Here is a 115,343-nt window from a genome sequence, read left to right as displayed (position 1 = left end):
ATTTCACAGGCGATGACTTCGCCGAGGAGTTCATTTCTAACGTGAAGCCTGATGGTCACGTTCTGATTCCAAAAGGGAATCTGGCAAGGAATGTGATTGCAACGGAATTGGCCTCAGCAGGAGTCAGCTGTCAGGAATGGATCGTCTATGAAACGGCCCTTCCAGAGGACAGCTTTGTCCAGTTGAAAACGATCATTGAACAAGAACAAGTGGATATCATTACATTTACGAGTTCATCGACGGTCCATCACTTTATGAAGGTCATCCGTCACTATTCCCTCTATGATCATATCAGGGACATTCCCATTGCGTGCATCGGCCCGATCACAAAAAAAACCGCGGAGCAATACGGATTACATGTAAAAATCTGTCCAAGCGTTTATACTGTAAATGAAATGGTGAATGAGATGAAAGAGTTCATCTCTGCCTGTTAGCTATCAAACATTAGGAGGCTTTTATTATGAAAGACCTGCAATTTAATCGACACCGCCGCTTACGTCAATCGGAAACGATGCGTGCGCTCGTGCGGGAAACACATCTAAGAAAAGAAGATCTAATTTACCCGTTGTTTGTCGTGGAAGGGGAGAACATCAAGAATGTCGTTCCATCCATGCCGGGTGTTTATCATATTTCCCTCGATAATTTACAAGCTGAAATGGATGAAGTGGTTTCACTCGGGATCAAGTCCATCATTCTTTTCGGTGTTCCTGCTGAAAAAGACGAATTGGGGAAACAGGCGTATCATGACCATGGAATCGTCCAGGAGGCAACGCGTTTTGTGAAGGAGCGTTACCCGGATCTTGTTGTCATCGCCGATACGTGCCTCTGTCAATATACCAGTCACGGTCACTGCGGGATCGTCAAAGACGGGAAAGTCCTGAATGATGAAACCCTTGATCTGTTGGCCAAAACAGCGGTCAGCCAGGCTGAAGCCGGTGCAGACATCATCGCTCCGTCCAACATGATGGATGGATTCGTAGCAGCCATCCGTCACGGGCTGGACGAAGCAGGCTATCATGATGTGCCGATCATGTCATACGCTGTGAAATATTCATCAAGCTTCTATGGTCCTTTCCGTGATGCGGCTCACTCAACACCTCAATTTGGAGATCGCAGAACGTATCAAATGGACCCTGCGAACCGCATGGAAGCCCTAAGAGAAGCGCAGTCTGATATGGAGGAGGGTGCCGACTTCCTTATCGTGAAACCGGCCCTTTCGTATCTGGATATCATGCGTGAAGTGAAAGACCGTTTCAATGCACCGGTTGTCGCCTATAACGTAAGTGGGGAATACAGCATGGTGAAAGCAGCGGCTCAGAACGGCTGGGTGAACGAACAGGAAATTGTCATGGAGAAACTGACCAGCATGAAACGTGCAGGGGCAGACCTCATCATTACGTATTTTGCAAAAGACGTAGCAAACTGGTTATCCTAATTGGTGGAGAATTCCTGTCAGGATGACTGAACGATCACTAAAGGAGGAACCGATATTGCGTTCATATGAGAAATCGAAACAAGCATTCAAGGAAGCTGTAAAGCTCATGCCCGGCGGAGTGAACAGTCCCGTCCGTGCATTCAAATCCGTTAAGATGGATCCGATTTTCATGGAAAGGGGAAAAGGATCGAAAATCTATGATATCGATGGGAATGAGTACATCGACTATGTCCTTTCCTGGGGTCCTCTCATCCTTGGTCACAGCAATGACCGGGTTGTGGAATCCATTAAAAAAGTGGCTGAAAACGGAACGAGCTTCGGTGCTCCAACAGAAATTGAAAATAAACTGGCTCAACTGGTGATCGACCGGGTGCCAAGCATCGAGATCGTCCGTATGGTGTCTTCAGGTACGGAAGCGACGATGAGTGCCCTGCGGTTGGCCCGTGGATACACCGGCCGCAATAAGATCATCAAGTTCGAAGGCTGTTACCACGGTCATGGCGATTCTTTATTAATTAAAGCGGGCTCGGGTGTCGCGACACTCGGTTTACCGGACAGTCCCGGTGTTCCTGAAGGGGTTGCAAAGAATACGATCACGGTGCCTTACAATGATCTGGAAAGCATCCGTTATGCCTTCGAACAATATGGTGATGACATTGCCGGTGTGATCGTCGAGCCTGTAGCCGGAAACATGGGTGTCGTCCCTCCACAACCGGGCTTCCTGGAAGGCCTGCGTGAGGTAACGGAAAATCATGGAGCACTATTGATCTTCGATGAAGTCATGACGGGCTTCCGTGTCGGCTATGGCTGTGCACAAGGCTATTACAATGTGACGCCTGACTTAACCTGCCTTGGTAAAGTCATCGGCGGGGGACTTCCTGTCGGGGCATACGGCGGAAAAGCGGAAATCATGGAAAGGATCGCGCCGAGCGGACCGATTTATCAAGCCGGAACCCTTTCAGGGAATCCGTTAGCCATGACCGCTGGATACGAAACGCTGAGCCAGCTCACTCCAGAAACGTATACCGAGTTTGCGCGTAAAGCAGATCTACTGGAAGAAGGCTTGAAGAAAGCTGCGGAAAAATATAATATTCCTCACAGAATCAATCGTGCAGGCTCCATGATCGGGATCTTCTTTACAAATGAAGAAGTTTCGAACTACGAAGGTGCCAAGTCATCCGATCTTGAGATGTTTGCCGACTACTACCGTGAAATGGCCCATGAAGGGGTCTTCCTGCCACCTTCACAGTTTGAAGGACTTTTCTTATCGACAGCCCACAGTGATGACGATATCGAAAAGACGCTGCAGGCAGCGGAAAGAGCGTTTGAAAAAATCAGTAAGAAGTAATGGTAGAAGCCGATCCTTTTGGGATCGGCTCTTTTTTATGGATTTTCGTTTTCCTATCATATTCCTTCTTTCCGTTTCATAAAGTGATAATGGCATTGTTTACTATTTCTTTGTTTGGAACCTGAAAGGAGGAATTTTCTTTGTCACAAGAACAACAATCGTGCTTACGATTTTCTTTGGAAGAATCAATTTGGTTCAAAAAAGGACAGGAAGTTGAAGAATTGCTATCTATCTCCTTAGATCCTCATATAACGATACAAGAACAAGAGCAGTACGTACTTATCAGGGGCAGCCTCGATTTGACGGGTGAGTATTTACCGACATCACTTAGAGAAGAAGAGGAAGATGAGTTCGAAGCAGGCGGGAAGTTCGTGCAGACAGTGGAAAAGAGGGAGAAGGGTGAATATGAATTTGTCCACAGGTTCCCGGTGGATGTCACAATCCCGAAAAATAGGATCGCGAATCTGGGGGATATTGATGTATTCGTTGAGTCATTTGACTACATCGTCCCTGAAAATGCCTGTTTAAAGCTGAACGCTGACTTGACCATCACCGGTATCTACGGTGAACAGCAGGCTCACACTCCTCTTGAAGCAGAGTATGAAAGAGAAGAAGAATTCGAGCCTCTTTACCGCTCAAGTGCCGTAGCCCAAGCAGAAGAAGTGGAAGAGGCGGAAGAAGAAGTCGAAACCGAAGAAGAAGAAAGAGAAGAAGTGTACGAATACGAGAACTATCATGAAGAAGAAATCACAGGTTATGCTGAAGAAGACGAGGAAGAAGAGGACCAGGATGACGAGTATCAGCCGTTTAATCTGGAGGGAAGGACTCCACCGGCTGAGCAGGAAGATGAAATTCCTGTCCAGATTCAATACGATACACAGCCGGCTCCTTCCTATGAGGAAGTCGACTACCGGAAAGAGAATGTATTCCAGCTTCCTCAGCATGAGCTGAGTGAGTCGTCTGAAGAGCAGCCTGCTGAACCGAAGGCCGCTTATACGCCGCCTCCAGCACCTAAGTACAAGGAGCAGGAGATGGAAGAAGAAGAGTCCTCCTCCTCATCAGCCGTAGAAGCAGAGATGGAAGAGGAAGAAAAGGAAGAAAAGAAAAAGGCGAAGGGCAAAAAGAAGTATGAATCCATTTCATTGACTGATTTCTTTGCCCGGAAAGAAGAAGAACGGGGAGCGACTCTTCGGGTATGCATCGTCCAGGAGGGAGAAAACCTGGATTATATAGCGGAAAAATATGATTTGACCATTCCACAGCTATTAAGGGTGAATCAACTCGAAGCGAATCAGGACGTATATGCCGGTCAGGTTCTATATATCCCGAACAGCGAATTCGTTTTCAAGGGATAAAGGAAAATAGCAAGGTCGCTCCCATCAGAGGACCATAGAAGCGAGTCAAAGTATCATAGTGGAATTGACGGGGCTGACACCAAATTCATTGGGGTTGGTCCGTTTTTTTTAGAAAAGTAATCGTAGAAGGTGAGAGAAATGGCGCAAACGCTGGAGGGATTGAAGCCTGTCTTGCAACCTTATGGGGTCGAACCTCATTTTGTTGAAAGTTACGGAAGGATTTCGAAGGTATTTTCAAATAAAGGCACTCTGGCCGTCAAACAGCTTCCTGCCCAAAATGGCGTGGACTTTGTCCGGAATGTACAAATGCTGTTTCAGCGGGGCTATAATCGGATCGTCCCGATTTATCCCACCCTGGATGGCCGCTATGCTGTGTGGAATCAGGGGGATTTATACTACGTCATGCCGTGGCTGATGAACCAGGAAAGAGAAGATCAGTTTGAAAAGCATCAAAAGATGTTCAGGGAATTGGCGAGGCTCCACACTCTTTCCTCCCACGAAGTGAAAATCGATAAGGAAGAGAGAGAATCCCATTATGAGCAGCTTACGTCGAGATGGGATAAAGAGCAGGCGTTCCTGGATGAATACGTGGAAGCATGTGAAAAGACCACCTACATGTCCCCTTTTCAATTTCATTACTGCATGTATTACAAAGATGCTTCACAAGCGTTGAAGTTTTCCCGTAAAATGCTGGATGAATGGTATGAGGAGACGAAGGAGCTGGAAAAGGTAAGGACCGTGATCACTCACGGAAAGGTTTCGACGGAGCATTTTTTATTCGATGAAAGGGGCTTGGGGTATTTCCATAACTTTGAGAACTCCAAGATGGCGTCTCCTTTTCATGATTTGCTGCCGTTTTTATCGAGAACCTTGAAGACCTATCCTAAGTATTATGAGGAATGTATTGAATGGCTCACCACCTACTTTCAGCATTTTACCGTCCGGAATGAAGAGAGGCTCCTGTTCATGAGCTACCTGGCATATCCGAGCTCCGTCATTGCCGTGGTGGAAAAATACTTCCATACCCCGAAGGATAAGCGGAATGAACGGAAGTCCCTGAAGAAACTGCAACGTCACTACTGGCTCTTGAAGAATACTGAATACGTGGTCATGCGTCTCGATGAGATGGAGAAGCAGAAGAAAGAGCAGGCCGAACAGGCTGAATAAAAAAAGGACTGACGAATCCACTTTTCGTCAGTTCCTTAAATCCAATCAAAATATATGGCGAGGCCGATACCGATAAACAGGGTTAACAGAAGGACGTCAAACGTGGTCGGGAGCAGAATCGTGCGGATACCTTGGAAGATGGTAAAGGGTATGATGAATTGCTTACATATTAATCGGGCGTTCCCCATCCATTTCTGTAACGTGTACTGGTTGATTTTTTTCATCATCATCCACTCACTTTCCTGGGTGTATTCACTACTTTATCTTATGAAACCGGGATGGAATGGTGCCTATGTATGGGCAAAATGAATATTTTTCAATGAAAATGCCAATAATGATTGACGAAAGTTTATCTTATCCTATACTATAATGAGTAAATAAATAATCATGAAAAGCAATGAACAGGAAGAGTACATTGATCCTTACGTTCAGAGAGGAAAATCGTTTGCTGAGAGATTTTCTACGATAAGACATTGGAAGGTCGCCTGTAGAGCTGTTTCTATGAAATGAGAGTAGTAGAAGCCGGTTAAAAGCCGTTATAATCGTCGAGAGTTCAGGAGTCTTCTTTCTCCTGAGAAAAAAGGTGGTACCGCGAATGGAATCCTTCGTCCTTTTCACAGGACGGGGGATTTTTTTATTTTTTTAGAACGATATAGGAGGAAATCACATGGAAACTCAAGATCAACAATTATCAATGCCAACTAAATATGATCCGAACGCCATTGAACAGGGCCGGTACAAATGGTGGCTCGAAGGCAAATACTTCGAAGCGACAAACGATAAGGAAAAAGAACCTTACACCATTGTCATCCCTCCACCGAACGTAACGGGGAAACTTCATCTTGGCCATGCCTGGGATACAGCATTACAAGACATCCTGACAAGAATGAAACGTATGCAGGGGTACGATGTACTATGGCTGCCGGGTATGGACCATGCCGGGATTGCCACACAGGCAAAAGTGGATGAAAAACTCCGCAGTCAGGGGATTTCACGCTATGACCTCGGTCGTGAGAAATTCGTGGAAGAAACGTGGAAATGGAAAGAAGAATATGCCGAGCACATCCGCCAGCAGTGGGCGAAAGTCGGGCTGGGACTCGATTACAGCCGCGAGCGCTTCACACTTGACGAAGGTCTGTCCGATGCCGTTCAAAAGGTATTCATCGATCTTTACAATAAAGGATTGATCTACCGCGGGGAATATATCATCAACTGGGATCCTGCGACAAAGACGGCACTATCCGATATCGAAGTCATTCATAAAGATGTACAGGGTGCATTCTATCATATGAGATATCCATTGGCTGACGGAAGCGGCCACATTGAAATCGCCACAACCCGTCCTGAAACGATGCTTGGGGACACGGCGGTTGCCGTACACCCTGAAGATGACCGCTACAAGCACCTGATCGGAAAGAACGTCATCCTTCCAATCGTAGGACGTGAAATCCCGATCGTCGGTGACGATTATGTGGATATGGAATTCGGTTCCGGAGCGGTGAAAATCACACCTGCCCATGACCCGAATGACTTTGAAATCGGTAACCGTCATAATCTGGAACGCATCCTCGTGATGAATGAAGATGGCACGATGAACGAGAAAGCTGATAAATATAACGGCATGGACCGTTTTGACTGCCGCAAGCAAATTGTGAAGGATCTACAGGACTCCGGTGTATTGTTCAAGATTGAAGAGCATATGCATTCAGTTGGGCATTCCGAGCGTAGCGGGGCGATTGTCGAGCCTTACCTTTCAAAACAATGGTTCGTTAAGATGGATTCCCTGGCGGAAAAGTCAATCCAACTTCAAAAAGAAGAAAATAAAGTAAACTTTGTTCCGGACCGCTTTGAAAACACATATCTTCGCTGGATGGAAAATACACGCGACTGGTGTATCTCCCGTCAGCTCTGGTGGGGACACAGAATTCCTGCCTGGTATCATAATGAGACAGGGGAAATACATGTAGGAGAAGAAGCTCCTGAAGATTTGGAAAACTGGACACAGGAAGATGACGTACTGGACACATGGTTCAGTTCTGCACTATGGCCATTCTCTACATTAGGCTGGCCGGATACAAACGCAGAAGATTTCAAACGTTATTATCCGACAAGTACCCTTGTTACAGGCTATGATATCATTCCTTTCTGGGTTTCACGGATGATTTTCCAAGGGTTGGAGTTTACTGGAGAGCGTCCTTTCAAAGATGTATTGATTCACGGATTGGTTCGTGACGCTGAAGGAAGAAAAATGAGTAAATCTCTTGGCAATGGTATTGACCCGATGGATGTCATCGAAAAATACGGTTCCGACTCCCTTCGTTACTTCCTGACAACGGGAAGCTCACCAGGACAGGATCTGCGTTTTTCATTTGAAAAAGTTGAGTCGGTTTGGAACTTCGCGAATAAGATCTGGAACGCATCCCGTTTTGCCCTGATGAACATGGATGGCATGACATACGACGAAATCGATTTATCAGGTGAGAAGTCTGTTGCGGATAAATGGATCCTTACCCGATTAAATGAAACGATTGAAACGGTGACGCGCCTGGCAGATCGTTATGAGTTCGGTGAAGTTGGACGCTTACTATACAACTTCATCTGGGATGATTTCTGTGACTGGTACATTGAAATGGCGAAGCTACCTCTATATGGCGAAGATGAAGCGGCGAAAAAGACGACCCGTTCCATCCTGGCTTACGTTCTCGACAACACAATGAGACTGCTGCACCCATTCATGCCGTTTATTACCGAGGAAATATGGCAGAACTTGCCGCATCAAGGCGAATCGATCACTGTAGCGGCCTGGCCGACGGTTGATGATAAGCTGACTGACAAAGGGGCAGCAGAAGAAATGAAGCTTCTCGTTGACATCATCCGCGCCGTACGAAATGTTCGTGCAGAAGTGAACACGCCGATGAGTAAACAGATCAACCTTATGCTGAAAGCCAAGGATGCACATACCCTGACGATCATCGAAAAGAATCAATCGTATATCGAGAAATTCTGTAATCCGGAAAAGCTTGAAATGGGAACGGATGTAGAAGCACCGGAAAAGGCGATGACGGCAGTCGTGACAGGCGTGGATCTGTACCTTCCACTAGAAGGACTGATCAATATCGAAGAAGAAATCGCACGACTTCAAAAAGAACTGGATAAATGGACGAAGGAAGTATCCCGTGTCCAAGGCAAGCTTAACAATGAAAAGTTTGTAAGCAAAGCCCCTCAGAAAGTAGTCGACGAGGAAAAAGAGAAAGAGAAAGATTATTTAGAGAAACAAGCGACTGTAAAAGCGAGGATCGAAGAGCTTAAATCGCTTTAATGTGATTGAATAAATAGAAGGTAAGGAAGAGGGCTTTAAAATCGGGTCTAATTGACAGGGGGGAACCCTCATCAACCAGGCCTGGATTGGGGCCCTTTTTCTAATGAAGCCTATGTGGGAGTGAAAAATTGATGAATTATGAACAAGCTGTCGCGTGGATCCACTCAAGACTCAGACTTGGAATCAAGCCGGGGTTGATGCGGATGAATCACCTGTTGGAGGAACTCGGGAACCCTCACCAAAAGCTGAAAACCGTCCATATTGCCGGTACGAATGGAAAAGGGTCCACCGTAACCTATTTGAGGAATGTGTTACAGGATTCAGGATACAGAGTCGGAACGTTTACCTCTCCTTATTTTGAACGTTTCAATGAACGGATCAGTATGAATGGAGATCCCGTCAGCGATGGTGATCTGACGCTGCTTGTCGAAAAGATTAAGCCTATCGCGGAAAAAATGGAACAATCGGAATGGGGTGCGCCCTCTGAATTTGAAGTCATCACGGCCATGAGCTTCTATTATTTTGCAGAGTTACAGCCCGTCGACCTCGTCCTTTATGAGGTGGGACTCGGAGGAAGACTGGATTCGACGAATGTCATCATTCCCATGGTTTCTGTGATCACGAGCATCGGTATGGATCATATGCAGTTTCTTGGGAACAGTTTGGAAGATATCGCATTTGAGAAAGCGGGAATCATCAAGCACGGTGTACCTGTCATTTCAGGGGTCCATCAACCAGAAGCAAGGAACGTCATCAAAGATACAGCCCTTGAAAAGGAAAGTGAGCTATTTCAACTTGGGCAGGATTTTACTGCCGAGCGTGTCGCCTTGTTGGATAAAGGGGAAAGATTCGAGTATGGATCTCCCGTGCAGCATGACGAGTTCGATCTTTCCATGATCGGAACCCATCAAATCAATAATGCAGCCCTTGCCATCAAAGTCGCCGAGCTCCTTGTGAAAAATCAGGAGATGAAAATAGAACCGGAACACATCAAGACAGGATTAAAGAAGGCATCATGGCCGGGGAGGATGGAGGCATTATCCGCTACACGTGAGATTTACATTGATGGTGCCCATAATCCAGAAGGGGTGGATGCCCTTGTGAAGACGATCAACGAACGTTTCCTTCATAAAAAAGTGACCGTCCTTTTCTCGGCACTTCACGATAAAAAGTTAAGACCGATGATCTCTCAATTGGAAGAAGCCGTGGATGAGATCGGATTTACGACCTTTGATTTTCCAAGAGTGGCATCGGTTGAAGAACTTTACGAAGCTTCCGCGCACCCAAAAAAGGCAAAAGTCCATGATTGGAAGGAGTATCTTGAAGAGAAAATCACCGTCATGGAAGAAGATGAAGTCCTGCTCATAACAGGCTCCTTGTACTTCTTATCGGAAGTGAAACCATATTTACTTCCTTTATTGGAAAATTACAGAAAAAAGTAAGTGACTTTATTGGGGTGCTTTGATAAAATATTCTTAAACTTGTGACTATTTAACTAGTATAGTATGATCAGACTATATAAAATTCATTGTAAACCTATGGGGGATAGATATGACGTTACCATTGAAAAAAAAGCTGTACATATTGCTGGCATGGCTTGCGGTTGTACCGGCTGGTTTATATTTTACATATCAATACTATCCTCCTGAAAATATTGCAGGAAATGAGCTTGAGTTTATAACATTGGTGCTATTTGCCACTTTTATCCCCCTTATGCCGATCGTGATCAACGGTGCGACCATTTTCTTCATCCAGTGGGTGACACTCGTCGGGTTCATCAAGTATGGTCTATTTATTGAGATCGTATTGATGCAGTTCTCGATCATCCCCTTGCTCATCAGGCTCCGGGTGACGAAAAGCGACTGGCACAGGATTCCATTGAATTCACTGATGTTCTTTTTGGTTTCATATATCAGTGGGCTGATCTATTTTATGGTGGGAGGGGAAATCGCCGAAAGGGAACTCGGTCAGCTGATCTTACCGATCCTTTGTTATCAGATCGTATCCATTATGATCAATCAGGTCCTCCTCCTTCTCTATCATCATTATGTGGCTAACAATGACGTGCGTTTTTACAGTAAGGACTTTATATGGGATTTCACCGCCAATATGATCATGTTCCCTCTTTCTCTCTCACTCTACTATTTGACATTTGAACTGGGGGCGTTTGCCTCGTTGCTGATTGGAGTCCCGTTCGTGAGTCTCTCCATCATCTTAAAGCTCTATAATTCATCTGAGAATATCAATGAATACCTTCAAAAAGCAGGGGAAATCGGTCATCAACTCACAGAAAGCCTAAAGGTCAAAGAAGTCCTGGATATTTTCATCGAGAAAATCATCGAGACCCTCCCTGTCGAATATGCGTATATCCTCGATTGCCATGAGGAGGGGTTGGTGCTTCTCAGACGTTTTGAAAATGGGGAAATGAAATCGAATAACCTGCGTCCCCTCAAGAAAAATCAGGGGATCAGCGGAGTGGTCTGGGAAACGGGGAAATCCGTCCTGTATACGTCCCGGTCGGAATGGACCGACATCGCTGAAGGGTATATGCCGGAGGATGTGGAAAGCGTGTTATGCGTGCCCATCGTCAGGAGCCAGAAGGTGAGGGGAATCCTCCTTCTCGCTTCCTCCAAAAAGAAAGCGTATGAGAAATTCCAATTGATGATCGTCGATATCCTATGCTCCTATTTCGGGATAGCCATAGCCAATGCAAGGCACCATGAGCGGACGAAACAGAACAGTGAACGATGCGCTCTTACTGGCCTATACAATTACCGCTACTTCGAGGACCTTCTTTCCATGGAATACAATAATCTAGAGGCAGGAAAGAGAAAGAACCTGTCCCTCATCATGCTGGATCTTGATCATTTCAAAGTGATCAATGATAACTACGGGCACCAGAGCGGTAACGAAATCCTGATACAACTGGCCGAACGCTTACGCGCGTTGATTTCCACTAAAGGAACTGTGGCAAGATACGGAGGGGAGGAATTTGTGATCCTCCTTCCCGACACGGAACGGGAAGAGGCACTCCGCATTGCAGAATATGTCAGGGGCACGATTGCCAATCAGCCGTTCACGCTCCATGACAGCCTGGACGAATCCAACAAGCAGATGATGGTAAGAATTACGGCGAGCATAGGTGTATCGACTGCTCCCCAGGATGCAGACGACACCATGGCACTGATCCGTCATGCCGACCGGGCGCTCTATACGGGGGCGAAGCAGGCGGGGAGAAATCGGGTGGCGCAGTATGTGAAATAAGGAAAAGGATGTCTAAAGTAATCGTGGACATCCTTTTTTAATTGAAAATATCATTGTGTGAGTATTAAGTCCTATTAAAATAGTATGGAGATTGATATAATAAATGTATTATAGGATAGCCAAAATGAGGGATATTATGAGAATACAGCCAAAAGTTCCATTCCTGTTCATCCTGTTTCTTACACTCCTAATGAGTCCGACCATATCATTTGCTAAAGGGAATGCTGATTTACATGTGGATTTTAATGTAACACCGTCGCAAAGTGTGATCGTAAAGCCTGCAGAAGGGAATGCAAAAGCATCATTAGACTTCAATATTATTCCGGCAGGAGAAGTGAAGGAGGCAAAGCGTCCCCCTATTGATGTCGTCTTTATCTTTGATAAATCAGGCTCGATGAATAGCACGAGGGATAAAATGCAAAATGCAAAAGACGGCCTGACCAGTGCTGTCCAATTCTTTGAAAAAAACAAGCAGGAAAATGACCGCTTTTCTCTCATTACCTTTTCTTCCGAGATTGAAACGATCCTTCCGTTAAGCGATGACCTCGATTCTATTAAAACATCTATGTTACATACCACGGCATATGGAGGGACAAATTATACCGATCCTTTGCGTGCTGCCAAGCATATGCTGAGAGATTCCAACAACGAAAAGTATATTGTCTTCCTGACCGATGGACAGCCTATGATTGCAACCGCCGTTGAAAAAGTAAAAAAAGAAGAATGTACAAGGCCATTTTGGTTTTTTTGCGGTGAAACAGATCTTGTAGAGAATGATCAACAAGTGATATATGACTTCCAAAACAGATACTCTTATAATAGATGGCTCCATAAAATATATTCCCCGGATACTAGCAAATTGAAGTCATTATGGATTCCTTCTGACTTTTCTATGGATGGCACTTCTTTAAAGTCAGGTTGGTACAATCCAGGGGAGTTGGAAACAAATAGTCAGCAAATGCAGGCGCTTATCAAACAAAAAGGCCTGGAGGTTTCCAAAGAATTATACAACTCGAACATCACGATGCATACACTTGGATACGGGGAAGGTGATCTTGACGACCGATACCTTCAAATGCTGGCAGATCAGACTTCCGGCAGCTTCATCAAAGCAAGTGAGGGAAGTGTCTCGGGTGCATTTGAAAAGCTGGCGAATAAAATAAACTCCGTTAAATTGGAAGGAGAAGCAGCCGTACCTTTACCGGCAAACGCAACCGTCGACCGTAACCAATACAAAGTGGTCAATAATACGGTGTATTTACCGTTTTCCACCGTGTATGAAGTGGGCCAGGGAGCTCCGTCGCCCATAACCCTATCATTACCTGTGGAATTTACGACAAAGGGTACCTACACCTTTAACCCTTTGAAAATTCAATATAAAACAGCGGAAGAAACGGCATGGAGGAATACCAATAATAAATCGGTCACGATCCAGGTGAAGGATGATGCACCTGCATCTGTTACAGGAAAGCTTGAACTGAATAAAATCAATCAAGAATTATTCAATTTAATTATTGAGCAAGGAAAAGATACCAACTCATTTACGGGTAAGTATCAGCTGGAGTTCGGAGGCCTGGTAAATCCAACTGCCAAGGGGAACGTAAGAGATATCACCATCTACCAGCCGTTACCTGAAGGGGTGGAAGTCGAAGCCGGCAATAACCTTTCAATAGAAAATGTGAATGGTCAACGAACGGCTGTCATGAAATTGACTCAAAGGATAAATTTTGAGAACGGAAAGTTTTCTCAAACCTCGCTTTCCACCAATATGAAGATAAAGGCCGTATGGGCCATCAATAATGTAAAGATGCCTCAGCCAAAGGTATCTTACGTTGATTCGAGATATGGTACAGCAGTGGTCAGTAATTTGACCCCAGATCAAAGTGAATTAAGTGCGAAAGTAAGAACCCGTAAGTATGATAATCAAAAAGAATATGCTTATGACGGTTTTGCTAACGGAACAATAAAAAAAGTATTGATCACAGGACAGGGGGAAACGACTTTCGCTGTTCTGGAGCCGGGCATTAATAACGGCTTTTCGAATAAAGCGGTAAAGGAATTAGTGGCTGATTCAACTCAATTAACGATCACCTACAAAGATGGATCAACCGCGGTACTATCATTTATTCCTGCACTGACTGTCAAGGATGCCGTTACCAATAAAGTATTGGAAGATGGGGATTCCATATCCAATCAGGCTGAATTCTATCTATCTACCGGGGTTCCCGGCAATGATGTGAAGTATCAATATCGAATGTTGAATGAGGATGAAGTGATAGAAGGATGGAATAACATCGACCTTCAGGAAATGAAAACCCTCGACACATTCGGAAAGAATGAAGTCCAGGTGAAAGCGAGCGGCGGATTTGCCCTCGATGATCATATTATTGGGAAAACCATCTGGATCGAAGGAGACGAATTAATACGAGTTCCTTCCCTCATCGAATTATACGTGGGTGAAACGAAGTCTTTCGATATCGATGTCTTCCCTTTTGGGAAACCAAATAATAATTATAATGTCCTGGTGACTCAAGGGAACGACGGGGTAATCAACTCTGAGTATACTCAAGTCCGTTCTACCAAGGAGAATAGAATGACAGGTTTATCCCCTGGTGAGGATAACGTTATTGTAGAAACGAAAAATGGGAAGTTTAAAAAGACTATCCGCGTCATTGTGAAGTCTAAGTTCATAGATCTTGAAAGCATGGATTTCACTAAATCGAAATATACTCTGCTTCTGGAGGGAAACGATTTCGACGTTCATTCAAACTTGATCTTTAATCCTCATAATGCCACCAATAAAAATATTAAGACTGTCACTGATACAGGGAATGGCATAGTCGAGATAACAAGGGAAAATGACATATGGAAAATAACCCCGAAGAGTAAAGGTGTGACGACCATCACTGTAACTTCCGATGAAGACCCCGATATTAAAGCCACAGCCATTTTTGAGGTGGTTTCAGAAGAAGGTGGAAATCCGGGTACGGAAAATGGAAGTATCGATGGCAGATGGTGAAAATGAAAAGCGAAGCTATGAGCAATCATAGCTTCGCTTTTTTACTCCACAATTATTTCATCACCAATAAGGGAGAGGGAGTCCACCTTGGGAAGATCATCCAATTTGGAGAGCAGTACATCTTTATTATAATGAACGATGAATCGCGATAATTTCTTTTCCTGGTTAGAAAAGAGATCACTTTGTATCGTATCCATGCTGTCAACATCCCCACGTACGGCGTTTACAGTCAGGTTTCCCTTCGAAAAGACGCCACCGTTCACATAAAAGAGGGAACCGACGCCATATAATGTTGCGTCACTATCGGTGTATAAGAAAGCCTGAAGAGGCTTAATATTTTCTGATGCATCAGGCAAAAGGTCAGCCTCTCTCTTTTCTTCTTCATCCGTGTAGTATTGGAATTCATTCATCCTTGTGACTAATAGTTCTCCTTTTGAAAGTAAAATCAATTGCCCCCGTTGATTGGAATTTCCAGGATTATTTTTACCGGTAATATTTAAATTCGAAATACTTGTCTTTCCTTTTGCGTAAATGACAGAATCAAATTCAATTTCATCGTTTTCGTCGTCGGGATCATTGGCGTCACCCTGTATCGTTAGGTTACGTCCCGAGTAGATGTTCCCTTCAATGGAAGATGTAGAGTTTTGGGACTGAAACAAAACATCATCAAAACTGACTATATTCTTTTTCAGAATAACCGGGGCATTTGCTTCAATCGATACCTTTCCGGCAGCGACAATATTTCCGATTGACATCTCCCTTGTTGCGTTCGATATGGTTACATTTCCGGTAGAGATGATATTCCCAATATCCATTTTGGAATTTGCAAGAATGGTTACATCACCTTGGACAATCAGATCTACGCCGTGATGTCGCAACCCTTTTACCGTGATACTTTGATCCGCTTTTACAGTCCCCTGTACATTTTCACTCAATACACCATTTACCAAAGGGAAGAAGAGGGGACTGTCGGGTAGATAGTTGGCCGTTATCGTATTCCTTATATTAGCCTTGGTCAACGCCTGATCAAGTGAAAGCCCAAGAGAGTCCAATACTTTCCCAACCTCCTCCCCGTACGTTCGATCGAAGGAGATGTCAGTGAATTGGCTGTCCTGCTTTATGTCCGGGGGTGGCAGGTGCGGGTAAAACTGACGGGTGTCCACCAGGGATTTCATATGGTCATAATTCACTTTGTCATAGCTGGTATACAAATCTCCAACAATGGAAGGGAATGGTGCACTCACTTTCTTATCATCTAAATTGGACAATTGATAGTTTGCATCTTCACTGATGCCAAGTGAGTGAGCATATACGTTTCCGACAAGATGGGGTGAACCGTTCAACTGAAGCTGTTCACGGGACCCTAACGTATACTTCAGGAAGCTTGGAATGGGGGAAAGGATGATTCTCTTACGAACAATTTTTTCAACCTTTCCTTCCTCGGAATCAGGATTTTTCGTATTTACGATAATCTCGTATACCCTTGTAAGGTTCGTGTCGAGAAAATCCAAGCCGAATGTTTGATATTGAAGGGTATTGGCTTTCCCGCAATGGGCTCCCAGTAAATTCGAAGCTTGATTGCCGCTGACATCCACAATCGTAATGCATTTAATCGTATCAGAAGATTGGTAGGATGGGATGATCTCTGTTTGAATGAAGTCCCTCACTTCTGAATTCATATTTACAGGAGATAATTGGTTGATTTCCAACTGCTTAGTGGGCTGCAATTGGAATGCAAGCTTGGCAGAGATTTCTTCAACCGCTTTTAAGCCCTCGTATGTAATATCAATATCTGTTTCCCTGACTTCTGTCCGTTTGGCTCCTCCTATCGTTGAACTCATGATGGCCATGCCGATCGTCACCATGACAAGGGAGGTGATTAAAACGGTCAGCAACGCATTTCCTCGTTGATTTGTTAACAAATGATTCCCTCCCTTCTAGAAGCCGAAGCGACTCTCTAATTGAAGTGTTTTATTGAATTGTGGATGAGTCACTTTATATGTCATTTGAATCATCGCATCCGTACATGGATCAGACGTACAGCTCGTCGAAACCGTGGATCCTGAAAAGTCGGATGTAGTAGCCAGTATCTCACCGTCGAAGCTCCATTGTTCTTTCCCGTCAATGGTGATCAGCTCCAATGTCTGTTCATCATGTGAAACGTCTTCATCTCTCACCTCATAGAAGGATTTTCCGGAGTAGGAAGATACACTTTTTTCAGTGTTATTCACGAATTTAATGCAACCTGCTTGCTCAGGGGTACATTCTTCGACGCTGTCAAAGGGGTAGGAATATAAATGTTTCATCACCATGGAAGAGACATAATCAGCATCTTCACGGAGCTGGGCATCTATCGACACTTTTTCATAGACTTTATATCCAGTGATCAAGGCACCATATGTAACGGGCAAAAGAATAGCCGATATAGCTAGGGTGATCAACAATTCAATCAACGTGATCCCTTTATTATCGAATATCCTCACTTTTAACTTTTCCATCAACACTCGTGCTGTAAGCCTTATCATTCATATTCCACCTCACTTTGACTGTAATCGGAATATAGTAATCCATTTCTTCTGGAGAGGATACTTCATCGGAAAAGATGGTCGCTTCATATTCTAATCCATTAATCGTAATCTGTTGTTTGCCGGGACAGGTGTTATGTATTTCAGATTCAGAGAACAGTGTATATTTCTCTTCGCAAATGAGTAGAGTGAGGTATTCAGTATCAGGGGACTTATCACCTGTATTCACATCATGAAAAAAGTCCCTGACTTCGAGAAAGTTCTGCTTTTCCATGAAGATGAGGACATTCCTGGCTACATTGACTCCTACCGTCTTCTTTTGATTGGCATTTGTATATGTACTGGATTGAAGGAAGAAATTCATGAATGACAGCAGGACGATTCCCAGTATGGTAATGGAAACAAGCAATTCAATCAACGTGAAGCCTCTATTATTTTTTACTATTTTTGTGCGTTTCACCCCAACACCTGCTTTCAATCTACCTAACTTTATTATACAATATTTAATAGTCGAAACTTGTTAAAAAAAGTCTAATTTATAAGAAATATATCATAGGGAGGAACTGAATGTAAGATGATTTACCTATTTTCGTTACTGGCACTTATTCTGCTGTTGCCTATTTTATATTTCATTCCAATCGGGATCTCCCATAAGGGGAAACTATTGATCGCAGGCGTATCATTTGGGTTGACGCTTCTGGGGTTAGTCGCATCTGCCCAATACCCGATGTGGTTAATTGGTCTGATGTTACTTGCTTTGCTGGCCATCCTCTCATACGTTATGGAACAGCGTTTTAGCGGGCTCTTGGTAGTAGCTGCAGGTCATGACCAGGATGTGAAAGAAGAACAATGGCACGAAAATCCTGCAAATGTTGAATTTGAATTCAAGTCTGACTTACATAGTGACAAAGAAGTATCAGATGAAGTTTCTGAAGTGAAAGATGTGGAAGAAATCGCTTCGGTTGAAGAGTTTGTTAATGAAAGAGAGTCTGAGGATCATAATCAAGAGAATATGGTGCATGGAAAAGAAACGCTGGATACCTTTGAAGACATCGAGCCTTTACAGGAACATGAAGAGGTAATGCCCGTACATGTTGTTCAAGAAACAGCCTCAACACAGGTTCAGGAAGACGAGAGTGAATGGTTTATAGAAAATGCAAACGAATTGAATGAAGAACCTGATGTGACCGAAGAGGACTTCGAGTTGTTTGAGGGTGATTTGAGTGAGATTGAAAGCATGATCAATGACCCGGAAGAAATCGCAGTAGAGGAAACGGAAGAAACAGAGGTATACATGGGGGAGTTAGCTGAAATAATCGATGAAAGTGATGAACCGGTTGTTGAAGAGATAGAAGAGATAGATGAGCCTGTTAGTGAAGGGGAAGAGGCAGTTCTTGAAGATCCCATTGATGGGGAAGACGGGTTGATGGATCATCATCGTACCGAAGATGACGACTTTATAGACGAACTTCCAAAGCGCAATAGAATCATGAGAGAAGTTATGAAGACCATGATTGAACAGATCACACTTTCCCGGAGTCTGTTAACAACCGATGACCAGATGGAAAATATGATCAAGCATTATTTACATCCAAGTCTACACGATCAGGATTACTATACATTTGCAAGAATATTAATGGATCATTACATATCAACGAAGCAATATGAAGATTTGGATATGTTCATTAAAGGGATCGAAGAGAGATTCAGGGAGTACCCTTATATCATAATGGATCTGGAACATACAAAGGAATACGCGTGGGAAATGACACGAAACTAAATTGATGGAATAGGTGAGATGACATGAAGAAAAGTGCAGAAATGAAAGCTTTACCGATTATCAGTATTAACGATGGAAGTGAAATAGGGAGAGTTAAATCCCTTGTTATAAATCCTGAGAAAGGCTCAGTCGATTTTTTGACCATTGAACATGAAGATTGGCAGGTGAGTGTGAAAGCGATCCCTTTTAAAAAGGTAGTCGGAATCGGGGAATATGCTGTGACCGTCGAAAACGAGAATGCGGTAATAGATTTAAATGAAATCCCTATCGCAAATCAGTTGGTGAATAAGAAGATTAAGATCAATGATACCCGTGTCATGACCCGTAAAGGACAGATGATCGGTAATATCCAGGAATTCTATGTGGATGATGAAACAGGGGCCATCGTTTCATTGGAGTTACAATCGAAGGACAATACTTATTTCCTTGCAACAGAACATGTACTCACTTTCGGGAAAGATATCCTCATCGTGAATGAAGATGCTGTTGAATATTTTAAAGATTCATTCGATCAACTGAGCGATCCTGAACCTGTGTTTGAAGAAAAGGTCGAAGCCTTACCTCAACAGCATGGTCTGGAAACAATCAAATCGAAGCAGACAGAATTATTGGCGGGTAAAAGCGTGACGGAAGATATTTATAATTTAGAAGGGGATTTGTTGATTGCCAAAGGTTCTTCTTTATCAGAATCTGACATCAAAGCCGCTCAAGAAGCGGGTCCTTCAGTATTTGTTGATTTAACAATGAATATTAGGTAGGAATTTTAGCAGGAAGGAGCGCCTGATGTGAAAAAAGGTCTGCTTGTAAAGTTGATGGCCGTTTTATTCTTTTCTACATTTTTTCTCTATGGTTTTTCTCATTTAGGCGTGTATGCTTATGAATCGTTCTTTGTTCAGTCACTCAGTCTATCGAAACATGCAGCTGTTGCATCTGTTAATTTAGGTGGAGCAAACAAAGAAGAAGCAGTAAAGATCCTGGAAGGGAAAATAGTAGAGTGGAAAGGGAATCAAAACCTCATGCTTGAATTCAATGGGGAGAGTGCAAGGATGGATTCAGCACTCTTTCAATTCCACTTGGAAGAAAGTATAGAAAAACTCGATGAAAATGAAAATACGAGTTTAGTGGTTTCCTTGGATGATCAAGCCTTGGAATCATTCCTATCAGATCATTTCCCTGATTACAGTAGCGATGACATAAACTTGGCTTCTTTAAAGGAATATGTCCTTTCTTTAGCGGGAAATCTTAACAAAGGTGAGACCATTGACGTATACGAATATATCGATAAAAATGCATCGACACAGATTTTATTTGAAGCTGTATCCAATGAATTGAACATTACACCGACGATCAAGAGCTTCATAGAAAACTTTCCCTCCATTCTCATTGCACCCAATTCTCAGTTTTCTTTTTCCGATTTCCTGGAAACGGAAGGATTCGTGGTTGAATCACAGGCGGACTTAAGTCCGGTTGCATCATTACTCTATCAGATCACTTTGCATTCCAACTTTTCCATCATTGAACGAAATATAAGTAAAGAGCTTCCGGATTATGCGACCCTGGGCTTTGAAGCGAAATTCAATCCAATGAATAATCAGGACTTTGTCATCACGAATCCGAACGCAACGGAGTATGAGCTGAAGCTTTCCATTCAAGAGAATCGAATCAAGGCACAGCTCGAGGGGATTCCCTTTTCAAGCACTTATAATGTCCGATTGTCTGAAAAGGAAACATTCCCTCCCCGTGTGATTAAACAATTCAGCCCTTTTGTTGAAAAAGGAAGCGTCGATATTCAGCAAGAAGGGAAAGACGGGGTTTTGATCCGCGTCTACAAACAAAAACTGAGCACTTCAGGAGAAATCCTTTCAGAAGAACTGATCAATGAAGATTTTTATGCACCGCAAAATAAAGTTGCGGTATATCCGTTGCAGGAAGCACAGAAATCACCGAGTGAAACATATGACAATGTAACGAATGGGGCGGATGAGGTAGACGGGGAAGGAACAACTCAGGAAGGTTCGAATGATGCTGAAGTGGCAGACCCATCTTCCCAGAGTGAAGAGGATGTGTCGAACACTCCTGCTAAGCAGGAAGGTGAGGACTCTTCCAAACAAGATTCTTCAAAAACATCGTCTGATGAAAAAACAAAACAAAAGAAAAAGGATTTTAAATAAGGTTTAAAAGCGGGTGATAAGGTGACCACCATTAGAAAAAGGCTCGGAGACCTGCTGGTAGATGCAGGGATCATATCCGAATCCCAATTGCAAGATACCCTGAAAGATAAGGCCAAGGGTCAGAAGTTAGGGGATGCACTGCTTCAAAGAGGATATATTACGGAGCAGCAGCTGATAGAAGTACTGGAATTTCAATTGGGGATCCCCCATGTCAGCTTATACCGGTATCCCTTTGAAACGAACTTATTCCACCTCATCCCTAAAGAAGCTGCGAAAAGGAACTTGATGATCCCCCTAAAAAAAGAAGGGGATAAGTTATATGTGGCGATGAGTGATCCTTTGGATTTTTATGCCATAGAAGATCTCCGTCTGGCTACGGGCTTCCAGATTGAAACAGCGATTGCGACGAAGGATGATATCCTGAAGGTCATCAATAAATTCTATGATTTGGAAGACGGATTTGAAGATCTCTTTCAAGAAAATCGGAATCAAAATACCTTGGAAGAAGAAACGGTGGTGGATTCCGATTCACCCATCGTTCGCTTAGTGAACGGGATCCTTTCGAATGCCGTCACCCAAAAAGCCAGTGACATACATATCGACCCGCAGGAAACGAAAGTGGCCATCCGTTACAGGGTGGATGGGATCTTAAGAACGGAAAGAAATCTTCCGAAGCATATGCAAAGCATGTTGATTGCCAGGATTAAAATTATGGCGAATCTCGATATTACCGAGTTCAGGGTGCCACAGGACGGTCGGATCAAGGTGAACATCGACTTTCATCCTATCGATCTGCGAGTATCGACGTTACCGACGGTGTATGGTGAAAAAATTGTCCTCAGGATCCTGGATTTAGGTTCCAGCCTGAATGATCTGGCAAAACTGGGGTTCAACAAAGTGAATCAGCAGAGGTTCATGAAAATGATCCAACAGCCGACAGGGATTGTCCTCATAACAGGACCAACCGGTTCAGGAAAGTCTTCCACTTTGTATGCAGCTTTGAATCACCTCAATAGTGAAGAAGTGAATATCATTACAATCGAAGATCCCGTTGAGTATCAGCTGGAAGGGATCAACCAGATCGGTGTGAATCAGAATGTAGGATTGACATTCGCAAAGGGACTTCGGGCCATTTTGCGTCAAGACCCCAACATCATCATGGTCGGGGAAATCCGGGATCGGGAAACGGTTGAAGTGTCCATACGTGCTTCCCTGACCGGACACCTCGTCCTGAGCACCATCCATACCAACGACTCGATCAGTACAGTGACGAGACTTTTGGATATGGGGGTCGAGCCGTTTTTAGTGGCTTCTTCACTGAGCGGGGTCGTGGCTCAACGGCTGATCAGGAAGGTGTGCCGTGACTGTAAGCAGGAAATGCCGGCGACCAAACGGGAAGTGGAGATATTCGCCAAAAGAGGAATGAAGATCGAGACCATCACAAGGGGGCGGGGATGCTCATCTTGTAACATGACCGGATACAAAGGGCGTATTGCCATTCATGAGGTCCTCGTCATGAATGATGAAATGAAGAAGGTCATCCTGAACAATGAACCTTTTTCGAAGCTAAGGGAGCATGCTGTCCGAAATAAAACCATTTTCCTGGTGGATGACGGTTTGCTGAAAGTAAAACAGGGATTGACCACGACCGAGGAAGTATTACGAGTAGCCATATCAGAGTAGGTGAATGAATTGAAAGAAAAAGTTGATTATCTTCTTAAATCCGCTTTCGAGCTGGGGGCGTCGGATATCCATTTGACCGTGGGTTCACCGCCTATATTCCGCATACACGGGGATTTAAAAAGATACGGGAAAGAGAACCTGTTGCCCGATCATACAGAGTTAATGGCAAAAGCCATCATTTCAGAAACGATGTATCCTGCTTTTGAAGAAGTGGGTGAGCTGGATTTTTCCTATGGGATTCCCGGCGTGTCAAGATTCAGGGTGAATGCATTTAAGCAGCGATCATGTGTATCCTTGGCTATACGTGTGATTCCAACTTCCATTCCGACAATGGAAGATCTGTTTCTTCCACATGCATTGAAGGCCATTGCCGAAAAACCTCAGGGACTGTTCCTTGTAACAGGGCCAACGGGAAGCGGGAAGTCTACCACACTCGCTTCCATCGTCGATTACATGAACCGGAAGATGAGGAAGCATATCATCACCCTGGAAGACCCAATCGAGTACCTGCATAAACACGGTGCATCGATCATCGATCAGCGGGAAGTGGGATTTGATACAAGATCATTCTCAAAAGGATTGAGAAGTGCCCTGAGGCAGGATCCGGATATCATTCTTGTAGGAGAGATGCGTGACCTGGAGACCATCCATACGGCCATCACGGCAGCTGAGACCGGTCACCTTGTACTTGCGACCCTTCACACATCCAGTGCGCCTGCCACCATCGAGCGTATCGTAGACGTCTTCCCTCCTGAGCAACAGTCGCAAATCCGTGTTCAGTTGGCCTCGGTCCTTGTCGGGATCCTTTCCCAAAGGCTATTTGCCACCGTGGATAAAAAAGGGAGAAGGGCCGCGACGGAGCTCCTGATGAATAATGCGGCGATCGCCAATCTGATCCGTTCTGAAAAGGTCCACCAGATTCAAAATGTCATGCAGACGTCTAAAAGTTCAGGCATGCACATCATGAGCGACAGTGTGATGAGACTATATGAGAGTGGCATTATATCTAAGGAAATGGCGTTTCCTTACAGCAGAGAGGAGATTCCTCAGTAGATGGGACGGTATAAGTACACAGGCAGGGACCAAAAAGGGAAAAAATCAGGGATTGTCACGGCTTCATCGAAAAAAGATGCACTCATTCAGTTGAAAAAGCAGGAAGTAAGGGTCATAGACATCCTGGAGATGCCGGAAACGCTTATGACGAAAGACATCACGATCGGCAACCCTGTGAAATTGCAGCATCTTGTCATATTTCTGAGACAGTTTGCCACCCTGCTGCAAGCCGGGGTCACGGTCGTGGATGCCACTCATATTTTGTCCGAGCAGACAGAGAGCAAGGCACTCGGTAAAGCCTTAAAGGAGATCGAGGATGAACTCAGGGACGGGAATCCTTTATCGGAAGCCTTTTCCCGGCATAAGAAAATTTTCGAACCGCTCTTGATCAATATGCTGAAGGCCGGTGAAGCATCAGGGAGCCTGGATGAGACGTTGGAAGGACTTGCCACCCATTATGAAAAGCAGCATATCACGAAACAGAAGATCATATCGGCTCTTGCATATCCGATGGTTGTCGGCGTCATCGCAATCGGTGTCGTGATTTTCCTCCTCGCTGCCGTCGTACCTACATTTGTGAATATGCTGAACGATTTCGGTGGCGAACTGCCTGCCATCACCCGGTTTGTCATTGCATCAAGCGACTTCATGCAAAAGTTCTGGTACATCATCATTTTGTTCTTTGTATTCATTGCGATCACCTTGGCCATGTTAAGAAAAGACAAGCGCTCCAAATATTATTTAGACTATGCCGTCCTAAGGATTCCGATCTTCGGAAAGATGCTGCAGAAAGCGGTCCTTGCGAGAATGACGAGAACGTTAAGCTCCTTGTTTTCCAGCTCCGTCCCGATCTTACAGGCGTTGGCCATCGTGGAAAAAGTGGTGGAGAACGAAGTGGTGGCACGGGTGATCGGCGAATCCCGGAGATCGTTGGAGAAAGGGACTTCCCTTACGGACCCGATGAAGAGGCATTGGGCTTTCCCTCCACTGGTGACGCAGATGATTGCCATCGGGGAAGAAACAGGTTCACTGGACTCGATGCTTTCAAAGGTTGCGGACTTCTATGAAAAAGAAGTGGAAAGCGCCACGGACCGCCTGAAGTCATTGATCGAGCCACTCATGATCGTCATGCTGGCAGGTTTAGTTGGGACCATAGTGACATCGATCCTGGTACCGATGTTCGAAATCTTCAACAGTGTTCAGAACTATTAAAAAATACCTATAATTTTACAAAAAAAGTTGATTTTTTTGTCGATTGGTTGTTGTATACTAGTACTAGATTACTAGTTTTTAGTAATAGATAAATAAACAGGAGGAATTACCATGTTAAAGAAAATCGGTCAAAGATTGAAAAATGAGCGTGGATTGACACTTATCGAATTACTTGCGGTTGTTGTTATTTTAGGGATCATCGCCGCGATTGCGATTCCTAGTATTGGTGGGTTGATTAATAACTCGAAGAAGGATGCTCATATTGCGAATGCCCAGCAGATGGTGAGTGGGGCTAGGTTGGCGGTTACTGCAACAGAGATAGATTCATCAGGAAAAGATTTCACATTAAAAACCCTAATCGACAATGGGTATATCGAAGAGATTGATAACCCTTCAGATGGAGATTATAATATTGAAAAAAGTAAAGTATCTGTGAGTAAAAATGACAAAAGTGGTTATGATTATGAAGTTACATTAGCCGGTGGTAAAGGAAAAGGTAGTATAAATTATTTCAAACCAGCTGATCCTGCTACATTAAAGAGGGACGATGTACAACTTGATGGCGTAAAGGCTACTCCTTAAGATGGTGGTTAAATTTGGAAAATGGATTTATTAATTTAATTTTATTCTCCTATGGTCTCCTCCTAGGCTCATTCTACAACGTAGTCGGCCTGCGGATACCGCTCAAAAAATCAATCGTCAAACCGAGATCAGCTTGTCCTTACTGCCGGCACGTGTTGACGGCCAGGGAACTGATCCCGGTAGTTTCATATATTATACAAGGAGGAAAATGCGCTCAGTGTAAAGGGCGCATTTCTCCTCTTTATCCGCTAATGGAATTATCCACAGGACTACTATTCTTACTTTCTTATACGTTAATAGGCTTACAGCCGGAGCTGATTGTCGCTCTGACCCTTGTTTCCCTGTTCATGATTATCACAGTCAGTGACCTGAAATATATGGTCATCCCTGATAAAGTGCTGCTGTTTTTTTCGGGACTGTTTATCATCGAACGTATATTCATCCCGTTGAATCCCTGGTGGGACAGCATAGCGGGTGCATTGACAGGCTTTTGCCTGCTTCTCCTGATTGCCATCATCAGCAAAGGGGGAATGGGAGGCGGCGATATTAAATTATTCGCTGTCATCGGCTTTGTCGTGGGAGTCAAGGTGATGCTGTTTTCCTTTTTCCTCGCCACGCTTTTGGGGGCTTTGGCAGGCATTGCCGGCCTGATTCTAGGTGTTTTCAAAAAAGGACAGCCCATCGCGTTCGGTCCGTATATCGTATTGGGCACACTCGTCGCATACTTCTTTCATCAGCCAATCCTGTATTGGTATTTTTCTTTATATAGCTAAAAGGGGTTATTCAAGATGTTATCACGTCTCTTCAATAAGAATAAAAATAAAATCAATATTGTCATCAGTGATCAATGGATTCGTTTTGTTGAATTGAAATCAGTTTCTCCTTTACATATCCATGATTATGGAGAGATGCGTATAGCAAACGGGATCATTTCCGATGGCAAAATCATTGAAAAAGAGGCGTTTCAAGCCCTTTTGGATGAGTGTGTCCTGGATTGGGGCCTGAAAAAGAGGGAAGTTCAATTCATCGTCCCGAACACACAGATGATCATCAGGAAGATGGCGATTTCCTCTGATATTGAGGACGATGAAGTAAAGAGTCACTTATTCCTTGAAATCGGGACAAGTATCCATCTACCTTTTGAAAATCCGGTTTTTGACGTAGTGGTGGTTGGGAGTAAAGGGGACAAGAAAGAAATCATCCTGGTTGCCGCACCGGAAGACATTGTCATGGAATATCAGCAGATGCTGACAGCTGCCCACTTAAAGCCCGTTGTAGCGGATATCAGTCCACTTGCCTACTACCGTTACATCCATTCTTTGGACCTTACCCATAGTGAAAACCATGAAATGCTTCTTTACTTTAATCCTTCCAATGTGACCGTATCCATCTTCCATGATCACCAGCCCGTCTTTTTCAGACCTATCAGTTTAGGGGAGGAACGGGAAGTGATGGATGAGGGAAGTGTTCATGATGAATTTCATTCCCTCCCATTTGATGATGTGATGAAAGAGATAGACAAAGTGCTCAGCTTTTATCGCTACACGCTGACAAACGATGAAGCTGTGATCAATAAGGTATATGTAGCCGGTGATCACCCCATGGTCGGGGACATCCATACCCTTTTGGCAGACAGGTTTGAGATTGACACTATCAAGGTGCCTTCTCTAGCACGGGACGCCTACACCAACGAAGAACTACCGAAAGAGTTCCTGCTCTCCGTTGGTTTAGGATTAAAAGGGGTGATATAGTGCTCGTCGATATCAATCTATTACCTCATAACGAAAAGAGAAGCCGGCAGTGGCTATATGTGGTCACTGGGGTTATATCACTTGGCATTCTTGCTCTGATTCTTCTATTCATCCTTGCCGGGAACCTCGGTAAAGACGTGGACGCCCTGACTGCTCAACTTCAAAGTGAAAAGCAACTTAGGGCTGAAAAAGAACAGAGCATCTCTGACTTTGAATCTTCTGATGCATGGGTACAACTGGAGAGTGCAGTAAGCTGGGTGGAAGACTATCCGATCGATACTGTACCGGTCCTGGGTCATCTCGTGGAATTGCTTCCGGAACGTGGATTCTTAAAGGATTTCACTTATGCTGAAGATGGGAGTATCCAACTTTCGATTCAATTCGATACAAGCAGTGAAGCAGCCTATTATTTAACTCATCTGAAAGATTCCAAGTACATTCAGGATGCAAAACTATCATCCCTTGCCACTGAATCCGTCATGGAGAATGAACAGGCGGCTGTTAATACCGAACCCGTCCTGCCAAGGTACATCGGCCAATATGAAGTCATATTAAATAGAGACAGCATCAAAAAAATCGAAGCAGAAGCCGATGAGCAAGGGGGCGATTCGGAATGAATCTACAATTCGATAAAAAAGAATGGTTTCTGATTGGAACCTCCATCATATTAGTATTATTTCTTATCTTTGGAGCTGTTTGGTTTTTCTACATACCGGTGAAGAATCAAAAAGAAAGCCTGCAAAGTGAAATTCAAACGGAAACGAAGCTAATCAATGCTTTGGATTCGAAAATTTCTTCCATCCAACAGGATTCATTTGAAAACTCGAGTTCCCTTCAACAAAAAGTTCCGGTGAAACCCATGACGCAGCAGCTGCTTATAGACCTTCAAAAGGCGGAAATCGTCTCGGATAGTCTTATTACGAGCATAGAATTTACTGAAGGAGCGATGGCGCTGCCTGTAACCGGGGAAACAACCGGGACTGCCATCGAAGAGACAGCCGAGTCGACGAATGATGGGACACCTTCAACCAATCCGGATGGATCGGTCGTGTCCCTCCCGCAGGGCCTGCAAAAATTGACTGCCACCATGTCTGTTGAAGCCAAGAGCTATTTCGAAATAGAAGAATTCATCAAGAAACTGGAAGATCTGCACCGCATCGTAGAGGTTGAACAGATTTCTTTCAGCGGGCCACCGGAGATACAGCAATATCAGGATGATGTAGAGAATATTCAATTGAATATTGTGGTATCCGCCTTTTATTTGCCTGGTTTAGTGGAACTTGAGAAGGAACTGCCTAAACTGGATGCTCCTCTTCCTTCAAACAAAAAGAATCCTTTTCAGCAGTTCCCTGAACAAAAGTCAGAAGAACAAGATAACAATGTAAGGTCTGATGAATGATGACTGAAAATGAGAGAGGCTACACCCTTGTCGAATTACTGGCCGTGATTGTCATCTTCGGAATCATCGCCGTGATCGCCGTGTTGGCGATCAATACGATCATCGATAAATCCAAACAGCAGGCATTTTTGGCAAATGCCCTTACAATGAAGAGCTCTGCCGAGTACTATGCGAAAGACGCCATGCTTCAGGAGCGGCAAATCGATAAAGTCACCTATAAAGAACTGGTAGAAGCCAACCTGATCGAACCGATCCTTGACCCCCATTCCAAAACCGTCATGACACCGGATGATGACTCCTATGTGCTGGCTGATGGTGAGAATGTATTATCCATTTGTTTAATGGGGGAGGAGTACAATCTTTGTACAAATGATGAGGGTGATAGAGAGGAAATCCCCTATTCATCTCTATCAATCGAATCCCTGAAGAAGAACTGAAAAATTTGACGAAAACCTCTTAGGACAAGACGACAAAAGTCTTGTTCTTTTTTTTATGGGATGTGATAGCATGGAAAAAAATAGATGAAGGAGGGTGGCGATGATGGGCGATCGTGGGAAAAACGACAAAAAGATTTCTATTAAAATCAATGGTGAAAAAACGAAGTTTGATGAAGATCTCCTTGTGTACGATTGGAAGTTGGGGGAATCGGAAACGGCTGCCGGGGAAGAGGCGAAGGATGACGGATTTGATTGGGTCCTTCCCGATGAAGAAGCCGAGCCTCCACAGGAATATAAAAAGATCCACTATGTGTCTGGAAGTAAGAAGAAGAAAAAATCGTTTATTAACCCGTTTCAGGATTCGGTCAACTTGGTCATGTCTTTGATTGGGGCGATCGTTGTAGGGGCGGTCCTTGGTTTCGGGACCCTTAAGGTGATCACGACGACGGATGGCCCGGCTACACCGGCCGCAACCTTGCAGGAAAATACATCAGCAGGGAAAACGGGCGACCAGCAGGCGGTTTCTGCTGTCGAATTAAAGGATTTTTCTACCTCCATCCTACAGGGCGGTGTGTTTTCGACAGAGGAAGCGATGAAGGCCATGAAGGATAGTTTAGAGGCAAAAGGTCTTCCTGGTGCATCTGTGGAGAAAGACGGCCAGTTCTTTTTATTGCTCGGAGTTTCGGGTGACCTGGAAACGGCCAAAACCCTTGGCGGGAAACTGAAGGATCAAGGGGTGGACGTTTACGCAAAGGATTTTGTGATTGGATCCAAAGGGATCAATGCGTCAAAAGAAGAAAAAACGTTCCTTGAAAAAGGGAATGCCCTATTCAGCGCTATAGCCCAGGCCAGCAGCACTGGAATGACCGGGGGCACTGCGGATGAAGCAACGATCAAAACGATTCAATCCGGAGTGAAGGAATTGGAAGGGCTCAAAGTCGGTCAGGATTCCATCGCCTCCATGAAGAAATCATTGATGGGTGCAGGGAATCTGGCAGCGGCAATGAAATCCCCAGAAGATGCACAAAAAGCTCAAGAAGGACTATTATCTTATCTTCAGCTATATAGCGGGTTATAATTTCGACTGAATTAGACTATTTTCTAGGAAATAATGATCTGTGAGCTGTCTAAGTACATGGGATTCTTCCATTGTCGCGTACTGAGGCAGCTCATTTTCACTTGTTTAGTCAGGGTGGATTTGGTAGTATATTCTTGTATCTCCCAATTTGCACTCTGAAAGGAATGGTATGGTGTGTCCAACCTCATACTTGCTTCACAATCTCCCCGACGAAAAGAACTTCTCGAACAAATACAACTCTCTTTTTCCATTATGGCCTCCAGTGTGGATGAAACCTTTTCTCCTGATTTATTGCCTCATGAAGTCGTCATGTTTCTCGCAAGGAAAAAAGCCAGGGTAATATCGAACCGACACCCTTCTCACTATGTGATCGGCTCTGACACCGTTGTGACAAAAGACGGTAAGATCCTTGGGAAACCGGAATCGAAAGAGGAAGCGAAGGATATGATTCAGATGCTTTCCGGTTCTTTCCACGAGGTTTATACGGGTGTCGCGATCGTCCATGGTGAGGAGGAGAAACTCTTTTATGAAAAAACGGATGTTACGTTTTGGGAGTTGACCTCTAAAGAGATCGATGACTATATCGCAACAGAAGAGCCATTTGACAAAGCGGGTTCATATGGGATCCAGGGAATCGGTGCGAAATTCGTCAAGGAAATCAAGGGAGATTATTTCGCGGTTGTCGGTCTCCCGATCTCACGTGTGAATCGTGCGCTGCTCGAAATGGGCTATCTTCCTTCAGAATGACTCCTTCACGTAAGAATAGGAGGAACCAATGGTAAAAACGATGCCCCATCAGGAAGAAAACCGTCTGATGATCAGGGATTTCCCTCAGGATGAGAGACCGAGGGAAAGAATGATCCAAAGCGGAGCAGCCAGTCTGTCCAATCAGGAACTGCTCGCCATTTTACTCCGGACCGGAACCAAATCCGAGTCCGTTCTTCAACTATCCAATCGTCTCTTAACTCAATTTGATGGATTGAATCTACTAAAGGATGCGTCCCTGGAAGAAATCACGAAAACGAAAGGGATCGGTCTTGCCAAGGCCGTACAGATCATGGCGGCAGTGGAATTCGGCCGGCGCATCAGCAATCTGGCATTCGATGACAGATATTCGATCCGTTCCCCAGAAGACGGGGCCAATTATGTCATGAATGATATGAGGTTTTTGGCCCAGGAACATTTTGTCTGCTTATACCTCAACACAAAGAATCAAGTACTCCACAAGCAAACCATCTTCATCGGAAGCCTCAATGCCTCCATCGTACATCCTAGGGAAGTCTTCAAAGAAGCTTTTCGCCGCTCCGCCGCCTCCATCATTTGCATCCACAACCATCCATCCGGGGATCCTACCCCGAGCAGGGAAGACATAGAAGTGACAAAAAGATTGGTGGAATGCGGTCGAATCATTGGTATTGATATACTCGATCACCTTATAATAGGGGAGAAGAAGTTTATCAGCTTAAAGGAAAAAGGGTATTTATGACACTATGATTTTTTTCCTGGTTACGATATAATAAAGCTTATGATTTTTACAAACAATATCGTGATTCAATATAACGCGGGCTTACTGAAATAAGAGAGTCATTCTACAAGGGAATGAGTCTTTTCGTTATGCATGAACGAAGCATTATTGTGACGAAAATTAAGAGGTAGAGAGTGATTGGACAACTCTCCTATGAAAACACATAAACCTTTATAAAAACCAGCCAATTTGTATCAGAAAGGGAGATACCATTCATGTTTGGAACGAAAGATTTAGGGATTGATTTAGGAACTGCTAACACATTGGTGTACGTGAAAGGCAAGGGGATTGTCGTTCGCGAACCTTCTGTTGTGGCACTTCAAACAGATAATAAGCAGATCGTTGCAGTGGGGAATGACGCCAAGAACATGATCGGCCGTACACCGGGGAATGTCGTGGCCCTCCGTCCGATGAAAGATGGAGTCATCGCTGATTACGAAACGACCGCCACGATGATGAAGTATTACATAAAGCAGGCGACACGGAATAAGGGAGCTTTTTCACGAAAGCCTTATGTCATGGTATGTGTACCTTCAGGCATTACAGGGGTGGAAGAAAGAGCGGTCATCGATGCGACGAGACAAGCTGGGGCAAGGGACGCTTACACGATTGAAGAGCCTTTCGCAGCAGCGATCGGAGCGAATCTCCCGGTATGGGAACCGACAGGAAGCATGGTCGTTGATATCGGTGGAGGAACGACGGAAGTGGCGATCATCTCATTGGGTGGGATCGTGACAAGTCAATCGATCCGCGTTGCCGGGGATGAAATGGATGATGCGATCATCAACTATATCCGCAAAACGTACAACCTTATGATCGGGGACCGTACTTCTGAGACAATCAAGATGGAAGTTGGTTCTGCAGGGGATTCAGAAGGCATCGAAGCGATGGAAATCCGCGGGCGCGACCTTCTGACAGGACTGCCGAAAACGATTGAAGTAACGGCAGAGGAAATTGCATCCGCCCTTCGTGATACCGTCTACACGATTGTGGATGCCGTTAAGAGTACGCTTGAGAAGACGCCGCCGGAACTTGCAGCAGACATCATGGACAGAGGGATCGTGCTGACCGGCGGGGGAGCACTTCTTCGTAATCTTGATAAAGTGATCAGTGACGAAACGAAGATGCCGGTGCTCATTGCCGAGGAACCACTGGATTGCGTGGCAATCGGGACAGGGAAAGCCCTTGACCACATTCACTTATTTAAAACACGTGGAAAATAATAATTGATCGTAAGAGGGGACGTTTCCTTAAGGATGCAAGGGCAGCCTTAAGGCCGGCCCCATCTTTTTTCGAAGAACCATGAATATTTTGACGAATGATATCAAATATAAACGATTTTTGATATAGTATTTACTAGAATGAGAAAAGGTTGAGGTGTACATCATGCCACAATTCTTCCTGAATAAACGTTTGATCATTCTGCTCGTCAGTGTCATTGTCCTGGTGGGATTAATCGGATTTTCTTTGCGGGACCGGGATAGTATCAGCTGGCCGGAGCAGTTTGTGAAAGACATGGTAGGATTCGGACAGTCATTGGTTTCAAAACCAGTCAATTATGTAGCCGGAGTTGTTGATAACGTTCAAGATCTTCAAAATACATACACAGAAAACGAAAAACTGAAAACACGTTTGGATGAGCTGATCAAGCTTGAAACAAAAGTGAAAGACCTGAAGCAGGATAACGATGAATTACGGGCGGTCCTGGATAAGAAGGAGAATCTCCGTGCTTATAAAACGGTTCAGGCAACCGTCATTGCACGAAATCCGGATCAATGGCAGGAGCTCATCACCATCGATAAAGGGGAAGTGAACGGGATCCAATCGGATATGGCCGTCATCTCTTCAGCCGGATTGATCGGAAAGATTAAAAGTGTCAATGAATTTTCATCTACCGTCGAATTAATTTCGACAAATAATACAAAAAACCGCATTTCCACCGTCATCCAAAGTAAAGAACAGGATATTAACGGTTGGATTGAAGGATACGACAGCAAGAAAGAAGAAATTCTGGTGAAGCGGATTTCCAACGATATGAAGGTCGAAAAGGGATCCAAAGTGATGACCTCTGGCCTAGGTGGCGTGTTCCCTAAAGGATTGGTCATCGGTGAAGTGAAGGAAGTCAAGCCGGACCAATATGGACTGACGCAAACGGCATATGTGAAGCCTGCTGCTGATTTCTACCATTTAGAGCATGTCATGGTCATCGACCGTGAAATCCAAGGTGTGACGGAACAGGACGCAGTTGAGGAGGAAGAGCAATGATCAGCAGGCTCCTCCTTCCTTTCATGACCTTGCTTTTCTTCTACAGTGAAAGCTTATTTGTCCATCTTTTTCCCAGTGAAGAGTGGTTCGATCAGAAAATGATCGTTCCCCATTTCCTGGTTATCGTGCTGTTCTTTATTTGTGCGTTCTATCAATACCGGACTGCACTTCTTTATGGATTCATCTTTGGCTTCTTATTTGATATTTATTACACTGAAATCAACGGGATTTACCTGGTGTTATTCCCGTTCGTCATCTTTCTGTCCCATCAGATGATGAAGGTGTTACATAATAACCTCTTTGTATTAGGGATCATAACCCTTGTGAATGTTTCTGTTTTAGAGTTTTTGGTATACGAGATCAACCATATTATCAATAGGACGGATTTGACGTTCATGCAGTTTGTGGACTGGCGTTTATGGCCGACTTTGGTCCTGAATGCCCTGTTTTATATCATTCTTGCATTTCCATTTAGAAACTACCTTCTGAATAAACGGAAAGAGTGGTTGGATGAATAAATTCCATTAGTAATTTTTTCATATAAAGAGGAAATGACACTGCTTATGTCGAATTTATAGACGACTGAGGTGAAAAATTACGACATGAATAAGAAGCCAAATGTGATGATCAAGGGAACCAAAGAAGGACTGACCCTTCATCTCAACGATCAATGCTCGTTTCAGGAATTAAAAAAAGAGCTGGACGATAAGCTGTCTGCCCAATACAGGGAAACAGAAGGAACCCCTCTCTTGACGGTCAATATCCAAACAGGCAATCGTTACCTGGAAGAAGATCAAGTGGAAGAGTTGAAGGATATTGTAAGACAAAAACGCAATCTAGTGGTAAACGAAGTATGGAGTAATGTCATAACCAAAAATGATGCTGAGAAACTCATAGATGAACGAAATATTGAAACCCTCACAGGAGTCATCCGTTCGGGGCAGGTCGTGGAAGTGTCCGGAGATATCCTCGTAGTGGGAGATGTCAATCCCGGGGGGAAGGTCCTCGCCGGGGGGAATATTTACATATTAGGTTCATTAAAAGGGATTGCCCATGCCGGCTGCAATGGAAACGACGAGTCGGTCATCGTGGCTTCGAAAATGGTCCCATCCCAGCTTCGGATCGCAGATTCCCTGAATCGTGCACCTGACCGGGTGGAGGAAGAGGATGACCGCGAGATGGAATGTGCGTACGTGGATGAAAGTGGACAGATTGTTGTCGATCGATTGCAGGTTTTGAAGCATCTTAGACCAAATATTACTAGTTTTAAAGGAGGAAGCTAATGTGGGTGAAGCGATAGTTGTTACTTCAGGTAAAGGTGGAGTGGGAAAGACGACTACTTCTGCCAATGTTGGTACAGCATTAGCTCTACAAGGCAAAAAGGTTTGTCTGATTGATACGGATATCGGCCTCAGGAACCTGGACGTGGTGATGGGCCTTGAAAACCGGATCATCTATGATTTAGTGGACGTAGTGGAGGGCAGATGTAAAATCCATCAGGCCCTTGTGAAAGACAAGCGTTTTGAAGACAAACTATTCTTACTGCCGGCTGCTCAGACGAGTGATAAATCCGCTGTCAATCCTGAACAGATGAAAAAGCTGGTACTGGACTTAAAGCAAGACTATGATTATATCATTATTGATTGCCCTGCAGGAATTGAGCAGGGGTATAAGAACGCCGTTGCAGGAGCGGATCGCGCGATTGTCGTGACCACGCCCGAGATATCGGCTGTACGGGATGCGGACCGGATCATCGGCCTTCTGGAGAAGGAGAACATCGAACCTCCGAAATTGGTGATCAATCGTATCCGTAATCATATGATGAAGAACGGTGAGATGCTGGATGTGGATGAAATCACCTCCCACCTTTCCATCGATCTTCTTGGAATCGTCGCCGATGATGACAATGTGATCAGATCATCGAATAAAGGAGAGCCGATCGCTCTCGATTCGACAAGTAAAGCGTCGATCTCCTACCGGAATATTGCGAGGCGGATCCTGGGTGAATCGGTCCCGCTGCAATCCCTGGAAGAAGAAAGAACGGGCGTCTTTATGAAAATTAAAAGGTTATTTGGTGTAAAAGCCTAGTGATATCGCCGGTCCCGGCAGGTCGCATGATGCGTCCTGCCGGGACTTTTTTGTGTTCTTCATGAATATTCCCACGGGACAAGTCATACATTGTAGCAAAACATATGTAATGGAATCTTGGTATGGATCTGACACCCGTTTGCCCATCAACAGGAATGGACCAAGCCAATCAGTGGTTATGAAACAATACCTTATAAAAAGGAATGATGTACATGGGGAATCGAGCGGATGAAATACGGAAGCGGATAGCCAAACGAAAAAAGATGGGTGGAACAGGCTCTGGCACGAATCCACCGCACTTTTTGCCGACGGATGAGGAGCGCTATGGAATGGAGCGGCAGACAAGCTTTGAAGGCGGTCCTCCACCGGAAGGGGTCCATCCTCTTTTTAAGAAAGAAACCTTCATGCTGAAAATACTCGGGGCGGGGATCATGGTATTGGTGACGGCCATCATGTTCAAAAGCCCTTCTCCGGCCTTCCATGATGCAAAGTCCGTTGTCATGAAGACGATGGATACGGAGTTCCAATTCGCCGCCATTTCCACCTGGTATGAAGATCAGTTCGGAAAACCGCTTGCTTTATTGCCTGCAAGTGATTCCGGGAAAGAACCCGCGGCGGAACCTAGTGCTGAATATGCAAGGCCTGCTTCAGGGAAGGTCGTAGAAAATTTCAAGACCAATGGGCAGGGGATCATGCTGCAGACGGTCCTTGGTGAGGATGTAACGGCCATGAAGGGAGGTTTGGTTCTATTTGCAGGAAAAAAGGAGGAGCTTGGGAATACGGTGGTCATTCAACATGCGGATAAATCAGAATCGTGGTACGGAAATTTGGAATCGATTGATGTGAAGCAGTATGAATCAATCAAGAAGGGCTCCCTTGTAGGGAAGGTTTCATCCAGCAGTCAGGACGAAGCAACGGGGGAGTTTTATTTCGCGATTAAAATGGGTGATGAATTCATCGACCCGATCCAGGTGATGTCATTTGACTAATATCCTTTCACTATTGAAGAAATTTTACGTCCATCCCTTGCTGTGGCTTGTGATCGGGATTGCCATCATGACGGCCCACTTCTTTGAACTGATCCTGCTCCTCGTCATCATCACGATCCATGAACTGGGCCATGGGATCATGGCTCAATCCTTTTCGTGGAGGGTGAAAAGAATAGCCCTGTTACCCTTTGGGGGCGTCGCGGAGATGGATGAGCATGGGAACCGTTCCTTAATGGAGGAGTTCTGGGTGGTGGCAGCTGGTCCCTTACAGCACGTCTGGCTCATTGCGGTTGGCTTTGGTCTCTTGGAGTTTGGCGTGATCAGCCAGGACACCTTTTCGCTTTTCTTTCAATTGAATATGATGGTGTTGCTGTTTAACCTCCTGCCCATCTGGCCTTTGGACGGGGGAAAGTTGGTTTCCCTGCTCCTTGCGACGAAGTTTAATTATTTGAGAGCGTATGAATACACGCTCCTCTTTTCATTTGGATTATTATTGCTGTTCCATCTGATTGTACTCATAACCGCTCCCCTGCATTTGAATCTGTGGATCGTCCTATCCTTCCTGTACTTCTCCCTATGGGTCGACTGGAAGCAGAGGAGATATGCGTTTATGAAGTTTTTATTGGAGAGATATTACGGGAAGAGTCATCAATTTGTGCAACTGAGGCCGCTGCCAATCGAAAGTGAAGAATCCATCATAACGGTGGTGGAGAGGTTTCAGAGAGGCGTCAAGCATCCCCTCGTCGTATTCGACAAGGGTGTTGAAGTGGGGAAGCTTGATGAGAACGAGCTGCTCCACGCCTTCTTTGCGGAAAAGATGACCTCAGCCAAAACGAAGGATCTTCTCTACCTTTATTGACGAATAGAGACGAACTGTATAAAGTAAGGGCATACTGGTAAAAAAGGGTTGGAATCAACCCTTTTTTCTTATGAGTTTTTCTGTGGAAAAGAGGTTTTGGGTATGGAAGAAATGATTGTACACAGTAAGGGCAGGGAAAAGCGGTGGGTACACCGTTCACATAATGAAATTATTGGTTTATATACATATCCCCCTGGAGAAGAAAGCTTAACGGGCAATATTTACCTGGGGCGGGTCATCAAGGTCCAAAAGGGACTCGGGGCGGCGTTCGTCGATTTTGGTCAGGGAAAGAATGGGTATCTCCATGAAAAGGACTTTCCGCAAAATGTGAAAGCGTATCATGAGGTGAGCGATCCAACCCCGATCGGAAACCTTGTCCATGAAGGAGAAAAAGTCATCGTTCAGGTCTTAAAGGATGAAATGGGGACGAAGGGTGCCAGATTGACCGCTGTCATCGAGCTGAAGGGTGAACATCTGGTGTACATGCCAAAGGGGTACTATGTGGCGGTTTCCAAAAAAGTGGATGATGAAAATCGCAAGGTGTTGAGGCGGTTAGCCTATGAGTGGAAACAAGGGGGAGAAGGCATTGTGATGCGCACCAACGCCTCCGGGGTGAAAGAGGCAGTATTACAAGAAGAGGTCATCTCTTTGCGGACGCGCTATGAAGGTCTTGAGAGGGTGTCCTTGAGGGCGAAGTGTCCGTCCCTCCTATCCCGACAGGATACCTTCTATGAGGATCTCCATGAGTACCTGAAAAAAGGTGGGGGCGGGAAGATCGTATTTGATGAGTATGACAGCCTTCTTCAAGTTGAGGAAATGAGCGGTGAGGGAATCAGGAAGAAGTGGAATTTCGAGCTTTATCAGGGCAGCGAAAATATTTTTAAACATTATGACGTTTCCTCTGCATGGGAAAGCGCACTGAAAAAAATAGTGTGGCTGCCGAACGGGGCCACGCTTATCATTGAAGCAACGGAAGCGATGACGGTGGTGGATGTCAATTCCGGAAAATTCACCGGGAAAGACAACTTGGAGCAGACGATACTGGAGACGAATAAACTCGCGGCGGCAGAAATGGCGAAGCAGCTTACCATCCGGAACTTAAGCGGGATGATCCTGATCGATTTCATCGATATGAAAAAGGACAGCCACCGCCAGGAAGTGATAGACGCTCTTTCAGAAGCCCTCATTTCAGACCGGCAGCGCACAACGATCGTAGGGTTCACCAAACTCGGGATCCTGGAATTGACGAGGAAGAGGACCCGGCAGCCCCTTGCAGCGTCCTTGACCCGGCCGTGCTCGGTATGTCATGGTACAGGGAGGGAAATGAGTCCGGAGACGATGGCATTCAAGCTCGAACGGGAGCTGTGGGAATTTGTAGGGATGGACGGCTCACGAATTGAAGTGGAAGCGACCCGTGATGTGGCGGATAGTTTTGCTGGAAAACAGGGCATTCATATCGAGAGACTCCAGAAAGTATTGAATAAAAAGATCGTGATTCAGGAAATCACTCACACCCATCCTTATTTCAGGATAACAAAGATCTTATGAATTTCTTGAATGTTATTGACAGTCCATCGATTTTTATGATAGGATTCTAATGTTATTGATTGTAGCACCCGTGCTACAACCGCTCATTACAGGTACAAAAGCTTGGAGCATTCCAACACCTGTCATTGGCGAGTCTGAGTTTATAAGGAGGTGCGATTATGTACGCAATTATCGAAACAGGTGGTAAGCAAATCCGTGTAGAAGCTGGTCAAGCAATCTACATCGAAAAGCTAAACGCTGAACAAGGCGATACGGTAACTTTTGACAAAGTTCTATTCGTTGGTGGTGACGATGTGAAAGTAGGAAGTCCTTTAGTGGATGGAGCTACTGTAACAGCGAAAGTTGAAAAACAAGGCCGCGCGAAAAAGCTTGTAGTATTCAAATACAAAGCGAAAAAGAACTACCGTCGTAAGCAAGGTCACCGTCAACCTTACACTAAAGTTGTCATTGACGAAATCAACGCGTAAGGCGTGAGATCATGATTAACGTTTACGTAGAGCGTTCCTCCGGGAAAAGAATCCGTTCTTTCTCCATGGATGGACATGCTGATTTTGCCGAAAATGGGCAAGACATTGTCTGTGCAGGTGCTTCTGCTGTTTCATTCGGCAGCATTAATGCCATTATGGCGTTAACCGGTGTAGAACCGTCCATCGAGCAATCCTCTGATGGTGGATTCCTTCGCTGCATCATCCCTGATGATCTTCCGGAAGAAACGGAGAGCAAGGTTCAGCTGCTGCTTGACGGCATGTTGATCAGCCTCCAGACGATTGAAAGAGACTATAGTGATTTTATTAAAATAACCTTCAAAAAGTAGGAGGTGGAACAGATGTTAAGATTAGACCTTCAGTTTTTTGCGTCCAAAAAAGGAGTAGGTTCGACTAAGAATGGTCGTGACTCTATCTCAAAGCGCCTTGGTGCTAAGCGTGCAGACGGTCAAATGGTTTCTGGTGGATCAATTCTTTACCGTCAACGCGGTACGAAAATTTATCCAGGCCTAAACGTCGGCCGTGGCGGCGACGATACACTTTTCGCTAAAACCGACGGTGTTGTTCGTTTCGAACGCATGGGTCGTGACAAGAAAAAAGTGAGCGTATACCCAGTTGCGAATGAAGCTTAATCGCATATCTTTAACGAAAACTCTAACCGACTTTCGGTTAGAGTTTTATTTTTATCAAGGGTATATGACTATTTCTATCCGATTACCATTCACATACACCAATTTCACAGAAACAATATACGCACGACGCCCATCTTTGATATACTTACAGGTAGCACTTAAGTATAGGAGTTAGATTATGAGCGAAAATTGGGGTGTAGTCGAGGCGTTGAGGCATGCCCGCCACGACTGGATGAATGATTTGCAATTAATTAAAGGGAATCTGGACCTTGGCCGTGTGGAGCGGGCGAAACAGGTCATCGAGGAAATGGTTCTCGTTGCGCAGAATGAATCAAAGCTTTCGAATGTGAAGCTGCCATTATTGGCAGAATGGATACTAACCTATAATTGGTCAAGACATTTGATTAAGCTGGATTTTGAAGTCCTTCGACTCGAGCCTCATCGGCTTGAAGACAATAGGCTTTACAATTGGTGCAAGGAGTTTCTGGAATTCCTTGAATCAAATGTAATGAACAATGTAGAAAATCAATTATCCATTATACTTGACATTACTAAAGAACAATCCCGTTTTATATTTGATTTCACAGGTATACTAAAGAGTACAAGCTTAGTGGAAGACTGGATCAAAAATCAACAATCAAACGGAGAAAATATAGAATTAGAACAACTTCAAGAAGAGGTTCTTGTCGTTCATGTTATCGCTGAATGATTGAAGCGATTGCAGTGATAAGTTAGGAGTGAAAGTATGTTTATAGATCAGGTCAAGGTTTATACAAAGGGCGGTGACGGCGGTAACGGTATGGTTGCCTTCCGTCGCGAGAAATATGTACCAAAAGGTGGTCCCGCAGGGGGAGATGGCGGTCACGGAGCAGACGTCATTTTCGAAGTGGACGAAGGCTTAAGGACGTTGATGGATTTCCGTTATCAACGTCATTTCAAGGCACCTCGCGGAGAGCACGGGATGAGTAAGAATCAGCATGGCCGCAATGCAGAGGATATGGTGGTCAAGGTGCCACCTGGGACTGTTGTGAAGGATGATGACACAGGTGAAACGATCGCCGACCTTGTACAGCATGGTCAACGTGCGGTGATCACGAAAGGTGGACGCGGCGGAAGAGGGAATTCCCGATTTGCAACGCCTGCGAATCCTGCACCGGAGCTGTCTGAGAAGGGTGAGCCGGGTCAAGAACGTTATATCGTGATGGAATTGAAGCTTCTTGCTGATGTGGGATTGGTCGGATTCCCTAGCGTAGGGAAATCAACACTGCTTTCCGTTGTTTCAGCAGCGAAGCCTAAGATCGCCTCCTACCATTTCACGACAATCGTACCGAATCTTGGGATGGTGGAAACGGGAGATGGAAGAAGCTTCGTCATGGCCGATCTTCCAGGATTGATCGAAGGTGCCCACGAAGGTGTGGGGCTAGGACATCAATTCCTTCGCCACATTGAACGTACCCGTGTCATCGTGCACGTCATCGATATGAGCGGAATGGAAGGAAGAGATCCATACGAGGATTACCTGACGATCAATGAAGAGCTTAAGCAATACAATCTTCGTTTGACAGAGCGTCCTCAAGTCATCGTTGCGAATAAGATGGACATGCCGGATTCAGAAGAGAATCTGAAGGTCTTCAAAGAGAAACTTCAGGAGGATTATCCTGTGTTCCCAATCTCCGCGGTCACAAGACAGGGTCTCGCCGAACTGTTGTATGCCGTTGCGGATAAGGTGGAAACAACAGAAGAATTCCCGATCCATGAAGAAGAAGAAACGGGTATTCACCGCGTTCTTTATAAGCATGAAGAGGAAGAAAAAGAATTCGAAATCACCCGTGACCCTGATGGCACATTCGTCGTCAGCGGTGCGAAGATCGAGAGATTGTTCAAGATGACGGATTTCTCACGGGAAGATTCGGCAAGACGTTTCGCCAGACAGCTTCGTTCGTATGGTGTGGATGATGCCCTTCGTGAACGTGGTGCCAAAAATGGCGATACGATCCGCTTAATTAAATATGAGTTCGAATTTGTAGATTAAGTTTCATCCTTTATCTATTCAGACGAATTGACAGGTGGTGGCTGAAATCTGCCGTCACCTGTTTTACAATAGAGAGCGAAAGCGGTTTTATTCGAACCTCTACAGCTGGACAATTGGAGGAATAGTCATTGGGGAAAAAATTTCAAGAAGGCAAGTTTTATTTGGTGCGTGAAGACGTGCTGCCGGAAGCGATGAAGAAAACCCTGGATGCAAAAGAATTGATTGAAAGAGGCAAGGCGGATTCCGTATGGGAAGCGGTCCACCGGGTCGATTTGAGCCGGAGTGCCTTTTACAAATACCGGGATACGGTCTTTCCTTTCCACACCATCGTGAAGGAAAGGATCATCACCCTGTTCTTTCATTTGGAGGACCGGTCAGGGACACTGTCTCATCTATTAAGTGAAACAGCCAAGCATGGTTGCAATATATTAACGATCCATCAGACGATCCCGCTGCAGGGAAGGGCGAATGTCACCCTCTCTTTGAATGTGACGGACCTCACGATCGGATTGGAAGACTTGCTCTCAAAGCTCCGTCGTTTGGAATTTGTCGAGAAAGTAGAAGTGTTGGGTTCCGGAGCCTGACGCTTCTTTTTTTATGGGAAAACCTTTCCCTTTGATTCCATACGTGTTAGAATGTTCAATAAATTTCAATAGTGTGAGAGGAAGATCAGAGTGAAAATTGCATATTTAGGACCACAGGCTTCCTTTACAGATTTAGCCGTCAAGAAGGCTTTTCCCGAAGAAGAAACGGTTTCGTATGTGACGATACCCGATTGCATCGAGGCAGTGATCGAGAGTGAAGTGGATTACGCCGTGGTGCCTTTGGAGAATGCCCTGGAAGGCTCGGTACATATTACGGTGGATTATTTGTTTCATGAAGCGAACTTAGCGATTGTCGCTGAATTGACGTCCGCCATTCAGCAGCACTTAATGATTCATCCCGCGTGGAGTGACAGCGAAGACCGGATCGGGAAAGTCCTTTCCCATTCCCACGCATTGGCACAGTGTCATAAATTTTTACATAAGCAGTTTCGCGGGGTGCCATTGGAGCAGACGACGAGTACGGCTGCCGCTGCTAAATTCGTAAGTGAGAATCCTGATTCATTCCTTGGGGCGATCGGGAACGAGCTGGCAGCAGAAAAATACGGATTGAACATCCTGCATGAAAACATTCATGATTTTGCCTATAATCATACGAGGTTCATCGTCTTACATAAGACACCGGATCCACTGACCCTGCCTCAGGAAAAGAGCATGGAGAAGACAACCTTGATGGTGACTCTTCCGAAAGACCGATCGGGTGCGCTTCATCAGGTATTGTCCACGTTTGCCTGGAGACAGCTGAATTTAAGTAAAATTGAATCAAGACCCTTGAAAACGGGGCTCGGTGATTATTTCTTCTTGATTGATGTGGCCCATGAAATGGATGATGTCCTCCTTCCCGGAGCCATCAGTGAAATGGAAGCCCTCGGATGCACGGTGAAAATGATCGGGACATATTCTTCTTATTTACTGGATAACTAAAGAAAAAAGGCAGATTCCTTGTGGATTCTGCCTTTTTTTTCGCGGTTTTCATAATAGGATATGCCGCTGTCAGTCCTATAAATCCCCCTGAATCAAGAAGCCTGCTTCGCGAAGCGCATCTTCTGCTTTATCCAGGACTTGTTCCGTTTGGGCCATCAGTGTATGCAAATGGACTCCGTCGGTCAATTCTGATAGGAAGGATGCCCCGGTTTCTTCAATCTTCTTCATGAATTGCTCGACTTCCTTACGGTTTGACACCATGATGGATGCGGTCAGATCACCATACACACCGTGTTCGATCCTGACATCCTTGACTGTGACCCCGTGATCGACAAGTAAAAAGAGTTCTTCTTCCGATCGGTGAGGGTGATGCCTGCAAGCGACCGTGCGTTCAACCATCGTATCCTGATTCGAGGCAGGCATGAACAAGTAGCCTTGACTCGTCGCGATGATGGGTTCGCCTTTGGCTTTAAGTAAGGTGATGTCACTGACGATCACCTGCCGGCTGACATTAGTCTGCTTCGCGAGCTCTCCCCCTGTAATCGGGGCTTGCTTCGTCATTAGCTTATCGAGGATCCACAGTCTTCTTTCTTCTCCCAGGATTTTTTTTCCTGCCAAAATTATCTCCTCCGTCCCCAATCGATATAGGAAATCATATCACAACCGGCTCTTCAAGTTAAGGGAGAGGTCAGGGACGCATATATGTCAGACAACGCGTGGACCAATTCTGTTATGTGATCCTCCGTTGTCTCCCTTCCGAATGATATCCGGATGAATTCTTTCCCTGCTCTCTGACTTACGCCCATACTCTGAAGGGTCTTGGGTAAGTCGTGTGAACCGGCACCGCACGCACTGCCCGTTGAGATCCCCATTCCGCGCCTGTTGCATTCAAGCATGAGCCACTGACCTTCAAGGCCATGGATGCCAAGACCGATGACATGCGGCAGCTGGGCATGTGCAGGCCCTTCAATAAGAGTGTACCGGCCGGGCAGCTGTTCTTTCAGTCCTTTTAAGAAATGAGTTCTCAACCCCATGTAATGAGACGTTGCCAAGGAACGGTAGCATAGATCAGCGGCTGTCACAAATCCCGCTATCCCCGGAAGATTCACCGTTCCCCCCCTGAAGCCGTCTTCATGGGTTTGTCCCGGTATCATGGGGGTGATGTCGAGGCTAGGATTGATATAACATGCGCCGACACCTTTGGGACCGTAAATCTTATGGGATGAAAGGGTGAAGCTGTCGACCTTGGACGTAAATTCCGTGACGTCCATTTTTCCGAATGATTGAACCATATCGCTGTGAAAGAGGATATGACGATGTTTCAGTAGATCATGGATGGCATGGAGTGGCTGGATCGTTCCAATCTCCCCATTGACGTGCCCGATGCTCACGACGGTCGTCTGTTCTGTAAGCGATTCTTTTAGAACAAGGAGATCGACCAGGCCTTCAGAAGTGAAAGGGATTTTCGTGACAGTAAAGCCCAGCCCCTGAAGGAAAGCGGCTGCGGAATGCAGGGAAGAATGCTCGCCTCCTCCGATGATGATGTGTTTCCCTTTTTTTTGCCTGCTTAGTGCCAGGGTGACGAGGGCTAAATGGTTCCCTTCCGTCCCTCCGGAAGTAAAGTGGATCCCTTTGGAGGGGACGCCGAGCAGCCCAGCCAGTTTTTCTCTGCATCTTGAAAGGAGCTGCTCTGCTTTCCCTCCGATATCGTGAAGAGAGCTGGGGTTGCCCCAGAATTCTTCACTAACGGTCCGAAATACGTCTAAACTCTCTGCATCTACAGGAGTTGTAGCGGCATAATCAAAATAGTTCATCATGTAACCTGCCTTTAATGGGAATTGTCTGAATATATGAGTCTTGTAAAAAACTCTTGTCATTAGTTTAAATATGTGTAAATATATGTGTCAAGACACCTGTAAATAATCAGGAGGGTTTTTGATGGAAAAAGCCGATATAATCATCGTAGGAAGTGGCATTGCCGCTTTGCAATTGGCACGGAGACTTCAAGATCATTATTATGTGATGATTATCACAAAGGGTGAAATCGAAAGCGGTAACTCGTATCTCGCTCAAGGCGGGATTGCGGCACCTGTAGGACAGAAGGATTCTGTCCATGCCCACATAAAGGATACATTGGAAGCAGGATGCTATCACCAGCCTGAAGACAGTGTGAAAGAGCTTATAACAGATGGAAAGAGGATCGTGGAATCCCTGGTGTATGAAGGGGTACCTTTCGATCGGAAAGAGGATGGAAGCCTTTCTCTTGGAATGGAAGGGGCCCATAGTGAACATCGAATCCTTCATAGCGGGGGGGATCAGACGGGGAAATATATAATGAACCATTTATTGAAATCCCTTTCACAGGAAAAGGTTCGATTTGTGGAACAGGAAATGGTGTACGAACTTGTCAAAAATGACAGGGGACACTGCTGCGGGGTGAAGACAAAGGATAAAGATGACGCCATCCGCCTTTACTATGCTCCTCATATTGTCCTTGCAACAGGGGGAATCGGTGGGTTATATCCGTCTACATCCAATCATCCGTCCGTGACGGGAGATGGCATGGCCCTTGCCTTTCTTGCAGGAGCAAGACTTTCCGATATGGAATTCATTCAGTTTCATCCGACGCTCCTTTGGTCGGAGGGGAAAACATGCGGTCTGATTTCAGAGGCGGTGAGAGGAGAGGGAGCCATACTCCTGAATGACGAGGGAAATAGGATCATGGAGGGCATCGATCCCCTCCTGGAACTCGCGCCTAGGCATATTGTGGCGGAGTGTATATACAAGGAACGACGGAAAGGAAGAAATGTGTATCTGGATATTAGTAGAATAGAAGACTTTCAAAGGAAGTTCCCTTCTATTACCGCCTTATGTATAAAACATCACATTCCAATCGGGGAAGGGAGAATCCCTGTTTCCCCTGGTTGTCATTTTATGATGGGCGGGATCGTCACGGATCGGGCAGGGAGGACCAATATTCCAGGACTTTATGCCATCGGGGAAGTGGCATGCAGCGGCATCCACGGAGCAAATCGTTTGGCGAGTAATTCCCTGCTGGAAGGATTGGTGTACGGGGAGCGGCTCGGTGAATATTTGAAGGGGAGTGGAGCCTTATCCTCCGCACATGAGCATTCCCCATTGGACCGGATTGAGGAAGGGGACCCATTATCGATTCCTTTTCATGCACACGAATTAAAAGAAGGAATGATGAATCACGTCGGAATCATTCGGATGGAGGAAGGCTTATCCGCTCATTTGAAGTGGTTAAAAGAACAGCCCCTTACCTTCTGTGAGCATATTGATTTTAATTCACGTGAAGAAATTCACTTGTATTTCATGTGGATCGTAAGCGTGCTTATTACAGAGTCTGCACTATTAAGGACTGAAAGCAGGGGTGGCCACATCCGGGCAGATTTCCCTAAGGAAGATAATGCAGGATGGTTGAAACGGAAAATGGTTCTACAAAAAAATGAAGGGCGCTTGAGGGTGGACGATCATGAACAAAATGAAACTAAAATCTATGCTTGAAACGTTTTACCAGGAAGATCTGGGTGATGGTGATCTATCGTCTGAATTCTTGTTCAGTAAAAGCGATGAAGGCTCCTTTTCACTATTTATGAAAGAACAGGGTGTTTTTTGTGGAAGGGATGTGATTGAAATCGGCTTTTCTCTTATGGATCCCAAAGTGGATGTCCAGGTATTTGCTGCCGATGGTGATTGGGTGGAAGCGGGACAATCAATTGCTGAGGTCCGTGGTCCGATGGGGGATCTCCTCCAAGGGGAAAGGGTGGTCCTCAATCTGATCCAGCGAATGAGCGGTATTGCAACGGCAACGTACCGTGCGGTTGAAGAGGTGAAAGGCACCGGGGTCCGGCTGTGTGATACGCGGAAAACAACGCCAGGTCTCCGGATGCTTGAGAAGTACGCTGTAAGGACCGGGGGCGGGTTCAACCACAGAAATGGTCTTTATGATGCGGTCATGTTAAAGGATAATCACATTTCATTCGCCGGGTCGATCACCGAGGCTGTCAAGCAGGTGAAAAAGCGAATCGGTCATATGGTGAAAGTGGAAGTCGAAATTGAAACGAAGGAACAATTATTGGAGGCGATTGATGCAGGGGCAGATGTCATCATGTTCGATAACTGTACTCCGTCGACGATTAAGGAGTGGATACATCTTGTGCCTCCTCATATCGTGACGGAAGCATCGGGCGGCATCACCAGGGAGAGCCTTCATGCCTATGCGGGGTCAGGGGTTCATTATATCTCCCTCGGGTACTTGACCCATTCTGTGAAATCACTTGATATCAGTGCAAGAGTACGAATAGGAAAAGGGGTATGAACATGGGATTACTCGAAGAATTAACGAAAGAAACGAACGTCCTGCCTGAATCACTCACCAGCCTCTCGACGGAAGAGATGGAAAATAGAGTGAGGGAAATCAAGCGGCAGTTGGGAAAGAAGCTTTTCATTCCCGGGCATCATTATCAAAAAGACGAAGTGATCCAATTTGCCGACGCCGTTGGTGACTCCCTGCAGCTTGCCCAACTGTCGGCTGAGAATAAAGAAGCGGAGTTCATTGTGTTTTGCGGGGTCCATTTCATGGCTGAAACGGCAGATATCCTGACGGAGGATCATCAAGTGGTCATCTTGCCGGATATGAGGGCCGGATGTTCCATGGCGGATATGGCAGATATTTATCAGACCGAAAAGGCGTGGGGGAAGCTCATGGAGATGTTCGGTGACAGTATCATCCCCCTTACGTATGTGAATTCGACTGCAGCCATCAAAAGCTTTGTCGGAAAGAATGGGGGAGCCACGGTTACATCTTCCAATGCCCACAAAATGGTTGAATGGGCATTGGGAGAGAAACAGCGTATCCTGTTCTTGCCTGATCAGCATTTAGGACGCAATACGGCGGCTGATCTTGGTGTTTCCTTAAGTGAGATGGCCGTCTGGGATCCCATTCAAAACGAGCTTATCTATGATGGCGACATGGAAGAAGTGAAAGTGATCCTATGGAAGGGTCATTGCTCGGTGCATGAAAATTTCACTGTGAAAAATATCGAGGATATCCGTGAAAATCATCCTGATATGAAAATCATCGTTCATCCTGAATGCCGCCGGGAAGTAGTGGAGAATTCCGATTTGAATGGCAGTACAAAATATATTATAGAAACGATTGAAGGATCACCTTCCGGATCTGCCTTTGCCATCGGGACTGAGATGAATCTTGTGAAACGGCTGATCAAAGAGCATCCGGATAAACGGATCGTTTCCCTGAATCCATATATGTGCCCCTGCTTGACGATGAACCGGATCGATTTACCACATCTCCTTTGGTCGTTGGAAAAAATAATGGAACAAAATCCCGAAAATATCATCAAGGTGGATCGAGATGTTTCGAAGAATGCACTCTTTGCTTTAGACCGCATGTTGACACGTGCTTGATGCAAGCGATTATAAAAATGAACAAGCTGAAATATACCGTCCCTATCCAGGATACGGTATATTTTTTTTTCATATCTCATAAGTTTTTATGTAGATGATTAGCAATTTGCCTATCTTGTCATAGGATATATAGACTTATGCCTGAGGAGGGAAAAAGAGTGAAAATCCATATCGTTCAAAAAGGGGATACTCTTTGGAAGATCGCCAAGAAGTATGGCGTGAATTTCGAAGAATTAAAACAGATGAATGCCCAACTTTCAAATCCCGATATGATCATGCCCGGCATGAAGATAAAAGTGCCGACTACAGGCGGAACCGTAAAGAAAGAGACACAAATCAAATACGGATCCAAAGAGATGCCGATGAAGGAGATGCCTAAAGCAGAGCATCCATTCAAAGAGCAGAAGCCTATGGCCATGCCGGTCGAAGAACCAAAGAAAGAAATGCCGAAAGAAGTACAAAAGCCTTTTGCACCAAAAATGCCGAAACCAGTCGTACCGGAAATCGATATTAACAACTATTACATGATGAATATGGCAAACATGCAAGTACAGCAGCCGAAGCAACAGGCTAAACCAATGCCAAAACCTAAATCACCGCCTAAACCTACCAACGTACTCCCTAAAGCAAAAGAACAGCCAAAGCCGATGCCAAAACCAAAGCAGGAAGCCGTAAAAGGTGTTCAAGAAGAGGAAAGCTTACAAATGCCATCACAACCACAAGGAGGGAACACCCAGCCTATGTATTATAACCCGAATAATTGCGTACCTGTCTCCCCGGTCATGCCAGGATCAGGTTTCTGTCCGCCACATGGAATGCATCCAGGAGCAGGATATGGAATGCCAATGGGCCAAGGGATGCCAATGGGCCAAGGGATGCCTATGGGACCTGGCAGTCAGGTTCAAGGTGCTCAATCGATGCCAGGAATGCAGAACATGCCGATGATGCCGCAAATGGGATATGACGAAGAGTCGTCCTCTGTTATGCCGTATATGCCACAGGGACAAATGCCGATGCAGCAGCCAATGCAGATGCCGATGCATATGCAGCAACCGATGCAAATGCCGATGCAGCAGCCGATGGGTCAGCCGTCTGGAGTAATGGGTGCATCAGAAGAGAACTACCCTTCTGTTCAAATGCCGCAGCAACAGGCTCCATACATGCCGTATCCACAGAACTGCTATCCTGTCTCCCCAGTCATGCCGGGACCTGGATTCCAAGGCGGCATGCCGGGCGGGTATCCGATGGGACCTGGAGGCCAGGTACAGGGAATGATGTCTGAGGAGTCGCCTTCCATGGGCGGATATCAAATGCCGATGGGCCAACCGTCCAATGTGATGGGAGCACAGTATCAAACGCCTATGGGTCAGCCATCCAATGTGATGGGAGCAAGTGACCAGGGGGATTGCGGATGTGGTGGACCTCAATATGGTCAAATGATGCATCAACCGATGATGCCGCAGCAAATGCCTCAAGGAATGCAACAGCCATACGGCTACGGTCCGGGAATGATGGGGCAGGGAATGCCTGGTCAAGGAATGCCGATGGGACCTCAAGGTCAGGGAATGGGAATGGGCCCTCAGGGGATGCCAATGGGACCTCAAGGCCAGGGTATGCAAATGGGATCACCGGGAATGTTTGGTCCAAGAGCATTCAGCATGCCGAATTTCAATGACGATGATTTTGAGGGATAAGATGCATGCACGAGGGGACGATTATTCACATCGTCTCCTTTCTTTTTTGCAATATAAATTAAAGGATCCCGGGGCATCACTGAAAACGATTAAAGAAGGAAAATGGATGCTGAAAAGCCATGGGAGTAAATGGTTCGTCAAGCGATTTCCCAATCAATTGAAGTTCCTCCTACAGGAACGGCTGATTTCAACCCTTTTAAGGGAAAAGTTCTATCATGTCCTGCCGTTTCATCCCATTCATGAACGGGAGCTTTTATTATTTGAAGGATTCCCCATCGGTATTACGATGTGGCTGGACACGTCAAAGGCCATTCATTACGACCAGGCGGTTGACAGGGATGATGCACTGCACGTATTGAAAAAGTTTCATGCCGTTTCAAAGACCATCCATGGTTCATGGACAGAAGAGATTCCTCACTATCACTGGCTGAAGAAATGGAAAAAACGGCTGATGCAGTTTCAATATAATCTCCCCTATTTGCAGGCATTCATTCAGCCATATTACTTATATACGTATTTAGAGTGGGGGAAATGGGCACTCAAAGAATTGAAAACGGTCGGCATCCATGAACATGGGGACTGCATCACCCATGGAGATGTGGCGCATCATAATTTCTTAAGGGGAAAGAACGGGGTTGTCTATTTGATCGACTTTGATCTTATGTCACTCTCCACGGAAATAACGGACGACCTGCAATACTGCAATCGGATCTTGCCTTATTTAAATTGGTCCCTCAGTGATATCAAAGAAATGGAACACTTCCATACTTATCGCGATCTTCTTATCTTTCACATCGGATTGATGTATCCATCCGATGTATTCAGGGAGTGGAACCGATTCATCAGGGAAGATCAATCGTACAAACAGCGTGTATGGGGTTATTTAACGAACTTGACGATCCAGCAATTCTCCCAGCGGATGCAATTTAATCAAGAACTGCATGGAGAAGTAAAAAGGATCAATACCCAATTGTAGGGGATGTCTCCAAACATTGACCCGAATGAAAGAGAATCTCCTTTCACAACCTAATGGTGAGCAGAAAGAATGCTCAAGTATTGGGTTGAAGGGGGAAACGTAACTTGAATAAACGATTATTCATGGTACCATTAACAGCCGTCATGACCCTGGGTCTTGCTGCTTGTAACAGTGGAGAAGAAAAAGCCCAAGACCGTTATTCAGACTCCTACGAGCCACTCGGCTTCTACTCCAACGAGGGACATGGCGGGGACAACCGAGACGAGAGGGACGGACCTCTGACTGAAATGTATGATCACTCTGCCGGAAAAGAAGGGCAGGATATCCGTCAAAAGAAACGCCAGTTCCTTCAGGTGAGGGATGAGAATGGAAACCCTAAGAACCCATCCCGGCCGCTTGCCGATTATGACAAGAACTTCTTGGCAAGGGACGCCCGTGCAAGCCATGGGGATGCGAATTATCACGGTCACCTTGATGATAATACCCGATCTGCAAGAAGATCCTATTATACAGCTTACGAAGGGGATCTGGCCGAGAAGATAGGCGATGTGACGGGGAAGGTGGAGAACGTCAGTGACGTTCGTGCCGTCGCCTATGGTTCAGACGTCCTCATAGCCATTGAGCTTGATGACCATAGTAAGATCGAGGAAACGAAAGCACGGGTAAAAGAAGCCGTGCAGCCTTATCTGAACGGGAGAACGGTTTCAGTGGTGACGGATGAAGGAACCTTCAGCCGGGTAAGAAACATCGACAATGATTTACGCGACGGCGGCCCGAGGGACGCTCTCAACTTCGACATGCATGATATGTTCCGGTCGGTAAAGGACCGCATCAACCGATAAACAAGGATGGACTACTTAAAGAGTGAGAACTCTTGGGTAGTCTTTTTTTTGCGGGTGAGGTCCGTCCCTAAAAAGTTTGGGGCAGGTTGGATATTCTTAACAGGCTTTGGTAAGACTAGTGGATAGAGCGTTACATAAATCAAGTTCGAGGTGATCACGATGACGATGAAGGTTCGAATCGTGTTTATGGTATTGTTGTTAGTCGGTGCGTTTTATTTCACGTTTTTTTATACAGAGGAAAAACAGGCTGCAGACGGCAGTTCCCTGGAGATGCTGAACGAAACCCCTGCTGAGGTTGCGTCTGCCCATACGGTCACGGTTATATTGGAACGCGTGTATCTGGACGGGGAAGTGAGCGAGGAAATCGTGCAGGAAACGATTTGGAGCATGGAAGACTTCTGGGCTGCGTATGATGACTGGCAGCTTATGGATATGACGGAAGAACAGATCGTATTCCAGAAGAAGATGGATGATATTTCGCCTCTTCTCAAGACCAATGGCTACTTCGGTATATCGGATAAGGGAGTACTGTCCATCTTTAACGGGAGACCCGGACAGGCGGAAATCATTCAATCCTTTTTCCAGATCGATGTAGGGAAGCTTGAAAGTAAGCGTCACGATGACCTCGTCAAAGGCATCCCCATTAAGTCGAAACAGGAGTATGAAGAGGTACTCGAACAATACAAACCCTATTCTGTTCCTAAATAACAGCAAAGAACCAGTGCATATGCCACTGGTTTTTTATTTTACGGTTCCCTCTGCCAAATCCCCGCATTCTTTGATAAAATAAGAACAGGTGTTTCTCTTCCATCTCCCTTTCCCATCCCATCAAATAGTGATATGATACAATAGATTTTATATGTCTTTTTGATCAGGAATGTGAGACGGAAGAATAAATAGGAAGTTGTACCAATGGGGAGAGAATGAAATGTATGAATATATAAAAGGGACGGTCAGTCAAGTGGGTCCCGAGTATGTTGTGGTGGAGAATAATGGGATCGGGTATCAGTTGTATACGGCGAATCCATTTGTGTATTCAAAATATCAAAATCAAGAGATTCAGATTTTTACATATCAGCATGTAAGGGAAGATCTTATCGCCCTTTACGGGTTTCTTGCCATCGAAGAGAAGCTCCTCTTTATGAAACTATTAAATGTATCGGGGATCGGGCCAAAGGGAGCCCTGGCGATTTTGGCTTCAGGTGCCCCGCAGCAGGTGATCACGGCGATCGAGGAAGAGAATGAAAGTTTCCTGACGAAGTTCCCTGGTGTAGGGAAGAAGACGGCACGTCAGATGATCCTCGATTTAAAAGGGAAGCTGCAGGATGTTGTGCCTGATTATTTCCCAAGCCTGTTCTCAGATCATGAGGAGGCGGAAGTATCCCATGGAAAGGACGAGGCATTCGATGAAGCCATCCTTGCCCTTAAAGCCCTGGGCTACTCTGAACGCGAAATCAAGAAAATCACCCCTAAATTGAAAGGGGAAGGGCATTCGTCAGATGAAATCATCAGGAAAGCCCTTCAACTTCTCTTGAAATAAGGACTGCTATGAAAGGAGGAAGTCTAAATGGAAGACAGAATCGTATCAGGAGAATCGGAATTAAATGAAGATTCCTTTGAATATTCCTTGCGTCCTCAGACAATAAAACAATATATTGGGCAAGATAAGGTCAAGCATAATCTTGAGGTTTTCATCGAAGCGGCAAAGATGCGACAGGAGACCCTGGACCATGTCCTTCTATACGGGCCGCCGGGATTAGGGAAAACGACCCTGGCCGCCGTCATTGCCAATGAGATGGGTGTGAACCTGCGCACGACCTCGGGACCGGCAATCGAAAGACCGGGAGACCTGGCCGCCGTCCTTACGGCACTCGAGCCGGGTGATGTGTTGTTCATCGATGAAATCCACCGGCTGCCCCGGGCCATCGAAGAGGTCCTTTATCCTGCAATGGAAGATTTCTGTTTGGATATCGTGATCGGGAATGGTCCAAGTGCACGGTCTGTCCGTTTGGATCTTCCGCCTTTTACACTGGTGGGGGCGACGACCCGCGCCGGTGCCTTATCGGCTCCCCTTCGAGATCGATTTGGTGTTTTATGCCGGTTGGAATATTATAATGAAGAACAGTTGAATGAAATTGTTCAGCGGACAGCGGCGATTTTGAACACAAAGATCGAAGCGACGGCTTCTGAAGAATTGGCGCGGAGATCAAGAGGGACTCCGCGTATCGCCAATCGGCTGCTCAGGAGGGTAAGGGATTTCGCCCAGGTGAAGGGGAATGGGGATATCACCACCACCCTGTCACGGGAAGCCCTTGAACTTCTCCAGGTCGATAAACTCGGTCTCGATCATATTGACCATAAGCTTCTTAAAGGAATCATCGAGCGCTTCAGGGGAGGACCCGTTGGACTTGATACGATCGCCGCAAGCATCGGCGAGGAGTCCCATACGATTGAAGATGTGTACGAACCGTACCTTTTGCAGATTGGATTCATCCAGCGTACGCCGAGAGGGAGGATTGTCACTCATCTTGTGTATGATCATTTCCAATTGGAGGTGCCGGATAATTGACAGGGCTGCCTAAATTAGTCATGATCATCGGCGCGATCATCCTAGCGATCGGCTTCCTTATGCAATTCATCAAAATAGGGAAGCTTCCGGGTGACATCATCATCAAAAAAGAAAATGCGACATTTTATTTTCCACTTATGACTTCTATTCTGATAAGTGTTATACTTTCCGTTGTCTTTTATTTCATCGGGAGATTCAAATAGGATTCATGAGTGAGATTTACATAAGCCAGGTGACGAACTGTGAAAGTAGAAGATTTTGATTTTCATTTACCAGAAGAATTGATTGCCCAGACTCCTCTTGAGAATCGTTCCGAGAGCAGACTGATGGTATTGGATAAAGAAGATGGTTCCATGGAGCATATCCGTTTTAAACAGATCACCGAGTACCTCCAGGAAGGGGATTGTCTCGTCCTGAATGATACAAGGGTTCTGCCGGCACGTCTTTTTGGGCAAAAAGAAGATACAGGTGCCAATATTGAAGTGCTCCTTTTGAAACAGGAGGATGGTGACAAGTGGGAGACCCTTGTGAAGCCGGCAAAACGGATCCGTGTCGGAACGGAGATCGTTTTCGGTGATGGCAAATTAAGGGCAACCTGTGTGGACTTGAAGGATCACGGTGGAAGGATCCTTGAATTCCGATATGAGGGGATCTTTTACGAAGTATTGGATGAGTTGGGTGAAATGCCGCTGCCGCCGTACATTCGTGAACGATTGGAAGAACAGGATCGCTACCAGACGGTGTTTGCAAGGGAACGGGGCTCAGCGGCCGCGCCGACTGCAGGTCTCCACTTTACGGAAGAACTGTTGGAAGAGCTGAAAGAAAAAGGTGTACACATTGCTTTCATCACCCTCCATGTGGGACTCGGAACATTCAGGCCGGTTTCCGTCGAGACCATTGAAGACCATGATATGCATGCCGAATTCTATCAGGTATCGGAAGGGACTGCCCGCCTCTTGAATGAGGTAAGGGCAAATGGGGGCAAGATCATAACGGTGGGAACTACCTCCACCCGCACACTTGAAACCATTGCATCCAAGCATGGGACGTTTGTTGAAGAAAATGGATGGACGAATATCTTCATTTATCCAGGCTATGAGTTTAAAGGGATTGATGGGCTGATCACGAACTTCCACTTACCGAAGTCGACGCTGATCATGCTGGTCAGCGCCTTTGCGGGGCAGGACAACGTGATGCATGCCTATGAAACCGCCGTTAAAGAGAAGTACCGCTTCTTCAGCTTTGGAGATGCGATGTTGATTAAATGATGACCGATTGTAAAACCCAATGGAAATTGGAAGGAGAATTCCCAAGTTGACAGCAATAACATATGAACACATTAAAACATGTAAACAAACCGGTGCCAGACTGGGCCGCGTCCATACGCCACACGGTTCATTCGAAACGCCTGCCTTCATGCCGGTGGGCACCATGGCAACTGTAAAAACGATGTCCCCGGAGGATCTGAAATCCATGGAATCCGGAATCATCCTGAGTAATACGTATCATCTATGGTTACGTCCAGGTCATGAGATCATAAGGGAAGCTGGCGGCCTTCATAAATTCATGAACTGGGATCGCGCCATCCTGACCGATTCAGGCGGCTTCCAAGTGTTCAGCTTGAGTAAGCTTCGCCAAATTGAAGAAGAAGGAGTCCATTTCCGTCATCACTTGAACGGGGATAAACTTTTCCTCAGCCCCGAGAAAGCGATGGAGATACAGAATGCATTGGGCTCTGATATCATGATGGCCTTCGATGAATGTCCACCGTATCCTGCGGAATATGAGTATATGAAGAGTTCAGTCGAACGTACCACGCGTTGGGCAGAGCGATGCCTGGAAGCTCATCAGCGGCCGCATGATCAAGGATTATTCGGCATCGTCCAAGGTGGGGAATACGAAGAACTTCGTAAGCAAAGTGCCCGTGACCTGGTATCCATGGATTTCCCTGGATACGCCGTCGGGGGACTTTCTGTCGGGGAGCCTAAGGACGTCATGAATCGCGTGCTTGATTTCACAACGCCACATCTTCCAACGGATAAGCCCCGTTACCTGATGGGTGTCGGATCTCCGGATTCACTGATCGATGGTTCGATTCGCGGCATCGATATGTTCGATTGTGTCCTTCCGACCCGTATCGCCCGTAACGGAACGCTTATGACAAGTGAAGGCCGTCTGGTCGTGAAAAACGCAAAATACGCAAGGGATTTCAGACCGATCGATGAGAATTGCGACTGCTATACGTGTAAAAATTATAGCCGTGCCTATATCCGTCACCTGATCAAATGTGACGAAACGTTCGGAATTCGCCTTACGACTTATCATAATCTTCATTTTCTGTTAAAATTGATGGAGCAAGTCAGACAAGCGATTCGTGAAGATCGTCTAGGAGACTTTAGGGAAGAATTTTTCGAGCAGTACGGCTTCAACCGTCCTGATGCGAAAAACTTCTAAAAAAGCATGCTATAAATAAATCATTGAAAGGAGGGGAAAAAGAATGGGAGGAAGTTTAGGAACAATACTACCTTTGATATTAATGTTCGTTCTGTTTTACTTTTTACTGATCCGTCCTCAGCAAAAGCGTCAAAAAGCAGTCTCAAAAATGCAAAATGAGCTTGCGAAGGGTGATAGAATCATCACGATTGGCGGTTTACATGGATCAATCGATGCTATCGAAGAAGGTAAAGTAGTCATCCTGTGTGGTGACGGCAGCCGTCTTACATATGATCGTAATGCGATCAGGGAAGTCATCAGAGCCGAGCAGGTATAATAAAAAAGGGTTTCTCTCCATGTGCCGAGGCACGTGGAAGAGGGACCCTTTTTTAGTATGGAGATGGCCTAACTCTCCCTCGGACCGCCACTCATGTTGACACCAAGGATTCCCCCCATCATGGCGGTCAGGATATAGCAGCCGTGATAGATGAGCTGTTCCATTGAAAACAGGCTGTCGTATCCAAGGTATTGAAATAAGAAAATGACGAGGGTGTAAATGAGTCCTGTCGAACCACCAAGCACCCAGCCTTTTGTCTTTCCTTTTCCACCAGACATAAATCCTCCAACAAACAAAGAAAGAAATGAAACGATTGTGACAAACAGCGTGATGGAGCTTTCAGTAAGATCGGTAAACCGGAGCAGCAATGAGAATAATAAGCTTGCGGCAATCGCTATGACAAATATGGTGGTCGTTCCGTAAAGGACGGCACCACCCATTTTTTTCGCTTCGATGACGGCCCTCTCCCTTCTAAATCGATAATTTTATTCCGTATTAGTACAAGCATATTCACCGCAATAGTAAAAAAGACTAGAAATTTTATGTGGTCAAGCCTCATAGACTAGTATGAAACTTCCTGGAAATGGAGGGGCTGTGACCATGTCTCCGATGATGGTATTGATTGTGTTCGTTTCGGTTTACATCCTATTGATGTCAGAGAAATGGAATCGCGTCCTGGCCGCCATGGCCGGTGGGGTCGCCATGCTCCTGATCGGGGCTTTTCCCATCGAGAAGGCGCTATTTACGTATATCGACTGGAAAACCATCACGCTTCTGTTTTCCATGATGCTGATTGTCACCATCACAAGCAAAACCGGAATATTTGAGTTTATCGCCATCCGGATCGCTCAATGGGTGAACGGGAACGGGCTCGCGCTCCTGGTCCTATTTTCATCCCTGGCGGCGGTGGGCTCCGCGTTTTTAGCTAACGTCACGATTGCTATGCTGCTTGTTCCGATCTTGTTCAAATTAACCAGGCTCCTTGAACTTCCGCCCATCCCCTACTTGATCATGACGATTCTGGCATGTAATATCGGCGGGACGGCAACCCTTATAGGTGACCCTCCCAACATGATGATCGGCCAGGCAGTAAAGCACTTTACATTCAATAGCTTCCTTGAAAATCTTTTACCGGTTGTTCTCATGGTTTACGCCGTGACGCTTTTGATCATGTGTGTGGTATACAAGGAAGTGCTCCACGTGAAAGAAGACAGGAAACTGCTTCTGAAAGGGATCAAGCCCGAGGAATATTTAAAGAGGGACAGCGGCCTCTTTCAGTCTTTGTTTGTACTTGCCCTCGTATTGGTGGGCTTTTCCGTGTATCCGGTGTTCCATCTTGATGTGACGACGGTATCCCTTGCCGGTGCAGTTCTCCTTATGCTGCTCCTTGAGAAAATTCATCCTCCGGAAAAGATTTTGCGAGAGGTGGAATGGGGGACACTCTTTTTCTTTATGGGCCTATTCCTCCTGGTCGGAGGGATTGAAGAGGCGGGATTCATAGATGAAATCGCACGTGAAATACTGCGGGCGACGGATGGGGATATGAAGAAGACGGCCTTTGTGATCCTGTGGGGAACAGGTTTATTGTCAGCTGTAGTCGATAATATTCCGTTTGTGGCAGCCATGATTCCGGTCATTCAGGAATTCGGTGAATTCGGGATGGTCAATATGGACCCCTTATGGTGGTCATTGGCCCTGGGTGCATGCCTTGGTGGGAATGGTACACTTCTCGGCTCTTCTTCCAATCTGGTCATTGCCGGACTCGCGTCAAAGGAAAATGTACATATCAAATTTCACCAGTACTTACTGATTGGTGTTCCCGTCACCGTCATTTCCCTTGCTGTATCCACCATATACGTATACTTTAAATACATCCGGCCATTCATGGGTGGATAAAAATTCCTCCGATTTATTTTCTCCTTCTGTCGATACTACATAATGACATGTGTATGGGAGGGAAAAGTAGTGGAGGAATATTTTATCATCATTTTACGCACTCTTTTTCTTTACGTAATGATCATTTTCATTTTTAGAATCATGGGGAAAAGGGAAATCGGGGAACTGAGCATCCTGGATCTGGTCGTATTCATGATGATTGCCGAGATGGCGGTCATGGCCATCGAAGAACCGGAGGATCCCATCATTCATACAGTGCTGCCCATGGGGATCATCGTCCTCGTCCAAATCCTGTTTGCATGGTTTTCCCTCAGATCTAAGTCGTTCAGGGAATTATTGGACGGAAAACCCACCGTCATTATCCATAACGGAAAAATCGACGACCAAGCCATGAAGAAACAGCGCTACAATTATGATGATCTGCTCCTTCAATTAAGGGAAAAGGATATTTTCAATCTGGCAGATGTCGAATTTGCGATATTAGAGCCATCGGGAAAACTATCGGTACTGCAGAAAGACAAAAAGACTCCGCATTCCCTGACACTGCCCCTGATCCTCGATGGACAGGTCCAAACCACCCATCTCGATATGATCGGAAAAACGTCCTTCTGGCTACGGAAAGAACTGAGAGAACGCGGATTCAAAAACGTACAGGAAATCTCCTTCTGCAGCTTCCAAAACGGACAATTTTACATTGATGAAAAAAACAAATAATCTTTGAGAAATGATCTGATTATGAATGGTGGACCGTTCCTTTCCGCTGCAGGCACAAGACTCGCGCGGGGAGGAAGTTGAGCCTCCTCGGGCTTCAAGTGGTGTCCTACCCTTGTCCAGCTCCGGCGGCTAGCCCCTCGAGGTCATAAGCTAAATGGTCCAAGAACGCAAAAAACGCCTTCCCGGCCCATTTAGCTTATGCTTGTCGGGGCTGAGCAATCCGCCTCCGCTTTTCGCTATTTCCCACAGGAGTCAAATGCCTTCCGCTTCATTCCACTCTTTGCTATTACAAGCGTCATTCCTAAAAGCTTTGTACTTGAGTTTTCACTCTACAAAAAGTGAAGTTTTTAGCGATATTTTATTTTTTGGTGATTTGAAAAATCTTTTTGAATATTAATCAGGTTGTTTGCTAACCTTCTAGTTCTTATTTAATTTCTGTGTAAGGATACATGCTCCGTAAGTTGATTGGAGCGGAAGGATGCTCGACTCCTGCGGGAATTGCTGGACAGGTGAGACCCCGGAGGCGTAGCCGAGGAGGCTCACCGCCAGCCCCGCGGAAAGCGAGCATCCTGGAGTGGAAATCAACTTTCTGCTTACTTTTGAAAAATGAAGCAATACCGATTACGAAAGTGACTCCAATAAAAAAACTCCTCAACAAAATGTTAAGGAGTTTTTTTATTTGGGGAGACTATGGAGTGATGAATCGCCGGATGAATGGGATCCTGGCAAGGTCGTTTTTCACGATGAGCTTAAGGGTGATGGAGAGCACGGTATAAAGGGCCGTACAAGTAATGACCCCGAATAGCAATCTGAATACGGTGGACTGACCATCAAATAAGTAAAGATAAGAAAAGTGACCCCATACTCCGGTAACCAACAGAACTAACACCGTCTTTACATAATCCCGGGCATAAATCGTCATCGGAATATATTTCAGGATGGTCATGAAATGAAGCAGGGTCACGAGCAGGAACCCGGTGACGATCCCGAGAGCCGCCCCGTTGATGCCAAAAGCCGGCTGTGAAGCGAGGACAAAGATGACGCCGGTCTTCACCACGGCCCCGATCAGGCTGTTGATCATGGCGGCCCTTGCCAGGTTCAATGCCTGGAGCACAGCCTGCAATGGCCCTTGATAGTAATAAAATAAAAAGAAAGGGGCCATGATCATCAAGAAGCCTGCCCCGTTTTCATTCCCATACATGACCTGCATGAGGGGCTTTGCATACACGTAGAGGATGACGACGGATATCCCCCCCGTGATCAAACAGAACCTGAGGGCCTGCTGAAGCCGGTGTTCAATTAAGGTGAAATTTTTTTGAGAGTTGGCTTCACTGATGGCGGGGACAAGAGATTGCGATAGTGAAAGGGTAACGAATGATGGAAGAAACAGAAGGGGAAGGGCATATCCCGTCAAGGAACCATACTGTTTCGTCGCCATCCCTGCTGCCACTCCGGCGAGGCCAAGGCTGTTCGCTACCACGATCGGTTCAAAAAACCAGGCGATCGACCCGATCATCCTGCTGCCTGTCGCCGGCAGGGCCACACTCATGAGTTCGTTGAACGTTTCCCTGCCATTTCGGATCGATTTAAAGAAATTGCGACGGATCTTAAACTTCTTCTTTACTTTAAAGCTTGCAAATAAATACAGAAGGGAAGCGAGTTCCCCAAGGACCGACGCCACCATGGCAGCGGCAGCTGCGTATTCAATCCCATAAGGAAGGAAGGTTTTGGTCAATACGGCAATCAGGGTAATCCGGACCACCTGCTCGATGACTTGTGAATAGGCGGAAGGTTTCATATTCTGTCTTCCCTGGAAATAGCCGCGGATGACCGACGAGATCGCTACGATCGGAATGATCGGGGCAATGGCCACCAATGGATAGTAGATCCGGTCATCCGTAAATAAGACGTCTGTTAAATAAGGGGCGAGCAGGATGAGGGCAGGGGTGAAGATGAGGGATAGCCCCATGGTGATGGAAAGAGAGACGACCAATATTTTTTTTACTTTCCGGATATCTCCCTTTGATTCTGCTTCGGCAACATTTTTTGAGATGGCTACAGGGAGCCCCAGTTGAGTGACGGTGATGACGAGTATGAGGGTAGGGAAAGCCATCATAAATAGGCCGACGCCTTCTTCCCCGATGAATCTGGCGACGACGATGCGGTTCACAAACCCTAATATTCTAGTTATAAAGGCGGCCATCATTAAGATCATGGTGCCTTTCAGAAATTTTGACATAAAATTCCCTGCCTTCTCAAAATTGGTATTATCGTTTACAATGATGTATATGCATAAGGGTGGACAAAGCATGACAAGTAGTGAACAATTCGGGCTGAATATAGCCCAAATGGGGTGGACGGGGAATGAAGAATAATCAGCATCCTTACGATCGTTTTTATGAATCATTAGTACCAGCGCTTGTAAGCAAAGTAGAAGAATTTGAAATTCTTGGATACGGAAAGGCAGACGCTGACCGCCTATGGTCCTACTTAACGAAGAAGAAATGGAAGAAGCCTGAAGTGGATGTAAAGTTCTTTCAGTTAGTGAGTGATGTGTTGACGGTCAAACCCGGTGAGTATATGAGCTTTGAAACGATCGAAGCATACAGGTCTCCCAATTGGTTTGCAGAAGTGAATGAAGATGAGCTGAACGAGCTTCTTCGCCCGAATAAGAATGGAAAATAGCCCGAAAAGAAATTGACACTCATTTCTTTCTCATAGATAATGAGAAAGGTGAAGTTTTCAGGAATTATATTACTTTTTGAAGCACATAGTTCGTATGGTTTTTTTAAAACGGCAAGGAGGATCTATACATAATGGTAAAGCGTGGCCGAATCATTGCCTTCTTTATACTTGTGGTATTACTTGCAGGTACTATGGGAGGCACAACGAAGAGTATTGTAGATAACATTAAACTGGGATTGGACCTGCAGGGCGGATTTGAAGTTCTTTATGAAGTTCAGCCGATCAAAAAAGGCCAGGAAATCACGAAAGAGACCGTTGCCAATACAGCCGATGCACTCGACAGGCGTATCAACGTATTGGGTGTCAGTGAACCGAATATCCAAATCGAAGACGGGAACCGCATCCGTGTTCAACTGGCTGGTGTCGAAGACCAGAACGAAGCAAGGGAAATCCTCTCCACTCAAGCCAATCTGACGTTCCGTGACGTGAACGATAAAGTCCGTCTGGACGGATCGGATCTTGAGTCGGGTTCTGCGAAACAAACGTTTGATGACAAGAATAATCCGATTGTTTCATTAAAATTGAAAGATCGCTCGAAATTTTATGAATTAACAAAGGAAATTTCCGCCATGGCTCCTCAGAATCAGCTCGTCATCTGGCTGGATTACGAGGAAGGAAAAGATTCATACAAAGCTGAAGTAGGAAAAGAGGATCCGAAATTCATCTCTGATCCGGCGGTAAGAAAGCCGATTAACTCCGATGAAGTCATCATCGAAGGAAACTTCACGGTTGAGCGTGCCCAGAATCTTGCGTCCCTCTTAAATGCCGGTGCACTTCCGGTCAAACTGGATGAGAAATATTCAACATCCGTCGGAGCCCAATTCGGTCAGCAGGCACTTGATAAGACAGTGACTGCGGGGATCATCGGGATTGCCATCATTTTCTTATTCATGATTGCGTACTACCGTTTCCCGGGACTGATCGCCACGATCACCCTTTCTGTTTATATTTACTTGATACTGTTGATTTTCGATCTCATGAACGGGGTCCTGACCCTGCCGGGGATCGCAGCCCTCATCCTTGGGGTGGGTATGGCCGTTGATGCGAATATCATCACCTATGAACGGATCAAAGAAGAAATGCGGGTCGGCAAGCCGATACGTTCTGCATTCCAGGCAGGGAATAAATCTTCTTTCCTGACGATCCTGGATGCCAACGTAACGACCATCCTTGCAGCGGCCGTCCTTTTCTTCTATGGGACAAGTTCGGTCAAAGGATTCGCAACGATGCTGATTGTCAGTATCCTGACAAGCTTCATTACGGCGGTATGGGGTTCACGACTGTTACTCGGCCTTTGGGTGAACAGCCGTATCTTCAATAAAAAGCCGGGCTGGTTCGGTGTCAAAAAATCCGAAATCAAGGACCTGGCTGAGAACTACGATACATTGGATCTCCCTACCCGTTTTGACCGCTTTGATTTCGCTGCGCAGCGAAAGAAATTCTTTACCCTGTCAGCGGTACTCATCACGGCAGGTATCATCATCCTGGCCATTTTCAGATTAAATCTCGGAATCGACTTTGTCAGCGGATCACGGATGGAGATCCTCGCTGATCAAAGCTTGAAGACGGAACAGGTTCAGGACGAACTGAAGGAGATTAAATTGCCTTCTGACGATGTCGTCATTTCAGGCGATCAAAATAATATTGCCGTCGTCCGCTATACGGATGACCTGAATAAGGACGATATCGCGAAGTTGAAAGATCACTTCAACAAGCTCTATGGTGCCGAGCCAAGTATCAGTACCGTTTCACCTGTAATCGGGAAAGAGCTTGCGCAGAACGCCATGATCGCAGTGGCCATCGCTTCTGTCGGAATCATCATTTATGTCACGTTCCGTTTCGAATGGAGAATGGCACTGGGTGCAATCCTTGCGCTCCTGCATGATGCATTCTTTATCATTGCATTCTTCAGCTTGACCAGGCTCGAGGTGGATATCACATTCATTGCAGCCGTCCTGACGATAGTCGGTTATTCAATCAATGATACGATCGTCACCTTTGACAGGCTAAGGGAGAATCTTCATAAGAAACGCCGTTTGAAGACGGATAAGGACATTGAAGAGGTAGTGAACCAGAGTATCAGACAAACGATGGGCCGTTCAGTCAATACCGTATTGACTGTCGTGTTCACGGTCATCGCACTCATGATCTTCGGAAGTGAGTCGATCCGTAACTTCTCCATCGCTTTATTGGTCGGGTTAATCTCAGGTACCTATTCTTCCGTATTCATCGCTTCCCAGGTATGGCTCGTGATGAAGAAGAAAGAACTGAAGAAAAAAGGAACCATCAAGACTGTAAAAGAAAAGAAAACGTGGTCGGATGAACCACAAGTATAATGACGATCAAAAGGTCCGGGAAGTATTTCTTCCCGGACCTGTCTTTTTGTTTTTTTACAGCATTGGGTTACACTAATAGGAGTGAAAAGGGAGGCGACTTGAATGAATCATGAGGATCGTTTTAAAAAAGCGGAATTCGCTGCCATGATCGGTGTGGTGGGCAATATTGTACTGGCGGTGATAAAGTGGGCGGCAGGCATCATGGGGAATAGCCGGGCGCTGATTGCCGATGCGGTTCACTCTGCATCGGATGTAGCAGGATCACTTGCCGTCTTTATCGGTTTACGTGCTGCCAAGCAGCCACCCGATCAGGATCATCCTTATGGTCACGGAAAGGCGGAGTCCATTGCGGCAATCATCGTGGCCGTCCTGTTGTTCCTTGTGGGGATCGAAATTGGGAAATCATCGATTGAATCCTTCTTTCACCCTCTCACCCCACCGACAGCGATTGCGATTTATGCCGTCATCTTCTCCATCATTGTGAAAGAAGCGATGTTTCAATACAAATATCGTTTGGGTAAAAGGTTAAAGAGTGATGCATTAATCGTGAATGCATACGAGCATCGTTCGGATGTATTCTCTTCCATCGCGGCACTGGTCGGGATCTCGGCTTCCATCCTTGGAGGGAAGTTCGATATCGGCTGGCTTGTTTATGCGGATCCTGTTGCAGGAATATTCGTTTCCCTGCTTGTCCTCAGGATGGCTTGGCATCTGGGGGCGGAATCCATACATACGACCCTTGATCACGTCATGCATGACGAGGATGTACTGCCTTTTCGGAAAATTGTGGAGACCGTCCCGGAAGTGAAGGAAATCAACGAGCTTCATGCAAGGGAACACGGACACTACGTGATCATCGATTTGAAAATCAGTGTCGATCCTTACATGACGGTAGAGGAAGGTCATCGTGTCGGGAAGAGAGTCAAGGAGAAGCTTCTGAAGGAATCCAATGTGAATGATGTATTCATTCATATCAATCCATTCAATCCTGCTTCTGAAGAAAGTGATGATCAAATAGACTTAACTTAAAGGGAGGGAAGTCTCATGAAGTTTCAATGGACATTATTATTGGGTATTTTCTTTGCGCTGGTGGTTTCAATATTTGCAGTCATCAACGTCGATCCGGTCACCGTCAATTATCTGTTCGGTGAATCCGACTGGCCTCTTATATTAGTTATTCTCGGATCTGTCCTGATGGGCGGTATCATCATCGGTTCCGTTGGGCTGTTCCGATTATTCGTCGTCCAGCGCAGGGTCAAATCCCTTGAAAAGGAAAATATGTTATTGAGGGAACAGACAGAGGGGATGCATAAAGAAAAGACTGAAGATATCCCGCTAAAAAAACGCGCTCCGGATTCGGTAGGGGAAGTGGGAGAATAAATGAGTCTGGTGGCTGTTGCCGCCGGACTTTTTTTATTTTGCCTGGGGAGTTTGATTGGTTTGGATAAATATGTAATTCGGCTGGATTCTGTTGGATTTCGGCCGGATTTTCAACCATAATGGCTGGATAATGGGGTAAATCCGCTGAATTATTCCCGATTCCGGCTGGTTTTTCACCAAAAGCGGCTGGATTCCCACCCAGGGACATCTTGAAACCACGTTCACTCATCATACATCCTCTTCACACACTTTCATTAAGATTGAAACAACCCCCTCACTTTTGTATAATGAGTAAGGCTGAGGGGTGAACGTATGTTAAACTCAAAAACACGTTGGATATTGACAGAAACAGATGAACATAAAATAGCAGAATTGGCAAATGAACTAAAAGTACCTTCGCTTGTAGCGAAATTATTGATAAATCGTGATTTGGATGATGTAGAAGAAGCCCGGAATTTTTTATTTGATTCTGGCGATTCATTTCACGATCCATTTTTATTTGAAGATATGAAAAAAGCAACGGAACGGATCCATAAGGCCATCCAAGACGGAGAGAGAATTCTTGTCTACGGTGACTATGATGCTGACGGGGTCAGCTCAACGTCTGTTATGATGACGGTCCTGAGAGATCTTGGCGCTGAAGTGGAATTTTATATCCCAAACCGTTTCAGCGAAGGATACGGCCCGAATGAAGGGGCGTTCCGCTGGGCTAAGGATGAGGAATTCTCGCTCATTATCACGGTCGATACAGGAATTTCTGCCGTGAACGAAGCTAAACTCGCGAAAGATCTCGGGATGGATCTGATTATTACAGACCACCATGAACCTGGACCCGAATTACCGGAAACCTATGCTCTACTCCATCCAAAAGTGGGTGAAGCAGCCTATCCGTTCGGTGAACTTGCCGGGGTAGGAGTGGCATTTAAATTGGCCCATGCCCTATACGGTGAATTGCCTACACATTTACTGGATCTTGCCGCGATTGGAACCATTGCGGATCTCGTTCCCTTGAGAGGGGAAAACCGCCTTCTGGCTAAACGGGGTCTTGCAGAGCTCCGGGGTTCAAACCGACTGGGGATCAAAGCTCTATGCAAAATCGCCAATGCGAAGCAGCATGAAATTACCGAAGAGACAGTCGGCTTCATGATCGCTCCACGGATCAATGCCGTCGGTCGTTTAGGTGATGCCGATCCTGCCGTTGACCTCATGCTTACAGAAGACGAAGAAGAGGCCAAGGCACTGGCAGAGGAAATTGACGGCTTGAATAAAGAAAGACAGGCGATCGTCGCCCAGATGACCGAGGAAGCCGTTGAGATGGTGGAGCGGGACTTCCCGCTTAAGGATAACCATGTACTCGTCATCGGAAAAGAAGGCTGGAATCCGGGAGTTGTCGGGATTGTGGCTTCCCGCCTTGTCGACAAATTTTACCGGCCGACCATCGTGCTGAGCTACGACTCTGAAAAAGGGACGGCGAAAGGGTCTGCGAGAAGCATCGTTGGTTTTGATCTATTTAAAAATCTATCAACCTGCCGGGATATCCTTCCCCACTTCGGAGGACATCCGATGGCTGCCGGAATGACGCTGCAATTAGACGATGTAGATCACTTGAGAAGCCGGTTGAATGAACTGGCCGGCACGGAACTGACATCCGAAGACTTCATCCCTGTCACACAACTCGATGCTCCTGTGACTGTGGACGAAATCACTGTTGAGTCGATTGAAAAGCTTCAGCTTTTGGCGCCTTTTGGAATGAAAAATCCAAAGCCTAAGTGGATCATCGATAATGTGAGCATCGAGCACTATAAAAAAATCGGCTCTGCACAAAATCATCTGAAGCTCGTTTTAGGGGACGAGGGTATTCAATTGGATGGTGTAGGCTTCGGGCTTGGTGAATTGGCTGACCACATGACACCTTTTTCCAATGCGTCCGTCATTGGTGAACTATCCATAAATGAGTGGAACAACCGCAAGAAGCCCCAGGTGTTTTTACATGATGTGAAAATCGATCATTGGCAATTATTCGATGTGCGGGGAATCAAGCAGGTCCATAAATGGAACGGACTCATCCCAGAAGAAAATAAGAAGTTGATTTGTTTTCATCCATCCACGTTGGACAAACTGAACCTGCCGAAAGATGAAGTCATCCTCCTGGAGGGAAGCTCGACTCTTGATGGGTTATCAACGGAGAAAGCGAGCCTTGTGCTCTTGGATCTGCCGAATTCCAAGCCTTTACTTGAAGAGCTTTTGAAGAAGGGGCGTCCTCACCGGATCTATGCTCATTTCTTCCAGGAAGAAGATCATTTCTTCAGTACGATGCCGACCCGGGACCACTTCAAATGGTACTACGGCTTTTTAACCAAACGTGGATCGTTCGATATCAAAAAGCATGGCGATGACCTCGCTAAATACAAAGGCTGGTCAAAAGAAACAATCGATTTCATGTCACAGGTGTTTTTTGATTTGAAGTTTGTTACAATAGACAATGGATTTATTTCTCTTAATCCTGCGAAAACCAAGAAAGATCTTTCTGAATCTCGAACATATCAGAAGAAACAACAACAATACGAGCTTGAAAACGAATTGTTATATTCTTCCTATCAAGAGTTGAAGACTTGGTTTAATGAAAGGATAGAAGAGTCTGTTACAATTGAGGAGGAAGTAGAAGCATGGACTTAAAACAATATGTTACAATCGTTGAGAATTGGCCAAAAGAAGGGATTAAGTTTAAAGACATCACAACCCTTATGGATAATGGTGATGCTTATAGATATGCTACAGACCAAATCGTCGAATATGCAAAAGAAAAGCAGATCGACCTGGTTGTAGGACCGGAAGCCCGTGGATTCATCATCGGATGCCCAGTCGCTTATGCACTTGGAGTAGGCTTTGCACCTGTCCGCAAACCTGGTAAATTACCACGTGAAACAATCCGGAAGGAATACGGCCTTGAGTACGGTAAAGATGCTTTGACCATCCATAAAGATGCCATCAAGCCCGGCCAGCGTGTCCTGATCACGGATGATTTACTGGCAACAGGTGGAACGATCGAAGCAACGATCAAGCTTGTGGAAGAACTGGGTGGAATCGTTGCAGGGACTGCGTTCTTAATTGAGCTTACGTACCTTGACGGCCGCGACAAACTTGAGAACTACGATATTATGACATTGATGCAATACTAATTACCTTTATCAATTCTGATAAACATATGAAATGTGTGATATACTGAAATAAGGGACTGACAACTGGTTAACGTGTCAGCCCTTATTTTTTTAATTTCAAGAAGAATAGAATCGACAATTATCGACAAAAACAGTTGGATTCTGAGAATTTTCTGCGAAACACTTTACAGAAGCTGTTTTTTTTTTGATAATAGTAACAATCATTAAAATCGAACAATCGTGAACTATATTAAAATACAAAGGTGATTTTGATCATGGCTAAAGATCAAGTACTAACCCCGGAACAGGTTATTGATAAAACAAGAGCATACTTAAACGATGAGCATGTTGAAATGGTCCAGAAGGCATACGAGTATGCAAGGGATGCCCACAGTGAGCAGTACCGGAAGTCTGGTGAACCCTACATCATCCATCCCATCCAGGTGGCAGGGATACTGGCGGACCTGGAGATGGATCCGGCAACCGTTGCTGCAGGGTTTCTTCATGATGTAGTGGAGGATACAGGCATTTCCCTCGGTGAAATTGAAGAGGCGTTCAATGCCGAAGTGGCCATGCTCGTTGATGGGGTCACGAAGCTAGGGAAGATTAAATACAAATCCCATGAAGAGCAGCAGGCTGAAAATCACCGGAAAATGTTTGTTGCGATGGCTCAGGATATCCGGGTCATCCTGATTAAATTGGCAGACCGCCTCCACAATATGAGAACCCTGAAACATTTACCACAGGAGAAGCAGCGGAGAATAGCAAATGAGACACTTGAAATCTTCGCTCCTTTGGCCCATCGGTTGGGGATTTCAAAGATCAAGTGGGAATTGGAAGATACGTCGCTCCGGTATTTAAATCCTCAACAATATTATCGTATCGTCAATTTGATGAAGAAGAAGCGTGCGGAGCGTGAACAGTATCTAGAGGAAGTCGTCAATGAAGTGAAAGATAAGCTCGGCGATGTGAAAATCGTGGCTGAAATTTCTGGACGCCCTAAGCATATTTACAGCATCTATCGTAAGATGGCCCTGCAGAACAAGCAATTCAATGAAATTTACGACCTCCTGGCTGTACGGGTGGTCGTAGACAGCATCAAGGATTGCTATGCTGTACTCGGAATCGTTCACACATGCTGGAAACCGATGCCCGGAAGGTTCAAGGATTATATTGCCATGCCGAAACCGAATATGTATCAGTCCCTTCATACGACGGTCATCGGTCCTAAAGGCGATCCCCTGGAGGTTCAGATCAGGACGCTTGAGATGCACCAGATCGCTGAATACGGGGTAGCGGCACACTGGGCATATAAAGAAGGGAAAGAAGCGAATGAACCTGTTTCATTCGAGAAGAAGCTTTCCTGGTTCAGGGAGATACTCGAGTTCCAGAATGAATCGGCCAATGCTGAAGAATTCATGGAATCTCTTAAAATCGACCTGTTTTCCGATATGGTCTTTGTATTCACACCTAAAGGAGACGTATTGGAATTGCCATCAGGATCCGTCCCCATCGATTTTTCTTATCGGATCCACTCGGAAATCGGTAATAAAACGATCGGCGCCAAGGTCAATGGGAAGATGGTCACGCTCGATTACAAGCTGAAAACAGGGGATATCATCGAGATCCTTACGTCCAAACATTCGTATGGCCCGAGTCAGGATTGGCTGAAGCTTGCCCAGACGTCCCAGGCGAAGAATAAAATCAAGCAGTTCTTCAAGAAACAGCGCAGGGAAGAAAATATTGAAAAGGGCCGTGAGCTGGTCGAAAAAGAAATCAAGAATCAGGATTTCGATGTGAAGGAAATCCTGAATCCAGAAAACATCAAGCGTGTGTCGGAGAAATTCAATTTCTCCAATGAAGATGATATGTATGCAGCCGTGGGGTATAACGGAATCACAGCGGCTCAAATCGCCAACCGGCTGACGGAAAAACACCGGAAGAAGCGGGAACAGGAAGATAACCTGGAAGAAACGATGAAAGAATTGAATGCTCAACCCGTCAAGCGAAAAAAAGATGCGGGTGTACAGGTTGAGGGCATAGACAATCTCCTTATCCGCCTGTCCCGCTGCTGCAGTCCGGTTCCCGGAGATGAAATCGTCGGCTTCATTACAAAGGGCCGCGGCGTTTCAGTGCATCGTGCGGATTGTACGAATGTCATGGCGGATGAAGTGGAACAGCGCCTCATTCCCGTATCATGGGAAAGTGACGGAAATGACCGTAAAGAATACAATGTCGATATTGAAATCTCCGGATATGATCGCAGAGGGCTCCTCAATGAAGTGCTTCAGGCGGTGAATGAAACGAAGACGAATATATCGGCTGTAAGCGGGAAATCGGACCGGAACAAAGTGGCCACCATCAATATGTCCATTTCGATTCAAAACATTTCCCATTTGCACAAAGTGGTAGAGAGAATCAAACAGATTTCAGATATATATGCCGTAAGAAGAATCATGAACTAAAGGAGATTTCTTTATGAGGGTAGTACTGCAGAGAAGTAAAGAAGCCTCCGTCACGGTCGATGGAGAAGTAAAGGGAGAAATCCGATCAGGCGCGGTATTGCTTGTGGGGATCACCCATGAAGATACACAGGAAGATGCCCGTTATGCGGCAGACAAAGTTGTCAATCTTCGCATTTTTGAAGATGAAGAGGGAAAGATGAATCATTCACTCCTTGATGTCGGGGGAGAGATCCTGTCCATATCCCAATTCACCCTGTATGGCGATGTGCGTAAGGGAAGAAGGCCGAATTTCATGAATGCAGCCAAACCAGACCATGCAGAAGTGATCTATGACTATTTTAATGAGATCCTTGAGGAAAAAGGAGTGAGGGTGGCAACAGGCGTATTCGGTGCAATGATGGATGTAAATCTGACGAATGATGGTCCTGTTACACTCTTGATCGAGAGTAAAACCTGATAAAAAGGCTGATTCCACTACCGGAATCAGCCTTTTTATTTAAAATGGACATCACTCTGAGAAATAATCACTTAAACCATGGTAGATGGCCGTCGCGGCCAAATCTTGAAAATACTGAGTATTAACATTGGCTTCTTCTGATGGATTACTGAGGAATCCTAATTCCAACAGGACGGCTGGCCGGTTGTTTTCACGGATGACATGATAATCCCCGATGCGGACACCCCTGTCTGATGTAGGTAATCGATCCGAGAGACTGCCGTGGATCTCTTCTGCCAGCTCTTTTTGCTGGTCCTGATAGTAGTAAGTCGTATGACCCGCAATGGAAGAATCCATAATGCTGTCAAAGTGTATGCTGACAAAGGCGTCTGCCTGATTATAATGGGATAATGATACCCTCGATGGCAACGATAAATATTCATCGGTTTTTCTTGTTAATTTGACCTTTGCGCCTGCGCTTTTCAACTTCTCGGCAAGGAGTTCGCCTGTCTTCATGGTAAGAAGCTTCTCAAGTGTACCACTTGCTCCCGTCGTACCACTGTCCCTTCCTCCGTGTCCGGGGTCGATCACGATCACTTTATCTTCGAGACCACCGCTTCTCTTGCGGTCTGGCGTCGTGTTTTCACCTGATGCAGAGCGGACCGAAACGACCCAGCCGGCCACAAACCCGGCACTGCCATCGGCTAATTCCACCTCATACCAGTCTCCATCCTTACTCTTTACCCCGTAAGATTCTCCACTTGAAGCTCGTTTGACTACACTTGCCTGGGTGTTTGCTTCACTGCGGATATTCGTGCCATTATAAAGAATCGTGATGTTTTCATTTGAACTGTTGCTTTCATGGGCTGCGGCTGTCACCGTTTTCTGAACATACCACCCGGCAACCCATCCTTTATCCCCATTCGGGAGCTTGATTTGATACCAATTATTTTTCTCTTTTAACAATGTGAATTTCTCACCCTTGGATACTTTACCGACGACTCGGCCATTCAAGGAAGTTTCATCACGGACGTTGAGACCGTGTACCGAAATGATCCCGATCATCTCTCCATCGGAGGGTGATTCCTCTTCAGATGGGTTTGTTTCAGCTTCATCAGAACCGGTAGAGAACTCTACGTATGAATCACTGATCCATGCAACCTCGTCGCCGAACCGGATCTCATACCAACCTGAAACACTCCCGGTGACCTCTATTTCATCCCCCGTATTCAATACGCCAAGGACGGAGCTCTGCAGGGATGGTGATGTTCGGACATTCAAGGCGTCATCTGTGATGATCCCTTTTTGGTTCACCTTTTTTTTCCCTTGGGCGGCTTTTGATCCCGTTATGTAATCACGGTGGACCCATCCCCTGGTGCTTCCTGATTCAATGTTCAGCCAGTCTCCATCTTCTTTCATAACGGTCACCGTATCTCCATTTTGCAATACCGTCACAACGTCGTCTGAAGTGCTGGGGCCCTTTCTGACGCGGAGGCCGTCTGTGTTCACCTGGCCATCTCGAGGAGACGAATCATCGGAAACAGACTTATCCACTGTCACTAGCCAATCGGCCACCCAGCCGTCCCCGCTGTTTGTTTCGACTTTATACCAATCCTGTTGCGTGTCTACTATTTTGTACTCTTCCCCCCTATGTACCGTTGCCAATACGGGGAAGCTCAATCCCGGTCCTGTCCGGACATTAAGGGTCGAGACGCTGATCGTGACCTTTCCGGTTTCAGCCTGTACCTGATCCATGAAGGGCTGCATCGGGAACATCAGGAACACAATCAACATCGCTGCGATTACTTTCTTAATCTTCGTCACCTCCTGTAAGAAATACAAACACCCATAGTAATATCGGATTTTCCTGCTCAAGTGTTGAACCCCATCTGTCAATTTTTTTAGAAGGGGGGTTCCGGAAGAAATCCTTATGGTTTTAATACGATAAAAAAAATAAAATCCCTCTAAAACGAAAGAAAAATAGGTAATTGGAAATGATAAGGGTAGGAATGTTTTTGAAAGGATGAGTGTACGTGAGGTCGAGTGAAAAAGGATTCATGAGCGCAAATGGGGATAACCAGTTATTTGGAGTGGATTTCCATCAGTTTTTAGAACGTGAAAAAGATGCGTTGAACGTGGAACTTGCTTCCGAATTCGGATTGTCATTACGGGAAGTGAAATTGTTAAAAAAGAAAATGGAGAGATCCTGACGAAATTTTCTTTAACCTCTTGACATGTACCTGCGCCAACCGTATCATTATACAAATAAAATAACATTTACAAAAACCGTTGATCGAGCATAGTAGCTAACCCCCGCGTGTAAAGAGAGGAAATGCCTTGGCTGAGAGCATTTCTACAATGTGACTTAGTGAATGAACACTCAGGAGGTTTCTCTCTGAAAACGATCGTTAGTAGGAGATGAACGTACCAGGCGTTAACTGGCTAAGTGGAGGTCTTTCATAGACTTCAATTAGGGTGGCACCACGGGAATAACAGCTCTCGTCCCTTGTATGATATACAAGGGACTGAGGGCTTTTTTTATGTACATAAAGATCAACCGTGCACGATAAAAGGAGGAAATCATCTTGTCCATTCAGATTCCAAGAGGTACACAGGACATCCTGCCTGGTGAAGTGGAAAAATGGCAGTATGTAGAGGAAGTGGCAAAGACCCTTTGTCACAACTATCAGTATAAAGAAATCCGCACCCCGATTTTCGAGGCGAGTGAACTTTTCACCCGTGGAGTGGGGGATACGACGGATATCGTCCAGAAAGAAATGTATATGTTCGAAGACAGGGGAGGCAGAAGCCTGGCGCTCAGACCTGAAGGGACCGCTTCTGTTGTCCGCTCCTTTGTAGGGAATAAAATGTTCGGGCACCCGAATCAGCCGACGAAGCTGTTCTACTCGGGTCCGATGTTCCGTTATGAGAGACCTCAAGCCGGACGGTACCGTCAATTTGTCCAATTTGGCGTCGAAGCCCTTGGAAGTGAAGATCCTGCCATTGATGCGGAAGTGATTTCCCTCGCAATGGGAATCTATAAGAAACTGGGGCTGACTCAATTAAAGCTTGTCATTAATAGTCTTGGTGATGCCGGCAGCAGGAATGCACACAGAGAGGCATTGATCAATCACTTTAAACCGCGGATCGATGAATTCTGTGGCGATTGCCAGAATCGCCTGGAGAAAAATCCGCTCAGAATCCTTGACTGTAAGAAAGACCGCGACCATGAGTTGATGTCTACAGCACCATCGATTCTTGACTACTTAAATGACGAATCGAAGCAGTATTTTGAAAAGGTCCAGACTCACCTGTCAGACATGGACGTGGAATTCACAGTTGATCCAACCCTTGTACGGGGGCTTGATTACTATAACCATACAGCTTTTGAAATCATGAGTGATGCAGAAGGCTTCGGGGCCATTACGACTCTTTGTGGCGGTGGACGCTACAACGGACTGGTTGAAATGATCGGTGGTCCTGAGACTCCTGGAATCGGATTTGCCTTCAGTATCGAAAGGCTGCTTTCGGCCCTGGAAGCAGAAGGGGTCGAACTCCCGATCGAACAGGGAGTCGAGTGCTTCATCGTATCATTGGGTGATGACGCGAAAGATCATGCTGTCAAGCTTCTCCACAACCTTAGAGCTGCAGGGATTTCTTCAGAGAAAGATTATCTGGATCGTAAGGTGAAAGGCCAATTCAAAGCGGCTGACCGTTATGAAGCGAAATATGTGGCTGTCATTGGTGATAATGAATTACAAGAAAATAAAATCAATCTGAAAGACATGGCTACCGGTGAACAGGAAGAAGTGAGCCTGGATCAGTTTGTCGACAATGTAAAGAGCAAGCTCGGTAAGTAGAACGCGTTGATTTTGATTAGGAGGAGAACATGATGACGAAAAGAACCGCATACTGTGGAGACATAACAGAAACATACATCGGTGAGAAAATCACGATCAAAGGCTGGGTGCAAAAGAGAAGGGACCTGGGAGGCTTGATTTTCATAGACCTGCGTGACAGAGAGGGAATCGTACAGGTCGTGTTCAACCCGGATTTATCGGAAAATGCCCTTTCCCTTGCAGAGAAAATCCGTAATGAATATGTCCTGAGAGTAACGGGTACGGTCGTGGCAAGGGGAGAAGGAACGGTGAACCCGAATCTAAAAACCGGAAAAGTGGAAATCCACGCTGAAGAGGTTCAAATCATCAATGAAGCGAAAACCCCACCGTTCATGATTGATGATCAGATGGAAGTGTCGGAAGATGTCCGCCTGAAATATCGTTACGTAGACCTTCGTCGACCAGCGATGATGGAAACCTTCAAGATGCGTCATAATGTAACGACATCCTTCCGTAATTTCTTGAACGATAACGGATTCCTCGATGTGGAAACGCCGATCTTAACAAAGAGTACGCCTGAAGGGGCACGTGATTATCTCGTTCCGAGCCGGGTTCATAAAGGGGAATTCTATGCCCTGCCACAGTCACCACAAATTTTTAAGCAGCTGTTGATGGTTTCCGGATTCGACCGTTATTATCAAATCGCCCGCTGCTTCCGTGATGAAGATCTTCGTGCTGACCGTCAACCTGAATTCACGCAGATCGATATGGAAATGAGCTTCATGGATAAAGAACAAATCATTTCTCTTGTTGAAGATATGATGAAGAAACTGATGAATGATGTGAAAGGCATAAACGTTACATTGCCTATCCCGAGAATGACGTATGATGATGCCATGAGCCGTTATGGTTCTGATAAACCTGACACACGCTTCGCTATGGAGCTGATCGATGTATCCGAAATCGTCAAGGATTCAGGCTTTAAAGTATTTGCCGGCGCTGTTGCAAACGGTGGACAAGTGAAGCTGATCAATGTGAAAGGCGGCGCATCACAGTATTCCCGTAAAGACATTGATGGCTTAACTGAGTTCGTTTCACGTTACGGAGCAAAGGGACTTGCCTGGCTGAAGGTAGAAGAGGAAGGCTTGAAAGGCCCGATCTCCAAATTCGTGAGCGATGACGATGCTTCGGCGATTTCAACCTCTGCAAATGCGGAAGCCGGAGACTTGCTGCTGTTTGTAGCAGATAAGAAATCAGTGGTAGCAGACGCCCTTGGAGCCCTTCGATTGAAATTAGGGAAGGACTTGAAGCTGATTGATGAAACGGTATTTAACTTCCTTTGGGTGACGGACTGGCCGCTCCTTGAGTTCGACGAAGGGGAGAACCGTTACTATGCAGCCCATCATCCATTCACGATGCCGGTGAAGGAAGATCTTGAACTGTTCGATACCGACCCTGCATCTGTTCGCGCAGAAGCGTATGACCTTGTCTTGAACGGATACGAACTTGGAGGCGGATCACTCCGTATATACGAGCGTGACATTCAGGAAAAAATGTTCAAAGTGCTTGGATTCTCGAAAGAAGAAGCGGAAGAGCAATTCGGTTTCTTATTGGAAGCCTTCGAATACGGGACGCCTCCACATGGCGGTATCGCCCTTGGGCTGGACCGTTTGGTGATGCTCCTTTCAGGCCGCACGAATCTCCGTGATACGATTGCGTTCCCGAAAACGGCAAGTGCAAGCTGCGTACTGACAGACGCACCAGGTGGGGTAAGTGAAGCCCAATTGAAAGAATTATCTTTGTCACTTGATGTAGAATAATGTAAGTAAATACCGGGGGGCATTCGTTGAAATCATCCTGGTGGTATGATATTATTTAGACAATCACAAACGAGTCCTGATGTGTACGACGTTTTTACCTAACAGTTTTGACCGAACAATTCAAACTTCGGGAGCTTGATGTTTCCGCTAGGCGTTCATGCCCCGTGCCGGGGACTAACAAATAGTGGAATAAAGCACCCACCTGCCGAGAGCGGGTTCAAAACGAAGGAAATGATGGCGGCGGCACGATTGGGACTCGTCCAAACAAATCCAATAAATATTATCGAATAAAGTGAAGAGCCAGGCTTACAGCAGCCTGGCTTTTTTGTTGGGACTAAATCTGCCCTTAATGGGGTAAACGAAAGAGAAGGGCAACATTTCATGTTGATTTTCGGTCTCCTATCCTTTATTCTAATTCAGTATAAACCTAGTTGAATACTTATAATGGAGTTGATTATTTTGCTACACCAGTTTTCTCGAAATGAACTAGCGATCGGTAAGGAAGGTCTCCAAACCCTTAAAAATAGTACAGTGGCCGTACTCGGAATCGGGGGAGTGGGTTCCTTTGCAGCTGAGGCGTTAGCCCGTTCCGGTGTAGGTCGTTTAGTGTTAGTGGATAAAGACGATGTGGACATCACCAACGTAAATCGTCAGGTGCATGCATTGCTCTCTACTGTTGGTCAGCCAAAGGTTGATTTGATGAGGGACCGCATTATGGACATCAATCCAGACTGTGAAGTCATCGCTTTAAAAATGTTCTATACGGAAGAAACCTATGAGGAATTCTTTGCTCAGGGACTCGACTATGTCATTGATGCCTCTGATACGATTTCCTACAAAATCCATTTAATGAAAGAATGCCTGAAGCGGGATATTCCATTGATCGCGAGTATGGGAGCGGCGAATAAAACCGATCCGACCCGCTTCAAAATTGCTGATATCAGCAAAACGCATACAGATCCAATCGCCAAAGTAATCCGTACCCGCCTGAAAAAAGAAGGAATCAAAAAAGGTGTGACGGTGGTTTTCTCTGATGAGAGCCCTATCGTCATCCGTGAAGAGATCAGGAAGGAAGTAGGAAAAGATGATGCGAAGATCCGTAAAGCACAGCTTCCTCCGTCATCCAACGCCTTCGTTCCTTCCGTGGCCGGGCTGATTGCAGCGAGCCATGTCATGAACCAATTGCTGAAAGACGTTGAAATTAAAAGGGTAAAAGATAAATAAGCGACGTTTGCGGAAACAGGACTGAATCTCATAAGGGATTCGGTCTTTTTTTTGCATAAAGAGAATTCCAATAAATGGCTAAAAAAGGATTGACGTTTCAATGTGTCATAGTGTACTATCTAACTAGAACACTAAAACACATTACGGAGGAATGCAATCATGCACGCGTTTAAAGGTCTTCTCTGGAAAGATTTCAAAACCTCCAGCATTTGGTTTTATGGCTGGATCGCCATTGTTTTCCTGATTTTTATCATTGGACTGGTGATCGGTAATTTTGTCAAAGAGCCGGGGGTTTCCCAAATATTCCTCATTATGATCGGTATTTTCCACGTTGCTTTTCTTCCGGGAATCGTCTGCTCCATGTTACGGTTGGAAGGAAAAACGCAACTGTGGCTTCATAGTCCCTACAGCGGGTTGATGCTGCTTTTATCAAAAATCACCATTGCCTTTATGTACTCCACCTTGTCGCTTTTGTTAGTCGATGGATTGGGGATGCTGACCATGGCCATGTTTCAGGAAGACGCGTTATTCCCCTATTGGCCCATTAAAGAAGGCATTCTTTTCAACCTGGGTGTGACGGTCGTTGGAATCTACTTTTCCGGATGGACGATATTTTTGTGGACACTTTACCATTCTCTTTCAAAATATCCCTCCATTAAGAACATACGGTGGATCTTCATTGCGGGATTCATCATTGTGTATCAAAGTGTGGTAGCCTTCCTGACGAGCATCGAATGGGTGGAGAAGTTCTTCTTTGAAACTCTTACCGTGAAGGTGAGCACCGGATTCTTTTTCTCTGTGGGTGCTAATGAGGCGAAGGCAGGCTTCGATCCCGAGATGATTCCATTCCCGGTCATGCCATTCCTGTTTGAAGGAATGATCATGATCATCGTCTTCCTCATTTCCTGCAGGTTATTAGATCGCAAGGTTGAGGTGTAAGGCATGACAGAAGAATATACAGCCTCAAAGCCCATATACCTGCAAATAGCCGATCGCATCATTCGTGAAATCGTGAGGAAGGAATTGACCCCTGGTGACAAATTGCCTTCCGTCCGGGAAATGGCCGTTCAATCAGGAGTGAATCCGAATACCATTCAGCGGACATACAGTGAATTAGAAAGGATGGACATTGTGGAGACGAGGAGAGGGCAAGGAACATTTGTGACAGAAAAGGAAGATGTCCTGACCATACTCAATGAAAAGGTCCAGGAGGAAGTGATTGAGTCCTTCATCCGAAACATGAAAGAATTGGGACTCACAAAAGAACAAATGATCCAGGGTGTTGAAAACTATTTGAGTCGAAGAGAGGGGGAGTAGAGATGGTTGTGACATTTGATGGTGTCACCAAGAAATATGGGAAGGAAACAGCATTGAACGATACCTCCATTCAATTCCAAAAGGGGAAGATATATGGTCTACTTGGTCCGAACGGCAGCGGGAAATCAACTACATTGAAGATGATTGCAGGGCTTGTGCTTCCAAATTCAGGAACCGTCACGATGAACGGAAAGCCGGTCTCACGGAAAATGGCTAGTGAAGTCGCCTATTTGACGGAACTTGATATGTTTTATGAAGCATTCACCGTGGATGGGATGATCCGCTTCTATGCCTCGCAGTTCCCTGACTTCGATATAGATCGAGCCAATGAACTGGTGGAGTTTATGGAACTTGATGGCGGGAAGAAAATCAAGCATTTATCCAAAGGGAACCGGGGCAGGCTGAAACTCGTCCTCGCCCTGTCGCGGAACACCGAGGTACTGCTTCTCGATGAACCATTCTCAGGGCTTGATCCCATGGTAAGGGACTCCATCGTAAAAGGCCTCCTCTCCTATATTGATTTCGGGAATCAAACAGTGGTCATTGCCACCCATGAAATCGATGAAATTGAAGCGATCCTGGATGAGGCCTATATCATCTCGGATGGAGAAATAAAAGGGCATTGCCGGGTGGAAGAACTGAGAGAAACAGAAGGCTTATCTGTCCTGCAGTGGTTGAAGAAGACAACAAAATCAGAAGGGAAGATGAACGGATGAAAACGGTTGTGCAATTACAAGGTGTTTCCAAAGTCATCAAAGGCAAGACCATCATTGATCAATTAACGTTTGACGTGTATGAAGGGGAGGTATTCGGTTTCCTTGGACCCAATGGAGCAGGGAAAACGACGACGATCCGCATAATCGTGGGATTGATGAATATCTCAAAAGGAGATGTCCTCATATCAGGAAAAAGCATCAAGAAAGACTTTGAAGGCGCCATCAAGGATGTGGGGGCCATCGTTGAAAACCCCGAGCTCTATAAGTTCATGTCCGGTTATCAGAACTTAAAGCACTTTGCCCGCATGCAAAAAGGGATTACCGATGAACGGATGAAAGAAGTCATTGAACTGGTCGGACTGACAGACAGAATCAATGACAAGGTAAAAACGTACTCTCTTGGAATGAGACAGCGTTTGGGTCTCGCCCAGTGCCTTCTTCATAAGCCAAAGCTCCTCATCCTTGATGAACCGACAAATGGTCTCGATCCTGCGGGAATCCGCGAAATCCGGGCCTATATCAGGAAACTTGCCGAGGAAGAGGGAATGGCGGTCATCGTTTCAAGTCACTTATTATCCGAAATGGAAATGATGTGTGACCGAATCGGGATCATCCAGTCCGGTAAGCTTGTCGATGTGCAACAAGTAAGGGACTTTGTAGAAGGGTCTGAACAGGTCTATCACTTCGAAATCGAGGAAGTGGATAAAGTGAAGGCTGTCCTTAAATCATTCGATCCTGGCATCAAATTTGAAGCTCAAGGAAAACAAGTGCAAGTGGCCCTGACAAAAGAACAAGTACCGGATGTCATCCGGGCATTTGTTGAAGCCGATGTCCAAATTTACAGCGTCATGCCTGTAGCCAAAACATTGGAAGACAGGTTCCTGGAAATTACAAATGATAAAGGAGAGGTCATGCATGCTTAGTCTTATTAGAAATGAATGGACCAAAATCTTCAAGCGGGTCGGAACGTTTGTCATGCTTGGACTGTTGATTCTCATTATTGGAGTGACAGGTGCATTCACCAAGTATAGTGATTCGAAAGCGAAAGAAATGAATAACTGGAAACAGGAACTATCAGCCCAGGTGGAATCAGATAAGCAAATGCTGGCTGAAACTCCAAATTTGAATAAATTTATTAAAAAAGACACTGAACGAAGAGTCGCAATTAACGAATACCGCATTGAGAACGATATCGAACCAAAGGTGAAAGAAACGGCTTGGACGTTCGTAGAAACGAATGCCAATATCGTCCTGGTAGTCGGATTATTCACCATCATTGTGGCAGCAGGTATCGTCGCAAGTGAATTTAGCTGGGGGACGATCAAGTTATTGCTCATCCGTCCGATTTCACGCACGAAGATCCTTCTTTCTAAATACTTTACAGTCATTTTGTACGGCATGAGTATGTTGTTATTATTATTCGTCGTATCGCTCCTTCTTGGGCTTTTATTGTTCGGAGGGACAGATCAGTCCACTCACCTGGCATTTGTCGATGGGAAAGTCGTTGAACAGAATATCGTTGGATACTTGATCAAGACGTACTTATTACAAACCGTCAATATCGTGATGATGGCTACAATGGCCTTCATGATTTCAGCTGTGTTCAGAAGCAGTTCACTGGCAATCGGAATTTCTTTATTCCTGCTATTCGTCGGGGGCAATGCAACAAGCCTGCTCGCCCTTAAATTCGACTGGGCAAAATACAGTCTGTTCGCCAATACAGACCTGACTCAGTACACAGGCTTTACACCGCCACTCGTCGACGGCATGACCATGGGCTTCTCCATCACCATGCTGATCATTTATTTCATCATCTTCCAGCTGCTTGCCTTCCTGGTATTCAACAAGAGGGACGTAGCGGCCTAAAAAAGCGGAGGCGGCTCGAACAGTCCTTTAGGGTCTAGCAGCCGGAGTGGACAAAATAATGAAAAATCCCAAAAAATGACGAACTCATCTGAGTCCGTCATTTTTTATGTGTATCGATATAAATCAGAAAATTTCAGGCGTGTCACTTGTTCAAGGAGGTAGGCGGACTTCGTTGCATCCTTTTTGCGAAGCGTGTTCAGGGCTTCGATCATTTCGTCATGTGTCATGAGGCCAACCCCGTGACCGAAATACTGATCTTCTTTTATAAAGACCGAGTTTTCACCCATCCAGATCGGATCTTCGAAATCGGGGTTGAAGAAGTAATAAACATCCCCGGGGATATAATCCAGCCCTTTGTATGTGACCATGGGAAGATCATCATCATAGTTGTGGCCCCACACAAGGAGGTGTGAGTATAGTTCATCGAAATAGGAAGGTTTGATCGTATCGAGGATGGATTTATAGTAAAGCAGGACAATACTTGTGACACATTCGAAGCTGTACGCAGAACTGTTGGTGAAGATATCATCAATGGCATCTGATGGAAGCTTGGATTCCTTCAGCTGGTATCCATAAGGGGTCTTGGTCCAAAAAGTCGGGTTGAACTTCGAGTGTTCGAAGGCTGAAAAAGTGGCGTCACTTTCATTCATTTTTTTGGCATTGCTAATGATTCTTTCTCTTACTTTCAGCTCATATTTGAGCTCTGGAAGATTCCGATACCGATAGTCGGTGGGGCTTTCTTTCAATGTAGTAAATATGTTTTCTTCAACAGCGGTCAGGTTCGGTAATTCCTTAGGGGTGGATTCATTTTCGATGATGATCAATCCATACACCTCCAGGCCTTTTTATTAATGTATGTTTGGGTGGGGGATATGGTATTAAGAGAGTGAAAAAAATGGAAGGAGAAACGAAACTCTTCCGTTTCTCCTTCCATTAAGTTTGCAGGTTATTTATTTTGCTTATTTATCTTCTCATACACCCCAGCGATGGCCTGTTCGAACTTCCCTGTGGCTTTCGGGGTGTAGTAGTGAGCCTTCTTCAGTTTATCCGGGAGGTAGGTTTGCGCCACCCATCCCGATTCATAGCTGTGGGGATATTTATACTCCACACCTCTGCCCAATTCCTTGGCTCCTTGGTAGTGTGCATCTTTCAGGTGATCCGGCACCTCGCCGCTCTTGCCTTTCCGGATATCTGCAAGGGCAAGGTCGATGGCGGTGATCGCAGAGTTCGACTTAGGAGAAAGGCAAAGTTCGATGATGGCATTAGCCAACGGGATCCTGGCTTCCGGAAACCCGATCTTCTCTGCTGTTTCAACTGCCGCGAGTGTCCGTGGTCCCGCTTGGGGATTGGCAAGTCCGATATCTTCATAGGCAATGACCAATAGTCTCCGTGCAATGCTCGGCAAGTCTCCTGCTTCCACGAGTCTTCCAAGGTAGTGGAGGGCTGCATTCACATCACTCCCGCGGATCGATTTCTGAAATGCGCTGACAACATCATAGTGTGCGTCGCCATCTTTATCGTGAGAAAAGCTTTTCTTCTGTAGGCACTCTTCTGCTATGGAGACATCAATATGAATGACCCCATCGTCACCAGGGGAAGTGGACAGTACAGCCAACTCCAATGCATTCAATGAACTTCTTACATCTCCGAAACTGCTGCTTGCAAAATGTTCAATCGCTTCGTCTGTTACATCGAGTGAATATCCGCCCAAGCCGCGTTCTTCATCTTCAATGGCACGGGTCAGGGCGATTTTCATTTCTTCTATGGAAAGAGGCTTTAATTCGAAAATCTGGCATCTGCTTCGAATGGCGGGATTGATGGCATGATAGGGGTTGCTTGTTGTAGCCCCGATCAAGGTGATCATCCCGTTCTCTAAATAAGGAAGGAGAAAATCCTGCTTTCCTTTATCCAGTCGGTGAACCTCATCCAATAGGAGGATCACCTTACCTGACATCTTCGCTTCCTCCGCTACGATCTGAATATCTTTTTTATTATTCGTCACGGCATTCAGGGTTTTGAAACGGTACTTTGTACTTCCGGCTATGGCACTTGCGATGGACGTTTTTCCAATGCCGGGAGGGCCGTACAGGATCATGGATGATAGCTGCTTCGCCTTCACCATCCGGTCGATGATTTTTCCTTCTCCGACTAAATGCTGCTGCCCGATGATTTCCTCGATTGTCCTTGGTCTCATCTTAAAGGCAAGTGGTTTTATCGACATGAAACATCTCTCCAAACTGACGTTCTAGTACCATTCACTTTATCACAGGAGGCAGCATTAAGGAAATATTGTGGATGCACAATGAGAATGAAACCGCCCCTTTCACAGTGAGGGCGCGAATATGCTATAATAACAAAAGTCAATAAGGAGAAAAACGTCCCGTCTCAACATGTGACGTTATTAAATATAATAGAGGTGCTGGACATGAAGATTTCAACTAAAGGCCGTTACGGTTTAACCATTATGATAGAACTTGCAAAACGACATGGTGAAGGACCGACTTCACTGAAAACCATCGCACAGCAGCATGAGCTGTCTGAACATTATCTTGAGCAGCTTGTCGCTCCACTGCGGAACGGCGGTCTGGTCAGAAGTATCAGGGGTGCGTACGGTGGTTATGTATTGGGCCATGAGCCATCTGACATTACAGCGGGGGATATTATCCGGATCCTTGAAGGTCCGATCAGTCCTGTGGAAGGAATCGAGGACGAGGAACCGGCAAAGCGTGAACTGTGGATCAGGATCAGGGATGCCGTTAAAGAAGTACTCGACAATACAACAATTGAAGATTTGGCCAGCCACTCTGATGATGGTGAATCAGATGCGTATATGTTCTATATCTAGGAGGTAACAATCAATGGAAAGAGTGTATCTGGATCATGCTGCAACGTCGCCCATGCATCCTGAAGTGATTGATGAAATGACAGCCGTGATGAAGGAGGACTTTGGCAATCCCTCGAGCATTCATTCATTTGGACGTGCATCTCGTCATCTTGTGGATCATGCACGGACCATCATTGCAGCTAGCATCCATGCCGATTACAATGAAATCATTTTCACCAGTGGTGGAACTGAGGCGGATAATTTAGCGATCATCGGAACGGCCGAAGCCAATAAGGAAAAGGGTACCCACATCATTACGACACAGACCGAGCATCATGCTGTATTGCATGCATGTGAATTCCTGGAATCAAAAGGCTTTGAGGTCACGTACCTACCTGTGGACCGATCAGGAAGGATAGCGCTTCAGGATCTTGAAAAGGAGCTGCGTGATGATACCATTCTCGTCACGATCATGTTCGGGAATAATGAAGTGGGGACCCTGCAGCCGATTAAAGAAATCGGTGAATTATTACAGGATCACCAGGCCTATTTTCATACGGATGCTGTACAGGCCTTCGGATTGACCAGCATCGATGTCCGGGACCTGAGGGTCGATCTGCTTTCGGTTTCAGGGCATAAGATCAACGGTCCCAAGGGAATTGGATTTCTTTATTCCCACAAAGGGGTGGATCTTCAGCCTGGTTCATACGGCGGTGAACAGGAACGCAAGCGCCGTGCGGGAACAGAGAATGTCCCTGCCATCGTGGGTCTGAGGAGAGCAGTGGAGATTGCACGGCATTCTCTTGAGGAGAAGCATGCGTCTCTCTCCGGTCTCAAGAATCTGCTTAGACAGACGTTGGCTGATAAGGGGACCCAATTCGAAGAGAACGGATCCCTTGAGCACGGATTACCCCATGTGCTAAACTTAAGCTTTCCCGGCACGGATGTAGAATCCATGCTGATGAATCTGGATATGTCAGGTATCGCCGTTTCAAGCGGTTCCGCTTGTACGGCTGGATCGATAGAACCATCACATGTACTCGTGGCGATGTATGGGAAACAGTCCGATCAATCAAGGAACTCCATCCGTTTCAGCTTCGGCCTTGGAAATACGGAGGAACAGATTGAGAGAGTGGCCCATGAAGTCGCAAACATCGTGAAGAGATTAACAACATAAGAGGGTCGTCTTACATGAGGCGATCGAACGGAAACAAGGAGGTGGCGTTAGTGAAAAAAGAACCAAAGGATACGAGAGTGGTCGTTGGGATGTCCGGTGGAGTGGACTCTTCTGTAGCTGCATTATTATTGAAAGAGCAAGGCTATGAAGTCATCGGGATTTTCATGAAGAACTGGGATGATACCGATGAAAATGGAGTATGTACGGCAACCGAAGACTACAACGACGTGATTCGGGTATGTAACCAAATTGGGATTCCTTACTACGCTGTGAATTTTGAAAAACAATATTGGGATAAAGTGTTTACGTACTTCCTGGATGAATATAAAGCCGGCAGGACCCCGAATCCGGATGTGATGTGCAATAAGGAAATCAAGTTCAAGGCATTCCTTGATCATGCATTGAAGTTAGGTGCAGACTATCTGGCCACGGGTCACTATGCACAGGTCGAGTACCGTGATGGCGAATACAAAATGCTGCGCGGGGTCGATAGCAATAAGGATCAAACATACTTCCTCAATCAGCTCGGGCAGGAACAGCTTGAAAAAGTGATGTTCCCCCTAGGCGGCATCGATAAGAAGAAGGTACGTGAAATTGCCAAGGAAGCGGGCCTTGCCACTGCAACCAAGAAAGACAGTACGGGAATCTGCTTCATCGGTGAACGTAACTTCAAGGATTTCTTGAGTAACTATCTTCCGGCGCAGCCTGGAAAGATGGAGACCCTGGATGGAAAAGTGATGGGGAAACATGATGGATTGATGTACTATACCATCGGTCAACGTCACGGCCTTGGCATCGGTGGTGCAGGTGAGCCGTGGTTTGCCATCGGGAAGGACCTGGAAAGGAATGTCCTTTACGTAGGTCAAAGCTTTGAGCACCCTGCCCTTTATTCCGATTCGATTCTTGCGACGGATGTTCACTGGACATCGAATGAAGAGAAATCGTCTGAGTTCGCATGCACGGCAAAATTCCGTTATCGTCAGGATGATAATAAGGTCACAGTCATTCCATTGGAAGATGGCAAGGTGAAAGTCATCTTTGATGAACCTATTCGCGCGGTGACGCCGGGACAGGCAGTCGTTTTCTACAACGGGGATGAGTGCCTTGGTGGAGGAACGATCGATACCATCTTTAAAGATGAGAAAAAACTGACGTACGTCGGATAAAGCAAAAGGACTGGGAAAAGGAGAAGGGAATCTCTTTTCTCTCAGTCCTTTTTTTCATCACGGAAGGATTCCATTTCAGGATGTCCCTTATGTTATACTAGTAACGATAAAAGGAAGTACATACATAAATATTAGACCATATAGAGGTGTTTACATTGGATAAGAATTTAAAAGGCATTGAGTTATTACAAGAAGGAAAAGTAGAAGAGGCGGTAAAACTCTTCACAGAAGCCATCGAAGAAAATCCGAAGGAACCGGTAGGGTATATCAATTTCGGTAATGTATTGATGTCAGTTGGTGACAATGAAAAAGCGAAGAAGTTTTTTGAACGGGCGATTTCCGTTGATGAAAACGCAGGAGCAGCTTATTACTCTCTCGGAAATCTGTTCTTCAATGAGAATAAATTTGACGAAGCAAAAGATCAATTTGAAAAGGCCATCTCCAAAGGAATGGAGAATAGCGACGTATTCTTCATGCTTGGGATGAGTCTGTTCCAGTTAGATCAGCCAAGATTTGCACTACCGTACTTTCAGCGAAGCGTTGAATTGAATGAAGAAGACATCGAAGCGCGTTTCCAATTAGGATTGTGTCTTGCGAAAGTGGAAGCATATGAAGAAGCGATCACTCAATTATCCCAAGTGGTGGAAGCGGATCCTGAGCATGCAGATGCCAATTACAATCTGGGGGTTGCGTATGCTGGCCATAAGGATGATGCGGATACGGCACTCATGTATTTTAACAAAGCCATTGACGTTCAACCTGATCATATGCTGGCGGGTTATGGAATCAAGATGATCGAAAAGCTTAAAAATGAACAAAGTGAATAGTTAGGGGGTTCACTGCCTTGAGCCAGCAAGACTCTTTAAAGCTGTTTGGTGAGGAAGAAATATATATAAAAGGAAGGCATCTTGTCACGATTTTTCATAATGAGGAGAACCTTTATTCGGTGGTCAGAATCCGTGTGGATGAAACGAATGATTCTTATGAGGATAAAGAAGCGGTCGTAACCGGGAATTTCCCTAAGATACATGAAGATGATACCTATATATTTTATGGGAGATTTCAAGAGCATCCAAGATTTGGCATGCAGTTTCATGCCAAGCATTTCAAGAAAGAAATACCCCAAACCACACAGGGTGTCGTCCATTATTTATCAAGTGATCTCTTCAAAGGGATCGGGAAAAAAACAGCTGAAAAGATCGTTGAGCATATCGGGGAAAATGCGATCAGTAAAATACTCGAAAATCCAAGCCTTTTAGATGAAATTCCAAAGCTTCCAAAGGAAAAGGCTAAGAGTATCTATGATACGTTATCTGAGCATCAGGGACTCGAGCGGGTCATGATCATGCTGAATGAGCTTGGATTCGGTCCCCAGATTTCCATGAAGGTCTATCAGGCTTACAAAGAGCAGGCACTTGAAATCATTCAAAAGAATCCTTATAAGCTTGTGGAAGATATTGAAGGGATCGGCTTTACCCGGGCAGATGAATTGGGGTCCAAGATTGGTTTGACAGGCAGTCACCCGGACCGGATCAAAGCAGGCTGTTTATATACCCTGGAACAAACATGTGTCAAGCAGGGTCATGTGTATCTTGAAGCGGAAGAACTCATTGTTACGGTGAAAGAGCTCCTTGAGAAAAGTCAGCCAGAAAGAATCGAATACACGGACATTTCCACTCAATTGGTTTCCTTGGAGGAAGAAAGCAAAGTCATCGGTGAAGGGACGAAGGTGTATGTTCCTTCCCTCTATTTCTCTGAAAAGGGGATTGTGACGAATATCGAAAAGATATTGTCCCAGACACAGTATAAAGATCAATTCCCCCAGTCTGAATTCCTTCTGTCACTGGGTGCCCTGGAGGACAGGCTAGGGGTACAGTATGCGCCTTCTCAAAAGGAAGCCATCGAGACGGCATTGATGTCTCCCATGCTCCTGTTGACGGGTGGACCGGGTACGGGGAAGACCACTGTCATTCAGGGGATCGTCGAACTGTTCGCCGATCTTCACGGGTGTTCTTTGGATCCCAAGGATTACAAAGATGAGCCGTTCCCCGTATTGCTCACGGCCCCTACAGGACGTGCAGCTAAGCGGATGACAGAATCTACGGGGCTGCCGGCCATGACGATCCACCGACTCCTCGGATGGAATGGTCAGGAAGGATTTCAGAGCGATGAAGAACGGGCCATCGAGGGCAAGCTGTTGATTGTGGACGAAGTTTCCATGGTCGACACTTGGCTGGCCCATCAATTGCTGAAGGCTCTGCCTGATGATATTCAAGTGATATTTGTCGGGGATGAAGATCAATTGCCGTCCGTCGGTCCGGGTCAGGTACTGAAGGACTTGTTGAATTCGGAAAGCGTGCCGACTGTCAGGTTGACGGATATATACAGGCAGGAAGAGGGTTCCTCGATCATTGAACTTGCTCACTATATGAAAAGGGGACAGGTTCCCGCCGATTTGACCAAACAGCAAAAAGATCGTTCGTTCTTTCCCTGCAGGACGAATCAGATTTCAGAGGTCGTTCAGAAAGTGGTGGAAAATGCCAAGAAGAAGGGCTACTCACCTAAAGATATACAGGTCCTTGCCCCAATGTACAGGGGCCCTGCAGGGATCGACCGCTTGAATGAACTTCTTCAGGAAATCTTTAATAGTAACGATGGGACACGGAAAGAAATCGCCTTCGGGGACGTGAAATACCGGATCGGGGATAAAGTCCTTCAGCTTGTCAATCAGCCTGAAAACAATGTTTTCAACGGGGATATAGGTGAAATCGTTTCGATCTTTTATGCGAAGGAAAACACCGAGAAACAGGACATGATCATCGTTTCGTATGAAGGCAATGAGGTCACGTATACACGGCAGGACCTCATGCAAATCACCCATGCGTATTGCTGCTCGATCCATAAATCCCAGGGAAGCGAATTTCCCATTGTCATTTTACCCGTCGTAAAGAGCTATTACCGGATGTTACGGAGAAATCTCCTATACACGGCCATTACAAGGAGCAAGCAATTTCTCATTCTCTGCGGAGAGCTGGATGCTTTCAAGCTTGGAGTGGAGAGGGAAGATGATTTTCTCAGGAAAACGACCTTGAGTGAGAAGCTGAGAGGCATACTGCATGACGAGGGGAGTCATGTGGAAGAAGATTTATCAGAAGGGGACATACCCATTGAAGAAGTCCTTCTGAATGAAGACCCGATGATTGGAATGGAAGGGATCAGCCCTTACGATTTCATGAAGGCATAAAGTTGATGAATGAAGATGTCATTCATCAACTTTTTTTAAGTTTATTGTCAACTAAAACAAAATTTAAGTTGACATATATTTAATGAAAGCGATATCCTTATCTTGTAGAAAAAATGACAGATGGGGGAAGACAGATGAGCAGAAAATTAAGGACAATCGATATTACACTGGCAGGGATGTTTGTTGCACTTATGGCGATCGGTGCCAACATCACCACATTCGTACCTTTTATGGTAGTAGGCGGTGTGCCCATTACTTTACAGACGTTTTTCGCCATTTTAGCAGGGGCGATCCTTGGAAGCAGGGTCGGGGCGATTTCCATGACAGTGTACGCATTGGTCGGTCTTGTAGGGGTCCCGGTATTTGCCCGATTTGGAGCAGGGTTATCTTCTATAGTAAGCCCGACATTCGGATTTATCGTTTCGTTTATCTTCACAGCTTACATTACCGGTAAAATCGTGGAAAAACATAAAGGGATCAAAGTATATATCTTCGCCGCACTGGTCGGGATGGCCGTCAATTATGTAGTCGGAACAAACTGGATGTACGCTGCATATAAGTTCTGGGCACAAACTCCGGAAGGATTCACCTATAAGCTCGCATGGGCATGGATGGTGGTTCCGCTTCCGAAGGACATCATTTTAGCCGTCTGTGCTGGTGTCATGGCCCATCGTTTAGAAAAATCGGTTCTGTCAAAAAGTACATTTAGAAATTTGAAGCGTGCCGCTTAATGGGGAGGTTGTCAGATGAAAACGTGGAAAACACTTGCAGATGAGGTCATCGAGGGAAGGGAACTAACGAACGAAGAAGCTTTAGCCATCCTGAAAAGTCCGGATGATGAGCTTCTGGAACTGTTGCACAGCGCGTACGTGATCCGGAAACATTATTATGGAAATAAGGTCAAATTAAATAAGATCATTAATACAAAATCGGGACTGTGTCCTGAGAATTGTGGGTACTGTTCCCAGTCAAGCGTCTCTGATGCACCGATTGAGAAGTACCGCATGGTGGATAAAGAAACCATCATGAAGGGAGCCGAAAATGCTCATCAACTGAATGTCGGCACTTACTGCATCGTGGCAAGTGGCCGTGGTCCGAGCAATCGGGAAGTGGATCATGTTGTATCGGCCGTTAAAGAAATCAAGGAACAGTATAATTTGAAAGTATGCGCATGTCTTGGATTATTAAAGGGTGACCAGGCGAAACGGTTAAAGGAAGCAGGAGTGGACCGCTACAACCATAACATCAATACGTCCGTTAACCATCATGAAAACATCACCACTTCCCATACATATGAAGACAGGGTGAATACCGTAGAGCAGGCAAAAGCAGAAGGTATTTCCCCTTGCTCCGGAATCATCGTCGGCATGAAAGAAACGCTGCAGGATGTGGTGGATATGGCACATAGCCTGAAGGTCCTCGATGCTGACTCGATACCGGTCAATTTCCTTCATGCCATCGATGGGACACCTCTTGAAGGAACGGATGAACTGAACCCAAGGTATTGCTTAAAGGTCCTTTGCTTGATGCGCTTCATCAATCCGACGAAAGAGATCAGGATTTCCGGTGGGCGTGAAGTGAACCTGCGAAGCCTTCAGCCACTGGGCCTTTATCCGGCAAACTCGATCTTTGTCGGGGATTACCTTACGACAGCCGGACAGGACGGCACAGCGGACCATAAAATGCTTGAAGATCTCGGATTTGAAATTGATTATGTAAAAGAAGAAATCGGGCAGTCCGTCATCACTCCATAAAAATTCAATGGATGCTATGGAAAAGGTTACTCCTTATGAATTCAGGAAAATATCCCACACTATATAAGAACGTTGATATTGCATCAATGTTTGGGCGTCAGAACTCATTAAACGAGTATAAAACATGCACTGATTGGACATGATGGTAGGGAATAATCACCATTATCCGGTGAAGCCCTGAGGTGAACGTACCGATGAAGTGTCCAAATTGTCAGAGCAAAGATATCGGAAAGATCGGCATCAACCAATACTATTGTTGGGGATGTTATATTGAACTTTCCTTGTCTAAGGGAGTCATTCATACTCACCAAGTGGAAGAGGATGGATCACTCAGCTCCTTAGATGACTTGTTTGATGAGGAAGAACGCCGACTAAGCTAGGAAGAGGTGTCTTTCTTGAATAAAACATTTGCATCCATCGTTGGTTTTGGAGCAGGAGTCGCGGCTTCCATCTATTCTCAAAGATCCAATATGATGAGTCAGAGACAAATGAAACGAATCCGTAAACAAGTAAAGAAACTTTTTTAACAGCTGAAAGAGACTGGCTCATTGTGGGTCAGTCTCTTTTTTTGTTCTTTAATAAAGGAGGGCGAATGAATCCCCATGAATAAAACCACCTCTTATCTTCAAACACTAGAGGATAAAGGAGGGAGGTGTGGATGGTGGAAAGAAAATCTTATACAAGATGGATATACAGGCTTTCGATGGCCCTCATTCTTGCATTATTTCTATATGTTCTCTTTTTATTGAAGCCTGTTTGGCATCCGGTATTAGAGGTCTTATTCTTTTCCCTGCTTCCTTTCTTCATAGGCGGTTTCATTGCCTACCTGCTTCATCCTGTAGTGGAGAAACTGCATGAAGCAGGTATTCACAGGGGGATCGCCATCCTCTTCATCTACCTCCTTTTCTTTGGGGGATTGGGCTATGCCATCTATAAAGGGACCCCGGCCGTCATTCATCAGCTGAAGGATTTATCGGAGAACGCGCCGGTTTTTACAGAGCAGTACCAGGGCTGGCTGAAGGTTGTGCAGAGTGAGACTTCCACATGGCCGGACGGAATCCAGTCACAGCTTGAGAAGAGAATAGACGGACTCGAAGCGTGGGTGACGGGCCTTGTGGCTTTGGTGCTGGCGACGGTGATGAAGTTCATGAACAGTCTGCTCATCGTGGCCATCATTCCCTTCGTATCCTTTTATTTATTAAAGGATATTACAAAAGTAAAGGCGTTCATGTGGCAGCTTACCCCGAAACAATGGAGGCAGAGTGCGATATCATTTTCACATGATGTGGATGAATCCCTCGGTGGTTATATCCGGGGGCAGCTCTTGGTTTGCTTGATCATCGGTGGTATTTCAGCCGCCACCCTATGGCTGATCGGTATGAAATACCCCCTCATTCTCGGCTTGATCATTGGCGTGACGAATGTGATCCCGTATTTCGGCCCGATCATTGGGGCTGTCCCGGCAGCCATCATCGCAAGTACGATCTCCACGAATATGGTGATCTATGTTGTCATTATGGTGGTGGTCCTGCAGTTCTTGGAGGGTAACATCCTATCACCACTCATCGTCGGTAAAAGTCTTCATATGCACCCTTTATTCATCATGGGTGCTTTAATCCTGGGAGGCGAGGTAGGCGGTGTGATCGGCATGATTGTAGCAGTGCCCTTTCTTGCCGTCATTAAAGTGGCCATTTTACACGGAAGGACCCATTTTCTTCATACAAAGATCGATGAATAGCTGAAAAATGGGAATGATCATTGACAAATACCATGAATATTTCTATAATCCAACATATACAAGTATTCGCATAAAATGAAAGCAATGAAGGACCGAGTACGTTATAGTCCATCTTACAGAGAGAAATCCCCCAGGGTGTAAGGGATTTTAGATGAAGGATAACGGAATGCTAATCCTGAGTGCAGGTAAAGCCTGCCGTCCAGCCGCGTTAAGGTGCATTGAGGGATGAATGAACGAAGGTTTATTCATAACCAGGGTGGTACCGCGAGAAACAGCTCTCGTCCCTGTTTTAGGGATGAGGGCTTTTTTGTATTCTTTTTTAACCATACATACAAAGGAGGAAGCTTGATATGAACAAATTAACAGGCGCAGAAATTCGTCAGAAGTTTTTAGATTTCTTTCAGGAAAAAGGACACGGAGTAGAACCGAGTGCATCACTCGTTCCCCATGAAGACCCTTCCCTATTATGGATCAACAGTGGGGTAGCGACATTAAAGAAATATTTTGATGGCCGTGTGATCCCTCAAAATCCACGAATCGTGAATGCCCAAAAATCGATTCGTACGAACGACATCGAGAATGTAGGGAAGACAGCACGACATCATACATTCTTCGAGATGCTCGGGAACTTCTCGATCGGTGATTACTTTAAGGTAGAAGCAATTGAATGGGCATGGGAGTTCCTCACGGATGAAAAGTGGGTTGGCTTCGATCCTGAAAAGCTTTCCGTCACGATCCACCCGGAAGATCACGAAGCATTTGACATCTGGAACCAAAAAGTGGGGGTCCCTGCTGAACGCATCATCCGTATCGAAGGGAACTTCTGGGATATCGGAGAAGGCCCGAGTGGTCCGAATACAGAAATCTTCTATGATCGCGGACCTGAATACGGAGACAATCCCGAAGATCCAGAATTATATCCAGGCGGGGAAAATGATCGTTATCTTGAAGTGTGGAATCTGGTGTTCTCACAATTCAATCACAATCCTGACGGGACGTACACACCGCTTCCGAAGAAGAACATTGATACTGGCATGGGCCTCGAGCGAATGGCGTGCGTCGTTCAGGAAGTCCCTACGAACTTTGATACCGATTTATTTATGCCGATCATTGCTGCAACGGAAGAAATTTCAGGGAAGTCTTACGGCAAAGACAACGAGACGGATGTAGCTTTCAAAGTTATTGCCGATCATATCAGAACGGTTTCCTTTGCGATCGGTGACGGGGCCCTTCCATCCAATGAAGGCCGCGGGTATGTCTTAAGAAGACTTCTTCGCCGCGCTGTACGCTTTGCCAAACAGATCGAAATCAACCGCCCATTCATGTATGAATTGGTTCCAGTCGTTTCTGAAATCATGGTTGACTTCTATCCGGAAGTGAAGCAAAAAGCAGAATTCATCCAAAAAGTGGTGAAAAATGAAGAGGACCGTTTCCATGAGACATTGAATGAAGGTTTGGCTATCCTTTCATCCATCGTCAAGGTACAAAAGTCTTCCGGAAGTAACGTGATTCCTGGTGAAGATGTCTTCCGTCTTTATGACACGTATGGTTTCCCTGTTGAATTAACGGAAGAGTACGCAGAAGAAGAAGGATTGACGGTTGATCATGAAGGTTTTGAGAGAGAGATGGAAGGTCAGCGTGAAAGAGCGAGATCTGCACGCCAGGATGTAGGAAGCATGCAGGTGCAGGGTGGAGTCCTGAGTGATATTACAGTGGAAAGCCGCTTTGTTGGATATGACACACTCGAAAGTAATTCGACAGTCCTTGAATTATTGGTGGACAATGAACGTCAGCCTCAGGTCGGTAAAGGTCAGGAATGCCAGTTCATCCTCAACGAGACTCCTTTCTATGCAGAAAGCGGTGGACAGATCGGGGATAAGGGATATATCGAAGCAGATGGCGTAAGAGTATTCGTCAAAACGGTCAAAAAAGCACCTAATGGACAAAACCTTCACACGGCCGTTGTAGAAGAGGGGACATTGGAGCAGGGGGCCGAGGTCCTTGCAAGGGTTTCAAGAGAATCCAGAACAAAAGTGGAGAAAAACCATACAGCGACTCACATTCTTCATCAGGCATTGAAAGACGTCCTTGGAGAACACGTGAATCAGGCAGGTTCCCTTGTTGAACCGGATCGTCTGCGCTTTGATTTCTCTCATTTCGGATCTGTATCACCAGAAGAAATGGAACGGATCGAAGCCATCGTCAATGAGAAGGTTTGGAAAGCGATGTCAGTGAACACGGCCCTGAAATCTCTAACCGAGGCTAAAGAGATGGGTGCCATGGCGTTATTCGGTGAGAAATATGGTTCAGAAGTACGTGTCGTATCGATTGGAGACTACAGCCTGGAGCTTTGCGGAGGCTGTCACGTATCCAATACATCCGAGATCGGCTTATTCAAGATCCTCTCTGAAAGCGGGATCGGTGCCGGTACCAGACGGATCGAAGCCGTTACAGCAGAAAATGCGTATACAGTATTGAATGATCAGGTATCTCAACTGAAAGAGGTTGCAGCGAAACTGAAATCGAATCCGAAAGAAGTAGTCAATCGAGTAGACTCATTATTAGGTGAGATGAAAGAGCTTCAAAGGGAAAATGAATCTTTATCTGCAAAGTTGTCTAACATAGAAGCAGGTAGCTTGACGGATCAAGTGAAGGTCATAGATGGTGTGAATGTCCTGTCTGCGAAAGTGGCAGCCGGTGACAGCAACGGACTGCGCACGATGATGGATGATCTGAAGCAGAAGCTTTCATCCGGGGTAATCGTACTGGCAACAACTGGTGACGACAAAGTGACCATCATTGCAGGAGTTACGGATGACTTAGTCGAAAAAGGATATCATGCCGGCAAATTGGTGAAAGAAGTCGCTTCCCGCTGTGGCGGAGGAGGCGGTGGCCGTCCGGACATGGCCCAGGCTGGCGGTAAAAATCCGGAAAAAGTCGAAGAAGCCCTTCAATTTGTAGAAGAATGGGTCAAATCCATTTAACTCCGTGTGAAAGTGGTGTACAATGGAGGTAACGATTAACAATTCGGTTGTCAAAAAGACAAGCCTAAAGAGAGGTGCTAAAAATGAGTTCTTTTGACAAAACGATGCGGTTTGATTTTTCAGAGGAGCCGTTCGAACATGACGTGAAAGAAGTGCTCTTACAGGTTCACGATGCTCTGCAGGAAAAAGGGTACAACCCGATCAATCAAATCGTAGGATACTTATTATCTGGAGACCCGGCTTACATTCCCAGACATCAGGATGCCAGAAATATCATCCGCCGTTTAGAACGAGATGAGATCATCGAAGAATTAGTCAAATCGTATTTGAAACAACACAAAGAGGGATAATAGATGCGTGTAATGGGTTTAGACGTTGGTTCTAAAACAGTCGGAGTCGCAATCAGCGATGAGCTTGGCTGGACAGCTCAGGGAATTGAAACGATTAAGATCGACGAAGATCAAGGTGTGTTCCGGATGGATCGAATAAAGGAACTTGCCGATGAATACCAGGTGGATACCGTTGTGGTTGGAATGCCTAAAAACATGAATAACACGATCGGTCCGCGTGGGGAAGCGTCTAAAGCTTATGGAGAATTGATTCAACAGGAGTTATCCCTTCCCATTAAATACTGGGATGAAAGGCTGAGCACAATGGCTGCTGAACGAGTGCTGTTAGAAGCTGACGTCAGCAGGAAGAAACGTAAGAAAGTGATCGACAAAATGGCTGCGATGATGATCCTTCAAGGATATCTTGACAGTCAAAAATAATGAGGTGAATGTTCATGGAACACGGAGAAAAACAAATTACAGTAGTTGACGAACAAGGAAATGAGCAATTATGCGAGGTCCTTTTCACATTTGAATCAGATAAATTCAATAAATCGTACGTCCTTTACTATCCACTTGGGGCAGATGAGAACGACGAAGAAGAAATCGAAATTCATGCATCTGCATTCATGCCTGGTGACGAAGGCCAGGAAGGCGAATTAAAGCCGATTGAAACAGAAGAAGAGTGGGACATGATCGAAGAAATGTTAAACACTTTCCTTGATGAAGAAGAAGACGCTGAATAAGCAGTCGTCATAGGACTATATGAAACAGGGACCGCAAAAAGGGACAAATAATTCACCCTTTTTGCAGGTCCCTGTTTCACTTTGTGCAAAATATTGTATAATAGTGGAGATGATGTCGAATTGCGCATGACGGATAGCCCGCTTTTTTGCTCGAAGGGGGGAAATGAAAGCGTTGGAAGAAAAGAAAAAGATAAAAGAGACACTTATGAAGAAATTGCTTGAAAGGCAAGAGGAGGCCAAAGTCATTAGAAAAGTAGTAGGACTTGTCATTCTTTGTCTTGTCATTATCATAGGGGGAACGGGCATTGGAGGCTACCTTTATGTGAATTCAGCCCTCAAACCGGTTGACCCTGATAATACGAAAACGGTGAAAGTGGACATCCCCATTGGCTCCGGGGTATCGAGTATAGGGAAGATCCTGGAGGACAAAGGGATCGTTAAGAATTCAACAGTCTTTAAATATTACGTGAAATTCAATAACGAAGCAGGATTCCAGGCAGGTTCTTATGATTTGACGCCTTCTATGACCTTGAATGAAATCGTCAACAGCTTGAAGACTGGTAAGGTCATGAGGAAAGCAGAATTCAAGATTACCATTCCAGAGGGACTTCAATTGGACCAGATCGCAGAGATCATCGCTGAAAAGTCCCCATATAAAAAAGATGAGATTGAAAAGAAATTAAACGATAAGAAATGGCTCGAGCAATTAAAAGAGGAATATCCGGAATTGATTACAGATGAAATCTTCAAGAAAGAAATCAAACGCCCGCTGGAAGGATATCTTTATCCTGCGACGTACCCTTTCTATGAAAAGAAACCATCTTTAGACACGATTTTAAAGAAGATGATCGCGCAAACGAATGAAGTATTGGCTCAATACCAGGAAGCCATGGCAGCAAACGAGTATACGCCTCATGAGCTTCTCACCCTTTCTTCCCTGATTGAGGAAGAAGCGACGGAAAAAGCGGACAGAGGGAAAATTTCAAGTGTGTTCTATAATCGTATGGAAGAAGGTATGCCCCTTCAGACAGATCCGACGGTCTTATATGCATTAGGAAAGCATAAAGACAAAACCGTTTATAAAGATCTTGAAGTGGAATCGCCTTATAACACATACCAGGTGAAGGGGTTGCCGCCTGGTCCGATAGCGAATGCGGGCTTGTCTTCAATTGAAGCCGCCCTGCAGCCAGAGGATACAGAGTATTATTATTTCCTGGCAGCTTCCAACGGCTCGGTATACTATTCTGAAACACTGGATGAACATAACGAGAAAAAAGCAAAATATATTACCAACAAAGAAGAATAGCACGGTGAGAAGAGGAAAGAAACATTCGCTTTCCTCTTCTCTGTGTGGTAAAATAGTACAAGTTATTTTTATATCCGGGCGTTATCTTGATGAACGTGTGAAGTAGAAAGCTCATTGTAGCTTTCTTCTTTTCATGTTAAGAAAGAAGCGTTACACGGGCACTATTTATGAACATGATCGTGAGGCTTATATATGAACGAACAAGTGATTGGCTATATAGAATCAATCGTGAAAGGACGTCCGGCCTTGATTTCCGAGATGGAGCAATATGCAGTGGAACACAATGTTCCCATCATGGAACTGGTCGGCATCGAAGCGCTCCTGGGGATGTTACGGATCCAACAGCCGAAAGTGATCCTTGAGATCGGGACGGCCATCGGATATTCTGCCCTCCGCATGGCAGGGGCACTTCCAGAGGCGACGGTCGTCACCCTTGAGCGGGATGAAGAAAGATTCGAAGCAGCACAGGGGTTCCTCTCCCGTTCTGAAGATGGCAAAAGGGTCGTCACCCTGTTCGGTGATGCATTGGAGCTTGCCGAGGAAGTGGAAAAACACGGACCATATGATGCTATCTTTATCGATGCTGCCAAAGGTCAGTACCTTAAATTCTTTGAGCTCTATTCCGGTATGCTGTCTGAAATCGGCGTCGTTTACTCGGATAATGTCTTATTCAAAGGACTGGTTGCAGAAGAACACGTCGAACAGAAACGAATCAGGAACATGGTCAAGAAGCTGCAGAATTATAATGCGTGGCTAATGAATCATGAAGAGTTCGATACAAGTATTTTACCTGTCGGTGACGGAATTGCCATCAGTAAAAAAAGAGGTGAACAACGATGAAAAAGCCGGAACTTCTTGTAACCCCTGCCTCTGTATCCGATATTGAATCATTGGCGTCTGCGGGTGCCGATGCCTTCATGATCGGTGAAGAGCGATACGGCCTGAGGCTTGCCGGGGAGTTCTCCAGGGAAGATGTGGGAGAAGCCATCAAAGTCGCCCACAAGCACGATAAGAAAGTATATGTGGCGATGAATGCCCTCTTTCATAATGATAAAATCGCTGAACTCGATGACTATATTGCCTTTCTTAAAGAGCAAGGGGCGGACGCCATTGTCTTCGGTGATCCCGCCGTATTGATGGCTGCCCGTGAAGTGGCACCGGAGATGAAGCTCCATTGGAATACGGAAACGACGGCCACTAATTGGTACACCTGTAATTATTGGGGCAGAAAAGGGGCGAAGCGTGCAGTACTCGCCCGGGAATTAAGCATGGATAGCATTATCGAAATGAAGGAATATGCAGAGGTCGAAATCGAGGTGCAGGTGCATGGAATGACCTGCATGTTTCAATCCAAACGCTCATTGCTCGGGAACTATTTTGAATATCAAGGCAAAGTGATGGAAATCGAAAATCGGAAAGAACAGCGCAATATGTTCCTTCACGATGAGGAGCGTCACAATAAGTATCCTATCTTTGAAGATGGGAACGGCACTCACATCATGAGCCCGAATGATATGTGCATCATCGATGAACTTGGTGAAATGATGGAAGCGGGTGTCGACTCTTTCAAGATCGATGGAGTGATGAAGTCTTCTGAATATATCCTGGAAGTGACGAAACTGTACCGTATGGCCATTGATTTATGTGCAGAAGACGAAGCGCGATATGACGAACAGAAAGACGAGTTTCTGGAAGAAGCGAAAAGGCTGCAGCCGGATAATCGCCCGTTGGATACAGGTTTCTTCTTTAAAGAAACCGTGTATTAAGAGCGATAGATTGATCAGAACGGAGGAGTTATGATGACCACGATGGTGAAAAAACCGATCTCAAAGGTTGTGGATGGGAAGCGTGTCATTGTGAAGAAACCTGAATTACTGGCTCCTGCCGGTAATCTGGAAAAATTGAAGATTGCGGTCCATTATGGTGCAGATGCCGTCTATATCGGCGGGCAGGAATATGGACTGCGTTCAAATGCCGGTAATTTCACCTTTGAAGATATGAAAGAAGGCGTGGAGTTCGCCCGGAAATATGGTGCAAAGATCTATGTCACCACGAATATCTATGCCCATAATGAGAACATGGATGGTCTTGAAGAGTATCTTCGTGGACTTGGGGAAGCCGGAGTAGCGGGGATCATTGTCGCAGACCCCCTTATCATTGAAACATGCAGAAGGGTTGCCCCGGATGTAGAGGTGCACTTAAGTACACAGCAGTCCCTTTCAAACTGGAAAGCCGTCCAATTCTGGAAAGAAGAAGGACTGGACCGGGTGGTGCTTGCCCGTGAAGCAAGCGGCAAAGAAATCCAGGAAATGAAAGAGAAAGTGGATATAGAGATTGAGACCTTTATTCATGGAGCGATGTGCATTGCCTACTCCGGTCGTTGTACATTAAGCAACCATATGACCGCGAGAGATTCAAATCGCGGCGGCTGCTGTCAGTCATGCCGCTGGGACTATGATTTATATGAAATGAATGAAGACGGGGAAAATCCCCTTTATGATAAAGAAGATGCACCTTTCGCTATGAGTCCGAAAGACTTGAAGCTTGTCGAATCCATCCCTGGAATGGTCGAATTGGGAATCGACAGTTTGAAGATCGAAGGGCGGATGAAGTCCATTCACTATGTGGCCACTGTCGTAAGTGTGTACCGCAAAGTGATCGATGAATATTGTAAAGACCCGGATAACTTCAAGATCCAAAGGGAGTGGCTCGAGGAGCTTGAGAAGTGCGCAAATCGTGAAACGGCCCCGGCGTTCTTTGAAGGGGTACCCGGATTCAAGGAGCAGATGTTCGGAGTCCACAACAAGAAGAATACAAATTATGAATTTGTCGGACTCGTATTGGACTACGACGAAGACACCCAGATTGTCACCTTGCAGCAACGGAACCATTTTAGAGCCGGACAGGAAGTAGAGTTTTTCGGTCCTGAAATCTCCAATTTTACGCAGGTTATCGAAAAGATGTGGGATGAGCGCGGGAATGAGCTTGACGTTGCCCGTCACCCGTTACAAATTGTGAAATTCAAGGTGCATCAGAGGGTTTACCCTGATAACATGATGCGAAAGGAGAACATCTAATACTTATGAAGCAGAAACCCGTTGTGATCGGTGTAGCAGGAGGATCCGGCTCTGGGAAGACGAGCGTCACCAAAGCCATTTATGAGCAATTCCAAGGTCATTCCATCTTAATGCTGCAGCAGGATTATTATTATAAAGATCAATCGAATCTACCATTTGAGGAACGGTTGAAAACCAATTATGATCACCCATTAGCCTTTGATAATGATTTGTTGATTCAACATTTGCACGGTCTATTGGATCACCAGCCCGTCAATAAGCCGGTGTATGATTACAAAATGCACACCCGCTCGGATGATACGATCCTCGTTGAACCGAAAGATGTCATTATTTTAGAGGGAATTTTAGTATTAGAAGATGAAAGATTGCGTAACTTAATGGATATTAAGCTTTACGTAGATACAGATGCGGATCTTCGGATCATCAGAAGGATGCTTCGCGACATTAAAGAGCGCGGGCGTTCCATCGATTCTGTCATCGATCAATACATTACGGTCGTCCGTCCGATGCATAATCAATTCATCGAACCAACGAAGCGATATGCCGATGTGATCATTCCTGAAGGCGGTCATAATCACGTGGCAATCGATTTAATGGTAACAAAAATTCAAACAATTCTTGAACAAAAGTCATTTTTGTAATACGATAGCATAGATAAAGACATATAGGCGAAGGTTACCATTTCCCACATTGTAAAGAAGCAGGGAATGGAGGGAGAAGACATTCTCCCTCCATTCCCTCCCTTTACATACGTAGCACATTTACATATGGAGCATGGGAAGCTCTTAGATAGAAAAGGAGTGAAGAGGGTCATGAGTACAGAAAAAGTATTTCCTATGACAGCAGAAGGTAAAGAGAAGTTAGAAAAAGAACTGGAGAATTTGAAAACGGTTAAACGTAAAGAAGTCGTCGAGCGCATCAAGATTGCCCGCAGCTTCGGGGATTTATCCGAGAACTCTGAGTACGACGCAGCGAAAGATGAACAAGCATTCGTTGAAGGTCGTATTTCCACATTGGAAAACATGATTCGCAATGCGAAGATCATTCAAGAAAATGACATGAATTCAGATACAGTACAATTAGGAAAAAAAGTGACATTCGTGGAATTGCCTGACGGAGACAAAGAAACATACACAATCGTCGGCAGTGCAGAGGCGGATCCATTTGAAGGAAAGATTTCAAATGATTCACCAATCGCGAAAAGCCTTCTTGGCCATAAAGTAGGCGCAGAAGTGAATGTTCAGACTCCAGGCGGGGAAATGAGCGTCAAGATTGTAGAAGTAAGCTGATCACCCGGGAAGGGGCTCCAATTTAGAGCCTCTTCTTTTTTTATGATTAATTCGCATAAAACTCGTCAACAATGGGGACGAGGTGACAAAATGAAACGGAAACGAATCAGGTTGTTCAGTATCGTCTTATTACTTGCTCTCTCAGGACTTTCAGGCAGGTTGATGCAATTGCAATTATTCCAGACTGAATCCTATTCCAAACACAAAATCAACCTTCTTGAAGAGAGTGTCGCACAAAGGACGCAAGCATTGGTGATCGATGAAGGCAGGGGGGAGTTTCTTGATCGGAACGGTGAACCCCTTACGTATACAGAAAAGAATGTTCTGGTTCTTTTCCCGTTTCTAAAACAACTGGATTGGCCGGTGGATAAAGTGGCAGAGATCCTTCATGTTCCTCAGCAGACGATCCAAACGAAAGTGGAGGAAGCGAAAGGGCCGATCGTTTTCGGCGGGAAGGATCCCTTAAGGCTTTCAGAAGAACAGATGAAGGAAATTAATTCTCTTGAAATACAGGGAGTGTTCGCCCTTACGAAAAAGTATAAAAGCGACGAAGTACCTGCTTCCCAGCTGATAGGGGTCACCGGGGAAAATACAGACGTATTCCACGAACGCTACCCCGACAAAGTGAAGGGCGCCAATCAGAAAATCGGTGTGTCTGGACTTCAGGAGAGTTTTGATGAGTGGCTGGTCGCAGAAGAGGAAGCGAAACTGATCTATCATGTTGATGCAAGGGGTGGCCCTTTATTCGGTGTGGATGTAAAGTATCTGGCACCTGCCAATCCCTTTTACCCACTGAATGTGAAAACGACCATCGATAGAGGGATGCAAGAGGCACTAGAAGATGTGGCGGATACGTACAACATCAAAAAAGGGGGGCTGTTGCTCCTGGATATAGAAAAGAGTGAAATACTCGCCAGTGTATCAAGACCTGCCATGAAGAGCCGGGATCCATTCAATGGAGGAGCGGGGAATCTCATGCTGAAAGCGTTGATACCGGGTTCAGTGTTCAAGACCGTCGTCGCAGCTGCAGCCATGGATGAGGGGATGGTGGATGAACGCAGGCTTTTCCCTTGTGATGAAAACATCCGTGGCGGGGTCGCTGAAAAGCCTCACGGCACCATTAATATTAAGACAAGCATTGCCGTCAGCTGCAACCGTACATTTGCGGATCTTGCTAAAGAGCTGACAGAGAAGGATGACCACCTGCTCGATGAGTATGCCGAGAAAATCGGACTGATCGGTGACATTGCATGGAAAGGCAACGTCTTTCATTACGAAAGCTTTCCTCAGCTTCAGGTGAGTGAAGGAAGGATCTTCGCTTCTGACGGGGACAGGGCTGAACCTAAACTGGTCGCCCAGACAGGTATCGGGCAACAGGAAGTCCGCGTCACACCGCTTGGCATCGCCAATATGATGGCCACGATTGCCAGGGGGGGAGAGAAATTTCAGGTGAGTGCCGTCTCTTCTGTGCAGTATCAAAATGGCACCAACATGTTTTCCTTCCCTCATCAGAAGATAGAGGGTGAGACGATCACCCCTTTCACGGCCATGAAGCTTCAGCAGTACCTGCGGGGTGTGGTGAACTCCCCGGAAGGTACGGCACCCTATTTGCAAAACGCGGCCTATACCATTGCCGGGAAGACTGGAACCGCACAGACAGGGAATTATCGGGGAGAAAGAGTGAAAGAAAATGAATTATATAATAAATGGTTCGCAGGCTACTTTCCCTTCGAAGATCCCAAATACGCATTGGTGGCCGTCAACATGGACGTGACCATAGGCGAAGGGGGAATTTACCCGATCTTCAAAGACAGCGTCGATGCTGTCTACCGGCTTGATCATGAGTAGGAAGGAGTCCCGTGCGTTCTGTGACCTTTTTCCCTTTATAGCTGAATCATCCCGGGATGGATAATGTTTCGCTTTATTCTTTTCCTCTTATCATGTTAAAATGTTTAGGATAATAGGGAGGGAACAAAATGGCGAAATACCAATCTCGATTAGATAAACGATCTAAAAAGAATACTAATAAACTGTTAAACATAATGATTGCAATCGTACTTCTATTAATTGTCGTGGTAGGAGGCACCATCGTACTTGGAGGGGGCGGCGACGAAAAGGCAACGACAGACGCCCCGAAGAATTCAGAAACCAAAAGTGCTGACAAGAACGATAAGACGACGAAAGAAAAAGACAACTCCGTTTCCATGGATGAGAAAGACGATTCTAAGGATAAAGCGGACGATGAACAAAAAGATGAAGACAAGAAGAAAGATGATGAGAAAAAGAAAGACGAGTCTTCTGATGAGGAGCAGGATTCTGTCGCATTAGACGGGGAAGACCAAAGTAAGATGAAGGTCGAGGAAAGTGACGACCCCAATGTAGTAAAAACGATGGTGCATCCTGACTGGAAGCCGATCGGCACCGAGCAGACAGGTGAGCACGTATCCGTCTATGAAGAAGGAACGGTCGACTGGCAGGAAAAAATCAAGGCGACTTCATACGCTACAGGCATCCCTGCAGGCAATATGACCGTCTGGTGGATGGAAGGGAATGGCGGTCCGCAGAAGTCCATGGCGACCGTAACGGCTAAAGACACCCAAACCCCTTACCGGGTGTATCTGCAATGGGTCGACGGCAAAGGATGGCAGCCGACGAAGGTGCAGGAATTAAAGGAAAATGATAAAGACTGATGGATATAAAAAGGCCCTTCCAATCAAATGGAAGGGCCTTTTTACATGAATTACTTCTTCACTTTAAAATGAACCACGGCACTGTATAATCTTCTGCCGTTCTCATCTATGGAAACGGAATGATCCACGTGATGGACGGAGAGCATGATGGCTTTATTATGCTGGATCTGTTCGTCTACCTTTTTCTCCAAGGTCCTGAGATTGTCAGCTTCGAAAAACTCCACTTTATCTTCTATTAAATCGAATGAAATATTCATGGTGAACCTCCTAATTATGCGTGATGCGGAAAGGCTTTCTCCCTCTATTTTAGAGCCCCTCCATCCTTTTGACAATGAATTATTGTTGAATTCATCAGGAGAATATGATAATTTAATAACAGTTTTAAAATTAATTCATAGTATGTTTATAGGAATTATAAACTTAATGCAGCTGAGGTGCTGAACCATGGGTAGAGAATTTTTAGATCTGTTCGGTGACTGGGCAGATTCGTATGATGATACAGTGACAGGAAAAGATGTGGAATATCAAGCCGTATTCGAACACTATGATTCAATTCTTGACGGGGTGGTCGCCCGTTCAAAGGGGAAGGTGGTCGAGTTTGGACCCGGTACAGGGAATTTAACCAAGAAGCTATTGGATGCGGGACTCGAGGTCATCCCCTATGAACCCTCTCCAGAAATGAGAGCGATTGGAATGCAGAAGCTTGGTGATCGTGTCACATTCCGGGACGGCGATTTTCTGGATTTTTCTTTAGAGGGAAAAGCCGATTCCATCGTAAGCTCTTACGCATTTCATCATTTAACCGATGAAGAAAAGGGAAAAGCTTTCGGCATCTATGGAAAGCTTCTAGTACAAGGTGGTAAAATAGTATTTGCTGATACAATGTTTGAGACCGATCAGCATCATCAAGCCGCCATATCCCAAGCGATCAAGAAAGAGTATGTCAATCTGGCTGAAGATTTAAAACGGGAATATTACACGACTCTCGAAGTGTTAAGAGAGCTTTTGCGAGAGAATGGGTTTTCTGTACAGTTTCAGCAAGTGAATACATTTGTGTGGATCATGGAGGCGACTAAACAGTAGAAAGAGGTTTTAGCAATGAAAATCGCCATCATCGGAGCAATGGAAGAAGAAGTAACCTTATTAAGAGAGAATATTTCAAACCCGAAAGTGGAAACCATCGCAGGGTGTGAATATACAAGCGGTACAATGCATGACAAAGAAGTGATTTTGCTTCGTTCAGGAATCGGGAAAGTGAATGCAGCGATGTCAACGGCTGTCCTATTGCAGCACTTCAAACCGGATTGCATCATCAACACAGGGTCAGCAGGAGGATTCGATCCTTCTCTAAATGTCGGTGATGTAGTCATTTCAACTGAAGTAAGACATCATGATGTGGATGTAACGGCTTTTGGTTATGAATACGGCCAGGTTCCTCAGCTTCCGGCAGCTTTTACGGCAGACGAGAACTTGAAGCAAACAGCGATCAATAGTGTGAAGGAACTCGGAGATGCACAGGTGGTTTCCGGATTGATTGCTACTGGGGATTCATTCATGAATGATCCAGTGAGGGTGGATGCGATCCGTGACAAATTCACGGATTTGCAGGCAGTGGAAATGGAAGCGGCAGCGATCGCCCAAGTAGCGCATCAATTCCACGTACCATTTGTCATCATCCGTTCCCTTTCCGACATCGCCGGCAAGGAATCAGATGTGTCTTTTGATCAATACCTGGAAAAAGCTGCACTTCATTCAGCTAAAATGGTCATGAATATCGTGAAATCTGTTTAATAGAAAGAGAATATAGCTGACCCAGGCATCTACCCCTCTTACCGTGTGTACCAGGCTTGTTCAGACGAACAGTCCTTTTCATTGGTAATGAAGACGGTTTGGTGAAAGGGTCAGTTTTTTTGGTTGAAAGGGGATTGAATATATGGACGTGTATAAAAGTGTACATGACCTGATAGGGAATACACCGATTGTTGAACTGACGCATTTCCCGCTGAAGAACGGGGTCCGCCTCTTCGCGAAGCTTGAATTCTTTAATCCCGGAGGCAGTGTGAAGGATCGATTGGGGCTTGAGCTGTTAAGAGATGCAGTGGAGAATGGCAAGATCATGCCAGGGGGGACCTTCATCGAACCAACGGCAGGCAATACGGGGATCGGCCTGGCTTTAGCCGCCGTCAATTCAGGATATAAAGTGAAGTTCTGTATCCCTGAGAAATTCAGCGTGGAGAAACAGGAACTGATGAAAGCCCTAGGAGCGGAAATCGTCCATACCCCCACTGAAGAAGGCATGAAGGGTGCCATCGCGAAAGCTGCTGAATTGGTAGAAGAGACCCTTAACTCGTATTCCCCACAGCAATTCGGGAACGAAGCCAACCCGAATACGTATTACAGAACATTAGGACCGGAACTCTGGAAACAGATGGACGGTCACATCCATACATTTGTCGCCGGCGCAGGGACAGGCGGGACCTTCATGGGGACTGCACGCTACCTTAAAGAAATGAAGGACACGATTAAAACAGTGATCGTGGAGCCTGAAGGATCGATCCTGAATGGGGGAGAGTCAGGCCCACATAAAACAGAAGGCATCGGGATGGAGTTCCTGCCTGGATATATGGATGCAAGTTATTTTAACAGTATCCATACCGTCACTGACGAGGATGCCTTCACAAGGGTAAAGGAACTTGCATTATTGGAAGGGCTGCTGGTAGGCAGTTCTTCCGGAGCTGCCCTGCATGCAGCGCTAGTGGAAGCAGAAAAGGCTGAACCGGGTAGCCATATTGTCACCATCTTCCCGGATTCAAGTGAGAGATATTTAAGCAAAAAAATATACCAAGGAGGAATCTAATCATGAAAAAGAAAACGCAATTAATCCACGGTGGTATCCCTACAGATCCTCAAACAGGTGCTGTATCCACTCCCATATACCAGGTGAGTACGTATAAGCAGGATGAAGTAGGAAAGCACAAGGGGTTCGAATATTCACGCTCAGGAAATCCCACACGACATGCCCTTGAAGAGCTGATCAAAGATCTTGAAGGCGGGGAAAAAGGCTTTGCATTCGGCTCGGGAATGGCGGCGATCACTGCAGTCATGATGATGTTCAACAGCGGGGATCATATTGTGATGACAGATGATGTGTACGGAGGGACATACCGTGTCATGACGAAGGTGTTAAACAGGATCGGCATCGAGTCCACTTTCGTAGATACTAGCGATGTAAACACTATCGAAAAGGCCATCCAGCCGAATACAAAAGCGGTTTATATTGAAACACCGACCAACCCATTACTGAAAATTACGGATATCGAGGCAGCGGCTTCATTAGCCAAGAAACACAATCTGCTGACCATCGTAGATAATACGTTCAGTACACCTTACTGGCAGAACCCGATTGCCCTGGGAGCGGACATTGTCCTTCATAGTGCTACGAAATACATCGGTGGACACAGTGACGTTGTGGCAGGTCTCGTTGTAGTGAATTCAGAAGAACTGGCTGAAGAATTATTCTTTGTACAGAATTCAACAGGCGGTGTCCTTGGGCCGCAGGATTCATGGTTATTGATTCGCGGGATCAAGACCTTGGGGCTGCGTATGGAGGAGCATGAAGAAAACACCAGGAAAATCGTCGAGTTCCTGACGGCTCATCCGAAAGTATCGAAGGTTTACTATCCTGGTCTTGAAACTCATCCGAATCATGCCATCGCCAAAAAGCAGGCATCAGGATTCGGCGGGATGGTCTCCTTTGATGTAGGCAGTGAGGAAAATGCAGACCGTCTTCTGACCAATACGAGATATTTCACGTTGGCTGAAAGTCTCGGAGCAGTGGAAAGTCTTATTTCCGTTCCGGCTCGCATGACCCATGCGTCCATTCCGGCGGAGCGTCGGAACGAACTGGGGATCACAGACGGCCTTGTCCGGATATCCGTCGGTCTTGAAGATGTGGAGGATTTGATTGAAGATATAGACAACGCCCTTTCCAAGTAACCCTTGGCAGAACTGGTATCAATTACATGGTAGGCTGTATGGAATCATATGTTACCATAGAATGAGAGTTTACTAGTTCAAAAGTAGGTGAATGCAATGAAGAACACAAGCAAAAAGATCATTCAACATAAGGTAGTTGATTTCAAACGATTTGGTTTTACATTACTTGCACTGAGTGTCTTTATGTATTTAGGTGTCATCATTCCGACAGTGACCGTTACACCCGGCAAAATGATGCCCCTCATGACAGGGACCGTTGTTTTACTCGGGCTGTCACTATACTTCTTCATAAAAGCAATTAAATATAAAAAAGATCTGCAATCAGCGGATGAATAATAGATGAAAAAAGCGGGTTCTCGAGGACCCGCTTTTTTTGTGATTATTAAAATAGTGCTGGTTATGAGGGATCTTGCTTGCGTGTTAATTCTCCTCCATAGGTGTTTGTGTAAAGCTTCATTTGGATGAGAGTTAGTCCAAATATATTGTCCGTTCCTTTCCGCTCCAGGCACTTGCTTTCCTCGGGGAGGAAGTCGAGCCTCCTCGGGCTTGCGCCCTGTGGGGTCTCGACCTTTCCTCTATTTCCCGCAGGAGTCAAGTGCCTTCCGCTTCAATCCACTCTGTGCTATTACATTTTTCTGCGGTAAATATATGTAAAACCCCCTGAATGGAGTAAATGAAAAACAGGCTCATACATACATTTGGATAGTTCGAAAATCGATCATAATTATGTTTATTCATACCCGATATTTCTTTATTGCTTATTTACCCTTTAAGCTCTGTCACGCAAATACCCTATAGATGGTGAGGGGAATTGCGAAGACTCCTGCGGAAAAACGGGCGTGCCGAGACCCCGGAAAGCGAAGCGGTTCCCCTTACCATCCTACCCATGCTAATTGACAGAGCCCCAAGCAGATCTCATGTGTATAGTATCATTATGTGGAAATTTGTAGAAAAAAGAATGAAGAAAAGAGTTTACTTTGGTGCAATAATTGGATATACTAACCAATGTAAGAAAAAAATCACAAGAGGGAGGTCGAAGAAAATGTTCGTGCTTATTGGAAAAAAAGATACAACTTCATATTATTTTGATCATTCGACCGCTTGTGGGATGTTTTCTGCTTAATTTGAATTTCATTCAATAATAGCCACAGGGAGAATGTAGATCCCTGTGGCTTTTTTGTGCCACAAGGGTCGGTCGCTTTGTGGCTATTTACTATGCCCTGCATACTTGCAGGAACGTTGAAAGGGGTGATATTGTATGACACTGAATCTTTTATTTATAACGGTAACCTTCAATAAGAAACAGGAAACGTTTGAAGAAGCTTCTCATCATGAAATGGTTTTAAAAAGCTATGAAGAAACGAAAACAAAGCAGCACTCTATGCCTCAAATGTTTTAATCCTAAAAAAACCAACACATGGAGAGGAGAATGAAAAATGATTTATGTACAGGAGAAAATGCTGAATGCGCTATGGGTAGAGAAGGATACTGCCTAACGAACCAGAAGGTGGTGGAGAGATGTTTTTGAATATTGTCATTTGGTCCGCTTTCTTCCATAGAAAGAAGACCCGTGAACTCAAATAACCAATGAAGGAGGACCCCTATGGCCGGGGGGCCTCCTTTTGTCTTCGGTCACATATCTGTCAATACTTAGTAAAGAGTTGTTCACGAATGGGAGGGGAATATCCGTTTTTTCGTGATACATTAATAGTAGGAAATGCAATTTAATGAGGGAGAGGATGACAATGTTTTCAATGATAATGGGTCTTATCCTGACGTCTGTAATTGGTTTGATCATTTCGGCTGAAGTCAGTGTAGAGTAGAAAATAAAGAAAAGCGGTCCCGGGACCGCTTTTCTTTATTAGGATTTATTCCTTTTTTCTTTTTCCTCCCGGTAGAATTCATGAAACATTTTCATGAGGGCACGCTTTTCGATCCTTGAGACGTAGCTCCTCGAAATCCCCAGTTCTTTTGCGATTTCCCTCTGCGTTTTTTCTTCTTTTAAATCCAGACCGAAACGCCCGACGATGACTTCCTTTTCCCTTTCGTCCAGTACGCAGATATATTTTCTCACCTTTTCGAGTTCCATGCTTAACTGAATCGTATCGATGACATCATCGCTTTCAGATTTCAAGATATCGATCAAGCTGATTTCATTTCCTTCTTTATCCTGGCCGATGGGATCGTGGAGTGAGACATCTTTCTTGGTTTTCTTCAGGGCACGGAGGTGCATGAGGATTTCATTCTCAATACATCGTGCCGCATAGGTGGCAAGCTTGGTT

At 45.5% G+C, this 115,343-nt stretch carries 112 protein-coding genes, 1 other RNA gene and 4 other annotated features (2 of these 117 cut by a window edge); of the genes, 100 read left to right on the top strand and 13 right to left on the bottom strand.

Annotation, left to right across the window (positions count from 1 at the left end; genetic code table 11):
- The 5 genes from P8596_RS16775 to ysxE all read left to right on the top strand — a co-directional run.
- Positions 1-434: the 3' portion of a uroporphyrinogen-III synthase gene (locus P8596_RS16775; protein WP_279724396.1), read on the top strand. 349 nt of this gene lie to the left of the window's left edge; the window shows 434 of its 783 coding nt (coding positions 350-783); the start codon falls outside the window, past its left edge; it ends in the stop codon at positions 432-434.
- A 26-nt stretch (positions 435-460) separates the two neighbouring features.
- Positions 461-1,435, top strand: a complete 975-nt coding sequence (gene hemB, locus P8596_RS16770) for a porphobilinogen synthase (RefSeq protein ID WP_034757163.1) — start codon at positions 461-463, stop codon at positions 1,433-1,435.
- Between the two features lie 55 nt (positions 1,436-1,490).
- On the top strand, positions 1,491-2,783 hold the full coding sequence (hemL, locus tag P8596_RS16765) for a glutamate-1-semialdehyde 2,1-aminomutase (RefSeq protein WP_279724395.1): 1,293 nt from the start codon (positions 1,491-1,493) through the stop codon (positions 2,781-2,783).
- A gap of 140 nt (positions 2,784-2,923) precedes the next feature.
- Complete coding sequence (gene spoVID, locus P8596_RS16760) at positions 2,924-4,138, top strand: stage VI sporulation protein D (protein WP_224519410.1); 1,215 nt, start codon at positions 2,924-2,926, stop codon at positions 4,136-4,138.
- 138 nt (positions 4,139-4,276) lie between these two features.
- The gene (gene ysxE, locus P8596_RS16755) at positions 4,277-5,305 is read left to right on the top strand and encodes a spore coat protein YsxE (protein WP_224519411.1); all 1,029 of its coding nucleotides are present in this window, start codon (positions 4,277-4,279) and stop codon (positions 5,303-5,305) included.
- A 35-nt stretch (positions 5,306-5,340) separates the two neighbouring features.
- Here the strand turns inward: ysxE and P8596_RS16750 are convergent, their stop codons facing one another.
- Positions 5,341-5,529, bottom strand: a complete 189-nt coding sequence (locus tag P8596_RS16750) for a YszA family small membrane protein (RefSeq protein ID WP_034760497.1) — start codon at positions 5,527-5,529, stop codon at positions 5,341-5,343.
- Between the two features lie 164 nt (positions 5,530-5,693).
- Positions 5,694-5,921: a binding site (T-box leader), on the top strand.
- Positions 5,922-5,972: 51 nt separating this feature from the next.
- Between P8596_RS16750 and P8596_RS16745 the strand changes: the two genes are divergently transcribed.
- The 4 genes from P8596_RS16745 to P8596_RS16730 all read left to right on the top strand — a co-directional run bounded on the left by P8596_RS16745 (position 5,973) and on the right by P8596_RS16730 (position 14,907).
- Positions 5,973-8,624: a valine--tRNA ligase gene (locus tag P8596_RS16745; RefSeq protein WP_224519412.1), complete on the top strand. Its 2,652-nt coding sequence runs from the start codon at positions 5,973-5,975 to the stop codon at positions 8,622-8,624.
- Between the two features lie 131 nt (positions 8,625-8,755).
- The gene (locus P8596_RS16740) at positions 8,756-10,066 is read left to right on the top strand and encodes a bifunctional folylpolyglutamate synthase/dihydrofolate synthase (RefSeq protein WP_279724394.1); all 1,311 of its coding nucleotides are present in this window, start codon (positions 8,756-8,758) and stop codon (positions 10,064-10,066) included.
- Between the two features lie 109 nt (positions 10,067-10,175).
- The gene (locus P8596_RS16735) at positions 10,176-11,888 is read left to right on the top strand and encodes a sensor domain-containing diguanylate cyclase (RefSeq protein ID WP_254651898.1); all 1,713 of its coding nucleotides are present in this window, start codon (positions 10,176-10,178) and stop codon (positions 11,886-11,888) included.
- Between the two features lie 136 nt (positions 11,889-12,024).
- On the top strand, positions 12,025-14,907 hold the full coding sequence (locus P8596_RS16730) for a vWA domain-containing protein (RefSeq protein WP_279724393.1): 2,883 nt from the start codon (positions 12,025-12,027) through the stop codon (positions 14,905-14,907).
- 41 nt (positions 14,908-14,948) lie between these two features.
- Here the strand turns inward: P8596_RS16730 and P8596_RS16725 are convergent, their stop codons facing one another.
- The 3 genes from P8596_RS16725 to P8596_RS16715 are packed head-to-tail and all read right to left on the bottom strand — an operon-like array spanning position 14,949 to position 17,892.
- Positions 14,949-16,829 (bottom strand): hypothetical protein, encoded by a 1,881-nt coding sequence (locus P8596_RS16725; RefSeq protein ID WP_279724392.1) that lies wholly within the window; start codon positions 16,827-16,829, stop codon positions 14,949-14,951.
- 15 nt (positions 16,830-16,844) lie between these two features.
- Entirely contained in the window at positions 16,845-17,432 is a 588-nt protein-coding gene (locus P8596_RS16720; RefSeq protein WP_279724391.1) for a PilW family protein, read from the bottom strand.
- The gene (locus tag P8596_RS16715) at positions 17,374-17,892 is read right to left on the bottom strand and encodes a type IV pilus modification PilV family protein (protein ID WP_279724390.1); all 519 of its coding nucleotides are present in this window, start codon (positions 17,890-17,892) and stop codon (positions 17,374-17,376) included. The genes P8596_RS16720 and P8596_RS16715 overlap by 59 nt, the downstream gene beginning before the upstream one ends.
- Positions 17,893-18,006: 114 nt before the next feature.
- Here P8596_RS16715 and P8596_RS16710 point away from each other — a divergent pair, with 114 nt between their 5' ends.
- From P8596_RS16710 to pheA, 30 genes are all read left to right on the top strand, one after another.
- Positions 18,007-19,212, top strand: a complete 1,206-nt coding sequence (locus P8596_RS16710) for a hypothetical protein (RefSeq protein ID WP_279724389.1) — start codon at positions 18,007-18,009, stop codon at positions 19,210-19,212.
- Between the two features lie 23 nt (positions 19,213-19,235).
- Positions 19,236-19,970, top strand: a complete 735-nt coding sequence (locus P8596_RS16705; protein ID WP_279724388.1) for a PRC-barrel domain-containing protein — start codon at positions 19,236-19,238, stop codon at positions 19,968-19,970.
- Positions 19,971-19,997: 27 nt separating this feature from the next.
- Positions 19,998-21,383 carry a G5 domain-containing protein gene (locus P8596_RS16700; protein ID WP_279724387.1) on the top strand — a complete coding sequence of 462 codons (1,386 nt, stop codon included), beginning with the start codon at positions 19,998-20,000 and terminating at the stop codon, positions 21,381-21,383.
- A gap of 21 nt (positions 21,384-21,404) precedes the next feature.
- Positions 21,405-23,066 carry a GspE/PulE family protein gene (locus P8596_RS16695; protein WP_279724386.1) on the top strand — a complete coding sequence of 554 codons (1,662 nt, stop codon included), beginning with the start codon at positions 21,405-21,407 and terminating at the stop codon, positions 23,064-23,066.
- Positions 23,067-23,075: 9 nt separating this feature from the next.
- Entirely contained in the window at positions 23,076-24,119 is a 1,044-nt protein-coding gene (locus P8596_RS16690) for a type IV pilus twitching motility protein PilT (RefSeq protein ID WP_279724385.1), read from the top strand.
- Entirely contained in the window at positions 24,120-25,331 is a 1,212-nt protein-coding gene (locus P8596_RS16685) for a type II secretion system F family protein (RefSeq protein ID WP_279724384.1), read from the top strand.
- 111 nt (positions 25,332-25,442) lie between these two features.
- Positions 25,443-25,913: a prepilin-type N-terminal cleavage/methylation domain-containing protein gene (locus tag P8596_RS16680; RefSeq protein WP_279724383.1), complete on the top strand. Its 471-nt coding sequence runs from the start codon at positions 25,443-25,445 to the stop codon at positions 25,911-25,913.
- Between the two features lie 14 nt (positions 25,914-25,927).
- Complete coding sequence (locus tag P8596_RS16675; RefSeq protein WP_481900300.1) at positions 25,928-26,686, top strand: prepilin peptidase; 759 nt, start codon at positions 25,928-25,930, stop codon at positions 26,684-26,686.
- Between the two features lie 15 nt (positions 26,687-26,701).
- Positions 26,702-27,664 carry a type IV pilus biogenesis protein PilM gene (pilM, locus tag P8596_RS16670; RefSeq protein ID WP_279724382.1) on the top strand — a complete coding sequence of 321 codons (963 nt, stop codon included), beginning with the start codon at positions 26,702-26,704 and terminating at the stop codon, positions 27,662-27,664.
- Entirely contained in the window at positions 27,664-28,281 is a 618-nt protein-coding gene (locus P8596_RS16665) for a pilus assembly protein PilN (RefSeq protein WP_279724381.1), read from the top strand. Before pilM ends, P8596_RS16665 begins: the two co-directional genes overlap by 1 nt.
- Positions 28,278-29,063: a hypothetical protein gene (locus tag P8596_RS16660; RefSeq protein WP_279724380.1), complete on the top strand. Its 786-nt coding sequence runs from the start codon at positions 28,278-28,280 to the stop codon at positions 29,061-29,063. The genes P8596_RS16665 and P8596_RS16660 overlap by 4 nt, the downstream gene beginning before the upstream one ends.
- Positions 29,060-29,500 carry a type II secretion system protein gene (locus tag P8596_RS16655; protein ID WP_279724379.1) on the top strand — a complete coding sequence of 147 codons (441 nt, stop codon included), beginning with the start codon at positions 29,060-29,062 and terminating at the stop codon, positions 29,498-29,500. Before P8596_RS16660 ends, P8596_RS16655 begins: the two co-directional genes overlap by 4 nt.
- Positions 29,501-29,600: 100 nt before the next feature.
- Positions 29,601-30,578: a hypothetical protein gene (locus tag P8596_RS16650; RefSeq protein WP_279724378.1), complete on the top strand. Its 978-nt coding sequence runs from the start codon at positions 29,601-29,603 to the stop codon at positions 30,576-30,578.
- Between the two features lie 174 nt (positions 30,579-30,752).
- Positions 30,753-31,325: a Maf family protein gene (locus P8596_RS16645; RefSeq protein ID WP_279724377.1), complete on the top strand. Its 573-nt coding sequence runs from the start codon at positions 30,753-30,755 to the stop codon at positions 31,323-31,325.
- Positions 31,326-31,353: 28 nt separating this feature from the next.
- A complete protein-coding gene (gene radC, locus P8596_RS16640; protein ID WP_269146685.1) occupies positions 31,354-32,064 on the top strand; it encodes a RadC family protein in 711 nt (236 codons plus the stop codon).
- A 254-nt stretch (positions 32,065-32,318) separates the two neighbouring features.
- A complete protein-coding gene (locus P8596_RS16635) occupies positions 32,319-33,326 on the top strand; it encodes a rod shape-determining protein (protein WP_079532454.1) in 1,008 nt (335 codons plus the stop codon).
- A 163-nt stretch (positions 33,327-33,489) separates the two neighbouring features.
- Positions 33,490-34,368 carry a rod shape-determining protein MreC gene (gene mreC, locus P8596_RS16630; RefSeq protein WP_279724376.1) on the top strand — a complete coding sequence of 293 codons (879 nt, stop codon included), beginning with the start codon at positions 33,490-33,492 and terminating at the stop codon, positions 34,366-34,368.
- Positions 34,365-34,886, top strand: a complete 522-nt coding sequence (mreD, locus tag P8596_RS16625; protein ID WP_224519428.1) for a rod shape-determining protein MreD — start codon at positions 34,365-34,367, stop codon at positions 34,884-34,886. Before mreC ends, mreD begins: the two co-directional genes overlap by 4 nt.
- An 84-nt stretch (positions 34,887-34,970) precedes the next feature.
- Positions 34,971-35,651, top strand: coding sequence for a septum site-determining protein MinC (gene minC / locus P8596_RS16620; protein WP_224519429.1), 681 nt, complete (start codon positions 34,971-34,973; stop codon positions 35,649-35,651).
- Position 35,652: 1 nt separating this feature from the next.
- Positions 35,653-36,456: a septum site-determining protein MinD gene (gene minD, locus P8596_RS16615; RefSeq protein WP_079532449.1), complete on the top strand. Its 804-nt coding sequence runs from the start codon at positions 35,653-35,655 to the stop codon at positions 36,454-36,456.
- Positions 36,457-36,668: 212 nt separating this feature from the next.
- Entirely contained in the window at positions 36,669-37,445 is a 777-nt protein-coding gene (locus tag P8596_RS16610; protein ID WP_279724375.1) for a peptidoglycan DD-metalloendopeptidase family protein, read from the top strand.
- Positions 37,438-38,304 carry a site-2 protease family protein gene (locus P8596_RS16605; RefSeq protein WP_254651878.1) on the top strand — a complete coding sequence of 289 codons (867 nt, stop codon included), beginning with the start codon at positions 37,438-37,440 and terminating at the stop codon, positions 38,302-38,304. The genes P8596_RS16610 and P8596_RS16605 overlap by 8 nt, the downstream gene beginning before the upstream one ends.
- 102 nt (positions 38,305-38,406) lie before the next feature.
- Entirely contained in the window at positions 38,407-39,852 is a 1,446-nt protein-coding gene (locus P8596_RS16600) for an Rne/Rng family ribonuclease (RefSeq protein WP_279724374.1), read from the top strand.
- Positions 39,853-39,919: 67 nt separating this feature from the next.
- Positions 39,920-39,998 (top strand) — a sequence feature (ribosomal protein L21 leader region).
- 12 nt (positions 39,999-40,010) lie between these two features.
- Positions 40,011-40,319, top strand: coding sequence for a 50S ribosomal protein L21 (gene rplU / locus P8596_RS16595; RefSeq protein ID WP_034757222.1), 309 nt, complete (start codon positions 40,011-40,013; stop codon positions 40,317-40,319).
- An 11-nt stretch (positions 40,320-40,330) separates the two neighbouring features.
- Positions 40,331-40,666: a ribosomal-processing cysteine protease Prp gene (locus P8596_RS16590; protein ID WP_079532444.1), complete on the top strand. Its 336-nt coding sequence runs from the start codon at positions 40,331-40,333 to the stop codon at positions 40,664-40,666.
- A gap of 12 nt (positions 40,667-40,678) precedes the next feature.
- Positions 40,679-40,969, top strand: a complete 291-nt coding sequence (gene rpmA, locus P8596_RS16585; protein WP_034757227.1) for a 50S ribosomal protein L27 — start codon at positions 40,679-40,681, stop codon at positions 40,967-40,969.
- A 178-nt stretch (positions 40,970-41,147) separates the two neighbouring features.
- On the top strand, positions 41,148-41,678 hold the full coding sequence (locus P8596_RS16580) for a Spo0B C-terminal domain-containing protein (RefSeq protein WP_279724373.1): 531 nt from the start codon (positions 41,148-41,150) through the stop codon (positions 41,676-41,678).
- A 36-nt stretch (positions 41,679-41,714) separates the two neighbouring features.
- Positions 41,715-43,001 (top strand): GTPase ObgE, encoded by a 1,287-nt coding sequence (gene obgE / locus P8596_RS16575; RefSeq protein ID WP_034757233.1) that lies wholly within the window; start codon positions 41,715-41,717, stop codon positions 42,999-43,001.
- 128 nt (positions 43,002-43,129) lie between these two features.
- Complete coding sequence (locus P8596_RS16570) at positions 43,130-43,585, top strand: ACT domain-containing protein (protein WP_034757235.1); 456 nt, start codon at positions 43,130-43,132, stop codon at positions 43,583-43,585.
- 90 nt (positions 43,586-43,675) lie between these two features.
- Positions 43,676-44,527 carry a prephenate dehydratase gene (gene pheA, locus P8596_RS16565; protein ID WP_224519434.1) on the top strand — a complete coding sequence of 284 codons (852 nt, stop codon included), beginning with the start codon at positions 43,676-43,678 and terminating at the stop codon, positions 44,525-44,527.
- 75 nt (positions 44,528-44,602) lie between these two features.
- On the opposite strand, the gene P8596_RS16560 is transcribed toward pheA, so the two are convergent.
- Both P8596_RS16560 and P8596_RS16555 read right to left on the bottom strand, forming a co-directional pair.
- Positions 44,603-45,148 (bottom strand): transcription repressor NadR, encoded by a 546-nt coding sequence (locus P8596_RS16560; RefSeq protein ID WP_279727018.1) that lies wholly within the window; start codon positions 45,146-45,148, stop codon positions 44,603-44,605.
- A gap of 50 nt (positions 45,149-45,198) precedes the next feature.
- Positions 45,199-46,344, bottom strand: a complete 1,146-nt coding sequence (locus tag P8596_RS16555) for an IscS subfamily cysteine desulfurase (RefSeq protein WP_279724372.1) — start codon at positions 46,342-46,344, stop codon at positions 45,199-45,201.
- 121 nt (positions 46,345-46,465) lie between these two features.
- Between P8596_RS16555 and nadB the strand changes: the two genes are divergently transcribed.
- The 13 genes from nadB (at position 46,466) to yajC (ending at position 58,829) form a co-directional block, all read left to right on the top strand.
- A complete protein-coding gene (gene nadB, locus P8596_RS16550) occupies positions 46,466-48,055 on the top strand; it encodes an L-aspartate oxidase (protein ID WP_279724371.1) in 1,590 nt (529 codons plus the stop codon).
- Positions 48,024-48,869 carry a carboxylating nicotinate-nucleotide diphosphorylase gene (gene nadC, locus P8596_RS16545; protein WP_224519438.1) on the top strand — a complete coding sequence of 282 codons (846 nt, stop codon included), beginning with the start codon at positions 48,024-48,026 and terminating at the stop codon, positions 48,867-48,869. The genes nadB and nadC overlap by 32 nt, the downstream gene beginning before the upstream one ends.
- A gap of 2 nt (positions 48,870-48,871) precedes the next feature.
- On the top strand, positions 48,872-49,978 hold the full coding sequence (gene nadA / locus P8596_RS16540) for a quinolinate synthase NadA (protein ID WP_254651871.1): 1,107 nt from the start codon (positions 48,872-48,874) through the stop codon (positions 49,976-49,978).
- Positions 49,979-50,136: 158 nt separating this feature from the next.
- Entirely contained in the window at positions 50,137-51,672 is a 1,536-nt protein-coding gene (safA, locus tag P8596_RS16535) for a SafA/ExsA family spore coat assembly protein (RefSeq protein ID WP_051758191.1), read from the top strand.
- Positions 51,650-52,648: a phosphotransferase gene (locus tag P8596_RS16530; RefSeq protein ID WP_279724370.1), complete on the top strand. Its 999-nt coding sequence runs from the start codon at positions 51,650-51,652 to the stop codon at positions 52,646-52,648. Before safA ends, P8596_RS16530 begins: the two co-directional genes overlap by 23 nt.
- A 104-nt stretch (positions 52,649-52,752) precedes the next feature.
- Complete coding sequence (locus tag P8596_RS16525) at positions 52,753-53,490, top strand: YhcN/YlaJ family sporulation lipoprotein (protein ID WP_224519441.1); 738 nt, start codon at positions 52,753-52,755, stop codon at positions 53,488-53,490.
- 159 nt (positions 53,491-53,649) lie between these two features.
- Positions 53,650-54,198 (top strand): intercompartmental signaling factor BofC, encoded by a 549-nt coding sequence (locus tag P8596_RS16520; RefSeq protein ID WP_224519442.1) that lies wholly within the window; start codon positions 53,650-53,652, stop codon positions 54,196-54,198.
- 220 nt (positions 54,199-54,418) lie between these two features.
- The gene (ruvA, locus tag P8596_RS16515) at positions 54,419-55,030 is read left to right on the top strand and encodes a Holliday junction branch migration protein RuvA (RefSeq protein ID WP_034757251.1); all 612 of its coding nucleotides are present in this window, start codon (positions 54,419-54,421) and stop codon (positions 55,028-55,030) included.
- A gap of 27 nt (positions 55,031-55,057) precedes the next feature.
- Positions 55,058-56,059 (top strand): Holliday junction branch migration DNA helicase RuvB, encoded by a 1,002-nt coding sequence (gene ruvB, locus P8596_RS16510; RefSeq protein ID WP_061811392.1) that lies wholly within the window; start codon positions 55,058-55,060, stop codon positions 56,057-56,059.
- The gene (locus tag P8596_RS16505) at positions 56,056-56,262 is read left to right on the top strand and encodes a DUF2905 domain-containing protein (protein WP_279724369.1); all 207 of its coding nucleotides are present in this window, start codon (positions 56,056-56,058) and stop codon (positions 56,260-56,262) included. Before ruvB ends, P8596_RS16505 begins: the two co-directional genes overlap by 4 nt.
- 39 nt (positions 56,263-56,301) lie before the next feature.
- Positions 56,302-57,327, top strand: coding sequence for a tRNA preQ1(34) S-adenosylmethionine ribosyltransferase-isomerase QueA (queA, locus tag P8596_RS16500; RefSeq protein ID WP_034757257.1), 1,026 nt, complete (start codon positions 56,302-56,304; stop codon positions 57,325-57,327).
- A 46-nt stretch (positions 57,328-57,373) separates the two neighbouring features.
- Positions 57,374-58,513, top strand: a complete 1,140-nt coding sequence (gene tgt / locus P8596_RS16495) for a tRNA guanosine(34) transglycosylase Tgt (RefSeq protein WP_224519443.1) — start codon at positions 57,374-57,376, stop codon at positions 58,511-58,513.
- 43 nt (positions 58,514-58,556) lie between these two features.
- Positions 58,557-58,829, top strand: a complete 273-nt coding sequence (gene yajC / locus P8596_RS16490; protein ID WP_279724368.1) for a preprotein translocase subunit YajC — start codon at positions 58,557-58,559, stop codon at positions 58,827-58,829.
- 68 nt (positions 58,830-58,897) lie between these two features.
- Here the strand turns inward: yajC and P8596_RS16485 are convergent, their stop codons facing one another.
- On the bottom strand, positions 58,898-59,269 hold the full coding sequence (locus P8596_RS16485) for a TIGR04086 family membrane protein (protein ID WP_159363285.1): 372 nt from the start codon (positions 59,267-59,269) through the stop codon (positions 58,898-58,900).
- A gap of 160 nt (positions 59,270-59,429) precedes the next feature.
- Between P8596_RS16485 and P8596_RS16480 the strand changes: the two genes are divergently transcribed.
- The gene (locus P8596_RS16480) at positions 59,430-60,725 is read left to right on the top strand and encodes an ArsB/NhaD family transporter (RefSeq protein WP_279724367.1); all 1,296 of its coding nucleotides are present in this window, start codon (positions 59,430-59,432) and stop codon (positions 60,723-60,725) included.
- 69 nt (positions 60,726-60,794) lie between these two features.
- Complete coding sequence (locus P8596_RS16475; protein ID WP_224519446.1) at positions 60,795-61,439, top strand: DUF421 domain-containing protein; 645 nt, start codon at positions 60,795-60,797, stop codon at positions 61,437-61,439.
- Between the two features lie 688 nt (positions 61,440-62,127).
- Here the strand turns inward: P8596_RS16475 and spoVB are convergent.
- Positions 62,128-63,678, bottom strand: a complete 1,551-nt coding sequence (gene spoVB, locus P8596_RS16470) for a stage V sporulation protein B (protein ID WP_279724366.1) — start codon at positions 63,676-63,678, stop codon at positions 62,128-62,130.
- A gap of 125 nt (positions 63,679-63,803) precedes the next feature.
- Here spoVB and P8596_RS16465 point away from each other — a divergent pair, with 125 nt between their 5' ends.
- The 8 genes from P8596_RS16465 (at position 63,804) to dtd (ending at position 73,980) form a co-directional block, all read left to right on the top strand.
- Positions 63,804-64,124 (top strand): post-transcriptional regulator, encoded by a 321-nt coding sequence (locus tag P8596_RS16465; protein ID WP_098439761.1) that lies wholly within the window; start codon positions 63,804-63,806, stop codon positions 64,122-64,124.
- Positions 64,125-64,255: 131 nt separating this feature from the next.
- The gene (gene secDF, locus P8596_RS16460; RefSeq protein ID WP_279724365.1) at positions 64,256-66,520 is read left to right on the top strand and encodes a protein translocase subunit SecDF; all 2,265 of its coding nucleotides are present in this window, start codon (positions 64,256-64,258) and stop codon (positions 66,518-66,520) included.
- Positions 66,521-66,622: 102 nt separating this feature from the next.
- On the top strand, positions 66,623-67,549 hold the full coding sequence (locus P8596_RS16455) for a cation diffusion facilitator family transporter (RefSeq protein ID WP_159362291.1): 927 nt from the start codon (positions 66,623-66,625) through the stop codon (positions 67,547-67,549).
- 15 nt (positions 67,550-67,564) lie between these two features.
- Positions 67,565-67,900, top strand: coding sequence for a LapA family protein (locus tag P8596_RS16450; RefSeq protein ID WP_034757294.1), 336 nt, complete (start codon positions 67,565-67,567; stop codon positions 67,898-67,900).
- 312 nt (positions 67,901-68,212) lie between these two features.
- Positions 68,213-70,576, top strand: coding sequence for a single-stranded-DNA-specific exonuclease RecJ (gene recJ, locus P8596_RS16445; protein ID WP_279724364.1), 2,364 nt, complete (start codon positions 68,213-68,215; stop codon positions 70,574-70,576).
- Entirely contained in the window at positions 70,567-71,079 is a 513-nt protein-coding gene (locus P8596_RS16440) for an adenine phosphoribosyltransferase (protein WP_279724363.1), read from the top strand. The genes recJ and P8596_RS16440 overlap by 10 nt, the downstream gene beginning before the upstream one ends.
- 254 nt (positions 71,080-71,333) lie before the next feature.
- On the top strand, positions 71,334-73,523 hold the full coding sequence (locus P8596_RS16435) for a RelA/SpoT family protein (protein ID WP_254651864.1): 2,190 nt from the start codon (positions 71,334-71,336) through the stop codon (positions 73,521-73,523).
- A 13-nt stretch (positions 73,524-73,536) separates the two neighbouring features.
- Entirely contained in the window at positions 73,537-73,980 is a 444-nt protein-coding gene (dtd, locus tag P8596_RS16430) for a D-aminoacyl-tRNA deacylase (protein WP_254651863.1), read from the top strand.
- Between the two features lie 51 nt (positions 73,981-74,031).
- Here dtd and P8596_RS16425 read toward each other — a convergent pair whose 3' ends face one another.
- Entirely contained in the window at positions 74,032-75,834 is a 1,803-nt protein-coding gene (locus tag P8596_RS16425) for an N-acetylmuramoyl-L-alanine amidase family protein (RefSeq protein ID WP_279724362.1), read from the bottom strand.
- 158 nt (positions 75,835-75,992) lie between these two features.
- Here P8596_RS16425 and P8596_RS16420 point away from each other — a divergent pair, with 158 nt between their 5' ends.
- The 10 genes from P8596_RS16420 (at position 75,993) to P8596_RS16375 (ending at position 84,741) form a co-directional block, all read left to right on the top strand.
- On the top strand, positions 75,993-76,169 hold the full coding sequence (locus P8596_RS16420) for a hypothetical protein (RefSeq protein WP_034757305.1): 177 nt from the start codon (positions 75,993-75,995) through the stop codon (positions 76,167-76,169).
- A 70-nt stretch (positions 76,170-76,239) separates the two neighbouring features.
- Positions 76,240-76,469: a binding site (T-box leader), on the top strand.
- Between the two features lie 75 nt (positions 76,470-76,544).
- Positions 76,545-77,819 carry a histidine--tRNA ligase gene (hisS, locus tag P8596_RS16415; RefSeq protein ID WP_034757308.1) on the top strand — a complete coding sequence of 425 codons (1,275 nt, stop codon included), beginning with the start codon at positions 76,545-76,547 and terminating at the stop codon, positions 77,817-77,819.
- 32 nt (positions 77,820-77,851) lie between these two features.
- Positions 77,852-79,618 (top strand): aspartate--tRNA ligase, encoded by a 1,767-nt coding sequence (gene aspS / locus P8596_RS16410; protein WP_279727017.1) that lies wholly within the window; start codon positions 77,852-77,854, stop codon positions 79,616-79,618.
- A gap of 70 nt (positions 79,619-79,688) precedes the next feature.
- A non-coding RNA gene (gene ssrS / locus P8596_RS16405) (6S RNA) lies at positions 79,689-79,878 on the top strand.
- 199 nt (positions 79,879-80,077) lie between these two features.
- Positions 80,078-80,842 carry a tRNA threonylcarbamoyladenosine dehydratase gene (locus P8596_RS16400; protein ID WP_279724361.1) on the top strand — a complete coding sequence of 255 codons (765 nt, stop codon included), beginning with the start codon at positions 80,078-80,080 and terminating at the stop codon, positions 80,840-80,842.
- A 159-nt stretch (positions 80,843-81,001) separates the two neighbouring features.
- Positions 81,002-81,781 carry a hypothetical protein gene (locus P8596_RS16395; RefSeq protein WP_279724360.1) on the top strand — a complete coding sequence of 260 codons (780 nt, stop codon included), beginning with the start codon at positions 81,002-81,004 and terminating at the stop codon, positions 81,779-81,781.
- A gap of 3 nt (positions 81,782-81,784) precedes the next feature.
- Positions 81,785-82,159 (top strand): GntR family transcriptional regulator, encoded by a 375-nt coding sequence (locus P8596_RS16390; protein ID WP_159362285.1) that lies wholly within the window; start codon positions 81,785-81,787, stop codon positions 82,157-82,159.
- 2 nt (positions 82,160-82,161) lie between these two features.
- Complete coding sequence (locus P8596_RS16385; RefSeq protein ID WP_279724359.1) at positions 82,162-82,875, top strand: ABC transporter ATP-binding protein; 714 nt, start codon at positions 82,162-82,164, stop codon at positions 82,873-82,875.
- The gene (locus tag P8596_RS16380; protein WP_279724358.1) at positions 82,872-83,798 is read left to right on the top strand and encodes an ABC transporter ATP-binding protein; all 927 of its coding nucleotides are present in this window, start codon (positions 82,872-82,874) and stop codon (positions 83,796-83,798) included. The genes P8596_RS16385 and P8596_RS16380 overlap by 4 nt, the downstream gene beginning before the upstream one ends.
- On the top strand, positions 83,791-84,741 hold the full coding sequence (locus tag P8596_RS16375; protein WP_061811276.1) for an ABC transporter permease: 951 nt from the start codon (positions 83,791-83,793) through the stop codon (positions 84,739-84,741). The genes P8596_RS16380 and P8596_RS16375 overlap by 8 nt, the downstream gene beginning before the upstream one ends.
- Positions 84,742-84,845: 104 nt before the next feature.
- On the opposite strand, the gene P8596_RS16370 is transcribed toward P8596_RS16375, so the two are convergent.
- Complete coding sequence (locus tag P8596_RS16370) at positions 84,846-85,565, bottom strand: protein-glutamine gamma-glutamyltransferase (protein ID WP_224519456.1); 720 nt, start codon at positions 85,563-85,565, stop codon at positions 84,846-84,848.
- A gap of 122 nt (positions 85,566-85,687) precedes the next feature.
- The gene (locus tag P8596_RS16365; RefSeq protein WP_061811165.1) at positions 85,688-86,962 is read right to left on the bottom strand and encodes a replication-associated recombination protein A; all 1,275 of its coding nucleotides are present in this window, start codon (positions 86,960-86,962) and stop codon (positions 85,688-85,690) included.
- Between the two features lie 204 nt (positions 86,963-87,166).
- On the opposite strand from P8596_RS16365, the gene cymR reads away from it, so the two are divergent.
- From cymR to P8596_RS16255, 22 genes are all read left to right on the top strand, one after another.
- Entirely contained in the window at positions 87,167-87,586 is a 420-nt protein-coding gene (cymR, locus tag P8596_RS16360) for a cysteine metabolism transcriptional regulator CymR (RefSeq protein WP_034757332.1), read from the top strand.
- A gap of 13 nt (positions 87,587-87,599) precedes the next feature.
- Positions 87,600-88,742 (top strand): cysteine desulfurase family protein, encoded by a 1,143-nt coding sequence (locus P8596_RS16355; protein ID WP_279724357.1) that lies wholly within the window; start codon positions 87,600-87,602, stop codon positions 88,740-88,742.
- A 50-nt stretch (positions 88,743-88,792) separates the two neighbouring features.
- The gene (gene mnmA / locus P8596_RS16350) at positions 88,793-89,908 is read left to right on the top strand and encodes a tRNA 2-thiouridine(34) synthase MnmA (RefSeq protein WP_279724356.1); all 1,116 of its coding nucleotides are present in this window, start codon (positions 88,793-88,795) and stop codon (positions 89,906-89,908) included.
- A gap of 155 nt (positions 89,909-90,063) precedes the next feature.
- Positions 90,064-90,735 (top strand): tetratricopeptide repeat protein, encoded by a 672-nt coding sequence (locus P8596_RS16345; protein ID WP_279724355.1) that lies wholly within the window; start codon positions 90,064-90,066, stop codon positions 90,733-90,735.
- Positions 90,736-90,752: 17 nt separating this feature from the next.
- A complete protein-coding gene (recD2, locus tag P8596_RS16340; RefSeq protein WP_279724354.1) occupies positions 90,753-93,152 on the top strand; it encodes an SF1B family DNA helicase RecD2 in 2,400 nt (799 codons plus the stop codon).
- Between the two features lie 134 nt (positions 93,153-93,286).
- Positions 93,287-93,883: a biotin transporter BioY gene (locus tag P8596_RS16335; RefSeq protein WP_279724353.1), complete on the top strand. Its 597-nt coding sequence runs from the start codon at positions 93,287-93,289 to the stop codon at positions 93,881-93,883.
- Between the two features lie 15 nt (positions 93,884-93,898).
- Positions 93,899-94,906, top strand: a complete 1,008-nt coding sequence (bioB, locus tag P8596_RS16330) for a biotin synthase BioB (protein ID WP_279724352.1) — start codon at positions 93,899-93,901, stop codon at positions 94,904-94,906.
- Between the two features lie 194 nt (positions 94,907-95,100).
- The gene (locus P8596_RS16325; RefSeq protein ID WP_034757353.1) at positions 95,101-95,286 is read left to right on the top strand and encodes a hypothetical protein; all 186 of its coding nucleotides are present in this window, start codon (positions 95,101-95,103) and stop codon (positions 95,284-95,286) included.
- Between the two features lie 15 nt (positions 95,287-95,301).
- Positions 95,302-95,433 (top strand): YrzQ family protein, encoded by a 132-nt coding sequence (locus P8596_RS16320; RefSeq protein WP_079531766.1) that lies wholly within the window; start codon positions 95,302-95,304, stop codon positions 95,431-95,433.
- Between the two features lie 131 nt (positions 95,434-95,564).
- Positions 95,565-96,644: an AI-2E family transporter gene (locus P8596_RS16315; RefSeq protein ID WP_224519463.1), complete on the top strand. Its 1,080-nt coding sequence runs from the start codon at positions 95,565-95,567 to the stop codon at positions 96,642-96,644.
- 75 nt (positions 96,645-96,719) lie between these two features.
- Positions 96,720-96,933 (top strand) — a binding site (T-box leader).
- A 61-nt stretch (positions 96,934-96,994) separates the two neighbouring features.
- Positions 96,995-99,628 carry an alanine--tRNA ligase gene (alaS, locus tag P8596_RS16310; RefSeq protein WP_224519464.1) on the top strand — a complete coding sequence of 878 codons (2,634 nt, stop codon included), beginning with the start codon at positions 96,995-96,997 and terminating at the stop codon, positions 99,626-99,628.
- Between the two features lie 83 nt (positions 99,629-99,711).
- Positions 99,712-99,978 (top strand): IreB family regulatory phosphoprotein, encoded by a 267-nt coding sequence (locus tag P8596_RS16305; RefSeq protein ID WP_034757362.1) that lies wholly within the window; start codon positions 99,712-99,714, stop codon positions 99,976-99,978.
- Positions 99,979-99,981: 3 nt separating this feature from the next.
- The gene (gene ruvX / locus P8596_RS16300; protein WP_034757364.1) at positions 99,982-100,398 is read left to right on the top strand and encodes a Holliday junction resolvase RuvX; all 417 of its coding nucleotides are present in this window, start codon (positions 99,982-99,984) and stop codon (positions 100,396-100,398) included.
- Positions 100,399-100,412: 14 nt separating this feature from the next.
- Positions 100,413-100,703: a DUF1292 domain-containing protein gene (locus P8596_RS16295; protein WP_034757367.1), complete on the top strand. Its 291-nt coding sequence runs from the start codon at positions 100,413-100,415 to the stop codon at positions 100,701-100,703.
- Positions 100,704-100,866: 163 nt separating this feature from the next.
- Positions 100,867-102,009: an endolytic transglycosylase MltG gene (gene mltG, locus P8596_RS16290; RefSeq protein ID WP_279724351.1), complete on the top strand. Its 1,143-nt coding sequence runs from the start codon at positions 100,867-100,869 to the stop codon at positions 102,007-102,009.
- A gap of 192 nt (positions 102,010-102,201) precedes the next feature.
- A complete protein-coding gene (locus tag P8596_RS16285) occupies positions 102,202-102,849 on the top strand; it encodes an O-methyltransferase (RefSeq protein ID WP_279724350.1) in 648 nt (215 codons plus the stop codon).
- Positions 102,846-103,775: a peptidase U32 family protein gene (locus P8596_RS16280; protein ID WP_279724349.1), complete on the top strand. Its 930-nt coding sequence runs from the start codon at positions 102,846-102,848 to the stop codon at positions 103,773-103,775. Before P8596_RS16285 ends, P8596_RS16280 begins: the two co-directional genes overlap by 4 nt.
- 42 nt (positions 103,776-103,817) lie before the next feature.
- A complete protein-coding gene (locus P8596_RS16275; RefSeq protein WP_224521048.1) occupies positions 103,818-105,086 on the top strand; it encodes a peptidase U32 family protein in 1,269 nt (422 codons plus the stop codon).
- Between the two features lie 5 nt (positions 105,087-105,091).
- Positions 105,092-105,727 (top strand): uridine kinase, encoded by a 636-nt coding sequence (gene udk, locus P8596_RS16270; RefSeq protein WP_060670737.1) that lies wholly within the window; start codon positions 105,092-105,094, stop codon positions 105,725-105,727.
- Positions 105,728-105,898: 171 nt separating this feature from the next.
- Positions 105,899-106,375: a transcription elongation factor GreA gene (greA, locus tag P8596_RS16265; protein ID WP_224519467.1), complete on the top strand. Its 477-nt coding sequence runs from the start codon at positions 105,899-105,901 to the stop codon at positions 106,373-106,375.
- A 90-nt stretch (positions 106,376-106,465) separates the two neighbouring features.
- Positions 106,466-108,223: a peptidoglycan D,D-transpeptidase FtsI family protein gene (locus P8596_RS16260; protein ID WP_279724348.1), complete on the top strand. Its 1,758-nt coding sequence runs from the start codon at positions 106,466-106,468 to the stop codon at positions 108,221-108,223.
- Between the two features lie 128 nt (positions 108,224-108,351).
- Positions 108,352-109,065, top strand: coding sequence for a YrrS family protein (locus P8596_RS16255; RefSeq protein WP_279724347.1), 714 nt, complete (start codon positions 108,352-108,354; stop codon positions 109,063-109,065).
- 50 nt (positions 109,066-109,115) lie between these two features.
- Here P8596_RS16255 and P8596_RS16250 read toward each other — a convergent pair whose 3' ends face one another.
- Positions 109,116-109,322: a DUF2536 family protein gene (locus P8596_RS16250; protein WP_034757389.1), complete on the bottom strand. Its 207-nt coding sequence runs from the start codon at positions 109,320-109,322 to the stop codon at positions 109,116-109,118.
- Positions 109,323-109,509: 187 nt separating this feature from the next.
- Here P8596_RS16250 and P8596_RS16245 point away from each other — a divergent pair, with 187 nt between their 5' ends.
- The 6 genes from P8596_RS16245 to P8596_RS16220 all read left to right on the top strand — a co-directional run bounded on the left by P8596_RS16245 (position 109,510) and on the right by P8596_RS16220 (position 114,460).
- On the top strand, positions 109,510-110,148 hold the full coding sequence (locus tag P8596_RS16245; protein WP_254651848.1) for a class I SAM-dependent DNA methyltransferase: 639 nt from the start codon (positions 109,510-109,512) through the stop codon (positions 110,146-110,148).
- 15 nt (positions 110,149-110,163) lie between these two features.
- On the top strand, positions 110,164-110,856 hold the full coding sequence (gene mtnN, locus P8596_RS16240) for a 5'-methylthioadenosine/S-adenosylhomocysteine nucleosidase (RefSeq protein WP_254651847.1): 693 nt from the start codon (positions 110,164-110,166) through the stop codon (positions 110,854-110,856).
- A gap of 142 nt (positions 110,857-110,998) precedes the next feature.
- Positions 110,999-111,922 (top strand): PLP-dependent cysteine synthase family protein, encoded by a 924-nt coding sequence (locus P8596_RS16235; protein WP_279724346.1) that lies wholly within the window; start codon positions 110,999-111,001, stop codon positions 111,920-111,922.
- A 2-nt stretch (positions 111,923-111,924) separates the two neighbouring features.
- Entirely contained in the window at positions 111,925-113,061 is a 1,137-nt protein-coding gene (locus P8596_RS16230) for a bifunctional cystathionine gamma-lyase/homocysteine desulfhydrase (RefSeq protein WP_034757402.1), read from the top strand.
- 96 nt (positions 113,062-113,157) lie between these two features.
- The gene (locus tag P8596_RS16225; protein ID WP_224519473.1) at positions 113,158-113,397 is read left to right on the top strand and encodes a YrhC family protein; all 240 of its coding nucleotides are present in this window, start codon (positions 113,158-113,160) and stop codon (positions 113,395-113,397) included.
- 922 nt (positions 113,398-114,319) lie between these two features.
- Positions 114,320-114,460 (top strand): YrzI family small protein, encoded by a 141-nt coding sequence (locus P8596_RS16220; protein WP_079531758.1) that lies wholly within the window; start codon positions 114,320-114,322, stop codon positions 114,458-114,460.
- Between the two features lie 462 nt (positions 114,461-114,922).
- Here P8596_RS16220 and sigK read toward each other — a convergent pair whose 3' ends face one another.
- On the bottom strand, positions 114,923-115,343 hold the 3' portion of the coding sequence (gene sigK, locus P8596_RS16215) for an RNA polymerase sporulation sigma factor SigK (RefSeq protein WP_034757411.1). The gene runs 296 nt beyond the window's last position; 421 of the gene's 717 nt are visible here — the last part of the coding sequence; its start codon lies beyond the right edge, outside the window; it ends in the stop codon at positions 114,923-114,925.

The sequence above is a fragment of the Rossellomorea sp. DA94 genome (assembly GCF_029834455.1).
Classification (GTDB): Bacteria; Bacillota; Bacilli; order Bacillales; family Bacillaceae_B; genus Rossellomorea; species Rossellomorea vietnamensis.
The sequence above is the reverse complement of the archived record's forward strand: the minus strand, read 5'-3'. Positions and strand labels throughout refer to the sequence as shown.

Excerpts from the sequence above, each read along its gene's own strand:
- hemB (WP_034757163.1), top strand. The coding sequence starts at position 461 with ATGAAAGACCTGCAATTTAATCGACACCGCCGCTTACGTCAATCGGAA.
- ysxE (WP_224519411.1), top strand. The coding sequence starts at position 4,277 with ATGGCGCAAACGCTGGAGGGATTGAAGCCTGTCTTGCAACCTTATGGG.
- P8596_RS16750 (WP_034760497.1), bottom strand. The coding sequence starts at position 5,529 with ATGAAAAAAATCAACCAGTACACGTTACAGAAATGGATGGGGAACGCC.
- P8596_RS16745 (WP_224519412.1), top strand. The coding sequence starts at position 5,973 with ATGGAAACTCAAGATCAACAATTATCAATGCCAACTAAATATGATCCG.
- P8596_RS16740 (WP_279724394.1), top strand. The coding sequence starts at position 8,756 with ATGAATTATGAACAAGCTGTCGCGTGGATCCACTCAAGACTCAGACTT.
- P8596_RS16735 (WP_254651898.1), top strand. The coding sequence starts at position 10,176 with ATGACGTTACCATTGAAAAAAAAGCTGTACATATTGCTGGCATGGCTT.
- P8596_RS16730 (WP_279724393.1), top strand. The coding sequence starts at position 12,025 with ATGAGAATACAGCCAAAAGTTCCATTCCTGTTCATCCTGTTTCTTACA.
- P8596_RS16720 (WP_279724391.1), bottom strand. The coding sequence starts at position 17,432 with ATGATAAGGCTTACAGCACGAGTGTTGATGGAAAAGTTAAAAGTGAGG.
- P8596_RS16710 (WP_279724389.1), top strand. The coding sequence starts at position 18,007 with ATGATTTACCTATTTTCGTTACTGGCACTTATTCTGCTGTTGCCTATT.
- P8596_RS16705 (WP_279724388.1), top strand. The coding sequence starts at position 19,236 with ATGAAGAAAAGTGCAGAAATGAAAGCTTTACCGATTATCAGTATTAAC.
- P8596_RS16685 (WP_279724384.1), top strand. The coding sequence starts at position 24,120 with ATGGGACGGTATAAGTACACAGGCAGGGACCAAAAAGGGAAAAAATCA.
- P8596_RS16680 (WP_279724383.1), top strand. The coding sequence starts at position 25,443 with ATGTTAAAGAAAATCGGTCAAAGATTGAAAAATGAGCGTGGATTGACA.
- pilM (WP_279724382.1), top strand. The coding sequence starts at position 26,702 with ATGTTATCACGTCTCTTCAATAAGAATAAAAATAAAATCAATATTGTC.
- P8596_RS16660 (WP_279724380.1), top strand. The coding sequence starts at position 28,278 with ATGAATCTACAATTCGATAAAAAAGAATGGTTTCTGATTGGAACCTCC.
- P8596_RS16655 (WP_279724379.1), top strand. The coding sequence starts at position 29,060 with ATGATGACTGAAAATGAGAGAGGCTACACCCTTGTCGAATTACTGGCC.
- P8596_RS16650 (WP_279724378.1), top strand. The coding sequence starts at position 29,601 with ATGATGGGCGATCGTGGGAAAAACGACAAAAAGATTTCTATTAAAATC.
- radC (WP_269146685.1), top strand. The coding sequence starts at position 31,354 with ATGGTAAAAACGATGCCCCATCAGGAAGAAAACCGTCTGATGATCAGG.
- P8596_RS16635 (WP_079532454.1), top strand. The coding sequence starts at position 32,319 with ATGTTTGGAACGAAAGATTTAGGGATTGATTTAGGAACTGCTAACACA.
- mreC (WP_279724376.1), top strand. The coding sequence starts at position 33,490 with ATGCCACAATTCTTCCTGAATAAACGTTTGATCATTCTGCTCGTCAGT.
- mreD (WP_224519428.1), top strand. The coding sequence starts at position 34,365 with ATGATCAGCAGGCTCCTCCTTCCTTTCATGACCTTGCTTTTCTTCTAC.
- minC (WP_224519429.1), top strand. The coding sequence starts at position 34,971 with ATGAATAAGAAGCCAAATGTGATGATCAAGGGAACCAAAGAAGGACTG.
- P8596_RS16610 (WP_279724375.1), top strand. The coding sequence starts at position 36,669 with ATGGGGAATCGAGCGGATGAAATACGGAAGCGGATAGCCAAACGAAAA.
- P8596_RS16600 (WP_279724374.1), top strand. The coding sequence starts at position 38,407 with ATGGAAGAAATGATTGTACACAGTAAGGGCAGGGAAAAGCGGTGGGTA.
- rplU (WP_034757222.1), top strand. The coding sequence starts at position 40,011 with ATGTACGCAATTATCGAAACAGGTGGTAAGCAAATCCGTGTAGAAGCT.
- P8596_RS16590 (WP_079532444.1), top strand. The coding sequence starts at position 40,331 with ATGATTAACGTTTACGTAGAGCGTTCCTCCGGGAAAAGAATCCGTTCT.
- rpmA (WP_034757227.1), top strand. The coding sequence starts at position 40,679 with ATGTTAAGATTAGACCTTCAGTTTTTTGCGTCCAAAAAAGGAGTAGGT.
- P8596_RS16580 (WP_279724373.1), top strand. The coding sequence starts at position 41,148 with ATGAGCGAAAATTGGGGTGTAGTCGAGGCGTTGAGGCATGCCCGCCAC.
- obgE (WP_034757233.1), top strand. The coding sequence starts at position 41,715 with ATGTTTATAGATCAGGTCAAGGTTTATACAAAGGGCGGTGACGGCGGT.
- P8596_RS16555 (WP_279724372.1), bottom strand. The coding sequence starts at position 46,344 with ATGATGAACTATTTTGATTATGCCGCTACAACTCCTGTAGATGCAGAG.
- nadB (WP_279724371.1), top strand. The coding sequence starts at position 46,466 with ATGGAAAAAGCCGATATAATCATCGTAGGAAGTGGCATTGCCGCTTTG.
- nadC (WP_224519438.1), top strand. The coding sequence starts at position 48,024 with ATGAACAAAATGAAACTAAAATCTATGCTTGAAACGTTTTACCAGGAA.
- nadA (WP_254651871.1), top strand. The coding sequence starts at position 48,872 with ATGGGATTACTCGAAGAATTAACGAAAGAAACGAACGTCCTGCCTGAA.
- P8596_RS16530 (WP_279724370.1), top strand. The coding sequence starts at position 51,650 with ATGACGATGATTTTGAGGGATAAGATGCATGCACGAGGGGACGATTAT.
- P8596_RS16520 (WP_224519442.1), top strand. The coding sequence starts at position 53,650 with ATGACGATGAAGGTTCGAATCGTGTTTATGGTATTGTTGTTAGTCGGT.
- ruvA (WP_034757251.1), top strand. The coding sequence starts at position 54,419 with ATGTATGAATATATAAAAGGGACGGTCAGTCAAGTGGGTCCCGAGTAT.
- ruvB (WP_061811392.1), top strand. The coding sequence starts at position 55,058 with ATGGAAGACAGAATCGTATCAGGAGAATCGGAATTAAATGAAGATTCC.
- yajC (WP_279724368.1), top strand. The coding sequence starts at position 58,557 with ATGGGAGGAAGTTTAGGAACAATACTACCTTTGATATTAATGTTCGTT.
- P8596_RS16485 (WP_159363285.1), bottom strand. The coding sequence starts at position 59,269 with ATGGGTGGTGCCGTCCTTTACGGAACGACCACCATATTTGTCATAGCG.
- P8596_RS16480 (WP_279724367.1), top strand. The coding sequence starts at position 59,430 with ATGTCTCCGATGATGGTATTGATTGTGTTCGTTTCGGTTTACATCCTA.
- spoVB (WP_279724366.1), bottom strand. The coding sequence starts at position 63,678 with ATGTCAAAATTTCTGAAAGGCACCATGATCTTAATGATGGCCGCCTTT.
- P8596_RS16465 (WP_098439761.1), top strand. The coding sequence starts at position 63,804 with ATGAAGAATAATCAGCATCCTTACGATCGTTTTTATGAATCATTAGTA.
- secDF (WP_279724365.1), top strand. The coding sequence starts at position 64,256 with ATGGTAAAGCGTGGCCGAATCATTGCCTTCTTTATACTTGTGGTATTA.
- P8596_RS16455 (WP_159362291.1), top strand. The coding sequence starts at position 66,623 with ATGAATCATGAGGATCGTTTTAAAAAAGCGGAATTCGCTGCCATGATC.
- P8596_RS16450 (WP_034757294.1), top strand. The coding sequence starts at position 67,565 with ATGAAGTTTCAATGGACATTATTATTGGGTATTTTCTTTGCGCTGGTG.
- recJ (WP_279724364.1), top strand. The coding sequence starts at position 68,213 with ATGTTAAACTCAAAAACACGTTGGATATTGACAGAAACAGATGAACAT.
- P8596_RS16440 (WP_279724363.1), top strand. The coding sequence starts at position 70,567 with ATGGACTTAAAACAATATGTTACAATCGTTGAGAATTGGCCAAAAGAA.
- P8596_RS16435 (WP_254651864.1), top strand. The coding sequence starts at position 71,334 with ATGGCTAAAGATCAAGTACTAACCCCGGAACAGGTTATTGATAAAACA.
- dtd (WP_254651863.1), top strand. The coding sequence starts at position 73,537 with ATGAGGGTAGTACTGCAGAGAAGTAAAGAAGCCTCCGTCACGGTCGAT.
- aspS (WP_279727017.1), top strand. The coding sequence starts at position 77,852 with ATGACGAAAAGAACCGCATACTGTGGAGACATAACAGAAACATACATC.
- P8596_RS16395 (WP_279724360.1), top strand. The coding sequence starts at position 81,002 with ATGCACGCGTTTAAAGGTCTTCTCTGGAAAGATTTCAAAACCTCCAGC.
- P8596_RS16390 (WP_159362285.1), top strand. The coding sequence starts at position 81,785 with ATGACAGAAGAATATACAGCCTCAAAGCCCATATACCTGCAAATAGCC.
- P8596_RS16385 (WP_279724359.1), top strand. The coding sequence starts at position 82,162 with ATGGTTGTGACATTTGATGGTGTCACCAAGAAATATGGGAAGGAAACA.
- P8596_RS16380 (WP_279724358.1), top strand. The coding sequence starts at position 82,872 with ATGAAAACGGTTGTGCAATTACAAGGTGTTTCCAAAGTCATCAAAGGC.
- P8596_RS16375 (WP_061811276.1), top strand. The coding sequence starts at position 83,791 with ATGCTTAGTCTTATTAGAAATGAATGGACCAAAATCTTCAAGCGGGTC.
- P8596_RS16365 (WP_061811165.1), bottom strand. The coding sequence starts at position 86,962 with ATGTCGATAAAACCACTTGCCTTTAAGATGAGACCAAGGACAATCGAG.
- cymR (WP_034757332.1), top strand. The coding sequence starts at position 87,167 with ATGAAGATTTCAACTAAAGGCCGTTACGGTTTAACCATTATGATAGAA.
- P8596_RS16355 (WP_279724357.1), top strand. The coding sequence starts at position 87,600 with ATGGAAAGAGTGTATCTGGATCATGCTGCAACGTCGCCCATGCATCCT.
- P8596_RS16335 (WP_279724353.1), top strand. The coding sequence starts at position 93,287 with ATGAGCAGAAAATTAAGGACAATCGATATTACACTGGCAGGGATGTTT.
- bioB (WP_279724352.1), top strand. The coding sequence starts at position 93,899 with ATGAAAACGTGGAAAACACTTGCAGATGAGGTCATCGAGGGAAGGGAA.
- P8596_RS16325 (WP_034757353.1), top strand. The coding sequence starts at position 95,101 with ATGAAGTGTCCAAATTGTCAGAGCAAAGATATCGGAAAGATCGGCATC.
- P8596_RS16315 (WP_224519463.1), top strand. The coding sequence starts at position 95,565 with ATGGTGGAAAGAAAATCTTATACAAGATGGATATACAGGCTTTCGATG.
- alaS (WP_224519464.1), top strand. The coding sequence starts at position 96,995 with ATGAACAAATTAACAGGCGCAGAAATTCGTCAGAAGTTTTTAGATTTC.
- P8596_RS16305 (WP_034757362.1), top strand. The coding sequence starts at position 99,712 with ATGAGTTCTTTTGACAAAACGATGCGGTTTGATTTTTCAGAGGAGCCG.
- ruvX (WP_034757364.1), top strand. The coding sequence starts at position 99,982 with ATGCGTGTAATGGGTTTAGACGTTGGTTCTAAAACAGTCGGAGTCGCA.
- P8596_RS16295 (WP_034757367.1), top strand. The coding sequence starts at position 100,413 with ATGGAACACGGAGAAAAACAAATTACAGTAGTTGACGAACAAGGAAAT.
- mltG (WP_279724351.1), top strand. The coding sequence starts at position 100,867 with ATGAAAGCGTTGGAAGAAAAGAAAAAGATAAAAGAGACACTTATGAAG.
- P8596_RS16285 (WP_279724350.1), top strand. The coding sequence starts at position 102,202 with ATGAACGAACAAGTGATTGGCTATATAGAATCAATCGTGAAAGGACGT.
- P8596_RS16280 (WP_279724349.1), top strand. The coding sequence starts at position 102,846 with ATGAAAAAGCCGGAACTTCTTGTAACCCCTGCCTCTGTATCCGATATT.
- P8596_RS16275 (WP_224521048.1), top strand. The coding sequence starts at position 103,818 with ATGGTGAAAAAACCGATCTCAAAGGTTGTGGATGGGAAGCGTGTCATT.
- udk (WP_060670737.1), top strand. The coding sequence starts at position 105,092 with ATGAAGCAGAAACCCGTTGTGATCGGTGTAGCAGGAGGATCCGGCTCT.
- greA (WP_224519467.1), top strand. The coding sequence starts at position 105,899 with ATGAGTACAGAAAAAGTATTTCCTATGACAGCAGAAGGTAAAGAGAAG.
- P8596_RS16260 (WP_279724348.1), top strand. The coding sequence starts at position 106,466 with ATGAAACGGAAACGAATCAGGTTGTTCAGTATCGTCTTATTACTTGCT.
- P8596_RS16255 (WP_279724347.1), top strand. The coding sequence starts at position 108,352 with ATGGCGAAATACCAATCTCGATTAGATAAACGATCTAAAAAGAATACT.
- P8596_RS16250 (WP_034757389.1), bottom strand. The coding sequence starts at position 109,322 with ATGAATATTTCATTCGATTTAATAGAAGATAAAGTGGAGTTTTTCGAA.
- P8596_RS16245 (WP_254651848.1), top strand. The coding sequence starts at position 109,510 with ATGGGTAGAGAATTTTTAGATCTGTTCGGTGACTGGGCAGATTCGTAT.
- mtnN (WP_254651847.1), top strand. The coding sequence starts at position 110,164 with ATGAAAATCGCCATCATCGGAGCAATGGAAGAAGAAGTAACCTTATTA.
- P8596_RS16235 (WP_279724346.1), top strand. The coding sequence starts at position 110,999 with ATGGACGTGTATAAAAGTGTACATGACCTGATAGGGAATACACCGATT.
- P8596_RS16230 (WP_034757402.1), top strand. The coding sequence starts at position 111,925 with ATGAAAAAGAAAACGCAATTAATCCACGGTGGTATCCCTACAGATCCT.
- P8596_RS16225 (WP_224519473.1), top strand. The coding sequence starts at position 113,158 with ATGAAGAACACAAGCAAAAAGATCATTCAACATAAGGTAGTTGATTTC.
- P8596_RS16220 (WP_079531758.1), top strand. The coding sequence starts at position 114,320 with ATGACACTGAATCTTTTATTTATAACGGTAACCTTCAATAAGAAACAG.